Genomic DNA, 115,343 nt, shown 5'->3' with positions numbered 1-115,343 from the left:
ACCTGCGACACCCCCGCCACCGTGGCCAGGGCCTCCTGGACCTGTTCGGCGGAGGTGCCGAGCGCGGCGAAGGCGAGACCGGGTACGTGCAGAGCGTCGGGGTCGAAGGACTCCAGGAAGGAGTCCACCGAGGCGCCCGAGTACAGTCCGCCCGCGATCATCGCAGTCCACTCGCCGACGCTGTGCCCGGCGACAGCGTCGGGAACGACACCCATCCGGCGCAGCGCGGTGTCGAGGAGCCGACCGACCGCCACCACTCCGGCACCGTGCCGACCGATGTCGCCCACCTGGGGCGCGGCCGACGACGCGCCCGAGGGCGGCGCGAGTCGCGGAAGGCCGAAGTGGTCGGCGACGTCCTCCGCCCTGGGGGCGAACTCGCCCTCCAGGCCGGGGAAGAGAAACGCGATCCGTCCGGCGCCGGGCAGGCCGGGAGCCGCACCGAGCAGCGGCTCGGGTGCGAACCACACGTCGTTGCGCCCGCGCCAGGCCTGTCCTCTGGACACCGCGCGGCGGGCCAGGGCCAGCCGCTTCGCCGTCGGGTCGACGATCGCCAACCGGCAGCGCGGCGCGGGGGCGCCGCGTTCCGGCAGCGCTGCGGCCAGCACGGCAGAGTCGTCCGCCGCCAGCAGCGCGGCCAGCTGATCCGGCCGGTCGGCCGCGAGGCGCAGCACCCGTTCGGGTTCGGCCACGACAGTGGCCACGCCAGCGGGCAAGGGAAACGCTGCGGCGGTGGCTGCTGCGGGTCCCGCCGTCGGTAGGGACGAGGAGGAACTGCTACCGGGGGCCTGCTCCAGCACCACATGGGCGTTGATTCCGCCGAAGCCGAAGGCGTTCACGGCGGCGCGGCGTGGGGAACCGCCTGCGTCGGCCGCCCACGGCTGCGCCTCGCCAAGGGTACGGAAGCGCGTGCCTGCCAGCGCCGGGTGCGGGTCGTCGCAGTGCAGCGTCGGCAACAGCACCCCGTGGTGCACCGCCAGCGCCGCCTTGACCAGCCCGGCGATGCCCGCGGCAGGCATGGTGTGGCCGATCATCGACTTCACCGAGCCGAGCACCGCTCGCCCGTCCCGGTCACCGGTTCCGGCCTGCGCCGGGCCAAACACCGCTGCCAGTGTCGCCAGTTCGGCGGCGTCACCGGCCGGGGTCGCGGTGCCGTGGGCCTCCAGCAGGCCCAGCGCACCCTGCGCCGACGGATCGAGCTCGGCCGCCCGCCAGGCTGCTCGCACCGCCCGGATCTGGCCGCCCGGGTCGGGGTTGGCGAGCCCGGTCGTACGGCCGTCGCCGGCGACGCCTGTGCCGCGGATCACCGCGTAGACACGGTCGCCGTCGCGCTCCGCGTCGGCGAGGCGCTTCAGCACCACCACACCGGTTCCCTCGCCGATCAGGATGCCGTCCGCGTCCCGGTGGAACGGACGGATCCGCTGGCTCGGGGAGAGTGCCCGCAACTGCGCGAACACGCTCCACAGGGTGACGTCGTGGCAGTGGTGCACCCCGCCGGTCAGCACCGCGTCGCAGCGGCCGGTGGCGAGCTCGCCGACCGCCTGGTCCACGGCGACCAGCGAGGAGGCGCAGGCGGCGTCCACCGTGTAGGCGGGGCCGCGCAGGTCGAGCCGGTTGGCCAGACGGGAGGCGGCGAGGTTCGGCACCAGGCCGATCGCGGACTCCGGGTGGTCCGGGCCCAGCTGCTCGGTGAACGCTGACCTGACCCGCCCGAGCTGGTCCGCCGTCAGATCGGGCAGCAGCTCGCCGAGGGTGCGCACCAACTGGTGTGCACTGCGGACGCGCTGGTCGAGACGGACCAGACCCGGCGTCAGGTAGCCGCCCCGGCCGAGCACCACCCCGATCCGGTCGCGATCGGGCAGCCGGTCCTGGCCGCCCGCGTCCGCGATGGCGGCCGCAGCGACCTGGAGCGCGATCAGCTGGTCGGGTTCGGTGCCGGACACCGAGCTCGGCATGATGCCGAAGCGGGTCGGCTGCACGTCCGCGTAGTCGTCCACGAAGCCACCACGGCGGCAGTAGAGGCGGTCCGGGGCGGCGGGTCCTGACCCCGCGCCCGGGTCGTAGTAGCCCGCGTCCCAGCGCCCCTCGGGTACCTCCGTGATCGCGTCGACTCCGCCGACCAGGTTCCGCCAGTAGCTGGCGAGATCAGGCGCGCCGGGCAGGAGTACCGCCATGCCCACGACGGCCACCGGCGGTGGCCGAGTGCCCGACCTCTGCTGTGCCGTGGATGCCACCGGCGCCGTCACCAGCCCGACGCGGTGTAGACGACGGCGCGGTCCGAGTCGACGCCCCAGGCGAGCTCGCGCAGCAGCGCCAGCGTGCCCGCGTCCGGGTCGATCAGCCTGACGCCGCGTCGGGCGTAGTCGCGTGCCAGTTCCTCGGAGACCATGCCGCCGTGCCCGCCGGAGGGCGCCCATGGGCCCCAGTGCACGGTCAGCGCCCGGTGCCCGGTGCGGTCCGCCCAGCGCGCGCCCAGCGCCTCCAGGGCGTCGTTCGCCGCCGCGTAGTCCGCCTGTCCGCGATTCCCCAGGGCAGCGGCGATGCTGCCGAAGAGCACCGTGAACCGTGGCCCGCCCGGCAGTTCGGACAGCGCGTCGAGCAGCGCGGAGGCGCCGTCGGCCTTGGTGGCGAAAACCCGCCGGAAGGACTCCGGGTCCTTCTCCGCGAGCACCTTGTCCTCGATCACGCCCGCGGCGTACACGACGCCGTCCAGCCGCCCGTACTCCGCGTGCACCTCCTTGACCGCCTGCCGCAGAGCAGCCGGATCGGTGGCGTCCACGGCCTGGTAGCGGGCCTGCGAACCCAGCGCCGTCAGCTCGTCGAGGGTCGCGCGCACCTCGCGTGCGGCGAGCAGGCCGGATGCCGTGCGTTCGATCTCCGGCAGCGGCACTCCCTGGCCGGCCAGGGCGGCCCGCAGCGCGGACCGGTCGCGGGCAGCCGCCGTCACCGGGTCCTCCGGACCCTCCGGCGGCGCGGTGCGGCCCAGCAGTTCCAGGCGGCAGCCGGAGGCTGAGGCAAGCGTCGCCGCGAACCGTGCGGTGATCCCGCGGGCGCCGCCGACCAGCAGCACCACGGCGTCACGGTCCAGGCCGAGCGCTGCGGCTTCGGACGCACCGTCACCGGCCGGTCCCGCGCCGGTGCTGCCCAGCACCCCGAGTCCGGACCGCTCCAGGGACAGTCCCCGGCGCCCGGCCGCACCGCGCAGGACCACCGGCTCGCGGTCGTCGGCGAGCAACTCGCCGAGCAGCGCGTCCGCCGTTTCGGCCGGCTCCGTCAGCGAGCTCGGTGCGTCGAACTCGACGAGCCGGGTGGTGGCGTCGGGGTACTCGCGGGCCAGTGTGCGGAAGAGCCCGCGCAGCCCGTCCGCCCGGTCGGAGGCGGAGGGCGAGGGCGACGACAGTGCGGACAGGGACGACGACACACAGGCTGCGAGCAGCCACTTGGGTTCGCGGGCCAGGGCGGCCTGGAGCGCGGGCACGCAACCCGGCAGCACCGGCGACCCCTGCGTGGCGAGCGGGTCCAGCAGCAGCACGCCGTCCACATGGCCGTCGTCCGCGGAGAGTTCGTGCGCCGTGTCCAGGGCGAACGTCTGTGCGCCGAACGAGGTGAGCCGGGCCGAGAGAGCCTCGGCGACGCCGCCGCCGTCCGTGCCGAGCAGGGCGAACCGCCTGCCGGCCAACGACTCCGGCGACCCACCGGGTTCCGCGAGCGGGACGGGCCTGAACTGCAGCCGCACCGGCTCGTGCCCGGCGACGGACGCCGGCTCGACCGGCTGCGCCTCCGCCACCAGGCGCGGCGGGAGTTGCACTGCCGGACCAGCTGTTGCGATGTCAGCTGCCGTTGTGTCAGCGGGACTTCCGAGCCGGGAGGTGAGCCAGACCGTGATGGCGCCGGCGGTACGGGCACCCGCGAGCTGCTCCACCTCGTCGTCACCCAGGCCGGCGAGGTCGGCCCCCGGTCCGCCGGCCAGGCGGCGGGCGAGCTGGCCGATGATCTCGGTGCGCTTGATCGAGTCGATGCTGAGGTCGGCCTCGAGGTCGAGGTCGGGCTCGATCATGTCGGCGGGGTAGCCGGTGCGCTCGCTGATCACCTCCACCACCGCGCGCAGCACGTCAGCCTCCGCGAGCTCGGGCACCGCCCCGACCGGCTGGTCGGACGCGACCTGGTCCGGCGTCGCGGGCAGCGCCGCCGGCGGTGCGAGCGGGCCGACAGCGAGCGAGGGGACGACGAGCGAGGGGACCGGTAGCGGAGGCAGCGGTAGCGCCGGTGCCGTGGCACCTGCCCCGGCGAGATAGGTCATCAGCACGTCGCGCTGAGCGGCGATCATGTCCCTGCTGCTGCGCAGGAACTCCGAGACCAGCGCCTCGCCTCCAGCCTGGTGGTGGCCGTTCGAGTTCGGTGCCTGAGCTGTCATCAACGTCTCCGGAACGAGTCGGGCCGGCGTCAGCGCGCCGGGTAGCAGGTCTCCGGCGGCGGTGCGCACCAACTGCCCGTCCACCGTCCAGCCAGGTCGGCGCGGCGCCCGCGCCCGGCCGGCGTCCACCGCGTCACGGCCGCGGAACAGCCGCCCGGTACGCACCGGCACCCCGGCCACGGCCAGCTCGGCCAGCGCGTCGAGGAATCCGGGCAGTCCCGCGCGCCGCCCCTCGACCGGCACGGCGCGATGCGGCCGGTCGCCGAGCACCGCCGAGACCAGCCGGGTCAGCACGGACCCGGGCCCCGCCTCGACGAACACCCGGGCCCCGGCTTGGTACATCGCCTCGATCTGCTGCGCGAACCGCACCGGCGCTCCGATCTGCGCCGCGAGCTCGGCACGCACCGCATCCGGCGCGGCCGGGTAGGCGGCAGCCGTCCGGTTCGACCACACCGGGAACTCCGGCGTCCGGACCGTGCGCAGTGCCAGCGCTTCGGCGAAGCGCTCGCACGCCCCGGCGACCAGCGGGCTGTGGAAGGCGCACGCGACCGGCAGCCGCTTCACACCGTGACCCGCCTCGCGCAGCAGCGACATCGCCGCCGCCACATCCTCGGTGGCACCGGAGACGACGGTCTGCAGCGGGGCGTTGCGGTTCGCCGCCACCACTCGCCCGGCCAGGCCGGCCCCGGCGAGCAGCCGTTCGACCTCCTCGGCCCCGGCCGCCACTGCGGCCATGGACCCGGGGTCCGCGCCCTCGCCGACCGCGTCCAGGATCGCCCCCGCCCGCTGGGCGCTGAGCGCCGGCAGGTCCTCGGCCGCCAGCGCCCCTGCCGCGCACAGCGCGACCAACTCGCCGTAGCTGTGGCCGCCCGCCAGCGCGGGGCGCACCCCGGCCAACCCGAGCAGCTCGAACGCCGCGAGGCCGGTCATCCCCAGCACCGGCTGGGCCACCCTGGTGTCGGTCACCGCGGCACGCTGTCGCTCCCGTGCCTCGGGGGTGAAGGCGTCCGGCGGATACAGCAGGTCCGCATAGGCGCGGCCCAGCAGCAGATGCCGTTGCAGCTCAGGGAACGCCGCGAACAGCTCCGCGAACATCCCCGGCCGCTGGCTGCCCTGCCCGGGGAAGAGGAACGCCACTTCGCCGGCGGGCGCGCCGCCGTCCTGTTCGGCCAGGTGCAGTCCGTGCGCCGGATCGTGCTCCCCGGCCGAGGCGCGGCGCAGCAGCGCGCGCAGTTCCGCCAGGTCCGAGGCCACCAGCGCCACCTGCACCGGGCCGTGGCCGGACTCCGCCCGCCGGGACGCGGCCAGCGCCAGGTCGCGCAACCGCCATGGCGAGGCGTCGGAGTTCGCGGCGGAGTTCGGGGCGATGTTCGCATCACCGTTGGCGACGCCGTCGGCGATCCGCAGCAGTTCCGCCGCCCCACGCAGGGCCCGCTGCCGGTCCGGGCCCCGAAAGGTGAACAGCTCGGCAGGCCACTCCTGAAGTCCGTGCACAGGTCGCGGGCCGTCGTAACCACGCAGTACCGCATGGAAGTTGGTTCCGCCGAAGCCGAACGCACTGACGCCGGCCACTCGTTCCGCCGGTGCAACCGCCCACGGCCGCGCCTCCGAGTGGAACGCGAAGGGGCTGCTGCCGGCCTGCCATGCCTGGTTCGGTTGCTCCAGGTGCAGGGTCGGCGGTTTGACGCCGGTGTGCAGCGCCAACGACGCCTTGATCAGACCCGCCACGCCGGCCGCGCACTTGGTGTGGCCGATCTGCGACTTCACCGATCCCAGCGCGCAACTCCCCGGCGCCGCGCCAGCTTCCGTGAACACCGCGCTCAACGTTGCCAGTTCGGTGCGGTCGCCCACCACGGTCCCGGTGCCGTGCGCCTCCAGCAGGCCCACCTCGGCCGGATCGGCCCCGGCGCTCCGGTACGCACGTTCCAGCGCCGCCCGCTGGCCCTCGGGCCGGGGCGCGGTCAGGCCCAGCGAACGGCCGTCGCTCGCGCTTCCGATGCCCTGGACCACCGCGTACACCCGGTCGCCGTCCCGTTCCGCGTCCGCGAGCCGCTTCAGCACCAGGCAGCCGACACCCTCGCCCAGCGCGATCCCGTCCGCCGACGCGTCGAAGGGCCTGGACCGGCCGGTAGGCGAGAGCGCGTGAACCGAGGCGAAGAGCAGGAAGTCATTGATGCCGTTGTGCAGGTCCGCTCCGCCGCACAGAGCCAGGTCGCTGCTGCCCGAGGCCAGCTCCCGGCACGCCACGTCCAGCGCCGCCAGCGACGACGCGCAGGCCGCGTCGACCGTGAAGTTGGATCCGCCCAGGTCGAGCCGGTTGGCGATCCGACCCGAGATGACATTGGCGAGCATGCCGGGGAAGGAGTCCTCGGTGATCCTCGGCAACTGCTCCGCGATCGCGTCCGGCACCCGGCCCAGATAGGCGGGCAGCACCGCGCCCAGCACCCCCGCGTTCGACAGGTCGCTGCCCGCCTCCGCCCCGAACACCACGCTGGTGCGCGAGCGGTCGAAGGAGCGCCCGCCGTCGCCGCCGCCACCGTCGTAGCCCGCGTCCACCAGTGCCCGGCGCGCTGCCTCCAGCGCGAGCAGCTGAACCGGCTCGATGCTGCCCAGTGCGGACGGCGGGATGCCGTAGGCCAGGGGATCGAACGGGATGCGCGGCAGAAAGCCGCCCCACTTGGACGGAGTCGTGCCGGGCCCGCCGCCGTCCGCGGAGTAGTACAGCTCCGGGTCCCAGCGCTCCGGCGGCACCTCGGTCACGGCGTCCACACCGCCGACCACATTGGCCCAGAACGCCGACAGGTCCGGGGCCTGCGGGAACATGCAGGCCATCCCGATCACCGCGACATCGAGCGGTGCGGGTCGCGGAGTCGCGACGTCGCTGGGCGACAGTCCTGGACGTGCCGTCAGCTCGGCGGCTCTGGCGGCCAGAAAGGCGGCAGCGCCCGTTCCGACCGCTCGGTGCAGCTCGGCCACCGTGGTGGTCGCCGAGCGCAGCACGGCGACCTGCCCGGCCATGAACATCCCGCGCTCCAGCTGGCCCTGCTCGTCGACCGACGCCAGCGTGCCCTCCACCCGGTCGACGCCCTTGCCGGCGATCCGCAGCCGACCGATGTTCAACCGCTCCAGCTGCTCCCAGACATCCCGGTCCGGCACCCCTTCCGTGTGCAACCGCTCCCGCACCTCGGCGAACTCCGCAGTGAACCGGCTCGGAACGCACCGCGTGGCATGGCCGGGCGCGGTCTGCAGCAGCTCCGTCCGCTGCGCCGCCAGCACCTGGCGTTGGAACGCGGGCTGCACCGCCCCGCAGGCCACCGCCTCCTCGGTGAAGAGGTACGCCGTACCCATCAGCACGCCCGCCGCGACCCCGCGCGGGGCCAGCGGCGCGGCCATCGCCGCCACCATCGCCGCCGAGCGCTCGTCGTGGACTCCCCCGGCGAACAGCACCTCGATCTGCGGCCGGTCACCGGTCGCCGCGGTCACCGCGGTCACCGTCCCCGTCGCCGCGTCCAGGAAGTCCTCAAGCACCGCGAGTTGCGCCTCCCACAGCGGGAAGCTGTGCCGCGGCCCCACATGACCGCCGCACTCCGAACCCTCGAACACGAATCTGCGCGCCCCGTCCTCGAGGAACTGCTGCAGTAGTCCGGGAGAAGGCACATGCAGGAAGGTGCGGATCCCCGCCTGCTCCAGCACCCGCGCCTGCGAGGGGCGGCCACCGGCGATCACCGCGTGGCTGGGACCTGCCGCGAGCACCTCCGCCAGCTGGGCGCTGCGCACCTCCTCCGGGGCGAACCCCAGTACGCCGACACCCCAGGGACGACCGCCGACGGCGTCACCGGTCTCCCGGAGCAGCGCGCGGGTCTGCTCCGGCCCCGCCAGCGCCAAAGCGACGAACGGCAGCGCGCCTGCGGCAGCCACTGCCGCCGCGAATCCCGGCTGGTCGCTGACCCGGGTCATCGGCCCCTGCGCCACCGGCAGTTCCGTGCCCAGGGTCCTGCTCAGCGGTGCCTCCGGGCCGAGCAGCGATAACGCCGCACCGGGTGCTGCCGCAGCGCGCAGGCCGTCCAGCACGGCCTCGCGTACGGCGCGTACGGCGCGGCCTGCCGTGCCCCAGCGGGTGGCGAATCGCTGGGCCAGAAACCCGTCCTGACCGACCATCACATACTCAGGTGGTTCCGATCCGGCGCGCCGCGGCAGCACCCGCCGGCCGTCGATCACGGTCGTCTCGGATCCGTCCATACCGCGCACCGCCGCGGCGGCCTCCTCCGGCGCCGCCGACTCGGCCAGCAGCGCGAGCTGGCTGTCCAGTACCACCCCGGCCGCTCCGCCGGCCACGGCCGCCACGGCGGTGCGCAGGCCGATGCCGCCGCAGGCCCACACCGGCACCTCGATGCCCGGCGCTGCCAGCAACTGCTGGAGCAGCACGAAGGTGCTCAACTCCCCGACCACACCGCCGCTTTCGCCACCGCGTGCGATCAGCCCGTGGACGCCTGAGGCCACCGCCCGAAGGCCCTGCTCCAGGTCTGGCACCTCGGCCAGCACGCGGTACCGGGCGCCCAGCGCTCCCAGCACCTGCGGGTCCCAATCAGTAGCGTCCGCGCCCAGCACGACGGTGTGCGGCGCCGTCCGGTCAGCGGGACAGAGATCCTCGGGGGTGATCCGGCAGTCGGCGCCGAGCCGGACGCCGAACGGCCCTGGGGCGGACTCGCCGAGCTTGGCGAGCTCCTCGCGCGACCGGCGGTCGCCGGTGCCGAGGTCCAGCACGCCAAGGGCGCCGGCGCGGCACAGGGCCGCGGCGAGTCCGGCGTCCGGTTCATGGAAGGGGGTGATCCCGATGACGATGTCGGCCAGCGGCGACGTGGGCCTCATGGACACTCCGGGGTGCGTTACGGCACAGGCGGGGGAAGGTGGGGCTAAGGCTCGTGGCACGCCAGGTCGCCCCTCTGCTCGGACATGTAGGGGTTGCCATGCGATGCGCTACAGACGCTACTTATCGGTAGAGTCCGCCGAGTTAAGACAAGATTGCATGCACATGGCAAAATAGCCAGTGCCGACCACCTGGAGCCCCGGCGTCAGGTCCTGTATGCGAACGTCCGCCGTGCCAGGTCCTCCCATTCGTCGCTGAGCCGCCGCAGGTAGGTTATTGACGGTACGTCAGAAACCCCACCGTCGGCGCCGGCACCACTGTCGAGGCCCACGGCGCAGGCTGTGGCGGCGTCGGCGAGCCGTTCCAGTTCGGCCACCAGCCGGGCTGATCCGCTGGAGTGCCGTGCCAGCGGCGGGAGTTCGGCGGCGGCCAGTTCCACGGCAGAGCGCGCGTCCGCCAGCGAGCGGTAGGCGGCGCGGCGCAGTTGCGGCCGGACGGTGCCGTCCTCCGGGCGGGCGAGTACGTGTCCGACGTACTGGTGGGTGGCCTGGCTGGCCGCCGCAAGCCGCGCCGACACCGCGCGACCGCCCCGTCCAGGGAGCGGCAGGTGCCCGACAAGAAGGACGATCGCGCAGGCCAGCAGGGTGTCACCCATGCGGGTCCCAGCGGCGTGGACGTCGCCGCCGAGCATGGAGAACGACAGCACCAGCACGGTCACCACGCTGGTCTGGACGGCGAAGTGCCTGGTCGCGACGGGGAGCAGCGCTCCGCACAGCACCGCCAACGCGGGCAGCCAGCCGTGCCCGGGCAGCGTCGCGGCGACGGCCGCGAAGGCGAGCGCACCGGCGATGGTGCCAAGCGCACGGCAGATCACGCGGGAGGCCAGCGGTCCCAGGTCGGGCTTGACGAGGAAGACCGCCGTGGCGGGGAGCCAGTACCAGTGGTGCGGGTGCAGCGCCTGGGCCGCGGCCGCGCTGGCGCCGATGCAGAGGGCCACCCGTATCCCGTACTCGTGCCCGGCTGGGCCGAACGCGCCGCGGAGCGCCGGCGGCACGGCAGCGCGGACTCCGGCGGGAACGGCGTGGCCGTCCGGGCCGCCGAAGGTCTGCGCGGCGCGCAACAGCGCTTCGTCCAGTGCCCGCAGGCCCGCGTTGGAGCGCACGGGCGCGGGCAGCGGGCCTGCCGCGGTGGAGGTGCGTACGGCCTGAGCCAGCCGCCGCGGCCCCTCGGCCGCGCGTTCGGGCAGAACCTCGCCCTCCCAGGTCAGCGCGGTGGCGGCCTCGGCCAGCGGAAGCACCGCGGCGAACTGGGCGTGCAGCCGCCGCTCGGCCGATCCGGTGGCGTGACGGCGCAGGCGCGGCCCGGAGAGTGCGTCCTGGGCGCGGTCCAGCGCTGCGGTCAGCAGGGCCCGCCGACGCAGGGCCTGCCCACTCCCTGCCGCCTGGAGCAGGTCGGCCACCGCCTCGTAGGCGGCGGCGATCGCCTCGCGCTCGCCGTCGAGGAGGTAGTCGCGCAGGTACGGTCCGGTGGGACGGCCGGGCGAGGGCAGCGCGACGCGCAGCGCCAGCAGCCAGCAACCTCCTGCCAGATAGAGCACGGCGCGGAGCCAGGCCGGCTCCGGCAGCGGCATCCCCGCTCCGACCACCGCGGCGACCAGCAGTTGGGTACCGGACGACGAGGCGACCGGGCCGACGGAGCTGAGCGCCCCCGCGACGAACCCGAGAACCGCGAGGGCGGCGGTCAGTGCCACTGCCCCGCCGCCGACCACCGCCGCGAGCGCCGACCCCAGCAACATCCCGCAGGCTCCGGCCAGCGCGGGCAGCCCGAGCCGGGGTACGGCCGAACGGCGGCTGCCCGGGCGGTCGTTGACTCCGGCCAGCATCGCGCCGAGCGCGGCGAGCACCCCGGCCGAGGGGTGCCCGGCAAGAACGGCGAGCGCCAGCAGCGGACCGGCCCCCAGAGCTCCGCGCACCACCGCCCCCCAGGGAACCGGCCCCTTCTGCCAGCGCAGGGCATGGGCGAGCCAGGCGGGTAGCGGGGTGCGATCGTTCACGCGGGTCCTTGTCGTCCGGGAGGCTGCGACTCGCCTGTGGACGACCTTGGCCCGGCGGATCTCAGCCTATCCGTCCGCTTTGTCGGGACGGCGTCCGCGGAATTTCGGCGCGATGAACCGCGCCGTACGGCCCGCCGAAACCTGGCGTTGACGGACGGGAAGCAAACAGGTGCGAGAATTTGTTCCGCTAGTCAACTTAAGAACCCGCTCCGCTCCTCCTCCTGCTGAAAGGCACCCCATGCCCCTGGCCTTGCTCGCCCTGGCGATCAGTGCCTTCGGAATCGGCACCGCCGAGTTCGTCATGATGGGTCTGCTACCGAACGTCGCCGGCGATCTGGGCACCTCCGTGCCCACCGCCGGCTACCTCGTCTCCGCCTACGCCCTCGGCGTCGTCCTCGGGGCTCCGCTGCTCACCGCTCTGGGTTCGCGCATTCCGCGCAAGCGCATGCTGCTGCTCCTGATGGCGCTCTTCACCCTGGGCAATCTGGCGTCCGCGTTCGCCCCCGGCTTCGACACCCTGCTGGCCGGCCGCTTCCTCGCCGGGCTGCCGCACGGCGCTTTCTTCGGCGTGGGCGCGGTGGTGGCCTCCCGACTGGTCGCGGAGGACCGCAGGGCACGGGCCGTGGCAGCCATGTTCCTGGGCCTGACCATCGCCAACATCGTCGGCGTCCCCGCCGCGACCGCGCTGGGCCAGAACCTGGGCTGGCGTGCCACCTTCATCGTGGTCGGCGCGATCGGGCTGCTCGCGATGGCCTCGCTCGCCCTGCTCGTCCCGAACCTGCCGACCGAGGAGCACGCCGGGGTCCGCAGGGAGTTGCGCGCCCTGGGCGACCGCCAGGTGCTGCTCGGACTGCTCACCGCGGTCTTCGGCTTCGCCGGCGTCTTCGCTGTCTACAGCTATCTCGCTTCGATGATGACCCAGGTCAGTGGGTTCGCCCCATCCTCGGTCACGCTCGTGCTCGCGCTCTTCGGCATCGGCATGACGCTCGGCGCGCTCGCCGCCGGCCCCCTCACCGACCGGGCGCTGCGGCCGACGCTGTACGGATCGCTGGCCTCCCTCGCCGTGGTGCTGGTCGCGTTCCACTTCGCGGTGCAGTGGAAGTGGGCCGCGCTGGTGGCGGTCGTCGTGCTGGGCGCGGTGGGCTTCCTGACCACCACGCCGCTGCAGATGCTCGTCATGCACAAGGCCCGCCACGCCCCGACCCTCGCCTCCGCCTCGAACCACTCGGCGTTCAACCTGGCGAACGCCGGCGGGGCCTGGCTCGGCGGCGCTGCCATCGCCGCAGGCTGGGGCTGGTCCTCGCCGGCCCTGGTCGGCGCGGTCCTCGCCCTCGTCGGCCTGGGGATCGCGGTGACCGCGGGGCTCCTCGACCGGTCCGCCCCGACTCCGTCACCAGTCGTCGCGGGCTCCTCCCCGGCCGCCCTGACCGCCCAGGCCGCCCCGATCGCACGGCCGGAACGGGTCGGCTCCCCGGTGCGGCCGCACGACGTCGGATCAACCCGTCCCGGGACCTGACGGCCTGGGGAGCGCGGCCGGGTGCCGGTCCGCCGCTGCGGCGGACCGGCACCCGGGACGAGAGACGACGGCCACGGTCAGAAGCCGACGGCCACCTCCAGCCACTGGGGGCTGCCGTGCGAGACGAAGGAGGACTGGCCCGCCACGTCGTCGTACGGGAAGCCGTACGCGAGGTGGTTGATGCCATTGTCGTGCCAGAACTTGGCGTAGTAGTTGGCCGGCGCGGACAGGTAGAACTGGGTCGGGTCCGACTGCTGCGCCGTCGGCAGCGTGGCCACATGGCGGTTGAGAGCCGCGCACATGCTGGGGTTGCCGGCCATGGTCCCGGCGCAGCCGAAGATGTACTGGGTGGTCTCGTTGACCCCGGCCGACTGGGCGTAGGCGGTGAAGTAGTTGGCGTTGACCCCGCCCGGTTGGAAGCTCGGGTCGCTGCCGGGGGCGATGATCCGGTACGGCGCCTGGGTCTGCGCCAGCACCTGGAACGGCTGCGGGACGGCGTTGATGAAGCTCTGGAAGACCTGCGATCGCGACTCGTTGAAGATTCCCTGGGTGTCGCCGACCTGGACGTCGTAGCCGTCGGTGGCGTGCAGCCGCATCGCGATCGGCAGGCCCCAGGCGTCGACCCGGGTGGTGTTGCCGTTGAACACGCCGTTGCCGACCGTGAATTCGATGAAGTCGTAGTACTGGCTGGTCGGCGAGCCGACGTAGAAGTACATCCGGCCGGACGAGTTGGCGGGCATGTCCAGGTAGGGCTGGTCCGCGATGGAGTGGGTCTGGCCGTTGAAGCTCCAGTACACCGCGCTGTCCGGGTAGGCGCCGTTGGTTCGGTTGAGGATCTTCACCTCGATCGCGTTCTGGGCGGCCGGGATGGTGCTGGTGTCACCCCAGAAGGGGTCACCCGTCGGCGTGGATGTGGGCGTGGGAGTGGGGGTCGGCGAACCGGTGCTGCCAGTTCCGGTGAAGACCTGGAACTCCCAGAGCGAGTAACCGTACGCGGTGGCCCGCTGGGTGCCGTACATGCGCACATAGCGACCGGAACCGGTCACATTGAGGGCCTGCACGCCCCCGGTACCGGTGGTCGTGGAGTACACCGAGGTCCAGGTGGTGCCGTCGGCCGACGTCTGGATCTGGAACGCCGACGCGTAGGCGGCCTCCCAGTTCAGGCTGACGCCGCAGACGGACTGGACCGATCCGAGATCGACCTCCAGCCACTGCGGGTCGCTGAACGCACTGGACCAGCGGGTGCCGGTGTTGCCGTCGACCGCGTTCGAGGCCGGGAAGGTCGCGTTCTCGCTGGAGGAGGCGGTGGCCGGCCTGTTCAGCGCGGCGTTGGCCGTGCCGCAGCTGCTGCCGCCAAGGGTTCCGTAGACCTGGAACTCCCAGAGCGAGTAGCCGTACGGGGTGGCCCGCTGGGTGCCGTACATGCGCACATAGCGGCCGGAGCCGGTCACGTTGAGGGTCTGCACGCCCCCGGTACCGGTGGTCGTGGAGTACACCGAGGTCCAGGTGGTGCCGTCGGCCGACGTCTGGATCTGGAACGCCGTGGCGTAGGCGGCCTCCCAGTTGAGCACCACCTGGCTGATCTGGGCGGTGGAGCCGAGGTCCACCTCCAGCCACTGCGGGTCGCTGAACGCGCTGGACCAGCGCGTGGTGGTGTTGCCGTCGACGGCGGCCGAGGCGGGGGTGCCCGCGGCCTCGACGGACGAGGCGGTGGCGGTCTTGCCCTGCGAGAGCAGGGTTGCGGCCGCGTGGGCGGGTGCCTGGGTCATCACGACGCCCAGGGCCGCGAGCAGCGCGACCAACAGAGCGAGGACGAGGAGGGGGCTGGGCCGATGCGATAGCGGCTCTCGGCGCGCCGGTGCGCGCGTGGTGCTCGACATGGTGTCTCCTGGCCGGGGTGGGGTCCTGCGGAGCATGGCGACTACTCGGTCGACCGGAAATACTCTGTGAGAGCGCTCTCACGTGAAGGCACCTGTTGTCTACAACGCTTGTCACGTCGGCGTCAACACAACCGTCAAAGAATCACGGAGCGGTTTTGGAACGGCCGTTGCGGTCCACGGTGTTGGCCCATCCGAGTGGTCGGCGGAGTACCGATCGACTCCGCCGCAACGCGTCGGACACAGGAATCGCCGTCATCGCCCTAAGACCGACCGGCAAATGGAGGGTGGGTGAAGAAGGGGGTCCCCCCGGCCGAAGGTTGGGGGAGGGTCGAGGGCCGAGCCTGGGCGGGGCGGAGGAAGGAGCCACTGCGGAGCATTGGCGACTGACGACAACCCGGCCAGGCGAGAGCCATCGGCACGCGACGCCGCCCTCCATTTGCCGGTCGGTCTTAAGGCACCCGTACGCCCCGAGTCGTACGGTATGTCCATGTGTGCTTGCAGCGAGGACGCCAGCGGGAACCCCGCACTGCGCCTCGACGAGGTCCTCCGCAGTGTCGGTGTCGGCGTGTGGCGATGGAACCGTCCGGACGGCAAGGTGGAGCTGGATCCGCGCTGCGCGCAGCTGCTCGGCCTCGACCCGCAGCAGGATCGACTGCTCACGGCGGAGGCACGCGCCCTCATCCATGCGGAGGACTTCGTCCGGCTCCGCTCGACCGCACTGCTGGCCATCGCCGAACAGCGGCCGTTCGACATCCGGGTGCGGCTGCTCACCCACGACGGACGGCTGCGCCGGGTGCTGCGCCTGCTGCTCACCCCCGGTTCGCCGACCGGACCGTACCCGGTCGAGGGCATCGCGCTGGAGGGGGAAGAGGACGACACGGCTGACCGGTCCACCGACCCGCGCGCCGACGAGCTGCGCCAGATCGACGAACTGAACCGCATGCCCGGTCCCGGCCCGGCGCCGCCCATCGGCCTGCTCCGGTCGGCGGACCTGCGCCGCTCGCGCGAGGCGTTCCTGCTGGACGCCGGCCGGGCACTCGCCGAGGCCGGCACCACCAGCGAAGTACTGCGCGTGGTCGCGACGCTGTCCATGCCCGGCTTCTCCCCGGACGGGCTGGCGGTATTCGGCGTGGAGGGCGACCGGCTGACCGTGGTCGGCCACCATGGCCATCTCGACGGTGCCGAGCAGCCCTTCCGGATGCCGCTCGACACCGACTACCCCGCCGCCCAGGTGGTGCGCACCGGCCGGGCGATCTACCTCTCCTCGCCCGAGGAGTACCGGGACCGGTTTCCAGCGACCTGGCCGCTCGCCGCCGACTTCGACCGCCGATCCTGGGCCTTCCTGCCGCTGGTCACGGCCGGGCGTACGGTCGGCGCCTGGCTGGCGGCCTTCCGCACCCCGGTGCGGTTCAGCGCCGACGAGCGCGCCGTGCTGTCCACGGTCGCCCGGATGCTGGCGCACGCCCTGGAACGCGCACACACCAACGAGTCCGAGCAGGCCCTGTCCCGGGGGCTGCGGCGCAGCATGGGTAACGGCGCCCCCGCGCTTCCCGGCATGACCGTGGCCACCCGCTACGTGCCCACCGGCGGCGGGCTCCAGGTCGGCGGTGACTGGTACGACGTGGTGCACCTGCCCGGTGAGCGCCTCGCCGTGGTGATCGGCGACGTCGAAGGCCACGACGTGCACGCCGCGGGCCTGATGGCACAGCTGCGCACGGCCGTGCACGCGTACGCGGCCGAGGGGCATCATCCGGACGCGGTACTCGCCCGGGCGTCCCGCTTCCTGGCCGGTCTGGACGGGGACCGCTTCGCGACCTGCATCTACATCGAGGCCGATCCGGTGCGCGGCACCCTGCGCATCGCCCGAGCCGGGCATCCGCACCCGGTGATCCGGATGCCGGACGGCACCTGCGTGATCCGCCATGTGGACGGCGGACTGCCGCTGGGCCTGATGCCCGAGGCGGAGGACTACCCGGTCACCCGGATGGAGCTCCAGGTCGGCGAGGTGATGATGCTCTGCACCGACGGGCTGATCGAGACCGGCGGGCACGACATGTTCAGCGGCTGGATCCGGGTGCGCGACGTGATGGCGCCGGGCCCGGTCGACGATCTGGAGGCGCTGGCCGACGGGCTGATCCGGGCGGTGCACGGGCCGGCGTCGCACCGCGTGCCGGGCCATCTGTCGGACCGGCGCGAGGACGACATCGCCCTGCTACTGCTCCGACGCGACCCGGTCGGCAGCCGTCCCGAGCCCCCCGGCCGCCGGCTGGTCCTGACCGTCGCGCAGGACCAGCCGGAGCGGATCTCGGGGGCTCGCGCGGAGCTGCGCGACATCCTGCACGACTGGGCCGTCGCGGACCACGTGGACGCGGCGGTGCTGCTGGTCTCCGAGCTGCTGGCGAACGTCCTGGTGCACACGGAGCAGGAGGCGGCGCTGGTCGCGGACCTGTCCGGGCCGCCCGGGGAGCGCCGGCTCCGGGTCGAGGTCACCGACCGCAGCGACGAGCTTCCACACCGTCGCTCGCCCGGCGAGATGGCCTCCTCCGGACGCGGGCTGGTCCTGCTGTCGATCCTGTCCAATCACTGGGGCGTGCAGCCGCGCGGCGAGGGCAAGTGCATCTGGTTCGAGCTGGACGAGGCGAACGCATCGCCTCCAAGCCTGAACTGACGCTCCGTCATCCTCAGAGGGAGGTCGACTCGGTCGGGCTCAGGCCGCAGCCCGCTCGGGCATGTAGGCCTCGTGCCCGTCCAGTCGCAGCGCACAGGCGAGCGTGCGCTGACCGTGCCGGGGGTGGTAGACGCAGACCGAGAAGGGATGCGGCGGATCCTCGGGCAGTTCGCTGGACAGTTCGATGATGCGGCTGCCGCGCTCGTGGCGGTAGCCGACCTCCTTGCCGTCGACGAGGAGTTCGACCTCGGGCGTATGACCACCGGCGACGTTCACGGTGATCGAGTGTCCGGCGTGGTCGATATGGAAATGTTGATGGTGGGACATCGCAGCCTCCCGTGCCGATCCCCCACCCGTCAGGCTACGCCCACTCGCTACCGAGGGTGAGCTGTGACCGTGCCGTGGGCGGCCGTCGCCGGCACAGGCAGGGTGATCCACAGGGCGCCGGCAGCGGGCATCGCCGCCACGGCGACCCTCGTGGAGATCGACGTTGCCGTCGTCGGCGACGGCGTGGCGCAGGCGGGCGAGGTGCTCTTCGAGCCGCTGCGGCGCCACCTCACCGCCTACGCGGCCCTCCCTTTCGCCGGCGGAGTCACCGCCGTCCCCGCCTGCCTGGGCACGGACGCGGGCCTGATCGGAGCCGCGGCCGTCGCCCTGGCGGCCTACCACCTGCCGCCCTGACGCCCCGACTGCCTGGGATGGTTCCCCCCAGTGCCAGGCAGTCGGGGCTGTGTCAGTGCGCCGCGGTCGGAAGGACCAGTGTGGCCCGTGCGACGGTGTGGCTGTCGATGGAGAAGCCGAGCAACGCGCCGCTGGTGGTGGCGTTGAGGCCGGTCTTGGGGATGTCGAGGGCGGTCACGGTGATGTAGTAGTCGTGCACCCCTGAGTGGGCCGGCGGGGCACCGCCGATGTAGCGGGGCATACCGGCGTCTCCGTCGAGTTGGAAGGCCCCGGCAGGGAGGCTGGTGCTGTTGAGCGTGCCGGCGTTCTCCGGCAGGGACGTGGTGGAGGCAGGGATGTCAGCGACCACCCAGTGCCAGAAACCGCTCCCGGTGGGCGCCTCGGGGTCGTACATGGAGACCACGAAGCTCCGCGATCGCGCGGGGAAGCCGGACCACGACAGTTGCGGTGAGACGTCCTTGCCGCCGGGCACGCCGAAGATTCCCGACAGTTGAGGTGTCGGAAGCGGCCGTCCGTTCCGCACGGTCGCGCTCGAAAGCCGGAACGAGGGCACCTTCGGCAGGTACGCGTAGGGGTTCGGGTGGTCCCGCCGCTGCCACTCGGCCAGGGGGGCGTTGGCGTCTGCGGCAAACACGGACGCGGACGCGACCGCAGCGGAGGGTTCACTGCTCTGCGCCGGCCGGCCTGCGGTGAAACCGGCCAGCGTGCACACGGCCGCAGCGAGAGCGGTCGCGGTAACGGCATACCTGAACGTGTTGCGGATCATTTTCTGAAGTCCTTCTGGTTCGGCTTCGACGGGTATTCACTCGGCCATGCGGTTGAAAAAGTGCGCCACCTCGTCGCGGATGGACGGCGTGGCCGCGATGACGTGGCCGCCGGGATGTTCGAGGACGACGGGAGAGGTGAATTGACCGGCGAGAACGCGCGAGTCCGCGATCGGCACGATCGCATCGGAGCGTCCCATGAGGTGGAGCGACGGCAGGGTGTAGCTCTCTCGCGAGGCGTACAGATCGGCATGCCGGGGTGAGTCGCTGCGGAATCCGCCGACCATCACCGCGAACGCGAAGTCGAGCGGCTTCCGCTCGCCGACCTGCCCGTCCGGGCCGCGCATCCCCACGAGCAGCGACGCAAGGGCCGCGCCCTGACTGAATCCGAAGACCCCGTCGAAGTGCGGCTGCTGGTCGAACAGGTCGACCATCCAGTCCCTGGTCCGCTCCCAGCCCCGAAATTGGTGGTGCCACCATCCGAAATCGCCCGTGGACAGCGAAGGGGCATCCACGTAGACGAATTCGACGGCCGCCTCCAAGTCGTCGGTGAGGGGTTTCATCTGCTCGCGCAGTATGCGACCGCTCCCGTGATATCCGTGGAGGCAGAGCACCCGGATGCTGCTCATATCAACTCCTCATGCACCTGCTTTGACGGACCGGTGAACCGGACACAATCCTGCGCCTTTTCCACGCATGCGTCCAACAAATAGATGTTCTCGTACTGATAAGCTGCGTGCATGGCAGTCTCTCTGCGTCAGCTCGAGTACTTCGTCGCGGTGGTCGACGAGGGGTCCTTCACCGCCGCGGCCCAACTGCTCCATGTCACCCAGCCCGGCCTGTCCCACCAGATCCAGGCCCTGGAGCGCGAACTCGGCGGTCCGCTACTGGAGCGCCTGCCGCGAAAGGTCCGGCTGACCCCGGCAGGGCGTACGGTTCTCCCCCACGCGCGAGCGAGCCTCGCCCACGCCGAGCGGGCCAGCAGCGCCGGCCGGCGGGCCTCCGGGATCGCGACGGGCGAACTGCACGTCGGCACCCTCTTCTCGATCAGCACCGGCATCCTGCCCCGCGCCCTGGGCGACTGGCGCCGGAACTACCCCGAACTCCGGGTCCAGCTCGTCGAGTTCCGCCACAGCGACGACCTCGTCGCGGCCATGGAGGCGGGGAACGCCGACCTCGCGGTCGGTCCCACGCCCCCGAACTGGGACGGGCCCACCCGCGAGATCGGCACCGAGGAGTTCGTGATCGTGGCGTCGAGCGACGCCGATCTGCCTACCGAGTCGCACCAGATCCCCATGGCCGACCTCGCCGAACACGAGTGGGTCCACTTCACCCCGCAGAGCGGACTGTCCGAGATCCTGGACCGCGCCTGCAACTCGGCCGGATTTGAACCCCGGGTCTCGGTACGCACCGAGCAGGGTCCCTCCGCGATCAACCTCGCACTCGCCGGCCTCGGCCTCGCCCTGGTCCCCGGCAACATCGTCCCGCCACGATTCGAGGGCACCCTGCTGCGCCCCGACCCGCCAGTACGCCGCCAACTCTCCGTCTACACACGGGTCCGCCCCGACCCCATCACGGCCGCGTTCGTCGAGGCCATCGCCGACCAGACCCTGGTCACGCCGCCGCACATCCTGCGCAGGCTTCACCTCGCACGCTGACCGGGACGCACGCTCGAAGCGGACTCCGACAGCGAGGATATCGCCAAACGGTCGCCAAGTCATCGGATGACTCACCCGGTCCATCACCCCTGACTCCACCGAGGCCGCCTCCACGCACGTACGGTGACCCTCGGTCATATCTCCTGCACCTCATCAGCCTTGTTCCGCAACTCGGGATCCCTGCAGATGCCTTGACATGGAGCACATGGAGCCTGACTCTCGGGACTTGTCATCCGATGTTTCAGGGATGTTGTGGGTGCGTCACGTCGACGCACCGAAGGAGGACCACATGTTCCGAACGCGATCACCGCGCCGTCGACGCGCCCGCACGGTGCCGGCGCTTCTCCTCGCTCTGGCCCTGCCGGGCTTCGGGCCCTTGCTCTCCGCCTCGGATGCCACCGCGGCCACGACCACGACGGCGTGGCACAACGGCAGCTTCTCCGTCGACACCGCCAATGTCGTACGCCGCTCGGACATCGTGCTCGGCAAGGCGAACACCAGTCCTGCCCAGTTCGTGCCGCTGGGCAACGGCACGCTGGGAGCGGCGGTGTGGGCGGCCAACGGATTCACCGCGCAGCTGAACCGGTCCGACACCTTCCCCGACCGCAAGTCTCCCGGCCAACTCGTCATCCCCGGCCTGTCCAGGCTGACCAGCGCATCGGACTTCGCCGGATACCTCGACCCCTACGACGGAATGCTGCACGAGTCCGGTGGCGGCATGACGCTGACCGCCTACGTCCGGTCCGACACGGCGCAACTTGTCGTCGACGTCACCGGTGCCGACCCGAACAGCGCGCAGACCGCGCAGGTCAAGCTGTGGAGCGGCCGCTCCCCCTCGGCCCAGGCCTCCGGCGCCACCGCCGCACTCGCGGAGACCTGGGTCGACAACAGCGGCCAGGGCGCCTCCGGACAGACCTTCGGCTCGCTGGCCGGTGTGAGCGCGGGCGGGCGCAACGTCGCAGCGTCAAACCCCGACTCGTTGACCGCGCAGGTCTCCTTCAACCCCAACACCGACGGCAGCTTCCGGGTGATCGTCGCCGCCCCCACCTGGACCGGAGGCGACGCCCTCGGCACCGCCAACTCGGTGATCAACGGCGACACCACCAAGCCGAGTTCCTCCCTGACCTCGGCCCACCTGACGTGGTGGCACACCTACTGGAGCACCGCCGGACTGATCAAAATCTCGTCGCCGGACGGCTCCGGCGAGTACGTCGAGAACCTGCGCACCCTCTACCTCTACGACGCCGCGGCCGAGCGGGGCGGATCGGTTCCCGGATCCCAGGCCGGCGTGGCTGACCTCTTCAACTTCTCCCAGGACCACCAGGACTGGTTCCCGGCCGGCTACTGGTTCTGGAACCTGCGGATGCAGGTCCAGGCGAACCTCTCGGCCGGCGAGTCGAGCCTCAACGATCCGGTGCTGAACCTCTACCAGAGCAACGTCGGCAACATCACCTCCTGGACGTCGTCCAAGGTGCCCGGCAAGCAAGGGCTCTGCGTCCCCGAGACCATACGGTTCAACGGCAACGGCTACTACAACGGCGGCGAGGGCAACGCGTCCTGCGACTCGACGATCTCGCCGACCTACAACTCGCTCACCTTCACCAGCGGCGCCGAGATCGCCCTGTGGGTGTGGCAGGAATACCTGGCAACTGACAACCTGTCGCTGCTCAACACCGACTACCCGCTGATCAGCGGCGCCGCCCGATTCCTGCTCTCGGCCGCGACCACCGGCTCGGACGGTCTCCTGCACACCCAGGCCAACGCCCACGAGACCCAGTGGAACGTCACCGATCCCACCACTGACATCGTCGCCATGCAGGCGCTGTTCCCGGTGGCGGTGAAGGCGGCGCAGACCCTCGGCGTCGACTCCGCCCTGGTCACCCAGCTCAACGCGGCGATCGGCAAGATCCCGCCGCTGCCGCGCACGGACACCGCCACCCAGACCCAACTGCTCGGCGCATCCGCCGACTCGGCCGGCAACGACATGATCGGCCTGTCGACGCAGCCCACCGCGAGCCGGCACAACAGCGAGAACCTGGGTCTGGAAGCCGTGTGGCCCTACAACCTGATCGGCGACAGCGGAACGCTCACCGCCCTGGCCAAGCGGACCTACACCTCGCGCAGTTATGTCAACGGAAACGACTGGACCAACGACCCGTTGGACGCCGCACGTCTCGGTCTCGCGAGCGAGGTCAAGAACGACCTGCTCGCCGCGACGAAGTCCTACCAGGCCTACCCCTCCGGCCTGGCGAGCTTCACCGGCAGTGCCGCGTCAGAGCCCTACATCGAGCAGTCCGGGGTCCTGGCCGGTGCGGTCAGCGAGGCCTTCGTGCAGGACTACGACGGACTGCTGCGCATCGCCCCGGCCTGGCCCTCGGACTGGACCGGCGAAGGCACCGTCTACATCCAGCACAACACCAAGGTCGACCTCCAGGTGAGCAACGGAACGCCGAGCACGGTCGCCATCGTCTCCGGCGCGAACTCGCCGATCACGATGCGCAGCCCGTGGCCGGGCCAGGCCGTCACCGTGGTGGACGGCACCACCGGAGCGACCGTGCTGGCATCGCAGAGCAATGCGACGTTCACCGTCCAGGCCCAGACCGGCAAGTCCTACCTGGTCGAGCTGACCTCGTCGCCGACGACGTCGCTTCCGTTCGCCGCCGTCAGCGGCAGTCCGGCAACGGCCGCCAAGCACCTGGGCAACGTCAGCATCGGGCTCGACCCGGCCGGCACCAGCACCCCGGTGATCAGCCTCCGTGCGCACGCCAACGGCAAGATCGTCACCGCCGACAACGCCGGCGCCTCCCCGCTCATCGCCAAGAACACCGCCATCGGCACCTGGGAGCAGTTCGACGAGATCGACGTCGGCAACGGCAACATCGCGCTCCGGGCCCACATCAACAACGAGTACGTGTGCGCCGACAGTGCCGGTGCCTCCCCACTGATCGCCAACCGCACCGCCGTCGGGCCCTGGGAGACGTTCACCCTCATCCACAACCCCGACGGGAGCATCAGCCTCCGCTCCATGGCCAACAACCAGATCGTCACCGCCGACAACGCCGGCGCCTCCCCGCTGATCGCCAACCGCACCGCCATCGGCCCCTGGGAGGAGTTCGACCTGATCATCGACTGACTGATCATCGACTGACGTCGCCCGGGCTCTACGTCCCACCCAACGACGGTGCCGCCGAGCGCGCGTGCGCTCGGCGGCACCAGTGGGTCAGCTCAGGTCAGCTGCTCCAGATCAGGTGTTCCAGATCTGGAACTCCGAGATCTGGCCAGCCGGCCATCCGGTGTTCGCCGTGATGTTCACCCGGAAGTACCGCTGGGTGGTCGCGGCGAAGGTGATGGTGACCGTGTTGTTGCTGGTCGGGTCGAAGGTGTAGGTGGCGGAGGACTTGACGGTACTGAAGGTGGTGCCGTCGGTGCTGCCCAGCAGGGACAGCGTCTGGTTGCGTGCGCCCCAGCCGGCCGGCAGTTGGAGGACGACGCGGCTGGCGCTCTGCGCGGAGCCGAGGTCCACCTGCACCCACTGGGGGAAGGCGTTGTTGGCGCTCTCCCAGTAGGTGCCCTGGTTGCCGTCCGTCACGTTCGACGACGGGTACACGTCGGTGTGGCTGGACTCGCCGGTGGCCTTGCCGGCTGCCAGGTTGGTGCTCACCGTGCCGGCTCCGGTGCCGGTCAGCGCGACCGTGGTCGGGCTGTTCGACGCGTTGCTGGTGATGGTGAGGTTGCCGGTGCGGGTCCCGGACGCGGTCGGGACGAAGGTGACGCCGACCGTGCAGGATGCGCCCGCCGCGATCGTCCCGCAGGTGTTGGTCTGCGCGAAGTCGCCCGTGGTGGCGATGCTGGAGACAGTCGCGGCTGCCGTTCCGGTGTTGGTCACCGTGACCGTCTGCGCGCTACTGCTGGTGTTGAGCGCCTGGCTGGCGTACGTCAGCGAGGTCGGGTTGGCCGACAGCGTCGCCGACGAGGTGCCGCCGCCACCGCTGGGGAACACCTCGAAGTCCGACAGCTGCCCGGCGCTCCAGCCGGTGTTGGCCGTGATGTTGACCCGCACGTACCTCGCCGTGCTGGCGTTGAAGGGAATGGTCACCGTGTTGCTGTTGGAGTTCGGGTCGAAGGTGTATCCGGCCGAACCCACGATCGTCGAGAAGTTCGAGCCGTCCGTGGATCCCAGCACCGAAAGGGTCTGCGTGCGAGCTCCCCACGCCGTCGAAGGCGGGAGCTTGAGCACGACCTTGCCGACGCTGTAGTTCTGGCCGAGGTCCACCTGCGCCCACTGCGGGAACGCGCCGTTGGCGCTCTCCCAGTACGTCGACGGATCCGGGTCGGTCAGGTTCGCGGGCACGTAGGTGCCGTTGCTCGAACTCGCCGACGCCGGCCGGCCGGCCGCGATGTTGGTGGTGCTGTCGATGCCGCTGCCGGCCAGGGCAACGGTGGTGGGGGTGTTGTTGGCGTTGCTGCTGACCGTCAGGGTGCCGGTGCGGGACCCGCCCGTGGTGGGCTTGAATCCGACACTGACCGTGCAGGACGCACCGACCGCGACGGTGGAGCAGTTGTTGGTCTGGCTGAAGTCACCGGTCACCGCGACGCCCGAGACGGTCGCCGAGGTGGTGCCGGAGTTGCTGACCGTCACCGTCTGCGCGGCGGCGGACGAGCCGACCACGGTAGCGGCGAAGGACAGGTTCGCCGGCGTCGCGTTCAGCACCGGGCCCGGCGCGGTGCCGCTGCCGGAGAGGCTGACCGTGTTGGTGGTCCCGCCGGCGTTGACCGTCAGATTTCCGGTGCGGGTGCCGGTCGTCGTCGGACTGAACGTCACATTGACCGTGCACGAGCCGTTCGCCGCGATCGACGAGCCGCAGGTGTTGGTCTGGGCGAAGTCGCCGGTCGTTGCGATCGACGAGACGGACGCGGCCGTGCCGGTCGGGTTGGAGACCGTCACGGTCTGCGCCGTGCTCGTCGCGCCGGTCGCGACCGAACCGAAGTCCAGCGCGCTCGGGTTCGCGGTCACCCCGGTGGGGGGGTAGGGCGGGTAGACCGGGGCCGGCCACGGGCCGCAGGTCGGCGTGCCGCTGATACCGGAGTTGCCGCCGCCGTCGGTCACCACGAAGTTCCCGCCTTCGCAGCTGTACACCGGGGTCGGCCCGTTGACGCCGGTCGCCGTGACATTGGTGAACGTCGCCGCGCCGCCGGTCTGCTCCTGCAGGGCGAACGTGCCGGTGCCCGCGATGGTCACGTTGTTGAGCGAGACCCCGCTGACGGTGCCCTCGACCCATTGGACGGCCTCGTACGGACTCTGCTCGATCAGCGCGTTGGACACGTTGATCGGGCCGGTGATCGCGCCCTGGCTGCCGTCGAACCACAGCGCGCCGACGCCGAACTGCCAGTTCGGGTCGAGGCCGCCGTCCCGGATCATGGTGTTGTTGGAAATCGTGGTCGTGCCCACGGGAGTCGACGTGAAGCGCTGCCCCACGTGGATGCCGCCGCCCTGGGCGATGCCGGTGTCCTGCACCAGGTTGCCGCTGACGGTGTTGTCGTGGCCGCCGTAGATCGCGATGCCGTTGGCCAGGATCTGCAGTTCCACGGTGTTGTTGGAGATGGTGTCGAAGGCGTCGGCGCCGAGGCTGGAGTCCGCCCAGGTCGCGATGCCGTCGTCACCGGTGTTGCGGAGCTCGCTGTTGGTCACCTTGGAGTTGGTGACGCCACCGTGAAAGTTGATGCCGTCCGCGCTGGTGTCACGGATGCGCATGCCGCTGAAGGTCAGGCCGTCCATCGGCCCGTCCATCCATGCGCCGACCTTCATGTGCTCGATCCAGATGCTCGACACCGTCGAGTTGCTCAGCGCGCCGCCGATGCCGTTGACCTGCGCGCTGTCGTTGCGCTCCTGCACGTCACCGGAGATCGCGAAGTTCTGCAGGTGCACGCCGGTGCTCGGCGACGGCGCGGAGTTGCCGTAGAAGCCGGGCGCCGCACCGGCGACGGTCGAGTACCACATTCCGGCACCGGCGATCGTCACGTTGTTGACGCTGATGTGGCCCGGGATGTTGAACGTGCCCGGCGGGATCCAGACCGTGCCGCCGGCACCCGCCGCACTGATCGCGGCGTTGAACGCGCTGGTCGAGTCGCTGACACCGCTCGCGTCAGCACCCTTGCTGGTCACCGACACCGAGCCCGAGGGCTGCGTCAGGGCCGCGCCGACCTGCTCGAAATCGGCGAAGTCGATCGTGTAGGAGGACGCGGTGTCCTCCGCGTCGACCTGCAGCGTGAAGGTCGTGCCGGCCGGATAGGAGGTCGGGAAGAGGCGGTGGACCTCGTCGTAGAAGTGGTGCGGGTTGCTGCCCGGCGTGTTGGTGAAGGGGTATCCGCCGTAGTACCAGCTGTACGCGTTGGTCAGGGTGAAGTTGCTCTGCTTTGTGCCGTTGATGTACAGCGACAGCGGGGCGGTGTAGACCGACCCGCTCGAGGTGTCCGGGATGCTGTACCGGAAGTCGATCGAGTTGGTCGCCACCGGCGTGGTGAACGTGACGTACTTGCCGCTGCCCTGCAGCGTGACCGCCTTGCGGTTTGACGCCTCGTCAGCCAGCTGGCCCTGGGTGTAACTCGGGCCGATCAACGTCCCGTTGGTGGGGGAGTTCTCTGCCTGCACTTCGACGTACGGCAGGCTCGCGCCGCTGCCGCCAGTGGCGGCGGCCCAGGCAGGTTGGACCGCCAGAGCGGAGACGCCGACGGCAGCCAGCACCGCGGGGGCGACTGCCAGGACGAGCGTTCGCCTGAGATCTCGGATGGATCGGAACACTTATTGCTCCTTTCGACACGGAATGCCGGATGTACACCGTCGGCACCGCAGTCAGGTGGGGGTGGAGGAGCGATGACGCAAGGGGTGACAGAGCATCAGGGCACGACGAGGCGCCTCGCGACATGCGTGAGCGGCGGGTGGCGAGGTGGGTCGCGGGCGAGTGTGGACAGAGGGGACCGGGTGACGGGCGCAAGGGGACCGTAACCTCTTTGACACTGCCGCGCAATATCCAGACACATCTCTGATGAATCTGTGCTTTTGCTTGAAAGATCCAACCAATGACGTACCGCGAAGGCACCCCATCCAGGTGTTTGTCGGTCAGGCGGTGGTGCGGTGGTCAGCGGGTGCCGTAGAAACTCCCGGATACCTCGACCTGGTTGCCGGCCGCCGTCGCCGTAACGTCGTAGGTGTCATTGCCGACGTCCCGGTAGCCCTGGGCGTGGCTGTACTGGGCGGCGAACTCGTAGCCGCCCGCAGCCAGGGTGAGGCCTGGTTTCAGGATGAACTCATAGACGAGCGCGCCGTCCTGGCGGGTCGCGGTGGTGACCAGGTCGTCGCCGGGGACCGTGGACCAGGCACCGGTGCACACCAGCCCCGGGGTGAGTGCCACTCGGAGTCGGACGTCCAGGGCAGTGACGGCCAGGTCGTTCCTCAGGATGAGGTCGCTCTGCCCCCAACTGTCGTTGCTGTGGCTGTCGATCGAGGCGTCCGACCAGAGGAAGCCCTGCTGCACCCAGGTGACCCAGGTCGGGCTCGGCGTCGCCGACACGGTGGGCCCGGGCGAAGCGGACGGCGTGGGTGTCGCCACGGCCGTCGCGGTGGCGATTGCTGATGCCGACACCAGCGGCGGCGCGGTGCCGACGACCGACCCGGCGGACTGCTGCAGGCTGGGGCTCGCGGGTGGGCGCTGAGCAGGGCGCGACGCGTTCTGGGCGGACGTGGAGTGATCGCCGGACATCACGATCGCGCTCAGCCCCGCGATCACCACTGTCAGCAGAGCCGCATAGAGGACCGCGGCGCGGATCCATGTGCGGTCCGCGACGCCCGGGTGTCGCGGACCGTGCTGCTCACTGCGGTGCGTCGGCCGCAGGCCGGTGGCCCGCGCGCGCAGGCGCACCTGCCGGATGACGTCGGCCGAGCCGGTCAGCCGGTGCCGGCTGGCGGGCCGGGCGGCGGGCTGGCCGGTGGGCTGGCCGGTGGGCTGGCCGGTGGGCTGGCCGGTGGCCCGACTACTCCTGCGGCCGCGGCGGTTGAGAAGCTGCTGCCGGCTCCAGCGGACTCGAAGCATTTCCGTCAAACGGGCAGGCGCCTCCCGGTTGTCCTGGACCAGGGCCGCCAGCCGCTCGCGACCGCGTTCGTCCCACCCGGTGTCGAAGGCGCTGGTCGCCGTCGCAAAGGCGACAAGGAGTTCGGCGGCCGTGCAACGTCCGCGCGGTTGAGGTCCCTTCGCTCTGGCCAGTACCGCGTTCAGCCGGTCCGGCACGCTGTCCGGCACGGCATCCGGCGCGCTGCCCGGCGCGGCGTCCGGCACCGGCACGTCCCTTCGCGGCGGGAGCAACGCGGCGAGCAGTCGGCCGGGGGCGAGGCACGCCGCGAACAAGTCGGCTGCAGCGGCGAGGTCCTCGGCCATCGCGGCGCTGCGTTCGCCGGCAGGGGCTGCCGCGCCTTCCGCAGCGACCTGTGCGGATGAGGCGGCGTCAGGTGATCCCGGTCGGGTCACCAGCCCGACGTCGACCAGCACGCACACCCCGTCCGCACCGACCAGCACCTGGTCCGCGCGTACGCTTCGGTGCGGCACCCCCTGCTGGTGCAGTGCGCACAATGCGGTCAGCACATCGGTGACAACCGTTGCGGCGGTCTGCGTGTCCAGGCCCCGGGGGCGCCGGTCCAACAGCGCCGACAGCGGGGCGCTGTCGAAGAACCGGCGGATGACCGCGACGATCCGCCCCGTCGCGTCGACGACATAGCGCTCCGGCGGCGCGATCCGACGCTCCGTCAGACCCGCGAGCGCCACCGCTTCGCCCGGATACGCCGACTGAAAGCCCGGATCCGAGACGAGCCCGTCATCGAGGCAGTGCACGACCGCCAACGTCCCGTCCTGGTCGCGCAACAGATGCGAAGTCCCGGCCTCCCGCTGGGATATCCGTTCGCCATCCTGGCCGACGAGACCCGTCGGCTGCGACGAACTCCGGGGCGCCATCCCAGTGGTCACGTATGTCCTCCCGCGTAGAGTGCTGGTCAGCATCGCCACACGATTCCGAGTTGTCCAGTACCGGTCAGTAATTCACTCCATTGGGTGAAATGTCAACGGTCGACGCGGAGCCGACGGCTGACCGGAGTGGAATACCCGGCCTTTGCGAGAAGGATTCACGATCTGATTAACAGTCAGCTGCGTTTCGTCGACCCAGTGCGGCCGCTGCCACCGACGAGCTCCGAGCGGTCGGCGAGACCTGCGACGCGGCCGCCCCGACCCGTGCCCCGCCGACCCGCCGTCAGCCGATCCTCCCTGGTGGACGGTCAGCTGACGGCGCCGGCCGGAGGGCGAGGGCGGGCTTCGGCGACAAGAGGCGGACGATCGAGTTCCGCTGCAGCGTTGACATGTTCGCAGCAGGCGGCGGATACTGCGAGGCGGCGCTGCGCCGCTTCCTGGAAATGATGCGCGGCCGCAGGGAATTGTTCTGAGCTGTCCCACGGCGAGGTGACGTGAGTTTCCCGGAAGCTGCCACCGAATGCTGGCACGAATGTTGGCAAGCGGGCAGCTTTCGGCATTCAGTGACACCTTCCGGCCCGGCACTGGAGGTTGTATGGCGGCATCAGCGCACGGTTATGCCATACAACCGCATCATGCAGTTGCCGGCCGTCCTCGGGGAACACTCGTGAACAGCCGTGCCGCCGATTGCATTTCGCATACGGCTGGAAATTCCGCGCACCGGCTGCCCACCGATCCGGAGGATCAGCCGCGGAATTGCGGGAGCCGTTCGGGACTGGCCTCGGCGAGCGCCTTGGTGATCGCCTCCACGCCGGCGACGAGACCGTACACGGGGGTGCCCGGCTGCTGCCGCCAGGACTCGTCCAGGCTGCCGGCGTCGACGGTGTCGAAGCCGATCTCGTCGATGAGCGCGCGGACCACCTGCTTGGCGGCCTCGTCGTCCCCGGCCACCGGCAGGGCGACTCGGCCTGGCGTGCCCTTGGGCTGCGGCTTGTCAATGATGTCGAAGGCGTAGGTCCCGTTGAACGCCTTGACCACGGTGTGGTCGAGGTGCCGCGCGGTCCACCTGCTCTCGGTCACGCCCTCCTCGATGTCAGCGATCCGCCCGTCGCGCTGCTGCGGGTAGTAGTTGCCGGTGTCGATCACCGCGAAACCGTCGGCAGCGCCGGCGAACAGCCCGCTCGGCAGGTCCGGGATGTTCTTCAGCGGGATCGTCACCACGACGACCGCCGCTCCGTGCGCTGCCTCCTGGACAGTGACCGGCGTCGCGCCGGTCTCCGCGGCCAACTCGGCCAGCGTGTCCGGGCCGCGGCGATTGGCGACGGAGACCTCGTGCCCCAGCGCGGTGAGTCGACGGGTGAGGTTGCCGCCGATATGTCCGGCCCCGATGATGCCGATCTTCATGAGCGAGCCCTTCCGTTCATTGGGTGACGGACCGTGAGCACACTCCTACTCCGGCCGCAGGCATCGGAACCCGCCCCACCGCGCCCCTATTCCCCGGTACCCCCGAACGGGCACCGAACCCTGGCCGGCCGGCTCAGACCGACCGGCACATGGTGGCTGGCTCAGCTCGGCTCGTTGGGGCGGGTCAGGCCGAGGTCGTAGGCCAGGATCACGGCCTGGATCCGGTCCCGGGCCCCGATCTTCGCGAGGACCCGTCCGACATGGGTCTTCACCGTGGACTCGGACAGCACGAGGCGTTCGGCGATCTCGCCGTTGGTCCAACCTCGGCCGACGGCAAGGAGGATCTCGCGTTCGCGTTCGGTCAGTGCGCGCAGCCGTGGGTCGTCGGCGGTCTTCCCGTCCTCGGGGTGGCCGGGCAGGTGCTGGGCATAGGCGTCGAGGAGGCGACGGGTGAGCCCGGGGGCGATGACGGCATCCCCGGAGGCGACGGCGCGGACGCCGGCCAGGAGCTCCTCCGGAAGGGCGTCCTTGAGCAGGAAGCCGCTGGCTCCGGCGCGCAGCGCGGCGTGGGCGTACTCGTCGAGGTCAAAGGTGGTGAGCACCAGGACCCGTGAGCGTCCGCCGCCGGCGACGATGCGGCGGGTCGCCTCGATGCCGTCCATCCCGGGCATCCGCACGTCCATGAGGACCACGTCCGGGCGCAGTTCGGCGACCTTGCGCACGGCCTCGGCGCCGTGTGCCGCCTCGCCGACGACCTGGGTGTCGGGGGTGCTCTCCAGCAGCATCCGGAAGCCGAAGCGCTGGAGCGGCTGGTCGTCCACGATGAGCACGGTGGTCATGACCCTCCGTCCTGCGGGGTGAGGTCGAGCAGAGCCTCGACGGTCCAGCCGCCGCCGGGGCGTGGTCCGGCGGCGACGGTGCCGCCGTAGAGTGCGGCGCGCTCGCGCATTCCGGCGAGTCCGTGTCCCTCCCCGGCGGGCCCGGCCGGGCTCGGGGCCCCGGCCGGCGGGCCGGTGTCCTCGACCCGGATGCGGACCTCCTGGCCCACGGCGGCCAGCGTGAGTTGGGCTCGGGTGTCGGTGCCCGCGTGCTTGAGCGTGTTGGTGAGCGACTCCTGGACAATGCGATAGACCGTCAGTTGCACGCCGCGGTCCAGCGCTTCGACGTTCCCGACGGTGCGGTAGACGACCTGGGGACCGGCGGAGCGGACGCGCTCGCACAATGCGTCGAGGTCGGCGATGCCGGGCTGCGGGCTGAGCTGTGGGCCCGGTTCGCCGGTCGGGGTGCGTTCGCGAAGGACGCCGAGCATCCTGCGGAGCTCGCCGAGCGCCTGGCGCCCGGTGCCGGCGATCAGCTGGAGCGCTTCCTTGCTGCGCTCGGGAGCCAGGTCCGCCGCGTAGGCGCCGCCGTCGGCGAGGCCGATGATGACGGAGAGGTTGTGGCCGATGATGTCGTGCATCTCGCGGGCCACCCGGGTGCGCTCGGCAGCGGCGGCCAGTTCGGCGCGCTGGTCGCGTTCGACCTCCAGCCGAGCGGCGCGGTCGCGCAGCGCGGCCAGGTAGGCCTGCCCGGTCCGAAGCCCCAGCCCCAGCGCCACGGCCGCGATGGCCGCGTTGCACAGGAAGAACAGTGCCGCGGCCACGTCCACCAGGGTGGACACGCGTACGGCCACCAGCACCAGCGCGCCGACGGTGATGCCGCAGGCCCAGGGCAGCAACCGGAGGCTGCCGTGCCTGGCCAGCGTGTACAGGGCGAGGAACAGGGCGACGTCCGTGCGCAGCCACACGTTCACGGACCACTGCAGCAGGAACACCGCCGCGATCACCGCGAAGACTGTGAACGGCGCCCTGCGCCGCCACAGCAGCGGCAGGACCAGCGCGGCCTGCAGGGCGAGCATGCTCGCCACGGGCAGCCCGGCGTTCCGCAGGGACTCCTGCCGGGGACCGTCGTGCAGCAGGTCGGGGAGGCCGGTGACCAGGAACACCACGAGCACCAGCGCGGCGTCCAGCAGCCACGGCCGGTGCTGGTCGACCTGCCGCAGCCGCCGTCCGGCGCGGGTCAGCCGGGCGACCTGGGGGTGCCCCCAGATCGGATCCACCGTCGTCACGCGTTCCACCTGTCCATCGTGGTCCATCGCGGGCGAATGCCCGCCCGGCGACACCCCGGGGTGGGTTTCTCTCCCGGGGTGTCGCCGGTTCACGGCCTCAGGCGTCGGTACGCACCAGACGGTAGGCGGCGCCGGCCAGTGCGAGCACGGTCCAGCCGGCGAAGACGGCTAGGCCGGCTCCGGGGGTGAGCGTGTTCGCGGCGTGGTGCAGGGCGAACATGGACTCGCCCGCGTTGCTGGGCAGGTACTGGCTGATGTCGTTCTTCCAGGAGCTCGGCAGCAGCGATACCAGGCCGGGGACCAGCATCAGCGCGCCGACCAGGACCGAGATGCCGCCCGCGACCGAGCGCAGCAGCGCGCCCAGGGCGACGCCGATCACGCCGATGAGTCCGAGGTAGAGTCCCGCGCCGAGCAGGCTGCGCAGCACGCCCGCGTCGGAGAACGAGAGCGCGGCGTGCGTCCCGGAGACGATGCCGCTGCCGAACAGGAAGGCAGCGAACGCGCCGAGGGTCCCGACGATCAGGGCGACCACGCCGTAGACGCCGGCCTTGGACCACAGCACCGGCAGGCGGCGCGGGACGGCGGCGAGCGTCGAGCGGATCATCCCGGTGGAGTACTCACCCGCAGTGACCAGCACACCGAGGACGCCCAGCGCCAGCTGGCCGAAGCTGATCCCGAACAGCGAGAGGCTGACCGCGGTGGCGCTGGCGAAGTCCGGATCCATGTGGCCGCCGGAGGTGACCATGGACTTGTAGCGGGCCGTGGCGATCAGGCCGAAGCCGAGGACGAACAGCAGCGCCAGGCCCAGGGTGATCCAGGTGGAGCGCAGCGACCAGAGTTTGGCCCACTCGGCGCGCAGGACGCGGGGCCCGGTCACTTTGTAGGGGGGACGTGCCGCCTGTGCGGGCGTGGTCGTGGGGGCTTGGGTGGTCACGGTGCTCATGCTGCGCTCCCGGCGGTCTCAAGGGTCTCCGGTGCCGGCGCGGCCCCGGCGAGCGTGGTGGCGCCGTGGTACTCCACGGCGTCGCGGGTCAGCTCCATGAACGCCTCCTCCAGCGAGACGGTCCGCGGGGTCAGCTCGAACAACGCGATCCCCGCCGCGGCCGCCTTCATCCCGATCGACCGAGCCGCCATCCCGGCCACCTCAAGCTCCTCCGAGCCCGCCCGGCCGGTGATCTCCACACCCGGACCCGCCAGCACCTCACGCAACCGCGCCGGATCCTCGCTGGCCACCTTCACCGTGTCACCACCGGCCTGGTTGACCAGGTCGTGCACGGTCGTATCAGCCAGCAGCCGACCGCGCCCCACCACGATCAGATGATCCGCCACCAGCGCCATCTCACTCATCAGGTGCGAGGACACAAACACCGTACGGCCCTCGGCGGCCAGCCCGGTCAGCAGGTTGCGGATCCACAGCACACCCTCCGGATCCAGACCGTTGACCGGCTCGTCCAGCATCACCGTCGCCGGATCCCCCAGCAACGCCGCCGCGATCCCCAAACGCTGACCCATCCCCAGCGAGAAGGCCCCCGCCCGCTTCCTCGCCACCGTCTGAAGGCCCGTCAACTCGATGACCTCCTCCACCCGACGACGCGGAATCCCATGCGTGAGCGCCAGGGTGTTGAGATGGTTGAACGCAGAGCGACCCGGATGGATCGACTTCGCCTCCAGCAGCGCACCCACCTCCTGCAACGGCGCACCATGCTCGGCATACCGACGCCCGTTGACCCGCACCGACCCACCCGACGGCGCATCCAACCCCACGATCATCCGCATCGTGGTCGACTTACCCGCACCGTTCGGCCCCAGGAAACCGGTCACCGTACCCGGCTTGACCGTGAAGTCCAGCCGATCCACCGCCGTCTTCTCCCCGTACCGCTTCGTCAGCTGATGCGCCTCGATCATCGAAATCATCCCTCGCTCGGGTACCAGGACACGCGGGCCTGCCGTGGAGCCTGCCTCACCCTGAACGGTAGGGGCCGCGCCGCCGGAATCCGTGGTACCCAGGGGCTGACCTGCGGTACGGCTGTGGTACCGGGGTACTACGCGTCCGCCTCGCGGAAGAGCCGGGAGCACCGGGACCGCCGGAGGCAGCCAGGACCGAGCCCCCCGCAGCCGCCCCTCATGCAAGCCCCGGCCGGCCGGTCAGCCCTCGCGACTGAGAGGCGGGAACGGGAATTCGTCAGATTCGAGCCATATCTGACTGAACGACGGATATCGTAGGCGCCTGCCGCCCGGCCGAAACCCGGTGTCCCGGGCGGCGGACGACCTCGGCCTGCAGTGGTCCCCCCACCGGGACAAGCGGTCGATGCCACGCCAACTCCGCAGGCCGTGCCGAAGGGTCCAGTCGATGACAGCTGACGAGCCGGAATCCGACTCCACGGTGCCGCGCTTCTCCCGGTCCATTCGGATACCCCCCTACATCGCAAGGGGCACGTTCGGCGCCGCATCGAGTCCCCTCCCCGGCGCTGCCGAACCCGCTCCGGACGTTCCGGCGCCGGCGCGGACGCCCGGAGCGGAGGAGGAGAACGTCCTCGCCGGCACGCTGCCGCACGCGTACCTCTCCGGTACCGACACGGAACCCAGCTCGGGACCGGACCGCCGGTCCAGTGGACCTCGGACGTCTCGGCTGAACCGCAACCGCTGGAGTCGCTCCCGCGCTCTGGCGACCCTCGTCGTCACCACGGCCGCCGCGGTCTCGCTGGCCGCGGCTGCCCTTGTCGTGGTCGAGGCGGCCCGGGCCACCCGCGGCCCGGTGGCATCGGGCAGCGCGCTCCCGGTGCCCGCCTCAGCCAGTTCGGCGACGACGGCCGCGTCACCGCTCGCCTCGGCCGAGGCGCCCTCCGCCAGTGCCGGGCCGAGTGCCGGCCCGAGCAGCTCCACCAGCCGGCAGGCGGCCGGCCCGACGACGAGCACAGTGCCGCAACCCACAGGCGGCGCCTCCGGCGAGCCCGTCGCCTGGAGCAGCGGCCCGTCCGCCACCCCGGCTGCCGCACCGACCATCGCAGCCGGCGGAACAGGTCTGGCGATCGGTGCGACGTCCTCGTTCGAATCGGCGGACTCCCCCGGCGCGTACTGGTACGTCGAGCACTTCTTGGGGTATCTGGAGCAGACCGGCACCATCGACGGGGCGAACGGCGCGCAGCAGGCCGCGTTCACCCTGGTCCCCGGACTGGCCGATTCGAGCTGCTACTCCTTCCGCGCGGCCGATGGCGACTACGTGCGGCACCAGAACTTCCGGATCAAACAGGCCGCCGACGACGGTACGGAACTGTTCCGCGAGGATGCGACCTTCTGCCCGTACCCGGGAGTTGTCAGCGGCTCCGTCTCGTTCGAGTCGTACAACTATCCCGGCCGCTACCTGCGCCACCGCGGTGACGAACTGTGGCTGGACCCGGACGACGGCACCACGTGGTTCCGCTCCGACGCCTCGTTCCAGGTCACCGCCCCGATCTCCTGACCCGGCGGCCGGCGTGGTCCCAGTCCGGCAGCTCACCGGAGGTGGTGGGGCGGTAGCTCACGCCGAACCGGAACCGGCGCCGCCGGCCGGGGTGGATGCGGAGCGCGGAGGCGAACTCCGCTCGGTTGAACGCGTTGGTGATCGTCTCGACCGGTTCGAGGGCGATGGAGTGGCGCCGGTCCCTGGCGAGCGTGTCCCCGGTGAACACGTGCATGTAGCCGGCCAGTTGCCACACCCGCAGTTCGCTGCCCGCCGCGCTGTCGCGCAGTACGGTCTCGGCCCGCCCGGTGGGACCGGGCCGCAGGTCGCCGAAGCACGCGTCGATGACCGCCGCACCCAGCTGACGCGGTTGGCGGAAGTCCATCGAGGGGTGGTCGTCCAGAGCGACGAACGCGTCCCGCGCCGGGAGTGGGATCAGCGCCCGGTCCGTGCGGATGAGCGTGTCGGCCGGGATCTGCAGGGTCAGGTCGTCGATGACGCCTGCCAGCCGGAAGTAGGGATGCCAGCCCGCCGCGTAGGGAGCGGGGTGCTCGCCGGTGTTGGTCGCCCGGACCTCGATGTCGATTTCGTTGCCGCTGAAGAGGTAGACGACCTCCAGATCGATCGAGAACGGGTACCCGGGGTACCTGCCGGGCCGGATCTCGGCGCTGCGGAACACCAGTCGGGCGCCGCGCGGCGACGCCTCCGCGGAGGCGAGCTCGAACAGCGCGCTGCGGGCGAACCCGTGGTAGACCTCCGCGCGGGGCGGCCGTCGGCCGGGCAGCAGGTCGTGCTCCCGGCCGTCGAACCGGTAGCGGCCGTCGGCGATCCGGTTGGGGAAGGGCGCCAGGAGGCCGTTGCGTACTCCGTCCTGGGCCAGTAGTTCCGCCTCGTCGTGGTAGCCGTCGGTCAGTTCCACCGGTCTGCCCAGCCCGCTTGCCTGCCAGCTGAGCAGCGTGGCGCCGCGTTGCGCCACGACGAGGCGCGTCGATTCGTCCGGTGCGGAGACGACCACCACGGCCTCGCGTCCGACCTGGTCGTGGGCGATGCGGAACTCAGCCACGGTCAGGCTCCCCCGACTTCACGCTGCCCGATGGGCGGTGGACGCCCTCACGACTCGGGTGCGGGGGTGAGGGTCTTGGCTCCGGTCATGATGGCCACGGCGTCCTCCATCGAGTGGGACTCGGGGGTGACGACTCCGACGCAGCTGCCGAGGCGTTGGATGTGGATCCGGTCCGCGACCTCGAAGACGTTGGGCATGTTGTGGCTGATCAGGATGACGCCCAGCCCCTGGTCGCGCAGGTCCCGGACGAGTTTGAGCACCTGCGCGGTCTCGCGGACCCCGAGGGCGGCGGTCGGCTCGTCGAGGATGACGACGCGGCCGCCGAAGGCGCCCGCCCGGGCCACCGCGACGGCTTGGCGCTGGCCTCCGGAGAGGGTCTCGACCGCTTGGTTGATGTTCTGGAGCGTGCTGATGCCGAGCCGTTTGATGTGCTCGGCGGCCTGCCTCTTCATCTCACCGGTGTCGAGCATGCGCAGCACCGAACCCAGAGGGCCTTTGCGGCGGATCTCCCTGGCGAGGAACAGGTTGCTTGCCACGTCCAGGGCCGGGGCGACGGCGAGGGTCTGGTAGACCGTTTCGATCCCTGCGTCCCGGGCGTCCTGCGGGCGCTTGAAGTGGACCTCGACGCCGTCGACGAAGATGCCCCCCTCGTCCGGGACCATGGCCCCGGACAGGCATTTGATGAGAGTGGACTTGCCGGCGCCGTTGTCGCCGATGACGGCGAGCACCTCGCCCGGGTACAGCGTGAGGTCGACGTTGCTGAGGCCGACGACCCTGCCGAACAGTTTGACGAGGCCCTTGGCCTCGAGCACGGGTGCGGTCATGACTTCACGCTCCGGATCCACTGGTCGACGGACACAGCGGCGATCACCAGCACGCCTACTGCGAGGACTTGGTAGTTCGGGTCGAACCCGGCCAGGGCCAGGCCGTTGTCGAAGACCTGGACGATGAACGCTCCGATCAGGGAGCCGAGGACGACGCCGCGTCCACCGAACAGGCTGGTGCCGCCGATGACGACCGCGGTGATGGACTCGAGGTTGGCGTTCAGACCGCTGTTGGGGTCGCCGCCCCCGACGCGTCCCACCAGGATCCAGGCGGCCACCGCGATCGCCAGGCCGGCGACCATGTAGGCGCTCAGAAGTACCCGGTTGACCGAGATCCCGGCCAGTCGGGAGGCCTCGATGTCGTCGCCCACGGCGTACAGGTGTCGGCCCCATGCGGTGTAGCGCAGCGCGAAGCCGATCACCGCGTACAGGGCGATCATCAGCAGAACGCCGTTGGTCAGGTGAAGCGAACCCAGGGAGACCGGGTCCGCGGTCCAGAGCAGGAACGAGCCCGGTGGCAGCGCGATGGTCTGGCCCTTGGCGTAGATCAGGGCGGCGGCGGTGAAGATGCTCAGGGTGCCCAGGGTCACGATGAACGGAGGCAGCTTGATCCGGGTGACCAGCAGTCCGTTGACGGTCTGTGCCGCGACGGCGAGAACGGCCCCGGCCAGGAGGGCGAGCAAGCCCGGCACGCCCTGGTCGAAAGCCAGCTTCGACATCACCAGAGAGGAGAGCACCATCACCGCGCCGATGGACAGATCGATGCCCGCGGTCAGGATGACCAGGGTCTGGCCGACGGCCAGCGATCCCACGACGGCGACCTGCTGGGCCACCAGGGAGAGGTTCTCCAGCCGGTAGAAGCGGCTGTTGAGCAGAGCGAACACCACGCCCGCGAGGACCAGGACGATCGCCGGGCTCAGGGCCGGCTGGCGGTGCAGCACGGAGTGGATGCGTTGGCTCGCGGTGGCGGGGCGGTTGAGGAACTCCTCCGCCGAGGTCGGGGTGGCGTCGCTGTCCACGTGGGTGGTCATGGTGGTCCCTTCGCCGCCGACCTGTCGGCCTGTGGCGTTCTGGTGTGGTGGGCGTCTGCGGTGGCAGGTGCGCCGGCGGGGGTCGGGTCGATTGGCGCCCGCCGGCGCACCTGGTCTGGGGGCCTGCCGTGCCTAGTTGCCCCAGCAGGCCGGCGCGGCCTGGTCCGGCGACTGGATGGTCAGGCCGGAGTAGGCCTTCGTTGCGACCAGCGCGCTGCCGGTGTCGTAGAAGGACTTGCCGTTGGTCACGCTGGGCTTGGAGCCGCCGCGGGCGAGCTTGGCGATCGAGTCCACGCCCAGGCCGGCCATCTTGCCGGGGTACTGCGCGGCGTCGGCCTGGAATTCGCCGCTGGTGACGAGCTTGAGGCCGGCGCAGCTGCCGTCGATCGCGTAGATCTGCACACCGGTCTTGCCAGCGGTCTTGAGCGCGGCGTAAGCGCCTTCGGCAGCAGGCTCGTTGATGCCGTACACCACGTTGATGCCCGGGTTGGCCGACAGGCAGTTCTCCATCGCGGTGCGCCCGCCGTCGATGGCGCCCTGGGTGGGCTGGTGGCAGGCGATGGTGTAGCTGCCGCCGGAGTAGCGCCCGGTCTTGGCCTCCTGGCCGTTCTGGGTGGTGCTGCCGGGGTTGATGCCCAGCCCCTCGAGGAAGCCGTGGTCGCGCTGGATGTCGACGGACACGACCTGGTTGTTGAACAGGTCGAGCATGGCGATGACCGCGGGCTTGCCGCCGAGCGCAGCGGCGGCGTACTGACCGTCGAGCTTGCCCGCCGCCTCGTTGTCGGTGGCATAGGTGATGTCGGCGACGCTGGGCGGGTTCGGTGCGGTGTCCAGGGCGATCACGAACAGGCCGGCCTGCTTGGCCTGGTTGAGCGCGGTGTTGACCGCGTCGCCGTTGGTGGTGATCAGGATGCCCTTGTCGCCGCGGGAGATCGCGTTGTCGATCGCGGAGATCTGGGTCTGGGTGTCGCCGTCCTTGGTGCCGGCCGCCACCGTGAGGGTGACGTTGTCCTTGGCCGCCGCGGTCTTGGCGTCCTTCTCCATGGACACGAAGTACGGGTTGGACAGCGTCTTGAGGATCAGGGATACCCCGACTGCCGATCCGGCGCCGCTGGACCCCGATCCGCTCGCGGAGGCGGTGCTGCCGCCCGACGAGCTGCAGGCCGCGAGCGCCGCCGTGAGGCAGATAGCGATGCTCCCCGCGGCGATCTGGGTGCGTCGCGTCCGGCCGCGGGACGCCGCCGAGGCGCTGCGTGCTGAGATGTCCATTTCGAAACCCTTCTGGAACCTTCGCGACCCGACACTGAGACAACGTGGTCTCGACGTAAGAGTCCACCTCGTGCGAAAGTGAGTCAAGACACAGCTAGAAGTACCTACGCAACGAGTCGGTAACGCAGCATCCGTGGGAGACAACGATGCCTCAGGGCGAATCAGGGCAGTCGAAACGACGAGGACGGCCCACCATGCGCGAGGTGGCCGTGCTCGCCGGCGTCGCCCCCAAGACCGTCTCGCGGGTGGTCAACGGGGTCAGTACCGTCGACCCCGCGATGGCCGCCCGGGTGCGTGAAGCCGCCGACAGACTCGGCTACCGGCCCAATCTGACCGCGAGCAACCTGCGCCGGGGTGACGGCCGTACAGCCACCATCGGCATGCTCGTCGAGGACGCGGCCAACCCCTATTCCGCGGCGCTCACCCGCACGGTCGAGAACATCGCGCGGGAGCGGGGCGTGCTGGTGCTGATCGGCAGCCTCGACGAGGACCCGGCCCGGGAGCGGGAGTTGACCGGGGCGCTGATCGACCGCCGGGTCGACGGCCTGGTGGTCGTGCCGGCCGGCCGGGACCAGAGCTACCTGATCAGTGAGCAGCGCGCGGGTACCTGCCTGGTCTTCGTCGACCGCGAGCCGAAGCTGCTGGACGCCGACGCGGTCGTCTCGGACAACCGGCACGGCGCGGTCACCGCGGTCAGACACCTGATCAAGGCCGGCCACCGGCGTATCGGCTACCTGGGGGACCGGGCGTCGATCCCCACCGCCGCCCAGCGCTTCGACGGCTACCTGCACGCCCTGGAGCTCGCGCATCTGGACGTCGACGAAGCGATCATCCGGCACGAGGTGGGCACCGAGGAGGCGGCCATCGAAGCCACCGGACGTCTGCTGGCACTGGCCGATCCGCCGACCGCACTGTTCACCAGCCAGAACCTGGTCACCATCGGCGCCAGCCGGGCCCTTCGCGACCTCGGCCTGCAGGAGCAGGTCGCCATGGTCGGCTTCGACGACTTCCCCCTGGCCGACATGCTCCGGCCGGGAATCTCGGTCATCGCCCAGGACATCGAGGCGATCGGCAAACTCGCCGCAGAGACGCTCTTCCGCAGGATCGACGGCGACGAGTCGCCGACCGCCACATCCGTCGTGCCGACCCGTCTGATCACCCGTGGCTCGGGCGAGATCCGAGTCGGAGCCCGCCGTGGCTGAACCCGCCCGCGCCCCCCGCCCACCCGTCGTCACGGTGATCGGCGAAGCCCTCATCGACCTGGTCCCGCACGGCGGCCCCGACGGCTTCCGCGCCCGGCCCGGAGGCAGTCCCTTCAACGTCGCCATCGGTCTGGCACGCCTGGGCCACCGCACCGCGCTGATGGCACGTCTCGCCGACAACGCGTTCGGCCGGATCCTGCGCCGGCACGCCACCGCCGAGGGCATCGACCTCACCTGCGCCCCGCACGCGACCGAACAGACCACCCTGGCCGTCGTCTCGATGGATGCCGACGCGCAGGCGAGCTACGACTTCTACCACCAGGGCACCGCCGACTGGCAGTGGACCGAGGCCGAAACCGCTCATGTCCCCGCGGATACCGCCGTGCTCCACATCGGCTCGGCCGCCTCCTGGACCGCGCCGGGAGACCAAGCCGTCCTCGCCGCCGCGGCCCGGCTGCGCCGAAGCGGCCGGGTGCTCATCAGCTACGACCCCAACGTGCGGCCCGCGCTCCTCGGCGACCCCGAGAGTGCCCGGCCCTTGATCGAACGCGCGGTCGCCGACGCGCACATCGTCAAGGCGAGCCGAGAGGACGTGGAGTGGCTCTACCCCGCCGGCATCGAACACGCCAGTGCCCGCTGGATCGCTCTGGGCGCCCTGCTGGTCGTCATCACGGACGGCGCCGACGGCGCACACCTGTTTGGCTCCGGCACCACCCCGGTGTCCCGGCCCGGCCGCAAGGCGGCACTGGTCGACACCGTGGGCGCCGGCGACGCCTTCACCGCGGGACTGCTCGGCGCCCTGGTCCGCCGCGACCTGTACACCCCCGACCTCCTCGCCCGTTCGTCCCTCGAGGACCTGGCTGCCGCCCTCGACGACGCGATCCTGGTCTCCGCGCTCACCTGCGAGCGCGTGGGCGCCGACCCTCCCACCGCCCTCCCCCGCCCCCACCTGCCCCCGAGCGCACCACTGGCGGTGACCGACCTGCGGTTCAAGGACTCAGGACACTAGGTTTCGGCAGGTCTCACGGGGTGTGCGCCGGAGCTGTCGGCGTGGGCGGAGTCGCTGCTCGCGCCGTCGCGGGGGGCGCGGTCGGAGCGGACGGTGTGGCAGTGACCCAGGGCTGGTCGGCGACATCACTGATCGTCAGCGTGCAGGCCCGTCCGGCTGGTTGCTTGCCGCAGACCTGCAGCGTGGTCCTGGCACTGCTGGCGTCGATCATCGGGGAGTAGCATCGGCTACGGCTCCGACGCGACACCGTGCTACCCGTACATCCCCACGACGAGCTGACGTCGAACCGTCCAGCCCGAGCTTCACTGGCGCGGCAGAGTGCAACCGGGAAGGGTGAGATCGAGCCGGTTCCCCGGCGCGAAGCAGGCGGGGATGCCGTAGGTCTCCTCGGCGTAGTTGGTTCCCTGGTGGATGGTCACGTTTCCGCTCGGGTCGACCTCGCAGGGGTTGTTCTCGGTGCAGTACTCGCCGTTCTCGTTGCCGGTGTTGTTGACCGCGACCAGCAACCCGGTCGAGGTGTCGATGACCGGTGAACCCGAGGTGCCGCCGATGGTCTGGCACTCAGGGGTGTAGCGGACCGCGTCCTTCCAGGTCCAGGCTCCTTCCTCCAGTCGGTAGACGAAGCCGTCCACCTGGCAGCTGTACGTGGTCTGCCAGTAGCCCGAGACCACCTCGATGCCGGCGCCCTGGGCCGGGTGGTCCGGGGAGACGGTCAGCGGACTGATCCCGTAGCGCTGCCGGATCGAGGCGTAGCTGGTGCCGAGTTGGTACAGCGTGATGTCGGTGTCGGTCATGGTCGCGTACACGACCTTGCTGGCCCGCAGCGTGGCCAGCGAGTTGCCTGAGCTGTCGAGGAGGTCGAAGCTGCGGCGGGAGGGCTGGTTGAGAATGACCTGGCCGGCGGCGGGCATGCCGGTCTCCAGGCAGTGGCCGTTGGTGAGGATGAGGGCGGGGTCCTGGTCCTTGGATGTCGGCAGCCGGACCAGGGAACCGGAGCAGTCGTCGAGAGCGACGGTGCCGGCGAAGGTGACGTTCACGGTGTGCGGCGCGGGGGCTGCCGCGGTGGCGGGGGATGTTCCGGTCAGGGTCATGACCGCGCCGAGGACGACGGCGCCCAGACCGCGTCGGAGGGACTTCTTCACGGGTCTTCCTCTCGTGGGGGATGCCCTCCAGAATTGGTGTGTGCATGACCAGTAGTCAAGAGCCATAACACCGGGCTCCCCCACACCCCCCTGATGGGGGTGAGAATTCCCACCGGATGGGGGGCTACGCGCGATGACCGTTCTTCACCTGCGGCCTTTACGGGGACGAAACACCCGGGCGCCGAGAACCTGTGATCCAGCTGTTGACCGCTGTTCACCAAGACTGGTTTGCTTCAGCGCAGCCGAAGATGCACCCCGCAAAGTGGTGACACTCTTTCAGTTACCTCTGCCTGCTTCATGACCTGCTCCTCAGCTCCACGTCAGCGCGGAGAGCGACCCACTGCGCGGACAGCTTCGCCCTGCTCGCAACTCGTTGCTCCGCGAGCTCCAGGTGCTGCTCTTCGCAGCGTCGCGCTCCGGTGTGCGGATATCGCGGCGTGCGGCAATGGGCCCAGGTCTCGGGCGGCAGAGGTGCGTTGTCGCTCCCCTGTCCAGGCACGTGGTCCCTCGCCGCCGACCGGCGCGCAGGGACCGGTACGAGAGAGGAACCCTCAACCATGGGTACCCCCCACGCCCACGGCCCCAAGAGACGAGTGGCCCTGACCGGCATCGTCTCGCTGTCGATAGCCACCGGCGCGCTGATCGCCTCCGCCGCACCTCAGGCGGCGGCCGCGCCGACCGCACTGCGTACACAGAGCAGCTCTGTCGCGAACCCCTACAGCCCCGCGAAGCAGCACGCCTACCGGCACGGCGTGGTGCCCACCCTCCAGGGCGACGCGAAGATGAAGTCGTGGGCGGCCGCCCAGCGGACACCGAACGTCGCGACCGGACCGGAGACGCTGTCCTACGGCGGCGGCGTCGACGGCATCGGCGTCCAGAGCGGCCACTCCAAGGTCTACCTGGTCTTCTATGGGAACCAGTGGGGTTCGCAGAGCACCGATGGCAACGGGAACGCGAAGTTCTCGGGCGACGCGAACGGCGCCGCCGGTGCCGCGCAGCAGATGTTCAAGGGCATCGGCACCGGCAACGAGTTGTGGTCCGCGGACCTGACCCAGTGGTGTGATGGCCCGAACGTCGCGTCCGGCGCGACCAGCTGCCCCTCGAACGCCAACTTCGTTCCGTACCAGAGCGGCGGCGTGCTCTCCGGCGTGTGGTACGACAACTCCGCCGCCTCGCCGAGTGCCGCGACCGGCAACCAGCTGGCCCAGGAGGCCATCACCGCGGCCGGCCATTTCGGCAACACCACGGCCGCGTCGAACCGCGACGCCTACTACGTCGTCCTGTCGCCGCACGGCACCGACCCGGACAACTACCAGGACCCCAACACCGGGTACTGCGCCTGGCACGACTGGAACGGCGACACCACACTGACCGGTGGTGCGGCTTCCTCGCCCTACGGCGACGTCGCCTTCAGCAACCAGCCGTACAACATCGACCAGGGCTCGGGCTGCGGCGTCGGCTTCGTCAACTCCCCCGGAACCCTCGACGGCTGGACCATGACGCTCGGCCACGAGTGGCACGAGATGATGTCCGACCAGAACCCGGCCGGCGGCTGGACCAACCACGTCTCCGGCAGCTCCTACAACGGCCAGGAGAACTCCGACGAGTGCGCCTGGCTGTCGCCCGGCACCACGGGCGGAGCCGCCAACGTCACCATGGGCACCGGCACCTTCGCCGAGCAGGCCAGCTGGTCCAACGACACCAACGCCTGCGCCATCACGCACCCCATCGTCGGCGGCAGCACCGGTAACACGGTCACCGTGACCAACCCGGGCAGCCAGAGCAGCACCGTCGGCACCGCGGTCTCGCTGCAGGTCAGCGCCTCCGACTCGGCCAGCTCCACGCTGACCTACTCGGCCACCGGCCTGCCAGCGGGCCTGTCGATCAACGCCTCCACCGGCCTGATCACCGGCACCCCGACCACCGCCGGCACCGCCTCCGTCAACGTCACCGCCAAGGACACCACCGGAGCCTCCGGCAGCACCACCTTCAGCTGGACCGTCTCCACCACCGTCACCGGCGGCATCACCAACGGCGGCTTCGAGACCGGCACCCTCTCCGGCTGGACCACCACCGGCATCACCGCCGCCAGCACCTCCGCCGCCAACAACGGCAGCTACGGCGCCATGCTCGGCTCCACCAACCCCAGCACCACCTCCTCCATCGCCCAGACCTTCACCGCTCCGAGCGGCAGCAGCAAGTTGTCCTTTGCCTACAACGTGACCTGCCCGGACACCGTCACCTACGACTGGGCCACCGCCACCCTCAAGGACAACACCACCGGCACCACCACCACCGTCCTGGCCAAGACCTGCGTCTCCTCCTCCGGCTGGACCACCAAGACCGCCACCGTCACCGCAGGCCACTCCTACACCCTCACCCTGACCAACAAGGACGACAACTACGCCGGCGACCCCACCTACACCTACTACGACGACGTCACCGTCTCCTGACCCAACCCACCCTCCATAACCGACCCCTGGGCCCGGCCACCCTCTGTGGCCGGGCCTAGCGGCCGCTGGCCCAGTGGCCGCTCAGCCCTCCAGATAGGCCAGAACCGCCAGCACCCGGCGGTTGTCCTCCTCGGACTGTTCGAGTCCGAGCTTGGCGAAGATGTTGTTGCTGTGCTTGCTGACCGCCTTCTCGCTGACGAACATCCGGCCGGCGATGGCAGCGTTGGACCGGCCCTCCGCCATCAGCGAGAGCACCTCGCGCTCACGCGGGGTCAGCGCCCGCAGGGGAGGGTCGGCCGAACGGTGGGTGAGCAGGGCGGCCACCACCTCCGGATCCATCACGGTCCCCCCGGCCGCGACCTGGCGGACGGTGGCCACGAACTGGCCCACGTCCAGCACGCGGTCCTTCAGCAGATAGCCGACCGCCCCGCCCCGATCGGACATCAACTCCCGCGCGTAGAGCTGCTCCACGTACTGGGACAGCATCAGCACCGGCAGCCCGGGGATCTGCCTGCGAACCTCGATCGCGGCACGCAGGCCCTCATCGGTGAACGTCGGCGGCAGCCGCACATCGACCACCGCGACATCCGGCCGATGCGTCGTCAGCGCCCGTACCAGGGAGGGACCGTTGTCGACGGCGTCCACGACCTCGAAGCCGTAGGCCCGGAAGATCCGGATCAGGCCGTCGCGCAGCAGCGCCAGGTCCTCGGCTATGACAATCCGCACGGCAACGACATCCTCACTTCGGTGGGTCCGCCGACCGGACTGTCGACGACCAGCGTGCCGTCGAAGGCCGCCAGACGGCGCTCGATGCCCCGCAGCCCGGTCCCCCCGTCGATCCTGGCACCTCCCTGGCCGTCGTCCGACACCCGCATCGACAGCAGTCCGCCGGCAACGTCCGGGTGGTGCGCGAACTCGACGGTGATCAGAATCCGCCGGGCCTCGGCATGCTTGATCGCGTTGGACAATACCTCGGCGACAGCGAAGTAGGCCGCGGACTCGACGGGCGCGGGAAGCCGCCCCGGTAGCTGGACCACCACCGTGGTCGGCACCGGGTTGGCCAGCGCCAGCGCCTGGAGGGCGCCGTCCAGACCGCGGTCAGCCAGCACCGGCGGGTGGATGCCGCGCACCAGGTCACGCAGTTCACCCAGGGCGCTGGACGTCGACTCGCGCGCCTCGACCAGCAGTCGCCGGACCGCCTGCGGATCGTCGGCCAGCAGTTGTTCGGCCAGGCCCAGGCTCATGCCCAGCGACACCAGCCGGGCCTGTGCACCGTCGTGCAGATCCCGCTCGATCCGGCGCAGCTCGTTGGCCTGGCTGTCCACGGACTCGGCCCGCGAGGCCGCCAGTTGCCGCACCCGGTCCCGCAGTCGCACCTGCTCGGTCGGCCCCAGCAGCGAGCGGATCACCCGGGCGTTCAGGTTCGCCAGCCGTACGGCGGTGGTGTACCAGATCGCGAAGAACACCGGGCCGAGCGGGACCAGCGCGAACGACTCCTGGACGCTGTGCAGCCGGAAGAAGCCGAACGGCGTGCGGAACACCTCCGGCGGGGTCACCTCGTAGAGGAACGGGTAGATCAGGTAGAAGACTCCGCAGAGGAAGAACCCGAACGACAGCCCGTAGCTGAACCACCCGGTCACCGCGTTGGCCACCAGCCAGGCCCAGTCCCGCCAGCTCGCCGGGTCGCGCATGATCGCCCACAGCCGCACCGCCCACCCGCCTTGCGGCGTCGGCAGGTACGGCCGGGCAACCGGTTCGCCGAGCCGGTCCGCGGCCCACTGGCGGTGCAGGTCCGCGAACCAGCGCACCAACACCGTCGCGAGCAGGGTCAGCGGGATCCCGACCCCGACCGCGACGACGGAGACCGCGGTGATCCAGAGCGTGAGCAGGGCGGCGCCGAGGACCGAGGCCAGCAGCAGCAGGAACGACCAGCCCAGCAGGCCGAAGCGCAGGGCGACGCCGGACGTTGGTCGCTCGCCGGAACCAGTCATGACGTCCACTTCCTCGTGCATCGCTGCCGTTTCGTATCGACGCGCGGATCGAAGAGGGGACTTGATCGCGGGTCACGCAACGATCGTGGCCGACCGGCCAGGCCGGCGCAGTAGGGTTTTCTCCACCCTCTCAGGGGTCTCAGCACCCGTGTTCTTCGCCCCCGGTCCCAGCACGCTGGATTCGTCGGACGAAGCGTCGTCCGACGGAATTCGTGCTCACACTCTGGAGACCATCCCATGACTGGATCCACACTGTCGTCGCGTCGCGGCCCGCGGGCGGCGTTGACCCTGGCCCTGGCCACGATCCTGACCGGTACGGTCGCGGCCTGCGCGGCCTCCCCCACACCGGCCTCCCCCACACCGGCCTCGATCGCGGAGACCGGGATGGCGCAGGCCAGGGCGGCGCACACCGGAGCGCCGGCGGCGCGGACGGATCAGCTCACCGCACTGGCCCAGCAGGATGTCGACGCCGGTGCCCCCGGGGTGATCGTACGGGTCGACGACGGCAACGGACCCGCGGTCGAGATCTCCCGGCAGGCCCCGTGGACCAGGGCCGACCACACGCTCGCGGTGGGCGACCAGTTCCGGATGGGCTCCAGCACCAAGACGATGGTCGCCACCCTGGTCCTGCAACTGGTCGCCGAACACCGGCTCAAGCTGACCGACCCGGTGGAGAAATGGCTGCCCGGCCTCGTCCCGAACGGTCACGCGATCACCCTGCGGATGCTGCTCAACCACACCAGCGGGCTGTTCAACCATGTCAACGACCCTGCCGTCCTGGCCGCGTTCACCGGCCAGGACACGCGGCAGTGGACCCCGAAGGAGCTGCTGGCCGCGGCTGTCCGGCACCCGGCGCTGTTCGCCCCCGGCAAGGAGTACTCCTACAGCAACACCAACTACATCGCGCTGGGCCTGGTACTCGAGAAGGCCACAGGACACCGCCTGGCCGACCTGATCGAGGAGCGAATCGCCCGGCCGCTGAACCTGAAGCAGACCTACCTGGCCACCAGCACTCCCCGGTCGGACGGCAGCAAGCTCGCACACGGCTACGAACCCGACGCCGCCCATCTCGCCTCCCTGCTTCCTCCGGGCACGCCCGCGGGGACCGCGTTCGCCGGGCCCAGTCGCGGTGACCATGTCGACACCACCTGGATCAACAACAGCTCGGAGTGGGCAGCCGGGGGCGTGGTCTCCACCGCCGAGGACTGGGGTCGATTCCAAACCGCGCTGATGTCCGGCGGGTTGCTGCCACCGGCTCAGCTGAAGGAGATGCGCACCACCGTCGCGGAGGATGCCTCCACGCCGAACCGGTACGGGCTGGGTCTGGAGAAGGTGGTCACGCCCTGCGGCACGGTGTGGGGTCACGTCGGTCAGGTCCCCGGATATTCCAGCGAGAACTACACCGACAGCACCGGCCACCGCACGGTCTCGGTCTTCACCACGACCATCTTCGGCCTGGCCGAGCCCAAGGTCGGGGCCGCCGACCAGGCCCTGGTGAACGCGGCAGTCTGCACCATGCTCGGCAAGCCCGTCCCCAGCAAGCCCGTCCCCAGCACGCCATCCCCCAGCTGAGCCGCGGCGAAGGCGACAGACTCGTCGTCAGGTCGCGCTGCGCTCGCTCGCCTCGCGCACCTCATGCTCGGTACTCGGTTGCCCCACCTCCGGATGGTGTCCGCGGCGCAACAGGTCACGCCACTGTTCGATGCTCCAGTTGCCCGGGTGGGTGGTCGCGATGAAGTCCTCGACCAGTTCCAGGAACCGTCGCGGATCGCTGTGGAACGGGAAGTGGCCCGCGCCTTCGAAGATCTCGAGCCGGCTGCCCGGCATCGCGGCGTGGGCGTTGTGGGCGTGCTGCACCGGCACGACGCTGTCCCGCGATCCCCAGAGCAGCATGGTCGGCATGCCACGGACCAGGTAGCAGCGGTCCAGCATGGTCACCACCTGCCCACGTCCGTCCACCACCGCGCGAAGGGTGCGGATGAACGCACTGCGGGCCGTCGCGTCCGGCAGCGCGTCCACGAGATTGAGCAGGTCGGGCGCATCCTGGCCCAGGTCGGTGTCCAGCATTCTCATCAACTCGACGAAGAGGCGTGTCTGCAGCCGCATCGTGGGCAGTTTCAACGCCGAGAGCATCAGGTCCGCCCCCGGCAGAGACACCGCCCGCAGCACCGGATTGACCTCGCGGCCCACCCCTCCGGTACTGGCCAGCACCAACCGCTCGGTGCGCTCGGGGAACTGGTACGCGAACTGCATGGCGACACCGCCGCCGAACGAGTGACCGATCAGCGTGGCCCGCTCGATGTTCAGCACGCCGAGCAGATCCCTCATGCCGTTGGCGTAGGCGGCCACCGAGTAGTCCGCGCGCGGCTTGTCGGACGCCCCGTGGCCGAGCAGGTCGGGAGCGATCACGGTGTGGTTCCTGGCCAGGCCGGGGATCAACTCGGCCCAGGTCGCGGACGAGTCGCCGATCCCGTGGATCAACAGCACCGCAGGCCCCGATCCGGCGATCCGGTAGGCCCGGCGGTAACCGTGCACCACGTGAAAGCGCAGCACCGTATCGCCGTCGTCGACAGTACGGAGCCGTCCCGCGCGAGGGGAACGACCCCTGGGGGTGATCAACATCGGCCCACCTCCTCTGTCCTGCTAATCCGAGGGTAGGACTCCCATGACACAGAGAATTACCGACTGGTTGCGTCGCTGAAACGTTTGCAGCCGTTCGGCGTCGGTTGGCCGGCGGCCTATGTGTGCGTTCACAAGTAAACACGTGCGAAACCTTGACGTAACTTCGTGCCAAAGTCATAGTGATGGCCGTCGCGCTGTTCAAGCGCCACCACCACCCCGAAGCCTGCACGTCCTGCTTGAGCATCGAAATTGTTAGCGCTAACATCTCTGCGCCGTCATCGGACAACGGCCTGGCTCGCTGACGTGCGGGCGGCGTGTTCCCGACTGCCTGCGCCAGGTGTTCGCGCTGGTGATTCTCGATCCGAGTTCTGGCCTCTCAGGCATTCGCGCCATGCCCACAGGAACGGAAGAGGTGCACGATGATCGATCGGCTGGGACTCCGGCGTCTGAGAACGGCACTACTGTCCGCAGCAGCGGTAGTCGCGCTCATCGCCGGCATGGTGGCCGGCATGGGCACGTCGCAGGCCGCAGGGTCGCTCCCGTGCGACATCTATGCCGCTGCCGGCACGCCCTGCGTCGCCGCGCACAGCACCACGCGGGCGCTCTTCGCGGCTTACAACGGCCCCCTCTACCAGGTCAAGCGGGCGTCGGACTCCACCACCACCGACATCGGAGTGCTGACCGCGGGTGGCTATGCCAACGCCGCGGCGCAGATCGCGTTCTGCGCCGGCACCTCGTGCACCATCACCGAGATCTACGACCAGTCCTCGGAGCACAACAACCTCACCATCGAGGGCCCCGGCGGGAACGGCGGTCAGGATGCCGGCGCGAACGCGACCGCGCTGCCGGTGATGGCCGGCGGACACCAGGTCTACGGGCTCGACGTGACAGGTGTCGTCGGCTATCGGAACAACTCCACCAAGGGCGTCGCAACCGGCGCCGCACCGGAGGGTGAGTACATGGTGGCCAGCGGCAGCCATGTGAACGGCGCATGCTGCTTTGACTACGGGAACGCCGAGACGTCCGGCAACGACACCGGCAACGGTCACATGGACGCGATCAACTTTGGCACGGAGTGCTGGTTCTCCCCCTGCTCGGGATCCGGCCCCTGGGTTCAGGCGGATCTCGAGAACGGGCTCTTCGCCGGAGCAAACGGCTCCGACACGAACAACAAGGGCAACTCCAGCGCGTTCGTCACGGCCCTGCTCAAGAACAACGGGCAGACGACATACGCGATCAAGGGCGGCAACGCACAGTCGGGTGGCCTGACCACCTGGTACAACGGAGCGCTTCCCAACCTGGGCGGATATGCCCCGATGCACAAGGAAGGGGCCATCGTCCTGGGGACCGGCGGTGACAACAGCAACGGATCCATCGGATCGTTCTTCGAGGGGGTCATGACCTCCGGATATCCGACGGATGCCGCCGACAACGCCGTTCAGGCCAACGTCGTGTCCGTCAACTACGGGAACGCAGGCGCCAGTTTCCCGGTCGCCGGAACCGCATACCGGCTGACCAACCAGAACAGCGGCAAGGTCCTCGACGCGGTGAACTGCGGGACGGCCAACGGAACCAGGACCGACCTCTGGTCGTCGCTCGGAAACACCTGCCAGCAATGGAAGTTCGCCGGCGTCGGCAGCGGCTACTACACCATCACCGACGTCAACAGCGGGACGGTCCTCGACTCCGTGAACTGCGGAACGGCGAACGGCACGGCCGTGGACCTGTGGGCCTCGCTCGGAAACACCTGCCAGCAGTGGAGCGTCGTTCCGATCAGCAGCGGGCACTACGTGCTCGTCAACCGTGGCAACTCGCTGTCGCTCGACGCGACGAACTGCGGTACGGCGAACGGCACGGTCGTACGCCAGTGGATCGGACTCGGCAACACCTGCCAGCAGTGGAACATCGCTCCGTAGCGGGACCCTGGTCCTGTCCGGGTGTGCGGAGCCGTCCGCAAGGGACGCGAGGACGGCTCCGCGCTCACTGCGATCACCCGCCGGGTCGATCAGGGTCGGTCCGCGCCACGGGCGCGGGCGCGGCGCCTGCCGCCGGGACGTCGGCGGCGGGCCGCGACGAATGCCAGCGCCGCCGTCGCCAGGGCGACGGCGGTCGCGAGCCAGAGCAGCACGGGCAAGGTCGAGCCTGACGTGGATCCGGCGGCGGTGCGGATCGGCCCGCCGTCAGCTGCGTTGCTGCCGTCGGCCGCTGCCGCCGCCGCTCTGGTGACCTTGAGGACGACGTCATTGCCGTCGCCGCCGGTGTAGCTGATCCGGTACTGGCTGCCTGCTGCGGTGACACTCGCGCCCTCGGGCAGACCGGTGAACGTCCCGGTGACCGGCCGCTTGCCGGTGTCGTCGATCAGGGTGATCTGGTGGCCGGTCGTGAGGGCGGCTCCAGGTGGAGCGGTGAGTACCAGTGCGCCGCCGAGGGCGACCTGGCCGGTGACCTTCAACGGCCGGTAGGCCGTGGTACCGACGGCGACAGCGAAGCTTGCGCCCGCATGCTGTCGGTAGTCTCCGCCGATGGTCAGCGCGCCGCCGGCGGGGCTGGTCGCGACGGTGCCGCCGTTGTCCACCGAGCCGTTGACACTTCCCGTGCCCTGAAGGGTCGCGCCACTCGCCACGCTGACGGGCGCCGACACCTCGGCGCTCGCGGCTGACGCCACGTCACCGACCTGTAGGGTTCCCGCTCCCACCTGCCAGGCCGCACCCGTACCGGCGTTCGCCCCGGTGAGGGTCAGCGTGCCGGCGCCGGTCTTGGCGAGGTTCCCGCCCTGCACGCTGCCCGCGAAGACGGCCGGCGAACGAGCGTCCACAGTCAGGGTGTTGCCTGCGAGCTGCACGGTGGAGCGGGCGACGCCCGCCAGCCGCTGAAGCGTTTGGTTTCCCGCCCTGCGCAGGTCCAGCGTGGCTCCGGATCCGGTCAGGTCGACGCCGGCGCTGTGCTGCAGGGTCCCGGCTGCCAGCGCGAGCGTTCCGGCCGAGACGACGGTGGGTCCGGCGTAGGCGGTGGTGCCGGTCAGGGTGGTCGTGGCCGTGCCGGACTGGGTGAGCGAGCCGGATCCGCTGATGTTCCCGAGAGCGATCGCGGCGCTGGTGTTGCGAACGGTGAGATCGCCGTCGTCGGTGATCCGGTCCACGGCGGCCCCGCTCAGCAGGCTGCTGTCACCGCCTGCGACACCGGATCCGAGCTGCAGGGCCGCCCCCTGACCGATCGACGTCAGGCCGTGGTAGTTCTGCGGGGTGGCAAAAGTGACGGCATTGCCCGGGGTGGGGCTCAGCGCCACGGTGGCGTACGCCGGTGTGCTGAGGGAGTCGTGGTAGATGCCGCCGGAGATCCCTGTGCCCAGGGTCACCGGGCCGTTGTAGTCAAAGGTCAGCGTGCCGTTGTGGTGGATGTTGATGTAGGAGTTCGCCGGAATCGCGGGCAGGAAGAACCGGTGGGTCGTGCCGTCGCCCCACTGGACGTTCGCTCCCTCGATGTTGACGGCACGGAAGTTCAGATCGTGCGCGATCCGGCGCAGGTTGAGGGAGGGGTCGCTGAGTGAGGGATCCGTGTCGGTGTTCTGGTCGGAGTAGCTGTAGACGCCGGCGAGCACGACCTTGCTGCCGCGCCGGGAGTGCAGGTCGACGTCGTTGCCGTAGTTGCTCTCGTAGAAGTCCTGCCTTACCAGGAGCGTGTAGTTGAGCGGGGTGTCGAAGATCGAGGATCCGCCGTTGATGAGGGCCTTCACGTCCGGCATCGACAGGGGGTAGGTCTGCTTGCCGAAGGCCATGCCGGTGCCGTTGGAGATCACTCCGGAGAACGGAAGGGCGTCCGAGACGTCGAGGGTGCCCCACATGTTGCGTGGCTGGACCACGAGGCCGGACCCGGTGATCGTGCCGATGCTGAACTCGCGGGTCAGGGAGAGCCGCAAGGTGCCGTTGACCTCGATGTTGTCCTGGTTGAGCTGGTAGCCCTGGGTGGGGTAGGGGAAGTGGCCGATCAGGCCTGTGCCGCCGCCGGTCCCGTACTGCAGGGTCGCTCCGGTGTTCACGATCACGGCTGGCCGGTCAGGGTTGCTCACGGCCCAGTACGGCCACGGGTCGCCGTGTCGGGTGACGCTCTGGCGCCGACTGGACGGGGGCAGGGTGAAGTCGCTGTCCCTGGTCAGGATGAGGGTCCCCGAGCCTGCCGGTGCGTTCACGGTCAGTGTGCCGGTCCCGCTGATCACACCGGTGTAGGTGAGAGTGGCACCGGCCGGAAGGTTCACCACCGCGTCCCCGGTCAGCGTCACGTTCGCGTCGGCGCGGACCGCAGCGGTGATATCACCCACCCCGCCCACTCCGGCCGCCGCGAACGACGGCAGCGGCGTCGGCAGCATCGTCAGCGCGATCACAGCCAGGACCACCGCCCGCACCCGCCAAGTCGCATGACCCACCCGCATCCCGGACCTCTTCCACACCCTCGAACCGACACCGCCCGCATGCGGCTTTTCATGGAAGACGGGAACGCGTGGGTCGGCATAACAGAAACCGGCCCCACGAATGTCCGCGACCCCTCGAAGTCGGCCGCCGCGTGCCGCGCCTATCGCTCCCCAGGTCGTAAGACCGGTCGGCACTCGGGGGGCGGCGCCCTGGCGCACTCCGGCGTCAGGCACCGCCGGCGGCCGGGGCGCGCCGGGTGGGCCGTGGGGGCGACGGCTCCCCCGTCAACCGTCCCTGGGCCTGTACAAACTCGCCCACGGTGAGCAGCCCGATCTCGAACATCCGATTGAGGGCGAACAGCTGTTCCTTGACCGTGCCACCGCGCACAGGGCAGCCGGTCAGCCACGCCCACACCACTTCGTCGGCCGAGACCAGGTCATCAGCGACGTCTTCGCTATCCATGCACCTCCAACCGCAGAACGGCATCGTTGGTTATGGCCACCTGTTGAAACGGCAACTGTCAATGCGTCAGTCCACCGGCACGTGCCGCGAGCGAACCATCCGGTCCGCCGGAACCAGCCGCGCACTACGTGGCCGGGATGCAGGCAACGGCGACGGACAGGGCACCGAGCGCACACATCGCTGGCACATGCCAATTTCTGCTCTTACCAGTGATGTTCACATCAATTGGTGACAACGTCGCGCAACACGGGTAACCATAGGAGCATCAGCCACCCCCCGAGCCACCCCTGCCCGCGAGGCCGCCATGCCCATCAGCCCCGACGTCGCCCCCTCCGATGACATGACCGACGATCAGCGCACGCAAGCCGCTCTGCACCACACCTGCCCCACCTGCGGTCGTACCTCCTGGTGCATCACCGCGGGCGGCAACCGCGCTGACACACTCCACGCCGGGCGCCTGCGCCGCGCTCACTGGCCCCGACCGGAACGCCGGACCCCGTAGCACACACGTCTCCCGCCTTAAAGATCAAGCTCAGAGGGTGATGGTCTTGTGCTCCACGTACTGCGACAGGCCCACCGCGCCGTATTCGCGGCCGATGCCGCTGGCTTTGAATCCGCCGAAGGGGCCGTCGAAGCCGATCGGAGCGCCGTTGACGGTGACCGTGCCGGTCCGCACCCGGCGGGCGACGGCCAGGGCGTGCTCCTGGTCGGCCGACCAGACTCCCCCGGAAAGCCCGTACTCGGAGTCGTTGGCGATCCGCACCGCATCGTCCTCGTCGTCGTAGGCGATGACCACGAGCACCGGCCCGAAGATCTCCTCCTGGGCGATCCTCATCGAGTTGTCGACGTCCGCGAACAGGGTCGGCGTGACGTAGTTGCCTCCCTCCAGTCCCGGGGGGATCTGTGGACCTCCGGTGACCAGGCGGGCGCCCTCCTTGATGCCGAGCTCGATGTAGTCGCGGACCCGCTGCTGCTGGTCGGGGCGGATCATCGGTCCGATGAAGGTGTCCTCCTCGCTGGGATCGCCGACCTTCAGCGACTCGATCATCTCCTTGAGCGCGGTGACGACCTCCTCATAGCGGGCGCGCGGCGCGAGAACGCGGGTCTGCGCGATGCACGACTCGCCGTTGTTGAGCAGCGAGGCGTACGTCAGGCCTTGGATGACCGTGGCGAGGTCGGCGTCCTCCAGGATGACGGCGGCCGACTTGCCGCCGAGCTCCAGACTGACCCGCTTGAGCTGTTCGCCGGCGATGGAACCGATCCGGCGGCCGGCCCGGGTCGAGCCGGTGAAGGCGATCTTGTCCACGTCCGGGTGCGACACCAGGTACTCGCTGGTCTCCCGGTCTGCGGGCAGCACGCTGACCACGCCCTGGGGCAGACCGGGCGCGTCCAGGAGTTCGGCGAGCAGACCCATGCTGAGCGAGTTCTCCGGGGAGGTCTTGAGCACGACGGCGTTGCCCGCGAGCAGCGCCGGGATCAGCTTTGCCAGAGCGGCGGAGAACGGGGAGTTCCAGGGAATGACCGCGGCGATCACGCCGACCGGCTCGCGCCGCACGACGCTGCGGAAGGGAGCCTGCGGATCGGATGCCTCCAGGGTCTCCTCCCACCCGAAGCCTTCGGCCGCCTTGAGGAAGGCGGCGGCCTGCCGACTCAGGCCCGGCTGTCCCGCCCTGGTGAACCAGCCGGCCGAGCCGTTCTCCGCCGAGATCAGCGCCGCGATCTCGGCGGCCCGCTCCTCCCGAAGCGCGTCGAGGCGCCGGATGACCGCGATCCGCTCGGCCGGGGAGGTGTGCGGCCAGGGCCCTTCGTCGAAGGCGGTACGGGCGGCGGCCACAGCCCGGTCCACATCCCTGGGGGCAGCCTGCGCAGCCCGTCCGATCACCGACCGGTCGTGCGGTGAGTCGATGTCGCGGAGCTCGGGGTTACTCGGAGCGGTCCAGGAGCCGCCGATGTAGAGCTTGTCGTAGGTGATCATTCTTCGCCCTCCGTTCGGGATTAACTGTCTCATCAACGTAGCACTTAATAGCAGTAATACCACTGTGGCGCTGACATTACGAGGACATGTGCCGCATGGACGGATAGACTGCGGCGGTGAGAGCAGATGCCGCGCGCAACCTCGAAACCGTCCTGACCACGGGCGCCCGCCTGCTCGCCGAGGACCCCAGCACGAGCATTGCCGCCATCGCCGCCGCTGCCGGCGTGGACCGCCGCACCGTGTACCGGCGCTTCGCCGCACGCGAGGATCTGCTGGCCGCCATCTATCAGGCCCGCCTCGACGCGGTCGAGGAGGCCGTCGACGCGGCCCGGCTGGCTGAGGCCCCGGTCGCGGTGGCCCTGCACCGCTACGCCGAGGGCATCATCGCCGTCAACCGGAAATGGCCCGTCGAACTGGGGCGCATGCGCGCCGACGAGACCATCCGCGAGCGCCGCGGCCGCCTGATCGAGCGCGTCGACGTCTTCCTGCAACGCGCTGTCGACGAGGGCCTTCTCCGCGCCGAACTGCCGGCCGGATGGGCAAGTGCACTGCTCCGACAGCTCATGCACCTGGCCTCGCACGACCTACCCGGACTCGACGCAGCCCAGGCCGCCGATGTTCTCGTCGACAGCCTGCTGCACGGCATCGGCGCGGCCTCACACAGCTGACGGCCGGCCGGCGACATCCGATGCCGAGCTGGCGGAGGGCAGCCGTACGGTGAATGTCGCTCCGCGTTGCGCGCTGCCGTCGTCGGTGGCGGTGGCGCTGCCGTCGTCGGTAGCGGTGTCGGTGTCGGTGTCGGTGATGGTGATGGTGCCGCCGTGGGCGGTGGCGATGTCGTGGGCGATGGAGAGGCCCAGGCCGGTTCCGGTGGCTTCGCCGGCGTGACGGGTGCGGGCGCTCTGGAGGCGGACGAAGCGATCGAAGACCCTCTCGCGGTCGGCGACCGGTATGCCGGGGCCGTCGTCGGCGACCTGGAGCAGCGCGGCGTCGGGGCCGTCCATGGTCACGGTGAGGCGGACCTGAGTGCCGGCGTGGCGGTCGGCGTTGTCGAGCAGGTTGCGGATCAGCCGGGTGAGCTGGTCGGGGTCGCCGAGGACGCGCACGTCCTCGGCGGCGTGGATCTCGATCGGGATGCGGGTCTGTGCCGTACCGGCCACCCGTTCGGCCAGGGCGCCGAGGTCGAGCTGTTCGCGATGCTGCAGGAGGGTGTCGTCGTCGGCGCGGGCCAGCAGCAGCAGAGCGTCGACCAGGCGCTGCAGTCGCGCCGCCTCGTTGACGGCGCGGGTCGCGAGTTCCGGCCAGGGGGCACGGTCGGGGTGGGCGAGACCGACTTCCAGGGAGGTGCGGATGGCGGTCACCGGCGTGCGCAGTTCGTGGGAGGCGTCGGCGACGAAACGCCGCTGGCGCACTGCGGAGTCCTGCAGGCGGTCGAGCATGGTGTTCAGCGTGCGCGCCAGGCGGCCGATCTCGTCATTGCTGTCGGGCTCGGGGATGCGCCGGTGCAGGCCGCTTCCGGTGATCTCGGCGGCCTCGGCGCGGATCCGTTCGACCGGCCGCAGCGTACGCCCGATCAGCAGCCAGGAGATGGCGACGGCACCGAGGAGTACCAGGGGCAGGACAAACAGCAGATGCCCTTGGATGTCGCTGGTCAAGATCCCCAGCAGATGGGTGGAACCGCCCGCGTAGACGACGACCGGGGTGGTTCCGGAGACGTAGCGCTGAGCGATGACCCGCTCGTCCCCGCGGCCTCCCGCCGAGGTCGGCGCGGGTTGGGGTGTGGTGCTGCCCGCGGGCAGCGTGTACAGGGCCGGCTGGCCTGCGATGTTCGCGGTGGCGGCGAGCACGGTGCCGGAGGAGTCGACGACCTGGGCCCACATGGCCGGATCGCCGGGAGCCGCAGGCAGTGGCTGGGGCCACCTGCCGTCGGTGCCCGAGTGGGCGACGGACTCCGCGTAGGCGTTCAAGGTGGTGGTCACGTTCGCCCGTACAGCGCTGACCAGCGTGGCGACCAGGACGGCCGTGGCCAGCGCGACGGTCACGGTTACGGCTAGCGCGGCCAGCGCGGTGAGCCGCAGGCGCAACGAGCGGCTAGGCGTGATGCGGGTCAATGCGGTACCCCGATCCTCGGACCGTCTCGACCAGGCCGGTGGCGAACGGCGTGTCGATCTTGCGGCGCAGGTGGTGGACTCGGACCTCGACCGCAGCCGGGTCGACCTGGGAGGCGACGTCCCAGCAGTGCTCCAGCAGTTCGGCTTTGGACACGGCGCGGCCGTTGGCGCGCAGCAGGTATTCCAGGACGGCGGACTCACCGGGCGTCAGCGCGATGTCCTGGCCGGCGCGCTGGACAGCCCGGGTAGCGGGATCCAGGGTCAGGTCGCCGGCCTGCAGCAGCGCGGGGCGCGGTCGGCCGCCGCGCCGCAGCAGGGCGCGCATCCGGGCGAGCAGGACGGGGTAGGCGAACGGTTTGGTGAGGTAGTCGTCGGCGCCCAGGTCCAGGCCTTCGGCCTGGTCCAGGTCGGCGTCCATGGCGGTGAGCATGAGGATCGGCGTCCAGTTCCCGGCCTCGCGCAGGTGCGTGCAGACCTGGTAGCCGTCCAGGCCGGGGAGCATGACGTCGAGGATGATCAGGTCGAATGCGTGCTCGGTGGCCTGCCACAGGCCCTCGTTCCCGTCGGCGGCCAGCTGGACGGCGTGGCCCTCGGCCTGCAGTCCCCAGGTCAGGGACGCGCCGAGGGACTCGTCGTCTTCGATCACGAGGATGCGCACGGGGTCACGTCTTGGCGCTGGAGCACCCGGCGCCTGCCGATCCGGCACCGGTGGCCTTGGACAGGCTGTTCGTGTGCGGGATGGAGAGTTGGATGCTGAGGCCGGTGCTGTCGGGTCGGGCGCTGGTCAGCCGGGCCCCGGCGGGCAGCCCGGGGAGGGTGACCGTGTGGGGCTTGAGGCTCCCGGCCATGCTGGAGCCCCCGGGTATGGACGACAGGGCGCTGACCGGAATGGCCTGGCCGAGGAGGACCACGCTGGTCGGGGTGATGGTGAGACTGTTCGCGGTGGTGCTGATGCTGGTATCGACCGTGACCGGCAGGCCCAGGTTTCCGACCGTGCCGGTCAGGGTGAGGCCGGTTCCGTCGGTGCCGACGGTCATGAAGGCGGCTGCGGAGCCGAGGCGCTGCTGGAGTGCGTTGTAGGGGATGGTGGCGGTGACCGTCCCGCCGTCGGTGGCGCCGTGGGTGGTGACGTTGTAAAGGACGGCGTTCACGTTCATGTCGGTGCCGCCGCGGTGGACGCCGTCGGCGGTGATGTGGACCGTACCGAGCTTCCCGGTGAGCACCTGCAGGCCCGCGAGGGTATCGGTGAGTTGTGCGGTGACCGGTCCGGTGGGATGGAGGCGGCAGGTGGCGGCCTGGACGATGCGCTGCTGGGCGGTGTGCCCGACCGCGACGTCGGTGACGCCTGCGGCGACGACGCCGGTCGCGGCCAGACTGAGGGTGATGACCAGGGGTATGCGGCGGATTCTCACGAGGCAGCGGTTCCGATCCGGGTCAGGTTGCCGAAGGCTGTCAGGTTGCCGAAGGCTTGGGTCAGGCGGAGGTCGATGAGGCCGGTGCCGGCGAAAGACAGCCGGTCGGTCGATGGCTCTGGGGCTTGGAGACGACGTCCTGGCCGGCGCGCGACGTGGTCCGCGTGGCCCTCGGCCTGCGACCCCGGATCGGGGTCGCGCCGAGGGCCTCGTCGTCCTCGATCAGGAGGATGCGCATGGCTCAAGCATGCACAGAGCCATGGAGGGCCGGCGCGCCCAGTGGGCCGCCCTCCGCGTCCTCGCCGTCGGTGTGCTCGCCGTCCGGTTCCGGCCCCCGGTCCAGGACGACCGGCTTGATCCGCAGCAGCCGGGCTGCCCAGGTGGGCAGGTACCAGTTGGCGCGGCCGAACAGCACCACCAGCGCCGGGGTCAGCAGGGTGCGCACGACCAGGGCGTCGATGAGCACTCCTGCGGCCATGCCGGTGGCCATCATCTTGATCGTCACGTCCGGGGAGGAGGACAGCGACACCAGCGCCAGGAAGAGGATCAGGGCTGCGCTGGTGACCAGCCGTCCGGTGCGGGAGATGCCTTCGACCACGGCGTCGTTGGTGCGCCCGGTCCGGTCGAAGGCCTCACGGACCCGGGCCAGGATGAACACCTCGTAGTCCATGGAGACCCCGAAGAGGAACCCGAACAGCAGCATCGGCACGAACGGACTGATCGACCCGGTGGCGGGAATGCCCCAGATTGCCTGCGAGCCCCAGCCGAGCTGCCAGATGAGCACCAGCACACCGTAGGCGGCGCCGACCGACAGCAGGTTGAGCGCGACGGCCTTGGCCGGCAGCAGCAGCGAGCGCATGCCCCGGGCCAGCAGCACGAAGGTCAGCAGGGCGACCACGCCCAGCAGGAGCGGGAACCAGCTGGACATGATGTGGGCGACGTCGCTGGACTGGACCTGGTTGCCGCCGATCATGGCGTTGTGCGGGGCCGCGGCACGCAGGTCGGCCAGGGCGGTTCCGGCGTGGGCGGTGCCGATCTCAGCCTTGGGCAGCCCCATGATCACCGAGCTGCCGGCGTGGTGCCAGGCCGGGGTGTCCGCGACCAGGACCCCGTGCATGTCCGGCAGAGCGCGCAGGGTCGCCGCCGTGGCCGACGGGTCGGTTCCCGCCGGGAGCTCGATCGGCACCGAGGTCAGCATGCCGGTGGGGAAACCGTCGTGCTGCATGGCCACCAGACCCTGTTGGGCGGGGCCGCTGGCTGCCAGCGATGTGGAGGCGGGGGCCGCGATGTTGATGGTGAGTCCGAAGGCGCACAGGGTGCCCAGGATCGTTGCGCCGAGCAGGGCGGCTGTCTTGGGCCGCGCCACGATGGTGCGCGCGATGCGGGTCCACATCGTTCCGGGCCCGGTGGACCTGCGGCGGCGCAGCCGGATCTTGTCCAGCCGCGGCCCGACCGTGGAGAGCAGCAGCGGGATGGTGGTGAGCGCCACCAGTGCCGCGATGGAGGGGATGAACAGGCCGGACAGCCCGACACCCTGGAGGAAGGAGACGGGTACCACCATCAGCGCGAACAGGCCCAGGGAGGCGATGAGGGCGCTGAACGCCACCGAGTGCCCGGCGCGGTGCACGGCGCGCAGCACCGCCTGCCTGTTGTCTGCGCCTTGGTCGCGTTCCTCGCGCCAGCGGTTGACCAGCAGCAGTGAGTAGTCGACCGACAGACCCAGGCCGAGCAGGGCGACGATGAACTGCACCGAGGGGTTGATGGCGATGTTGCTGGCGTAGGTCAGGCCCCAGATGGCCAGCTGCATGGTCAGCACGGAGACGATGGCGGACAGCAGCGGCAGCAGGGCGAGCGCGGAGCCGAACACCCATGCCAGTACGAGCAGCGCGAGGCCGACGCCGACCAGCATCTCGGTCAGCACGCTGGAGCCGCCGCTGGTGCCTCCAGCGCTGAGCTGCTCGATACCGGTCTGGTGCACGGTGGTTCCGGGAACCGCGTGGGTGATCGCGGTGCTCATCGCGTCCATCACCGGCGGGGCCACCGCGGTGCCTTGCTGGGGCGGGTAGACCATCACCAGGGTGGAGGTCCCGCCGGTGCCGACCAGGGCGCGGTCGCCGGTGTTGGCGTAGGACAGGTCGCGCACCCCGTGGGTGGCTGCGGCGACCTGGTCGGCGGCGGCGAGGCCAGCCTTCACCGAGGGGCTGTCGGCCGTACTGCCGTGGGGCAGGTCGACCACCAGCACGCTGGGGTTGGCGCCCGCGCCGCCGTACTCCTTCTGCAGTGCGACGTTGGCGTGATAGCTGGCCGTGTTGACGGTGGTACCGCTCTTGAGGCGGCCGGCCACATGTGGCGCCATCAGCACTCCGACAACGGTGAGGGCGACCCAGGCAAGGGCCACCCACACGCGATGCCGCATGACGAACGCGGCGAAGCGTTCCACGAAATCCACCTCCTCGAACGGGCCGGTCCACAGGACAGGACCAGCAACGCTGCCGACGCTAGGCGGACCCACCTTTCGATTCGCTTAACCGTCCGCCCTCGCGCGGCACCTGCGTTTCGGGCAGGTTGGTGAGAGGTGACGGGAGGGTTTCGGGACCCTTGACACCCCGGAAGAGCCGGTGCTCTCATGTGCCATAGCAAATACCTACTGGCAAGTCACAGCAAGAACTTCATTGTCATCACGTCTGCTATAGCAAATAGTCTTCCCAGGAAGAGGTCCGCCATGTTCACCCGCCGTTCCCGCTCCACCGTCGCCCTGGCGGTCACCGCCCTCGCCGTGGGCACCGCAGTGGCCGGCTGCTCGACGAGCTCCACCCCGGCGCCGACCGCCACGTCCGCCGCCCCCGCCACCCCCGCCACCCCTGCGGCCGTCGCCGACCTGGTCACCAAGTCGCACAGCGAGTCCGGGCTGATCATGTACGGCAACGCGCCGACCGCCGTGATCAAGCCGCTGCTGGACACCTTCAGCAAGGCGTACCCGTGGATCAAACCCCAGTACTCCCAGCTGTCGGACAATCAGGTGTTCACCAAGTTCGAGTCCGAGCACGCCCAAAGCGCCCACACCGCCGACCTGCTGATCTCCGACGCCATCCCGCAGGCTGTGCAGGCCGAGAACAGCGGCCTGATCGCCAACGTCACCCCGCAGGGCCTCTCGGACTTCCCGTCCTACATCAACCAGGGCCACGGCATGTACGTGATGTCGCCCGACCCGGTGCTGACGACCTGGAACCCCAAGCTGCTGTCCGGCTCCCAGATCCCCACCAGCTACGCCCAGCTCGCCGCCGACGCCAAGGCCGATCCGGCCAAGTACCCGCTGGTCAGCTACTCCCCCGCCAACCCGCTGGGCTACAACGCCGTCTACGGTCTGGTCCACGTCCTCGGCCCCGACAAGACCTACTCGTACCTGGACGCGGTCGGGCCGCGCACCAAGACCTTCGACGAGGGCCTCGACGGCCTGAACCACCTGGTCGGGGGCGGCGCTTCGGTCGGCTGGCTGTCCAGCGGCCTGGCCCAGGCCGTCATCCCCCAGTACAAGGGCCTGGCCGCCTACGGCTACATGAGCGACGCAACCCCGCTGACGCCGCGCCTGATCGCCCAGACCGCAGGCGCCGCCTCCCCGAACTCGGCCCAGCTGTTCCTCGACTACGTCTACAGCGCCGCAGGCCAGCAGGTCATGTGCGCGGTCGGGATGGAGGCGTCCATGAACAACTTCCAGTCCGCGTCCGGCTGTACCGCCGACCTCACCGACCTGGCCAAGCACGTCCCCGCCGGCACCATGTACCTCGTCCCGGTCACCCAGGACGTGGTCGACCAGCAGAAGGCCATCACCGACCGCTGGAACAAGGCCCTGGGCCGCTGAGCGCCATGACTCCGCACACTCTCGCCCCCTCCCCGGTCACCCCGGTCGCCCCGGCCGCCCCGCGCGGCCGACGCCGCCGCCACACGCCCACGAGTCCCGGCCAGTACCTGATCTGGGCCGCGGTCGCCGTGCTGACCCTGGCCCCGCTCGTCCCACTGGTCGTCACCTCGCTGCTGTCCAAGCCCTACTACCTGCCGGGAGGCGTGTTCAGCGTCGACGCCTACCGGCAACTGTTCACCGATCCGGCGTTCCGTCAGGCCGCCCTGAACACCGGCGTCTTCGCGCTCACCGCCACCGCGCTGGCGCTGCTGCTCGGTGCCACCTTCGCCGTCCTGGTCACCCGCACCGACCTGCCCGGCAAACGCTGGCTCGGCCCGGCCCTGCTCGCCCCGCTGCTGATCCCGCCGCTCGGGCTGATCGTCGGCTGGGAGTCGCTGTACGGACCGGCCGGCTACCTGACCCAGCTCTGGCACAAGAACCTGCACCTGCCCGCCTGGAACCTCACCTCGCTGCCCGGCATGTCCGTACTCGGTGCCGTCGTCACCCTCCCCATCGCCTACCTGACCTGCAAAGCCGTCCTGGAAGGCGGGGACGGAACCCTGGAGGACGCCGTCCGCGCCTCCGGCGGCGGCACGCTGCGGGTCCTGCGCACCGTCACCGTGCCGATGCCGCGCACCGCCCTGCTCGACAGCGGCATGCTCATCTTCACCCTGTGCCTGGAGGTCCTGGGCATCCCGCTGTTCCTGGGACGACCGGCGAACATCAGCTTCATCGCCAGCTACCTGTACGACACCTGGTCCAACAGCACTGTCCCCGACCCGCCGATCGTCTCCGCCGGGGCGATCCTGCTGCTGGTCGTCGCCTCGACCCTGCTGATCGTGCGCAGCTGGCTGCTGCGCCACTCCACCCGCTACACCGCCGGTACCCGGGCCACTCCGCCCGCACGGCTGCTGGAGCTGGGCCGCTTGCGCCGCCCCGCAGCGGCGGCCGTGGCCGGGTTCGTGGCCGTCACCTGCGTCGTCCCGCTGCTCGGCCTCGCCCTGATGTCCTCGGTCACCGACCTGACCACGCTGGTCGCGCCCTGGCACCTGTGGACCGCGAGCAACTGGCGACAGGTCTGGGACGATCCGACCCTGCACCGCGCGATCACCGACAGCCTCATCGTCGCCACCGTCGGCAGCCTGGCCACCGTCGCCCTGGTCGCTGTGGCCACCGTCATCGCCGGCCGCTCGGGGTTCCGGCTGCGCCGCACCCTGCCCGCCCTGCTCGTCTACCCCCGCGCCACCCCCGGCATCGTGTTCGGCGTCGGCTTCTTCTGGCTGTTCCTGATCGTCGACTGGCCCGGCGCCATGCTGCGCAACAGCCTGTGGGGCGAGCTGCTGGCCCTGAGCGTGCGCAACATGACCCTGTCCTACATCATCATCGCCCCCGCCCTCGCCCGGATCAGCCCCGAGCTGGCCAAGGCCGCGGCCACCTCGGGCGCCGGCTGGTGGGCCACCACCCGCCGCATCACCCTGCCCCTGCTCCGCCCGGCGATCCTCAGCGCCGTCGTGCTGATGTTCGTCACCCTGGTCAGCGACTACGACCCTGTGGTGTTCCTGACCAAGCCCGGCACCGAACTGCTCGGCACCACCATGCTGCAGACCTGGTCCAAGGGGCTGCCGGGCCCGGTCGCCGCCCTGGCCCTGATCCAAGTCCTCCTGGTCGCCGCCGCCCTCGCAGTCGGCCTCGGCTGGACGCTGCGCAAGACGGGCACCATCAGCAAGAGAGGCCGCCATGCCTGAGATCTCCGTACACCGGCTGACCCAGACCTTCGGAACCACCCGCGTCCTCGACCAGGTCAGCTTCACCGTCCCCGACATGCAGTTCGTCACCCTGCTCGGCCCGTCCGGCTGCGGCAAGACGACCACCTTGATGTCGATCGCCGGGTTCCACACCCCACGGGCCGGCACCATCAGCCACGGCGACCGCCTGCTGTTCGACGCCGACGCCCGCCGCAACGTCCCGGCCGAGCGCCGGGAACTGGGCGTGGTCTTCCAGTCCTACGCGCTGTGGCCGCATCTGACTGTCGCCGAGAACGTCGCCTTCCCGCTCAAAATCCGCCGGAACCCCCGGGCCGAGATCACCAGGCGGGTCGGCGAGGTCCTGGAACTGGTCGAGCTCGGCCACCGCGCCCAAGCCCACCCCCACGAGCTCTCAGGCGGACAGCAGCAGCGCGTCGCCCTGGCCCGGGCACTGGCCCACGGCCCCAGCGCGCTCCTGCTGGACGAACCGTTCTCCAATCTGGACGCCAAACTCCGGGAGCGCGCCCGCGAATGGCTCGGGGACCTGCAGCGCGACCTGGGCATCACCACCGTGTTCGTCACCCACGACCAGACCGAGGCCCTGGCCATGAGCGACCAGATCCTGGTCATGAACCATGGCCGCATCGTGCGCGCAGGCAGCCCCCAGGACGTCTACCGCCGCCCCGGCAGCCGGTTCGTCGCCGAGTTCCTGGGTCGCTGCAACTTCCTGACCGGCACCGCCCGCCGCATCGGCGACGGCACCTATCTCCTGGAAGCACCCGGGCTTCCCGGCGGCGTCCCGTTCCACGCCGACACCGCGCCGCCGCCCGGAGCCGTGACCGTGGCCGTCCGCCCCGAGGCGCTCACCATCAGCGAGCCGCCGCCCGGCGGCGGTGGCTCCGGGCGCCACGCCCAGGTCACCCACACGACGTTCCTCGGTGACCACTTCCTCTACACGCTCCAGATGGGACCCCATGTCCTGCAGGCCCTCAGTACCCGCCACGTCGGCGTCGGCACGGTCCAGGTCGACCTCGACGCCGACGCCGCCACCGTCGTCACCGACGACCCCGCGCCTTCCCGCCCCGCGCCCGCCGAGCCCGAGCAATCAGAGTCGCCCGCCGCCGCCCGGGCCATTTGACAGCTTGCTGTAGCAGACATCAAATAAGGCCATGAATCTCCCGGAACTCAGCTCCCAGTCGCTGGCCGACCAGGCATACCGGGCACTGAGAGCTGCGATCGTGCGCGGCGACCTGCCCTGGGGTGACAAGATCACCGAACGCGGCCTGGCAGCGAGCCTGGGCGTCAGCCCTACCCCTGTCCGCGAGGCCCTGCGCCGACTGGAGCAGGAGCAACTGGTCGAGCGCACCGGACCGCGCTCCCTGCGCGTGGTCACCGTCTCGCCGCAGGCCCGCATCGAGAGCAGTGCGATCGAGGCCGCCCTGGAAGGCGTCGCCGCGCGCTTCGCCGCCGACAAGGCCACACCGGAGCAGCTCGACCGCATGCAGCGCCTGCTGGACTCCGCCGACGCGGCGGGCGAGGCGCTGCGGGCCGACCGCGACGCCGGCCGGGAGCTCAGCCCCGACCAGGTGGAGCGCATTTTCAACGCGGTCCGCGACTTCCACGACCAGGTGGAGCTGGCAGCCGACAACGCGCAGCTGACCCGCACACTGGACCAGGTCCGGGCCTTCAGCCGCTCCGAACGGCTGAAGGTCGCCTCCGCTCAGCTCAACGCCGGCTCCCCAGGCCAGATCCAGCGCTATGGGCAGCATCACGAGATCCTCGCCGCCCTGCGCGCTCGCGATGGCGACCTCGCCGAACAGCTCGCCCGGACCCACGCGGCCTCGGCTGCAGGGGACCTCGCCGGCTGGGACGCCTGAGCCAGGGCGCCCGCCTCGCCCGAGAGTCAAGCCGTCCGTCCTCTGATGCACCTGCTATAGCAAATAGCTAAAAGATCGACATTCCTGCAACGGAGAGTGATTCACACCATGGAGATCAGGATCCTGGCGCCCACCGGCGCCCTCGGCGCAGGCTTCCGCGCCGAGTCGCTGGAGCGCGGAGTCGCCCTGCTCCCGCACGTCATCGCCTGCGACGCGGGCTCCACCGACAGCGGACCGTACTACCTGGGCAGCGGGCAGCCCAAGCTGTCCCGCGAGGCCGTCGGCCGTGACCTGCGGCTGCTGCTGAGGGCCAGGGACAGGCTGGGAGTGCCGCTGATCATCGGATCCTGCGGCACCAGCGGACGCGACGCGGGAGTCGACCTCGTCGCCGGCATAGCCCGAGAGATCGCCGCCGAGGAGGGCCTGTCCTTCAAGCTCGCCCTCATCTACGCCGACCAGGACCCCGCCTACCTCACCAAGCGCTACGAGCAGGGCCGCATCCGTCCCCTGGACCCCGCGCCGTCGATCGACCGCGACACCCTGACGGACAGTCATGTGGTGGGCATGATGGGCGTCGAACCGATCCAGCAGGCGCTGCGCGAGGGCGCGGACGTGGTCCTGGCGGGCCGGGCCAGTGACACCGCGCTGTTCGCGGCCCTGCCCAACGCGCTGGGCGCCGACCCCGGACTGACCTGGCACATGGCCAAGACCGTCGAGTGCGGCGCGGCGTGCGCGATCCCGCCCAGCGCCGACGGGCTGTTCGTCCACCTGCGGGACGACCACTTCGACGTCGAACCCCTGGACCCGAACTCCCGGCTCACCCCGCACTCGGTGGCCGCCCACACCCTGTACGAGAACGCCAACCCCTACCTGATCACCGAACCCTCGGGCGTCCTGGACACCACCGACGCCGACTACACCGCCCTGGACGAGCGGCGGGTACGGGTCACCGGGGCGAAGTACCGTCCCAGCGACACCTACACCATCAAGCTGGAGGGCTCGCGCCTGGTCGGTTACCAGACCATCGCCGTGGGCGGCATCCGCGACCGCGTCGTCATCGAACAACTGCCCGCGCTCCTGCCGATGGCCCAGTCCTACTTCCGCGCGAAGATCAGCGACGTCTTCGACGGCCGCGTCAACCCCGACGACATCGACATCGACTACCGCCTCTACGGCCAGGACGCCGTCCTCGGCCCACTCGATCGCGACCGCGAACAGCCCGCGCACGAACTCGGCGTCCTGATCACGATCACCGCCCCCACCCAGGCCGTCGCCCACGCCGTCGCGACATTCGTCGCACACTCCAGCTCCCACCTGCCCATCCCCCAGTACGAGGGCCTGGCCAGCACCGTCGCCTTCCCCTTCTCACCGCCCGAGACCGACCGCGGGCCGGTGTACCAGTTCACACTGAACCACGTCGTGGTACCCAGCACGCCCTACGAGATGTTCCGCACCGTCCACGAAGAGGTGAAGCCGTGACCACCCTGCTCGACCTGTGCTCCCTGATCCGGTCCAAGAACGCCGGCCCTTTCGTCCTCACCTTTGACCTCATGTGCCGCGACCAGGCCAGCTACGACCACCTGCGCAGCTCCGGACTGCTCACCCGGCAACTCTTCGCCGACCTGTACGGCGCCGACCCGGAGCAGGTGCTCGTGGTCCACCACGACCGCGCCCAGGCCGTCAAGGTCTCCCTGCCCCGCCCGGTCCGCCAGGGCGACATCCACGACTCCGACAGCTACGGCGGGCAGCAGTACGCCCCTCTGGTCGACCTCGAGATCCCCGATCCCCGCAACTGATCGCCGGATTCCCGGTCAGGGCGACAGGCCGAAGGTGATCCGGTATCCGGCCTCGCCCGTGGAGGTGAAGGTACTGGTGGCGTCGTCGTCACAGTAGGAGTAGGCGAACGGCTCGGCGGTCTTGAACACCGCGGCGTACCTGATCGGCCACTTCGTCGGGTCGCAGGCCGTGCGCGCCGACCACTGACCCCGGCAGCAGTACTGGTCCGTACCGAACACCCCGCACGGCGACTCGCAGCCGACGACCGCCCCGCCCGCGTGGATCTGCAGCGCGGCCGGGCACACCACCGGGCGGGTGCAGCCGGCGGCCGAGCAACCACTGGCGCTGATCTTGTCCTTGGAGGCGCCGCCGACCAGGTTGATCCACATGGGGAGGTTGGAACCGTCCACCATCGAGACGTCGTAGAAGTCCAGACCACTCCAGGCGTTGAGGTTGAACTCGGCGAGCGTGGCCGGAATCGTGCCGTAGCCGGGACACTGGAACCTCCCGCCGCAGTCGCCGGTCTGGCAGTGCCCGCTACCGGAGGCGTCGAAGCTGCACCCGGTGCGCCCCCAGAACCGGCCGTTCCAGTGGTCCGGAACACTGATTGAGAGCACCTGCCCCGGCTTCAGCACCCAGCCGGTGGTGGTCAGCGCGGGCTTCGCCGTCTGCTGCCCTGACCCGACCCAGACCGTCTGCTGCAGGGCGTTCACGAAGGTCACCGTCCGGTGTCCCGGGGCGGCCACCGGCGGAACGCCCGCAGGGGGGACAGGACGTACGGACGAGGCGGCCGCGGTACCGTTGGCGCGCGCCGAAGCCGTCGCACTCGCACGCGCACTCGTGCTCGCGCTGCTCCGCGTGCTCGGGACGCCGGACGCGGTCGTCGCACCGGTCCCCGAACCGACCGGAGCCGACACGCCGGTGGTCGCTCCCTCGGCCGCCACCGTGGAGCCCTGACGCCCGGAGGGGGAGTACAGCACGATGGACAGCACCGCCACCACGACGGCCGCCAGGGTCACCGCCAGCCACTGCCGCACCCATCCGGGACTGCGCCTTCTACCGCCACGCGCCATGAGCACCTCTGTATGCCTTCGACGCATGTGCGCCGATCCGATCCCCGCCGTTCAGGAGACGAGGCGGCGCCGGGCCGACAACGGAAATCCGAGCGGCGATTTCCGTTGTCCGGTGCCTGCCGTTCCGTCTCCTGAACGGCGAGTAGCACGGCAAGCGAAAGGAACCAGGGCGAGATGCGCGCAACCGGTCGGGGTACTGCGGCCAGAGGCTCGGTCGGCGGAGCGAGCGCCAGGACGGTGCTCGCGGCCAGGGCCGGCGACGCCCAGGCACTGGAGGCCCTGGTGGCAGCCTCTCTGCCGCTGGTCTACAACATCGTCGGACGCGCCCTCAACGGGCACCCCGACGTGGACGACGTGGTCCAGGAGACGCTGCTCAGAGTCGTCCGTGGGCTGGGCGACCTGCGGCAGCCCGAGTCGTTCCGGTCATGGATGGTCGCCATCGCGATCCGCCAGGTCCACGACCGCGAGCGCGAGCAGCACAGTTCCCGCACGCACCGCGCCGACCTGGACACGGCCGAGCAGATACCCGACCCCGCCTCCGACTTCGCCGCGCTCACCATCCTCCGGCTCGGCCTGACCGACCAGCGCCGGGAACTCGCCGAGGCCACCCGCTGGCTGGACGAGGGCGACCGCTCATTGCTGGCGCTGTGGTGGCTGGAGGAGAGCGGGGAACTGCAGCGGGCGGAACTGGCTCAGGCGCTCGGCCTGTCCGGCCGCCATGCCGCCGTCCGGGTGCAACGGATGAAGGAGCAGTTGGAGACGGCGCGCGCCATCGTCCATGCGCTGCGGATCGAGCGGACGTGCGCGGAGCTCGGCGAGCTCACGCGCGGCTGGGACGGCGCGCCGAGCCCGCTGTGGCGCAAGCGGCTGGCCCGGCACCTGCGCGACTGCGACGTGTGCGGGGAACGCGGTGGCGCGCTCTACCCCATGGATCAACTGCTCGGCGGGCTGCCGCTGCTGGTGCCTCCGCCCTCGTGCATGGTGGCGGCGCATCAGCTCGCCGGTTCCGGGATCACCCGGATCGGCGTGAACCTGCGGGCACAGCATCGGGGCCCCGGCATACGCCCAGCTCGCGGCGTACGCGCCGCACTGCACGGCAGGCTGCTCCCGGTGTCCGCCGTGGCTGGAACCGTCGCCTCGGTCGCGACCGGGGCGGTGCTGTTGTCCGGCCTCGGGGGGAGTCCGGCGAAGCCCCAGCCGAACGTGGCCGGTCGACCGGCGGTGGTGGCGCTGCCGTCCGCTTCGCCGACGGTATCCACCGCCACGTCCGCGAGCGCCCAGCCCCGTGGCAAGGCCACGACCGCGCACCCCAGCGCGACACCGTCCGCGGCGAAGGCGCCGGTCATGCCGGCCTCATCGTCCAGGAAGGGCGTCAGCGCCTGGAGCTTCCCCGGCGTCAACGCCGCACTCGAACAGTCGGGGGCGAGCTGGTACTACACCTGGACCACCACGCACTCGGGCATCAGCGGCCCGGCGAACGTCGGCTTCGTCCCGATGATCTGGGGATCCAACTCGGTGACCCCCACGGCCCTGGCGCAGGCCAGGAGCGCCGGGCCATACCTGCTCGGGTTCAACGAGCCGGACATGGCCGCGCAGTCGAATATGACGGTCGATCAGGCGCTGCAACTCTGGCCGAAGTTGCAGGCAACCGGGGCTACCCTCGGGAGTCCCGCAGTCGCCTACGGCGGAGACACGCCCGGCGGATGGCTGGACCGCTTCATCAGCGGCGCCAGGGCGAAGGGCTACCGGGTCGACTTCATCGCGCTGCACTGGTACGGCGGCGACTTCGTCACGACGGACGCGGTGAACCAGTTGCGCAGCTATGTCCAGGCCGTCCACGACCGCTACCACCTGCCGATCTGGCTCACCGAGTACGCCTTGATCGACTTCTCCCACGGAACCCGCTTCCCCACCGGACCGCAGCAGGCCGCGTTCGTCACCGCCTCCACCCGGATGCTGTCCCAACTGCCCTACCTCCAGCGATACGCCTGGTTCGCCCTCCCCGCTTCCGACACCGCACCCAGCACCGGCTTGTTCCGGAGCGGCCCGGTGGCCACGGAAGCGGGACGCGCGTACGAGGCGGCTGGAGGCTGAACCCGGGCAGGCGACGCGCTGGCCGGCCCGAGGTGATCGGGCCGGCCAGCACTGTCGGAACCGCTCAGGCCCCGGGCTCTAGGTCACGGATAACTGACCACGTTGCTCGGGACGGTGTTGGGCGGTGTGAGCGCACCCGTGTCGTTGATGACATGGGTGATGGTGCCGACGTTGCCGAGCGAGACGGTGAGTACGTCGTGGAACTTCACGCCCGGGGTGTTGGGCACCTCGAACGCGTGGTACGCGTTCACGGACGGGTTGATGTTGAAGTAGCAGTAACTGCCCAACCCCCAGGCCTCGTGCGTGGTGACGTTGGCGCCCACCTTGTAGGCGGCGTATCCGTTCACCCCGGTCGGGCTCATCCAGGCTGCCTGGTTCGGAACGTCGTACGGCATCTCGTTCTGGAAAAAGATCGTCTTGCCGTTCTGGCCGTTCCAGGTGACCTGGTACTTCTGGTAGTGCTCGACGAACAGGCCGGTCGCCTCGACGTTGTTCCCGTTGACGATCAGGCCGTTGTCCGCGGTGTTGGTCGTCCAGCCGACCGTGCCTGCGTTGCCGTGGTCAGCACGCCAGGCCCAGATGTGGTCGATGACGGCGTCGTTGCTGTTGACGACGAGGCTCGTGGTCGCCTTTCCCGCGATCTCGCCACCGATCCGGAAGAACACGTCCTGCACCGTGGTGGGGTTTGCCGCGTGGCCGGCGCTCGACCCGGACGGGCCAACTGTCAGCAGCGCCTGCGAGTTGGCCGTACCCGCGTCGAACAGCAGGCCCTTGAGTCGGACGCCGTCGACGTCGGCGACCTGCATCGCGTTGACCCCGTTGTCCGGGACGAAGGTCGGATAGCCGATACCGAGCACGACCGTGTTGGGCCTGGTGACGTTGAGGGTCTGGTTGAGGTGGTAGACGCCCGGGGTGACGAAGAGATTGCACCCCTGGGACAGCGCGGTGTTGATGGTCGCGGCGGTATCGCCCGCCTTCACGACGTAGAACTGGCTCATCGGGAGTGACGTGCCCGGGGTGCTGCCGTTGGCCCAGCTCGGTCCGGAGGCGTTGGTGCGGAGCGAGGGCAGGAACACCCGGTACTTGCCGGTGCCGTCGACGTACAGGTACGGCACGTCGCGCGAGACCGGGGTGGTCGCCAGGGTGGTCTCCGGCGGGCTGGGGAAGGTGTTCGCCGGTGCTCCTGTGGTGCCCGAGAAGACCATGTTCCACACGCCGCCGGCCCAGCTGCCCAGGCTGCTGTCCCGGGTGTACCACTGCTGCTGCGAAACGGACGACGCCTGTCCGGAGACCTTGGTGTCGGCGACGTAACCGCCGCTCGCGTAGCCGAAGCTGGCCGGGTAGAGCTGCAGGCCACCGTGCACATCGATCCGGCGGAACGGGGCAGCCTGCGCCACAGCCCAACGGTCGGACCCGCTGGACGGATTGATGGCCATGTTCTCCGCGGAACGCCAGAAGTTCTGCAACGCCTGGCCCTGGTCCTCGGGGTTGAAGGCATCGACGGTCACGTCACCGTTGATGGTCACATCGTCCGGGTTCTGACCCAGTCCGGCGACCGAGGTGTAGTAGCCGACGTTGTCCTGCACGTTGTACACGCCCGGCTTGTAGAGGTCCGCCACACGGTTCTCGGAGAACTGCGCGGTGACGGTGTCCTTCATCTGGGCGAACTGGGCGTCCAGTTGCGCCTGGATGGTGGCGCTGGACATGCTCGGGTCGAAGATGTGCACGTTCGGGCCAAAGTTCGGAGTGTCGGACTGGACCGGACACACCGAGGAGGTACCGATGGTGTAAGTCGCGCTGGCCGTTGCGGAGTTCGTCAGGCCGGACGCGAGAGCAACGGCGTTGACCGTGGTCGTCGCGGCGATCGTGATCGGGCCGGTGTACAGGGTCGACGTTGCGGTGGGTGTCGAACCGTCGAGGGTGTAACGGATGCTCGCCCCGGGGGTCGCATCGGCGATCGTCACCGACTGGGCGGCCGGATACGTCCCGCCCGCCGGAGTGAACGTCGGAGTGAGGACCGTGCCACCACCCCCGCCCCCGCCCTGCGTATAGGTGAAGTGCGGCGTATCGAACTGCGGGCCGTTCTTCTCATAGGTGAACCAGTACTCCAGCACCGTGCCGCTCGTGAGTGAACTCACGGTCTGCGTCCACGTACCGCCGGTGTTGGTCATCCGGACGTTCTGCTGGCCGGAACCGTTGACCAGGTAGTGGACATCCACGAACGCCGCCGGCGTGGTCGGGGTGAACGAGAACTGAGCCTGCGTCGCACTGAGCTGCGTGGCGCTCTGGGTGTAGTCAGGCGAGGAGGCGCCGATGGTGTAGGTCGCGCTGGCCGTTGCGGAGTTCGTCAGGCCGGACGCGAGAGCAACGGCGTTGACCGTGGTCGTCGCGGCGATCGTGATCGGGCCGGCGTACAGGGTCGACGTTGCGGTGGGTGTCGAACCGTCGAGGGTGTAACGGATGCTCGCCCCGGGGGTCGCATCGGCGATGGTCACCGACTGGGCGGCCGGATACGTCCCGCCCGCCGGAGTGAACGTCGGAGTGAGAACGGTGCCACCACCCCCGCCCCCGCCCTGCGTATAGGTGAAGTGCGGCGTATCGAACTGCGGGCCGTTCTTCTCATAGGTGAACCAGTACTCCAGCACCGTGCCGCTCGTGAGTGAACTCACGGTCTGCGTCCACGTACCGCCCGTGTTGGTCATCCGGACGTTCTGCTGGCCGGAACCGTTGACCAGGTAATGGACATCCACGAACGCCGCCGGCGTCGTCGGAGTGAACGAGAACTGCGCCTGCGTCGCACTCAGCTGCGTGGCGCTCTGGGTGTAGTCGGAGGCAGCGGCGGCGGTCCCGGCCGAGGTGACGAGGCCGAGTAGGGCAACCAGCGTGAGGGCGACGGCGGTGAACAGTGCGGTGATGCGTCTGCGCGGCTGGGGCTGCGAAGGGCGCGGAAGGGCGGTTCTGCGCATGAGGGTCCTTTCACCCGGGTTCGTGAACTGAACACCGAGTCGACACGGGGAGAGCGCTGCCGACAACCTGACCTTTGAATCGACGTTTTGAAAGCGCTCTCAGTCCACGGACACAGGACTTCTGCATCCGTAGGGCAGTGTCATTCCTATGTGACCGAGCGTCAAGAAGTTACACAGGCTTCAACTTCTGAAGGAACCTGCAGACTTGCTCGGCGGACCGGCGCGCACCCTGGGCCGCCGCCCACTCATGCCCCCGCCGGATGACGGCCTCCGCGCCAACGCCGGGAACCGGAGGCTTCCGCACGCCGAGGCCGTCACATCCACGGTGCTACCGCGCCTCGATGCGTCCGTCCGCGCGCAGCGAAGCAGCACACGACAGAACCTCGGTGCCGTCGCCGGTGCGGTAGGCGCCGTACGTCGTGCTGACAATCCTGGGCCAGTAGACGTTGCTGGTGTCGACACAGTCGACGACGAGCCGCCAGGTGTACGGCGCACCGCTGTAGCAGGTCACGCTGGCCGTGTTCCCGCTACCACCCAGGTTGCACGGCAACTGCGCCGCCTGCGCGGGACCGACCGCCAGCGCTGCGGTAGCTGACGCGACGCAGGCTGCCAGGCCCAACAGGGTCTTGAGTCGCACGAATGAACCTCTTTCTCATCGCAAGTGCCCGATCCATTGGCCGTTTTGTCGGCCGTGGACCACTATGGGGCCCACGCCATGGCTAGGTCTAGACCAATTGGAGAATTCTGCGGAGTACATGTCACTCGGCTGCCTCGACCAGGCAGTTGACGGCACGTGGCTACCTGCCCGGGCTCAACTCCCGCCCCAGAGGACTAGACCAGTATCGGCGAAAGTCTTGACAGCGGACTTCTCGGAGGGCTGTTCTGGACCCGGACGAATTGCTGCGAAGTCAGACATGGCATCGTCCGTCCGCCGTCATCGGCACCGGGGCAGAGCAGACGCGAACCGTCGCTCCCCCTCCCCCTGCACCGGGGCGCGTCCACGAGCCGCCGCCTCGCTCAACAAGCTGCCCGAATCCCGCTGTTGTGAAGTGAAAGAGGAGTGGTTCGATTGAGATGCGCACGTCTGCTGTCAGGGGTCACCGCGCTAGCCCTTGGCGCCCTCGGTGTGGTGCTGGCCGGCTCCGCCACGACTGCCAGTGCGGCCACCGCTTTCCCTGCCCATTTCTCCGCGCCCTATGTCGACGCGGGACTGAGCAACACCACGCTGACCAGCGTCGCGAGTGCCACCGGAAACAAGTTCTTCACCCTCGCGTTTGTCGACGGCGCAGGCTGCCAGTGGAGCATGTACAACACCGCGAGCTGGCAGAGCCAGATCAGCGCCCTGCGCTCGGCCGGCGGCGATGTCATCGTGTCCTTCGGCGGCTGGACCACGGACAACGGGGGCACGGACCTGGGTAACACCTGTTCCTCGGCGAGCGCTGCCGCAGCCCAGATAGAGAACGTGGTGACCACCTTCGGCGTCACGCACCTGGACTTCGACATCGAGTCCAATGCGCTGACGAACACGACCGACGTGACCCGCACGAACCAGGCCCTGGCACAGGTCCGCTCATGGGGCTCCAGCACCGGGCGCTCACTGTCGATCTCCTACACCATCCCCTCCTTCCCGAGCGGCCTCAGCTCGGACGGGACGAACCTGCTCAGTAACGGACGGGCCAACGGCTTCACGCCCGACGTCGTGAACATCATGTCGATGGACTACGGAACATCAGGCACGGAGATGGGCAACGCCTCGAACTCGGCGCTGGACGGAGCCGCAAGCCAGGTCGCCTCGGCGTACGGGATCTCGCTGTCGGCCGCGTACGCGAGGATGGGCAACACCCCGATGATCGGTCAGAACGACAGCGCGGGCGAGGTCTTCACGCTGGCCGACGCCTCCACGGTGGAATCCCATGCCGCGTCCATGGGCATCGCGATGGTCTCCTTCTGGTCCGAGGGCCGTGACAACGGGGGCTGCCCGGGCCTGAGCACCGCGTCCTCGACCTGCAGCGGGATCAGCCAGAACGCCAATGCCTTCACCAGCGCCTTCCAGAGATTCACCGGCGGCAGCAGCGGGGGCGGCACCGCGAGCGAGTACGTCAGCTCCGCATCGAGCCGTTGCCTCGACGACCCGGGCGCGAACACGGCGCCGGGTACATTGCAGGAGATCTGGGACTGCCACCACGGTGCCAACCAGGAATGGACCTACACGAGTAGCAAGCAGCTGCAGACGCTCGGCCTGTGCCTGGACGCCGTTGGTCAGGGCACGGGCGCCGGAACCAAGATCGACCTCTGGCCCTGCAACGGTCAGAGCAACCAGCAGTGGAACGTCAACTCAAACGGCACGATCACCGGTGTGCAGTCGGGCCTGTGCCTCGATGTGATCGGTGGCGGCTCCAGCCCCAACGGCACCGGTATCGACCTCTGGCCCTGCAACAGCCAGAGCAACCAACAGTGGGCCACTGCATAGGAGAAGAAGGCCGGCCTGGGCGCGCCGACTGCGCGCCCAGGCCGGTCGAAGCGGCACCGTTGCGACCATGCGGCTGCTGCCGTCGAGCACGTAGTTGAGCGCTGTGCTCTACTGAAAACGTGGATCGTAAGCACCTACTCACGTTCACCACGCGCACCGGGCGACCCACCGAGGTGGCTTCCGATGCTCTGGACGACCAGCGGACCGAACAGGTGCGAACCAGAGTCCGACTCATGATCGAGATCACCGCTCGGGCCGGGGCGTACCGCAAGGGACTACTGGCAGCAGCCGGGCACCTCAGCCCGGAGGAAGCGGCCATCCTCTCCGATCTCGAGCGGCACGGCCTGCAGGTGCCACAACTGCACGACGTGCTGTGCGGCGGCCATGTCCTGGTCGACAACCCGCAACTCTACGAGGACTGGCGGTTCTCCAAGGTCAGCCATCCGCGCATATCCAGCCACCACCGCAATATCGACAAGACGCTCTATCCCGATATCGGGATGCGCGGGCAGGTGGTCAGAGAGAAGCTGCACGGGCGGACGGCGCAGGGCACGTGGGTGCAACTGGAGAAGACCCCCGCCGCCTTCGGCAAGCGCAAGGTGCCCAGCCTCACCGACATCCGGCACCTCATGGACTACCTGGTCTACCGGGTCACCCGCAGCAATGTCGGCCCGTGGGGCCTGTCGCGGTCGACCGAGCGGCGCCCGATGTACCTGTCGCCCAACCTGGCCGTCCCCACGTCCCTGACGCCGCCGGTTGCGAACTCGCTCACCCTGGCGCTTCGCCGGATCGAGGCCGATGACGATGCCACCGCGGTGTCGCAGGATCTGGCGGCACGATTCCCACCGCCAGACCGGACGGACCCGGCGAGCGAGCTGGGCCAGGCACTGTCCGGCCTGGCCGGACGGGGTCTGTTCGGCAACTCCGAAGTGTGGGTCTCCGAGACGCCGTCACAGAGCACTGCCGCGATTCTGGCCGAGCGCGGCGAACAACCGCCGCCGTGGACGTTGTGGGCGGAAGGATCGCCATGAGTGACGCTGACACGAATGGTCCCGCATCGGTGCCCCCAGGGCCCGGTGAGGCGTCCGTGCCCGAGGGGCTGGTCTCGGCCGTGGTGAGTCTGGTCAACACCGGGCCGGTGCTGCTCGGTGCCTACACCATCGCCGAGCTCACCGCGGTCGACGCGATCGTGGACTTCCTTGAGGCCCGGCCGTCGGACGAGGTACTCGCCGAGGCGGTCCGCTCGCTGGCGGCCCGGCAACTTATTCTGGCAGGATCCGCTGCCGAGCAGATCCGAGTACGAGGAGATCTGGGCATCGCGGTGGCGTTCCAGCAGCGGGCCCGGATGGTGCTGGACGCTCGCGCGACCGGAACGCGTCCCGGCGAGCCGTGGCGGATCCTGCTCCTCCCGCAGCCCGAGCGGATCTGCCTGATGGTGCGCATCGACGCTCTCGGCGTCCACGAGATCGGCCTGTACAAGATGGAGGAGGCCCTCAGCTTTCTCGTCGACTGGTTGCCCCGGGGCTCGTTGGCGGACCATGATCCGGCGGTTGACGCCGACGGCGTGCTCGCCTCGTCAGAGCGTTCCGCGCTGGTCACCGTCACCCACTACACCGCGCAGGGATCGGCCGAGATCGCCGGCGCCAGTACCGACATGATCCTCGCCCGCCACGACGGACGCTTGCACCTCTTCCGCCGGGAGCCGCACGACCGGGCCAAGCTGGTGCCCAACCCACCGGGCGGCAAGGGCGTGCACGACACGCTCGTCTCCCTGTTGTCGTAGCACTCGGCTCCGCGCGGTTGACGCGTCTCAAGATGACCGGTCATAACCATGCGCCCCCTCGCACCCGCTGAACAGGCCACCCGTGCGGCCCAATGATGTTGTGCAGCGCGCACCATCCGTCACAGGATGTAGCAGGGCCACGCAGCCGAGGATCCGCCCTCGCCGAGCCCAGGACGCGCACCACCCCCACTCCCGCCCCAGGTTGGACCCATGGCCGACACCACCGCTCCCGAACCCATCGTTGTCGTGTTGCCGCCGGAGACCGGATCAGCTGGTACCGGCCGCCGCGTGCAGCTCGGCCACCACGTCGTCGCCCTCGCTGAGAGTCGCGACGACGTCTACCGGCTTCTGGACATGGCCGGCCTGACCGAGTGGGTGGAGCTCGATCCCACGATCATCGAGTGGAGGCTGGGCGGCCCCGACGTGTGGCCCTGACGGTCCGCGCTCGATCAGGACGGGGTGCCTCCGGGTGCGACCCCGCCGCGGCGCGCCCGGCCGAACTCGCCGCAGCGAGTACCCTGGCCCGGGCGCGCTGCGCAGGTCGGCGTACTGGACGAAGGGGTTGCGCATGAGTCGGCGGGTCGTCGTCACCGGGGGCAGCGGGAAGCTCGGGCGAGCAGTGGTCAGGGACCTGGTCGAGCACGACTGGCAGGTCGTCAACCTTGACGCCGCCGCGCCCGCCGAACAGCTCTGCCCCTTCGTCAAGGCCGACCTCACCGACTACGGCCAGGTCGTGGAGGTGCTCACTGCCGTCGACGACCGCTACCGCGGCGTCGACGCCGTCGTGCACCTGGCCGCGATCCCCGCGCCCGGCCTGCGCCCCAATGCGACGACCTTCGCCAACAACGTCCCCGCCTCGTACAACGTGTTCGCCGCCGCACGCCTCGCGGGCATCCGCAACGTCGTCTGGGCCTCCAGCGAGACGGTCCTCGGTCTGCCCTTCGACACTCCCCCGCCGTACGTCCCGGCCGACGAGGAGTACCCGCCGAGCCCGGAGAGCACCTACTCCCTCGGCAAGCACCTGGAGGAGCAGATGGCCGCCCAGTTCTGCCGCTGGGACCCCGAGTTGAAGATGATCGGGCTGCGCTTCTCCAATGTGATGGAGGTCGCGGACTACGCGGACTTCCCCTCCTACGACACGGACCCGACGCTGCGCAGCTGGAACCTGTGGGGCTACATCGACGCCCGGGACGGGGCACAGGCCGTCCGCCGCGCGCTCGACCACCAGGGCACCGGGGCGGACGTCTTCGTCATCGCCAGTCCCGACACGGTGATGTCCCGGCCCAACGACGAACTGCTCAAGGCCGTCTACCCGGATGTCCCGGTGCGCCGCGAAGTCGGCCCGCACGAGACCCTGCTCTCCATCGACAAGGCCCGGCGGGTGCTGGGCTATGCCCCGGTCCACAGCTGGCGCGACAACGCACGGTGATCGCACCGCCGGATGAGCGGCCCCGCTGACGGTCGGGGCCAGGCCTGCGACGAGGGGGGTGTCTTCGGGCCACCAGGTCGCGCCCAGCGGTTACCGGGGGTCGTCGCCGGGCCGATGACCCTGCCCTGAAGCACTCCTGACGTTCCATCGGGCTGTCTGCGGGGCGGCTCGGGTCCCAGGCTATGCTGCGTCTGCGACGGCAGGCGATGTGCTGAGCGGCAGGCGAGAGAGCAGGTGGGCTCGGTGGGGAACTCTTCGGAGTGGATGAAGGCGCGGCTCCAGGAGCCGCCGGTACCGCAGATGGATCTGCGGAGCGACATTCCCCACTCGGCCCGGATCTACGACTATGTGCTCGGAGGAAAGGACAACTTCCCGGCGGACCGCGAGGCGGCCGAGCAGATGCTGCGCGGCTGGCCCAGTCTGCGCGCCTCCATGCGGCAGAGCCGGGCGTTCATGCACCGGGTGACCCGCTACCTGGCCGCCGAACAGGGGATCCGCCAGTTCCTGGATGTGGGCACCGGCATCCCGACCGAGCCCAACCTGCACCAGGTGGCCCAGGGCATCGCCCCGGACTCCCAGGTGGTGTACGTCGACAACGACCCGATGGTGCTCGTCCACGCCCGTGCGCTGCTCACCAGCTCGGCCGAGGGGCGCACCGCCTACGTCCAGGCGGACATGCGTGATCCCCACTCCATCGTCGCCGCCCCGCAGGTGCACAACACGTTCGACCTGAGCCGGCCGGTGGCCCTGTCCGTCATCGCGGTGCTGCAGTTCGTCCCGGACGACCTGGATCCTGTCGGCATCGTGCGGCGCCTGCTGGAACCACTGCCTTCCGGGAGCTTCCTGGCACTGTCCATGGTGACCACCGACTCCAACCCGGCGATCGCCGACGTGGTGCGCGAGTACAACGCCCGCGGGATCAACGTGCAGGCGCGCACCCGCGGTCAGGTCGAGAAGTTCTTCGAGGGCTTGGATCCGGTCGATCCGGGAGTGGTCCTGGTCCACCGTTGGCGCCCGGACGGCTCCGCGACCGGCCTGGACGACGCCGACGTGGCGATGTACGGCGGCGTCGCCCGCAAACCCTGACCTGACCTGACCGAACCGGACCGGACCGGACCGCACCGCGGCGGGCCGACCGGCGCGCTGCCTGCGGCTGCGCATTTCGGTATATCCCATCGGCCGTACAGAGAACGCGTATACGGTTTGGGTGCCTGGCGGCGTCAGGTACCGGTCGGTGTGGGCGGGAGACGCGGCCCGACGAACAGCGCGGGAGAGCGGAAAACAGGTGGAACACTTCGATGCGGAGTGGGCTCTGCCCTTCCACGCGCGGGTGCTTTCCGTCGCTCAGGTGATCGCCCGAGCGGTCGCCGCGCTGAGCCTGGTCCTGGCCGGAGCGGCGCTGCTGGACGGGTTGCTGCACGCGCACCTGCTGCAGACCGTGGTGCCAGGACAGTCCGCGGCGATGCAGCCGCGTACCGCACTGGCACTGGTGGCGCTGGCGGGCCTGTTACTGCTGACCGTGCTGAAGCGCCCCGACCGGGTGAGCAGGCGGATCGCCTGGCCCGCCGTGACGGTGGCGTCGCTCCTTGCGTTACTGGGCTCCGGGGCCTACGTCACCGGGATCGACACGCACCTCGCCGGGCGGATGGCCCCGAACACCGCGCTGGGCTTACTACTGGCGGGGGCGGCGCTGCTGGCGGTCCGCTCCGGTGGGTCACGAGCGCTGCTCCTCGGGCAGATCCTGGCCCTGGCCACACTGATGCTGGGTCAGGCCAGGCTGGACGGCCTCGCCTACCACGTAAGGCAGTTGGGGCAAATCGGCGACGCCCCGGCGATGGACGTGAGCACCGGGCTGGCGCTGGTCATGCTCGGTCTCGGGACGTTCCTGCTTCGACCGGACGAGGGTCTGGCGGCCCTGCTGACCAACTCCGCCACAACCGGGCATCTGGGCCGCTGGATGGTCGGCGTGACACTGGTTCTGATCCCCGTCCTCGGTTGGGTCCAGCTGACCGGCCAGGACAGGGGCTGGTACGGCGCCCGGCTGGGGGTCGCACTGCTCGCCTACGCCAGGACCTGCGCCCTGCTGGTGGCCGGATTCGCCGCACTGGCGCTCGCCCGCAGGGTCGAGAACGCGGGTGCCCGGGCCGAGCGGAAGGTCGGGGAGTATGCGCAGTTGCAGGCATTCATGGACCATACGCCCGCGGTCATCTTCACCAGAGACCTGAACGGCCGCTACCTGGCCGCCAACTCCCGCTTCGAGCACGTCGTCGGCGCCGTCCGGGACCGCGTGGCCGGTGCCCGGGTCGAGGACCTGCTACCGCCCGAAGCCGCGGCGGCGGCGCGGACCGCCGATCTCGTCGTACTGGCGAACCGGGCTGCCGTGCAGCACGAAGAGGTCATCCACCAGCAGGACGGCCCGCACCACTACCTGACCACGCTCTTCCCGCTCATCGACGGTGCGGGCGAACCGTATGCGGTGTGCGGGGTCGCGCTGGACGTCACTGACCGCGTCCTCGCCCGGAGCGAGGCCGAGCGACTGCAGCGCCGCTTCCGCGACCTTCTGGAGGCGGCCCCCGACGCGACGGTCATCGCGGACGGCGCCGGCGCCGTGGTCATGGTCAACGCACAGGCGGAGAACCTCCTCGGTCACCGGCGCGAGGACCTCATCGGCCGCCCCCTCGCCCTGCTTCTGCCCGAGCCTCCGTTCCCGCAGGACCCCGCCCACTTCGACTGCTACCGCGTCCGCCTCGAAACCCCGCCCGAGGGCGCTGAATCGGATCCGCGCGCGCGGCACCGCGATGGGCACGAGTTCCCCGTCGAGCTCAGCATCAGCCCGCTGGAGACCGAGGACGGGCTGCTTGTGTCCGTGGCGATCCGCGACATCACCGAGCGCAGGCGGATCGAGGCGGAGCACCAGGCCCTGTACGAGCAGCAGCGGCACATCGCGCTGACCCTGCAGCACAGCCTGATGGGGACCCCGCCGCAGCTTTCCCACCTCCCCACCTCCAGCCGATATCTGGCGTCGGCTCAGGAGGCCGGGGTGGGCGGCGACTGGTTCGACCTGATCCCCCTCGATGCCGGGCGCATCGGCATCCTGATCGGGGACGTGATGGGCCGCGGCGTGGACGCCGCCGCGGTGATGGGCCAACTCCGGGCCGCTGCCCACGCACTGGCCCAGACCGGCATGTCCCCTGCCAGGCTCATGACCGCGCTGGACGACTTCGTCTCGGAACTACCCGACCAGCTCGTCACCTGCTGCTACCTGATCGTCGATCCCGCCGCAGCCCAGGTCACCGTCTGCTCGGCCGGGCATCCGCCGACCCTGCTCGCGGTCCCCCGCCAGCCGACGCGACCGCTGCCCTCCCCCATCAGCGTGCCGCTGGGCGTCGGTGGCTTCCCGCATCAGCAGGCCGTCCAGTCGCTGCCGCCGGGCGCCACCCTGGCTCTCTACACCGACGGTCTGGTCGAGACACCCGACTCCGACATCGACAGCCGCATCCAGATCCTGGCCGACACCCTGGAGGCCGCCCTCGCGGACCGCGTGGTCGACGCCCAGGTGCTGGACCAGACCGCCGATCTTCTGTTGAAGACGCTGATCCCGGACGCCGAGGCGCACGACGACGACGTCACCCTGTTGCTCGTCCGGGTCCCTGCGGCACCGGAGTCCAGCGCCGCGGTCGAACTGTCAGCGGGGCCAAGGTCCGCGTCCGCGGGACGGCGCTTCGTCGCCGCCACACTGTCCCCCTGGAACTGCCCCGCGGACACCGTCCAGACGGCCTGCCTGCTCGCATCCGAACTGCTCACCAATGCCATCCGCCATGCGCAGGGCCCGCTCGGCCTGCAGGTTCGCCGCGCCGCGGCCGAACTGTCCGTCGAGGTGACCGATCGCAGCCCGACCGTTCCCAGCGAAAGGTCCGCGGGCCAGGAAGACGAGAACGGACGTGGCCTCGCCCTGGTCACAGCTCTTGCCGACAGATGGGGCACGCGGCCCCACGCTGACGGCAAGACCGTGTGGTTCACGCTGGCCCTCAAGCCCGCCTGACGCCATGACCAGCACGCCACGGGCGTCCTCCGGCCCCAACAGCATGACTGTTTCTCAGAAGCCGGACCAGAGGCCGGTGCTGCCACACCCAGCACCCCTGGGTCACCCAACCTTACGAAGGGCTCGATCAAAATCAGGAAGGTAGGGCCGGATGTCACGTTTGCTGCGCCTGTCCTGTCATCCCTATGGGCCGCGATCGGCGTGGCCCTGCAGTGACAGACGGGAACTGGGCAGATGCGCGTCGCAGTGGCTGGTGGGACCGGGTTGACCGGGCAACAGGTGGTCCGGGTGTTGACCGCCGCAGGGCATGAACCGGTGGTGCTGTCCCGGGCGAGAGGCGTGGACCTGGTCTCGGGTGCGGGACTGGACGCCGCACTCGTCGGGGCCGGTGCGGTGATCGACGTCAGCAACGTGACCACGACGAGGGCCGCGGTCGCACGGACGTTCTTCGAAGCGGCCACGCGCAACCTGCTGACGGCCGAGGAGCGTGCGGGCGTGAGCCACCATGTGGTGCTCTCGATCGTGGGCAGCGACCGCGTCGACTTCGGCTACTACGAGGGCAAGCGCCGCCAGGAGGAACTGGTGCGTACCGGGCCCGTGCCGTGGACCGTACTGCGTGCCACCCAGTTCCACGAGTTCGTCGGCCAGGTCCTGGCCCGCACCCGCGGGCCCATCGCGGTGGTTCCCCGGATGCTCAGCCAGCCGATCGCGGTGCACGAGGTCGCCGAGGCGCTGGTCGCACTGGTCTCGGGCCCACCGCTGGGTCTGGCTCCCGAGCTGGCCGGCCCCGGCGAGGAGTCGCTCGTCGAGCAGGCCCGTCAGCTCCTGCGCGTGCGCGGCCAACACCGCTGGGTGCTGCCGGTCCGACTGCCGGGAGCCGGCGCACGGCAGATGGCCGAAGGCGGTCTGCTGCCCACCACACCGGGCCCGAGGGGAAAGCAGACCTTCGCCCAGTGGCTGGACGAGCAGTCAAGCCGCGCACCACGCCGGTCATGAGCAGCCAGGCCGAACTCGCCGCCGGCGCCCGCGCGCGTCCGTGCCCGGGTGCGATCGTCCCTCGCGGCACCGGCGATGGAACAGGTGCAGTGAAATCCGTACGCCCACGACACGGATCGGCAGCACGCGCTTAACACTCCCTCGGCAGAGTGGTGGTCAACGGCGAGAAGCCGAGCTTGGTGGCAGTAGGTGTTCGGAGCGGCTCCCGGACCCGGTCCGCCCCCAAGGGGACGCGTCGGACGGCCCTGACCCGGCCACGTGTCCATCGCCCGCAGGCACGCCGTAGTCCCGCCCCGTCGGCCCCCACAGGTCGGCAGGGAACGGCAGCTCTTGCGGCACCGCGCTCCGCGTTCCCGGGTGGGGGACACAGCGGAGACGCGTGGGAGGGGCTGGTCCATCGAGGACCGGCCCCTCCCACGCGTGTGCCTGTCCGAGCTGGGGCACGGCTCACCGCTGTAGCCAGATGCGGACGGCGACCTCGTAGGAGGCGCAGCCTGCCGCCGCAGGCCTGCTCGCTGATCCGGCGTCGGAGCGAGGTCCACGGACAGCACCCTCCTAGACCCAGCCCCGTTCGCGGGCGATCCGCACCGCCGTGTGGCGGTTGTCCGCGGAGAGCTTCGCCGTGGCGGAGGACAGGTAGTTGCGCACGGTGCCCGGGGAGAGCGACGCGCGCCGGGCGACCTCGGCGATCGGCGCGCCGTCCGCCGCCAGCTCCAGTACCTCCGCCTCGCGCGCGGTCAGCGGCGAGTCCCCGGCACTGATGGCGTCGGCGGCCAGCTCCGGGTCCACATAGCGCCCTCCGGCGTGAACACTGCGGATGATCTCGGCCAGCCGCTGCGCCGACACCGTCTTCGGGACAAACCCGCGCACCCCCGCCACCAGGGCCCGCTTGAGATGGCCGGGCCGCCCGTGACTGGTGACGATCATCGTCCGGCAAACGGGCAGCTCGGACCGCAGCGCGGCGGCCACCGCCACCCCGTCCATCCCGCCGGGCATCTGCAGGTCCAGCACGGCGACGTCCGGCCGGTGCGCCCTGGCCATCGCCAGCGCCTCGGGCCCGGAGGCGGCCTCGGCCACGACCAGCAGGTCGTCCTCGTACGACAGCAGCGCGGCGACCGCGCCGCGGATCAGGTGCTCGTCGTCCGCCAGCAGCACCCGGATGCGTCCGCTCATACGACCGGCCCCGACTGCTGCGCGACGGTGGCGGGAACCTCCGGCCGGGGCAGCGGCACCCCGGCCGTCAGGTGGAAGGCTCCCGCCCGCGACTCGGCGTCCAGGGTGCCTCCGAGCGTCGCCAGCCGTTCGCGCAGCCCGTTCAGACCCGAACCGGAGATACCGCTCCCCGCGGGCTCCGGCACCCCGTCGTTGTCGATCGACAGCACCGCCGATGGACCTGTGCTCAGCCGGATGACGCAGCTCCGCGCCTCGCTGTGCCGCAGCACATTGGTGGTCGCCTCGCGCACGACCCAGCCGAGGGCGGCCTGGATCTCGGGCGGCAGCGCGCTCCCGTCGTCCCCCTCGGCCGTGCCGTCGATGCCCGCCGCGTGCAGCACGGACAGCGCCCCGGCCAGCTCGACCGCGAGATCGGCTCTGCGGTACCCGCGGACGACCTCGCGCACCTCGTGCTGCGACTCCCGGGCGATCCGCTGCACCTCGATCATCTGCTCCACCGCCTCCGGCCTCCCCCGACGGGCCAGTTGCACCGCCAGTTCGCTCTTCAGCGCGATCACCGCCAGGTTCCGCCCCATCACATCGTGCAGATCCCGCCCGAACCGCAGCCGCTCCTCCGCGACCGCGAGCTGTGACTGCAGCTCGCGGGCGGCGTCCAGCTCCCACACCACGCTCAGCAGCCACACCGAGCAGCCGCTGGTGAGCACCATCACGCCACTGGCGACGAGCACGGCGGCGGCGAACCCGGCGACCGTGGGGCCGGGCAGCCCCAGCAGCGCGCAGACAGCGCCCATGCCGACGGCCGCGCCCAGCACGCCGTACAGCATCGGACGGGTCCCGCGGATGCCCAGGACCATCGCCCCCAGGCCGTACGCGAACAGGCCGACGACGAGCACCGAGACGTCCACGCCGTGGAGGAGGGAGCTGCCCGAGCGCAGCGCCAGCGCGGCCGCGGCTCCGCCCACGGAGAGCGTGGCGACGGCGGCGAGCAGCCTGACCGGACGCTCCCTGCGGCCCAGAAGCCAGTCAAGACCTCTGGCCTGGAGCACCGCGCACAGCGCGGCGTGCACAGCCGCCAGGCCGAGCAACCCGAGCCGCGGTCCGGCCGAGGTGACCCCACTGGCCAGCGAACCGCCGAGTACGGCCATCTCGGACAGGGCGAAGAAGTAGAACGAGGACCGCGTGTACAGCTCGATCCGTGCGGGATCGCTCCGCCGGTGCCACCAGCCCGTCAGGCTCACCATCAGTCACTCCGGGTTGTCAGCGGCGCGGTTCCCAGCGGAACCAACGGTGTACAGCAAACACCGCGAACAGCGTCCAGGCCAGTGCGGTGCCCAGCGCCCGCAGCACCTCCAGGGGCGCGGCCAGGGAGCCGCCCAGCCAGCCGGCCCGTATGAGCTCCACCACTGGGGTCAGCGGGAGCCACCGGCACACCTCGCCCACCAGGTGCGGCATCGACTGCAGCGGGATCAGGATTCCCGAGCCCATCGCCGAGACGAGCAGCACCGGCGCAGTCGTGAGCTGGGCCAGTTCCACGTTGCGGGTGAAGACCGTGGACGCGGCGGCGAGCGCGGCGAACAGCACGATGCCCAGCGCCAGCCCCCCGATCAGCAGCTCCGGTCGGTGCGGGAGGTCCAGGCCCAGCCGCGCGGAGCCGGCCACGATCAGCGCCACGCACTGTGCCAGCGCCACGGCGACCGCCGGGAGGGCCGTACCAGCCAGGATCTCAGGATCCGTCGGCTCTCCGGTGCGCAGCCGCTTCAGCACCAGCTCCTCACGGCGCGCCACATAGGCGGTGACCAGGTTGTAGTAGACGACGTAGAGCAGGATGAGGCCGATGCCGCCGCTGATCGACTGCAGGTCGGCGCCCACCGCCGCTGCTCCGGTGCCGAACTGAGCCATCGTCGGACGCAGTGCCGCCACCGTGCCGACCGGCAGCAGCAGCGCGATGGCCAGCGCTGTACGGTTGCGCAGCAGCAGCGTCAGCTCGGCCCGCCCGAGCGCCCTCACCCGGCCTGCCGCGGTGGTCCTCGCCGCCGTCATCGTGCCACCCCGTCCGTCGTGGCGGCATCGAACGCCGTGCCTGCGTCAAAAGCCGTGCCTGTGCCGAATGCCGTGCCTGTGTCGAACCCCGCGCGCCCCGCGTCGCCTGCGATCGCCAGAAACGCCTCCTCGAGCGACGCCGTCCGCGCGTCCAGCCGGTCCAGCGGGACGCTCCGCTCCTCCGCCCAGCGCAGCAGCGCCGTGAGGGAGTGCTGGAGCCGGTCGGTGTGCAGCACCACACGCCGGTCGTGCACCTCGTACCCCAGCACGCCGAGCTGCGGAAGCGGCGGCAGATCGCCGGGGTGCCAGCCCTCCGGCAGGCCGAAGGTGATCCGGGCCGGGCGCGCGCCGGTCACCTCCGACGGCGTGCCGGAAGCGACGATGCGACCCTCGTGCAGGATGGCCAGCCGGTCGGCGAGTTCCTCCGCCTCCTGCAGGTAGTGGGTGGTCAGCAGTACGGTCGTGCCCTCGCCCCGGAGTTCCCGCACCAGTTCCCAGGTGTCGCGCCGCCCTTCCGCGTCCTGCCCGGTCGTCGGCTCGTCCAGGAACAGCACCTCCGGTCGGCCCAGCAGTGCGAGCGCCAGGTCCAGTCGGCGCCGCTCGCCGCCGGACAGCTGCTTGACCCGCACGCCGCTCCGGTCCGCCAGCCCCGCCAGGCCGAGCGACTCCCGCTCCGGCCGGGCTCCGCTGACGCACCCGGCCCACATCCGCGCCGTCTCCGCCACCGTCAGGTCCGCCGGGAATCCGCCCTCCTGGAGCATCACCCCGATCCTCGGCCGAACCCGGGACCGCTCGGTGAACGGGTCGCACCCGAGCACCCGGACGGTGCCGTCGCTCGGCCAAGCCAGCCCCTCCAACAACTCAACCGTGGAGGTCTTCCCGGCCCCGTTGGTCCCCAGCAGCGCGAACAGCTCGCCGCGCGCCACTTCGAACGACACTCCCCGTACGGCCTCGAAGCCGCCCCTGTACCGGCGCCGCACCCCGGCCGCCTCGATCACGTTCTCCGCGTTGTCCATGCACCCAGCCTCCGGCCCCGGGGCCGCCCCGGGGCGTGCCGACCGTCACCAGCAGTGATGACAAATGTCATGGCTGCGCGCCGCCCACGCGCTGGGGCCGACCCTCGGCTGCGTTGGGGGACCGCCGAGGTGCGATGGTGGAGCGGTGAACGGGTTGACGGATGTGATCGGGTTGCGGGTCGGCCATGCGCAGCGGGTCGGCGAGGGCTGGCTGTCCGGAGTGACGGTGGTGCTCGCACCTGACGGTGGGATGGTCGCCGCGGTGGATGTGCGCGGCGGCGGGCCCGGGACGAGGGAGACCGACGCGTTGGACCCGCGGAACCTGGTGCAGCGGATCGACGCCGTCGTACTGACCGGCGGCAGTGCCTTCGGCCTGGACTCCGCGGGCGGGGTGGCGGCCTGGCTGGAGGAGCAGGGGCGGGGCTTCCGGGTGGGTCCTGATCCGGACCAGGTGGTCCCGGTCGTTCCGGCGGCAGCGCTGTTCGACCTCGGGCGGGGCGGTGACTGGCGGGCGCGTCCCGACGCGGCCATGGGCCGGGAGGCGGTCGCGGCCGCCGCCGACACCGCTCAGGGAGCGCCGGTGCCGCAGGGCTGCGTGGGTGCCGGGACGGGCGCGGTCGCCGGCGGGTTGAAGGGCGGCATCGGGACGGCGAGCACGGTGCTGGAGTCGGGTGTGACCGTCGCCGCGCTGGTCGCGGTGAACGCGGCGGGTTCCGTCCTCGACCCGGCCACGGGCGAACTCTACGGCGCGCGATTCGGTGCGGCGGGAGAGTTCGCACTGCCCGTCCCCACGCCCGAGCGGCACCGGGCGGCGAGTGCCCGCCTGGAGCAGTCACGGACGCTGAACACCACCCTCGCCGTGGTGGCCACCGATGCCGCCCTGACGAAGGCTCAGGCACAGAAGCTGGCCGGTACGGCGCACGACGGCCTGGCCCGCGCCGTACGACCGGTCCATCTCCTCTCCGACGGCGACACGGTGTTCGCTCTCTCGACCGGCACCCGCCCGCTCGTCCCGGCAGACCAAAGCGCGGCACTCGGCGACCCCGCCTTCGGCGTGCACATCGCCGCGGGCGCGCTCAACGCCGTCCTCGCGGCCGGCGCGGACGCGCTGACCCGCGCGATCGTCCACGCGATGCTGGCCGCGGAGAGCGCCGCCGGCTTCCCCAGCTACCGCGAGCTCTACGGCTGAGCGCACCTGACGCGGGTTCAGGTACGGCCGTGGCGGATGGTGTGGTCGGCGCATTCGAGGGCACTGTCCCCCCGAGGGACGGAATCCGGAGGTGCCCCAGCTTCCGCCAGGCCGGGTGCAGGGCGATGCGCAGCACCCAGGCCCGGTCGCCGTCCACCCCCCACCTGGAACGCCCCTCATCAGCTCAGGACCCGCACGGCCGCCCGCCCGAGCCACGCGCCGTCTCACGCTCGGATCACCCGAACGGGATGCCCGCGCGTGCCGTGTGAGCTCCCGGAGTCGAAGGTGGGGACATGGCTGAATTCGTCTACTTCCTTGGACCACCCGACCTCGGCGACGGTCGACGCACGCTCCATGCCGCGTTGACGGGCGAAGCAGGGACACTCTGCGCGATGCCGACCGTGACGATCGAGCCGATCCCAGATCCTGACAAGGTCGAGCCGCTGCCGTGGCCCTGCCCGGTGTGCACCGGTAGAAGGCTCGCGATCGTCGCCGCGGAGCCGGCGTCAGCGGCCTCCGCTCCCGAGGAGCAGTGACGGCGACGGCGGGCGCGTAGGCTGGCGATCATGACTGGAGAGAGCGACCTGACGAAACTGCTGGCGACCATGCGCCCGCAGCTGAACCAAGGCGTCTACGTGTTCACCACCGTGCCGGGCGGCGCCGTCCCGAGTGATGTGGCGCCGGTGGTCACCGTCGTCGAGCCGGAAGGCGTCACCCTCGTCCTCACCAGGACGGACGCCGACGCCGCCGGGCTCGGCTACGACTACCTGGCCGGCTGGATCACCCTTCGGGTCCACTCCGCGCTGGAGGCCGTCGGTCTGACCGCAGCCGTCTCGGTCGCCCTCGCAGAGGCCGGGATCAGTTGCAACGTCGTCGCCGGATTCCACCACGACCACCTCTTCGTCCCACACGACCGAGCCGCCGAGGCCGTCGCCATCCTCGAACACCTGGCCGCGCCGAGGAACTGACCTCACGCCCCACGCGGCAGCATGGACGCCGCGTGGGCATCAGACGCGGGCGTCCATGCGCGCGAGGACGTCGCGCATGTCCTCGTAGGTCGCCGAAACGCTCTCGGACCTTCCGAGCCGGTGTCCCTCCAACCGAACGGCTCCGATGTGCCGGGCCCGGTAGAACGCCAACCGCTGTTCCGCGCTGGGTGTGGATGCCGGCGACCCGTAGGTCTCCCAGAACGCGTCTCGCTCCGTGCCCGGTCTCCGCCCGGCCACAAAGATCGTCCAGTCGGACTCCGGGTCGCCCCAGGACGTCCGGTCGCAGTCCAGCACACCCGTGATCGTGGGAACCGGCGTCCCGCTTGCGAGCATCAGATTGCCCGTCCACAGGTCGCCGTGCAGCAACCGGGGTTGGGTGATCTCGTCGAAGAGTGCCCGTTGCTGGAGAGCTGCGGCAGCGACGTCGCGCACGTCGGTCGCGTCAAGGCCGACGTCTTCAAGGTCGGCAGCGGTGTCGTCCAGGGAGGCGATCACCGCTTCGCTCCACGTGGCGAAGGTCGGCCCGGCCACGGGGCCGAAGCGGGTGCCGCGCACCGCGTGGATGTCGCGCGCGATCGATCCCATGTCCCGGAAGAACGGCGCCCACTCCGGACGGGGATAGGCGGCGAGGCCCTCCGGAGCGGGGACACCGTCGAGCAAGCTCTGGAACAGGTAGTCCCGTCCGATGACCTCGTGAGTGAAGTCGATGGCGAGCGTGCGCGGAATCAGCGGCGCGATCGGGGCGAAGTAGGGCACGCCGGCGTGCTCGTTGCGCATCCACTCCCGCTCGATGCGGAACTGGCGTGCCGGCTCAGGCGCGACCCGCAGGATCACCGCACGCTCTGCGCCGATATCAACGCGATAGGTGCTGTTGTACGAGCCGCCCCCGAGCTCGACGGCCGACACGACGCGCACCTGCGCGCCGAACACCCGTCGGCACATCACACGAACCTGGTCGGCGGTCACCGACTGCTGGAACGCACCAGGCCCACGCTCGATCGCCCGGAACTCCACCTGACTCCCCCGATGCTCGTCTCGAATGGTCGCGACCGAGTCTAGGAGGGTGCTGAAGATCTAGGCCGGGCTCGCGACGCCCTGCGACTCCGCTTGCCGCGTTGTCTCCCCCACCCTTCGGGCGGGAGGTGCCCCCTGGTCGCCCTCTACCAACCACGGTTGGCTCCCTCCTCCGCCTTGCAATCGAAGCCGCATGACGCCGCTCCCTGATCCGGCCTAGATCTTCAGCACCCTCCTAGAGACCTCGTCCTCGCGCCCTGCGCTCGAACCTGACGCTCTGGCCGGGTCGTAGTTGTGCCGCCCGGTCGATGTCCTGATCGGTGATCACGGCGATGACCGGGTAGCCGCCGGTGACCGGGTGGTCGACGAGGAAGAGCACGGGCTGTCCGTTCGGAGGGACTTGCAGGGCACCGGCGACCATGCCCTCGGAGGGCAGTTCGCGGTGGATCGCCCTTTCCAGCGGTGGGCCGCTCAGGCGGATGCCGATCCGGTTGCTGTCGGCGGTGACCTGGTAGGGACCGCCGCACAGGGCAGCCAGCGCTGAGGGAGCGAACCAGTCGTCGCGGGGCCCGGGGACGATGCGCAGGATCACCTCGTCCCCGTAGCCGCGCACGGGCGCGAGGTCGACGAGGGGATAGCCGTCCACGTCCGCACCGATCGGCAGGCGAGTCCCGGGAGCCGGCAGAGGTGGGCCGATGCCGGAGAGGGTGTCGGTGGCGCGGGATCCCAGGACGGGCGGTACGTCGATGCCGCCGCGCACGGCCAGGTAGGTCCGCAGTCCCTCGGTGGGCACGCCGATCTCGAGACGCTGGCCGGCGCGAAGGTGGATCGGCCCGTTCATCCCGACCAGGCGCCCGTCCAGGGCGACCGGGCAGGGGGCTCCGGTCAGTGCGATCGTGGCCGGCATGTGGAAGCGGGCGGCGAAGGAACCGTAGGTGAGTTCGAGGGCGGCCGCGGATTCGCTGTTGGCGACAAGGCGGTTGGCCAGGCGCAGACTGCCGCGGTCCGCCGCGCCACTGGCACCGACGCCGAGAGCGGTGCGGCCGGGGCGGCCGAGGTCCTGAATGGTGGTGAGCAGTCCGGGGCGCAGGATCTCGATCACACCAGCACCTGGACGAAGCGGACATGGCGGCCTGGGACCAACAGAGCGGGCGGGTCCCGCTCCACATCCCACATGGCGGTCTCGGTGTGGCCCAGGAGATGCCAGCCGCCGGGCGACCGGCTGGGGTAGACGCTGGTGAACTGGTCGGCGACGGCCACCGATCCGGGTGCGACCCGGGTTCGCGGAACCGGTCGGCGTGGAAGCCGCAGGAGGGGGTCCAGGCCGCTGAGGTAGGCGAAGCCGGGGGCGAAGCCGCCGAACGCGACCGTGTAGCGGGCGTCGGTGTGCCGTCGGACGACCTCGCGGATACTGAGCCCGGTGCTGTGGGCGACCTGGGCGAGGTCGGGTCCGTCGTAGACGACGGGGATCTCCACCAGCCCCTGATCCGAGGGCGGCACCGTACTTGGCCTGCGGTCGGCGATGTCGGCGATGTCGGCGGTCAGTCGCTCGCGCGTGGTGACGGCGGGGTCGAAGGTGACCAGCACGGTGGTCGCGGCGGGGACGACTTCCACGGTCCCGGGTGCCGGGCTGCGGTGCAGACTCTGGTGCAGCTCCATGACCTGGTCGAGTCCGTCGACCTCGATCAGCACGGCGCGCGAGCCGGCGGTCAGGAAGCGCACAGCGCTTCCTGACCGGTGAACGGGGCCAGCAGCACGTCGGCGTCCAGCAGGGCGGACCGCACCGCCCGGGCGATCTCCACCGCACCGGGGGTGTCGCCGTGCACGCACAACGAGCGGGGCCGCAGCGGCACGACGCTGCCGTCGAGCGCGGTGACCTCGCCGCCGAGTGCCATGGCCAGGCAGCGTTCCACCACAGCTTCGATGTCGTGGATGACCGCGCCCGGCAGGGTGCGCGGCACCAGTCGCCCGTCGCGGTCGTACGCGCGGTCGGCGAAGGCCTCCTCCACCGTCTGCAGTCCTCTGGTCCGTGCCTGGGACAGCCCGGCGGAGCCGGCCAGGCCGAGCAGGACGAGATCGGGGTCGTAGCGGTGGACGGCCTCGGCGAGGGCGGCTGCCTGCACCGGGTCGGTGGCCACGGTGTTGTACAGCGCGCCGTGCGGTTTGACGTAACCGACGCGGGTGCCGGCCAGGCGGGCGAAACCGTCCAGCGCGGCGATCTGGTAGACCACCTCGTTGATCAGGTCCTCCGGATCGATGTCGATCCTTCGCCGGCCGAAGCCGGCGAGATCGCGGTAGCCGACGTGGGCGCCGATCGCGACGCCGTTCTCGGCAGCGGTCCAGCAGGTGCGCCGCATGGTGTTCGGTTCCCCGGCGTGAAAGCCGCAGGCGATGTTCGCGCTCGTGACGACGGACAGCAGGGCGTCGTCGTCGCCCAGCGCCCAGTTGCCGAAACCCTCCCCGAGGTCGCTGTTGAGGTCGATGACCGGTTGCGGAGGCTTCATGGTGTGGTTGCGTCCTTGCTCGTCGTTGGTACGCGGGCACCGTCCCGTCGGGCGGGCGGGCGGGAGTCAGGCGATTCGGTAGTCGATGTCCAGGTCGTCGGTGATGAACATGTGCCCCGGGGTGTGGGTGATGGCGAACGGAGGCTCGGAGTGCATGACCGCGGCCTGGGTGGTGACCCCACAGGCCCAGAAGACCGGCACGTCGCCGTCCTGAACGGTCACGGGGTCGCCGAAGTCCGGGGCGGACAGGTCATGGATGCCCAAAGCCTCGGGCCGGCCGACCTGGACCGGGGCCCCGTGGACCGCGGGCATCATCGCGGTGATCTGCACCGCTTGCGCGACCAGGTGCGCGGGGATCGGCCGCATCGAGACCACCAGCGGGCCGCGCAGGCGCCCCGCAGGCGCGCAGGACCGGTTGGTGACGTACATCGGCACGTTGGTGCCCTGCTCTACGTGGCGCAGCGGCACCCCTGCCGTGCGCAACAGCGTCTCGAAGCTGAAGCTGCATCCGATCAGGAAGGTCACCAGGTCCTCGCGCCACCACGGGTTGACGTCCTGGTGAGTGCCCGTCAGTTCACCGTCCCGCCAGACGGAGTAGCTCGGCAGGTCGGTACGCAGGTCCGCGCCCGGCGCCAGCCGGGAGTGCCACGAACCGGGTTCGGTGACCTCCAGCACCGGGCACGGCTTGGGGTTGCGCTGGGCGAAGAGCAGCACGTCGTAGGCGTAGTCCCGGGGCACCGAGATGAGGTTGGCCTGGGTGTGCCCGGGCGCGACACCCGAGGTCGGTACGTCGGTGCCGGCGCGGAACGCGGCTCTGGCCTCGGCGGGCGTACAGTCGCTCAGATCCGGAGCGCCGACGGGCACCGTCATGTGGTTCCTCCTGGTGACTGGTGTTGGCGGACCCGGAACTGACGAGGGGTCAAGAAAGGTCGTTGCCGCGGGTCTCGGCCAGCCCGAAGAGCGCCGCCACCGCGATGCCGTAGCCGACCGCCCCGTACAGCAGGGCGTTGCCCAGTCCGTGCGTACCGGCCTGGAATCCGACCGCGGTGGGGAAGAACGCTCCGACAGCCCGGCCGACGTTGTAGGTGAAGCCCTGTCCGGTGCCGCGGACGCTGCCGGGGAACAGTTCGGCCAGGTACGAGCCGAAGCCGCTGAAGATGGCCGAGGAGCAGAACCCGAGGGGGAAGCCCAGGACGAGCAGCACATTGTTCTGGCCCGCCGGGATGTGGGTGTAGGCGATGATGATCGCGGCGCTGAGCACGGCGAACAGCGCGATCGCCTTGCGCCGCCCCAGCCAGTCGGTGACATAGCCGCCGGTGAGGTAGCCGACGAAGGCCCCGGTGATCAGCAGGAACAGGTAGGACCCGGTGCCCACCACGGTCAGGTGCCGCACGGTCTTGAGGTACGTCGGCAGCCAGGTGGCAATCGTGTAGTAGCCGCCCTGGACCCCGGTTGCCAGCAGCGTGGCGAAGGCCGTCGTGCGCCGCAGGCCCGGTCCGAATATCGCGGTCACCGGTGTGCGGGGTTCGGTGGCGCGCCGCTCGGCGGCGGCGGGGGCGTCCTTGACGCCGCGCCGCAGATAGAGCAGGAACAGGCCGGGCAGGGCGCCGGTCCAGAACAGGATGCGCCAGGCCAGGCCGCCGCTGACATGGTCGAGCACCACGGTGGCGACGATCACTGCCAGACCCCACCCGACCGCCCAGGCCGACTGGACGAAGGCGACGGTGCGCCCGCGGTAGCGCGTCGAGGCGTACTCGGCGACCAGGATCGCGCCGGCCGCCCACTCGCCGCCGAAGCCCAGCCCCTGCAGCGCCCGGAACGTCAGCAGCATCGGGTAGTTCACCGCGAAGCCGCACAGCACCGTGAAGACCGCGTAGGTCGCCACAGTGATCATCAGGGTGCGGACCCGCCCCACCCGGTCGATCAGCATCCCAGCGAACACGCCGCCGATCGCCGACACGACCAGGGTGACCGTGGTCAGCAGCCCGGCCTGACCCTTGGAGATGTGGAAGTAGGCGGCGATGGCGACCATGCCCAACGGCAGGACCTGGAAGTCGTAGGAGTCCAGTGCGTACCCGCCGAACGCACCGAAGAACGCGCGACGGCCCTGTGCGGGCAGCGAACGGAACCAGGCGAACCGGCCGGTCATGTCGTCGGAGCTGGTTGCGGTCGCGGGAGGTCTTGCGGAGACTGCGGTCATATCGCACCTCAGGGGAAGGGGGCGGGGTCCAGTGATATGGACAGCCAGTCGACGGCAGAGCGCGGGTGCAGTCACCATGCACCAAAACCGGCGGAACGGGCATTTCCTTCACCCACTCCCTGCGTCTTCCCCACAAGGTAGGGATTGTTCAACGATCCTTCAAGAGGGCGCTCTGCAACGTTTGAGTTAACTCGCCCATCGCCCGCACATCGCCCCGCATGACGCCCCGCGTGACGCCCGACGGGGGCTAGCCAAGGCGGCCAGGCTGTTGCAGTATTGTTCAACAAACTTAAACCCTGCGGCGGCGCGGGGACCCGTGGCGCGGGTCCCGAATCGGGCGTCAGCGCGTGGCTGCCTCGGCGGCCGGAGGCTGGGCGTGCGTGAAGGCGCGCAGCAGTTGGCGTTCCGCGTCCGCGAGGTAGACGGAGAGGAGCAGTTCTGCCTGCTTGGTGTCCCTGGATTCCAGCGCTGCCATGAGCTCGCGGTTGCGGGCGAGGTACGGCTCGTAGAAGCGGCGCGGGTTGTCCATGACGTGGAAGACCAGCCGGAGTTCAGCGTGGATGCGGAGCATGAACTCTTCCAGGCGCGGGGATCCGGCCAGCTGCACTATCCCCTGATGGAAGTGCAGGTTGGCGGTGCCGACGTCGGGCCAGCGGTGTTCGGAGGCCGCACGCTCGCCGTCCTCGACGGCAGTGCGGATCGCCGCGATCACCTGGTCGGGTGCGCTCGCCAACTCGCGGACGGCGGCGCCTTCCACGATCTGGCGGAGCCGGTACAACCCGACGACGTCGTCCCTGCTGAGCGTGCGTACGAAGACGCCGCGGTTCAGCTCGTGCACGAGCAGTCGTTCGTGCGTCAGCAGCCGGAAAGCCTCGCGAAGGGTGTTGCGGGAGACGCCCAGGGCTTCGCCGATGGCCTCCTCCGACAGCCGGGTGCCGGGCGGGATGAACCCCTCGGTCACCCGGTCCCGCAGGATGCCGGCCACGCGCTCGGCGGTGCTGCTCCGCCCGAGCAGGTCCTTGTCCTTCCCGAGATCGGAGACCCAGGTCCCGAGAGCGTCGGTGCTCACTGTCTTCCCCACTCGTCCGGTCTGCAGGAATCCGCTGACTCTCTCGCCAGACAGTCTCTCACGGGATCGTTGAACAAAAGGCACTTCCGCGCCTGGGAGGCAATCCTACCGGGCGGTCGCACGGTGACGACTGTCAGTCCGTCAGGCCGAGCTGACCGGCGGCCCGGAGCGCCAGCCAGACCTCGGCGAACGCCTCGGTCGAGCCCAGGTCGCGTCCCGTGAGGGCGGCGAAACGGCGCAGCCGGTAGGCCAGCGTGTTGGGGTGCACATGCAGCGCCTCCGCCGCGACCTCGGTCCGCCGGTCGCGCTCCATCCAGGTCCGCACCGAGACCAGGAGCTGGGAGTCGTGGGCCGCGTCATAGCGGAGCACCTCGCCCAGCACGTGCTCGACCAGTGCCCCGAGCACCGCCGGGTCGTCCGGCAGCCACCGGCCGGTGGTGTCGCTCCCGTAGCGGATCAGCGACCGGCCCGACTCCGCCGCCTTGGACACCGCCCACAGCGCCTCGCGCTGGGCGACCCGCAGCGACTCGCCAGGTGGGAACGGGCGGCTCATTCCGGCCGCGACGCCGTGGATCCCGGCGACCGCCGCACCCAGCTCAGGGGCTCCGAGCAGGTACCGGTCATCGCCTCGGTTGAGCAGCAGGTGCGGGTACTCGTCCAGATGGTGCAGCAGTTGCTCGTCGCCGACGCCGCGCAGCACCAGGAGCACGGTCTCCCCCTGGATCGACAGGCGCAACAGCCTGCGTCGGGCCGCCGCCGGGTCGAGGACGTCCTGGAGCAGCTCGGCGAGGGTCTCGGCGCCCTCTCGCCGCAGGGTCTCGCGCTCGTGGCGGACCCGGGCGAGTTGCAGGGCGGCCACGGTGGCGATGTGCTGGACCACCGCGAAACCGGCCGGTCGCGCGCCCGCCCGCTCGAAGGCGACGAGGAACCCGGCGGGGCCGCCCGGCGCCGGCACCGGCAGGGCGAAGCCACCGGGAATGGTCGGAGGGGCGTCCACGGAGTCCGGGAGCACGGAGAGGTCGGGCACCGGCACCCCCGGCAGCAGCGGGCGGCCCTGCGGGGTGCAGAGGAAGACCTCGTAGCCGGACAGCTGCTCCAGGCGGCGGAACAGCGCGGGGGTGTCCAGACTCTCCGCGGCCAGCCAGCGCAGCGCGCCGAACACCTGCAACTGCGCGCCGAGCCGCTCTCCCTCGTCCTCGCGGACGGCCGCCGCGACCTCCTGAGCGACGGCGATGAACGGGACCGCGAGCGGCACCTCGAGCACCGGCATCCCGCGTTCCTCGGCCGCCAGCAGGAACGAGCGGTGCAGCGGGGGCGTGTGCAGCTGGGCGGAGAGAGCCAGCGCGGACACCCCCGCGTCGTCCAGCCGTTCGAGGTAGGCGCGCTGGCGCGCGGCCGCACGGGGGACGGCCAGACCCGTGGTCATGATCACCTCGGCTCCCAGCAGCCACGGCGTCGGATCCTCCAGCTCGCTCACATGCGCCCAGGAGACGGAACGCCGCAGTCCGGACTCGCCCGCCAGCACGCGCAACTGGAGCGCGGGGAAGGAGAGCAGGTCCTCGACGCTGAGCCTGGTGAGCTCGGCAGGGTTGTGGTCAGCCACAGGAAACACCCTAATGCTTCATGCCTGAGACAATTGCTGGTTCCTTTTCGGCCACCCAGACTGATGCGCACGCCGACCCGGAACCAGCCGCCGGCTACTTGTGAACGAGGACCACCACCATGACCGAGCCCAGGGGCCCCGTCGACTCCTCGCGTGTCCCGCGCTTCGCCGGGCCCGCCACCTTCGCCCGCCTGCCGCGACTGGACCAGGTGGAGCGGTGCGACGTCGCCGTGGTCGGCGTGCCCTTCGACAGCGGGGTCTCCTACCGTCCGGGCGCGCGGTTCGGCCCCACGGCCGTCCGCGAGGCAAGCCGGCTGCTGCGGCCGTACCACCCGGGCCTCGATGTCGCACCGTTCGCCACCCAGCAGGTCGCGGACGCGGGCGACATCGCCTGCAACCCCTTCCTCATCGGTGAGGCCGTCGAGACGATCGAGCACGCGGCCGGGGAACTCATGGACGCCGGAAGCAGACTGGTCACCATCGGCGGTGACCACACCATCGCGCTGCCGCTGCTGCGCAGCGTCGCCCGCAGGTACGGACCGGTGGCGCTGCTGCACTTCGACGCGCACCTGGACACCTGGGACACCTACTTCGGCGCCGAGTACACCCACGGGACGCCGTTCCGACGGGCGGTGGAAGAGGGCATCCTCGACACCGAGGCGCTCAGCCACGTCGGCACCCGGGGACCGCTCTACGGAAAGCGGGATCTGGAGGAGGACCGACGCCTCGGCTTCGGCATCGTGACCTCCGCCGACGTGATGCGGCGCGGCGTCGACGAGACGGTGGACGCGCTGCGGCAGCGGATCGGGGACCGCCCGCTCTACGTGTCCGTCGACATCGACGTGCTCGACCCGGCGCACGCGCCCGGCACGGGCACCCCGGAGGCAGGCGGCCTGACCAGCCGCGAGCTCATGGAGATCCTGCGCGGACTGGCGGGGACACACCTCGTCGGCGCGGACGTGGTCGAGGTCGCCCCTGCGTACGACCACGCCGAGATCACCTCGGTGGCGGCGTCGCACGTCGCCTACGACCTGGTCAGCCTGCTGGCGCTGGCGCCCGAGGACCCCGAGGAGAAGCCGTGACGACCGAATCCAGCGCGGAGTCGACCACCGACGTCCACGCCGCCGCCCACATCCACGTCGCCGCCCACGTCCACGCCGCCGCCGCCGACGACGTCCAACTCGCCGCGGACGCCCTGGTCGCGGCCTTCGCCGAGGGCCGGCTCGACGACTACTTCGCGGCGTTCGCCCCGGACGCGACCTTCCTCTTCCACAGCACCCAGCAGCGCCTCACTTCGGTGGCCGACTACCGCGCGCTGTGGCAGAGCTGGGTCGACCAGGACGGCTTCCGCGTGCTGAGCTGCAGGTCCAGCCGTCCGCTGATCCAGATCTTCGGCGCCACGGCTGTCTTTAGCCACGAGGTCGAGACCCGGATCAGCACGCACGGGGGCCAGGAGACCGCCAAGGAACGGGAGACGATCGTCTTCCAGCTGACGCCCGGTCAGCGATCTCCGGATCGCTGGCTGGCCGTGCACGAGCACCTCTCCCCCGCTGCTCCGCCCTCCGCAGACCGTCCGGCCTGACCACCGACCACCGACCACTCGCACGTCCGCTCCGATCCCGCGCGACCAGGTGTCGATCCACAGGAAACGACCGCATACCCCGATGCACTCTGCATCGTGAACGCCCGAGGAGGCGCCAGCCATGGCGGAAGCACCGAGCACACTCACCCCGTCCCCGACCAGACCCGGCGATGTGGGAGCGGGATCTCTGGGAGTCGAGACCCGTTCGATCGACTGGATCCCCGACCAGGAACGCCACGGACGGGTCTGGCACCAGGCGCCGCTGTGGTTCCTGGGCAACTTCCAGTACTTCACCATCGCGCTGGGCTTCGTCGGCCCGTCCCTGGGCCTGCCGCTCTGGCCGACCATCCTCGCCGGCGTTCTGGGCGTCGCGGTGGGCACGCTGTTCATGGCGTTCCACGCCTCGCAGGGCCCGGTCCTCGGGCTACCGCAGATGATCCAGTCACGGGCCCAGTTCGGGTACCGGGGCGTCGTCCTCGTCCTGGTCGGCACGCTGTTCACCTACCTGGGCTTCAACGTCGCCGACCAGGTGCTGCTCTCCCAGGGGCTCGGCGGGGTCTTCGGCTGGAGCCCCGGCTGGGTGGCGGTCGGAACCGCGGTACTCGCGGTCCTGCTCGCGATCTACGGCCATGACTGGGTGCACCGTGCGTTCCGCTGGCTGCTCTACATCTCGCTGCCACTGATGATCCTCGTCACCGTCGGCGTGCTGACCGGCCACGCCGGTGGCCAGCCCTCGACCACCCACCTCGTCTTCAGCTGGGCGGCGTTCTTCGCCCAGTTCTCTGCCGCAGCCGCGTACAACATCACCTACGCCCCGTACGTCTCGGACTACTCGCGCTACCTGCCCCGGACCACGTCGGCCCGCGCGCTGATCGCCTCGGTGTTCTTCGGCGCGTCCGGTTCGGCGGTCTGGCTGATCGCGCTCGGCGCGTGGCTGGCCATCCGGCTCGGCGCCAGCGACGGGCTGGTCGGCCTGCGCGACGCCGGCGACCACTTCATCCCCGGCCTGGGCGCAGCCGCGGCGGTGCTCTCCGCGCTGAGCCTCGTCGCCACCATGGGCATGAACGCGTACGGCGGCATGCTGACCGTGCTGACCGGCATCGACTCCTTCCGCCCGATCACGCCGACGCGCAGGGCACGCGTCGTCACCATCCTCGGCCTGGCCGTGCTCTGGTACGCGGTGGCCTCACTCATCTCCGCCAACGCCGTGTCGACCGTCTTCACCGCGCTCACCCTGATGCTGTACCTGCTGGTGCCGTGGACCGCGACCAACCTCGTGGACTTCTTCGTGGTCCGCCGCGGCCACTACGCGATCGCCGACCTCTTCACCCCGTCCGGTGTCTACGGAGCCTGGTCCTGGCGTGGTCTCACCGCCTACGCGGTGGGCTTCGCAGCCGAGATCCCCTTCATGGTGCTGCCCGACCTCGGCGGCTGGCACTACACCGGGCCGGGTGCGCAGCAGCTCGCCGGGACGGACATCGCCTGGGTGGTCGGCCTGTTCGTGTCCGCTGTGGCCTACGTACTGGTCTCGCGCTCTCTGAACCGGGGCCGGGAGACTGCGGCGATGGCCGCGAGCGAGGAGCAACTCCACTCCAGCTGACCGCCTACCGGACGCCGGTTCGGACGTCCCCGGGAGCCTGACCAGCGGCTACGCCGCGCCCTGCGTTATCAACCGATTGGTTGACAACGCACAGGGCGCGGCGTAGCGTCGTATTCGTATTCAACCAGTCGGTTGTAGACAATCAGCGGGAGTGTTCCGTGACTGAAGTTCAGCTCTCCCGGGCGTTCACCGCCCTCGCCGATCCGACCCGGCGCGACATAGTGGCCAGGCTCTCGGTGGGCGATGCCACGGTCGGCGAGCTGGCCAAGCCCTACGGCGTCTCGCTGCAGGCCGTCTCCAAGCACCTCAAGGTGCTGGAGGAGGCCGGTCTCGTGAGCCGCAGCCGGGACGCCCAGCGCCGGCCGTGCCATCTGGAAGCGGAGGTGTTCGACTTGATGACCGCCTGGATCGAGCGGTACCGCCGACAGGCCGAGGAGCGGTTCCAGCGCCTAGACGCCGTACTCGCGGCAATGGACCAGGACACGACCCACCAGCAGACAGGAGCAGCATCATGACCGCCACCACCTCCAACGAGACCCGGATCGAGGCCGATCCGAAGCTGCCGACGATCCGCATCGTCCGCGAGTTCGACGCGCCGCCCGCGCGGGTCTACCGGGCCTGGACCGACCCCGACCTGGTCGTCCAGTGGCTCGGCCCCAAGGACACCAGCATGAAGATCGACTACTGGGACGCGCGCACCGGCGGCAGCTACCGCTACTCCGCATGGCGCGACGGCGTGGAGATCGCCGCCTTCTACGGCTCCTTCCACGAAGTGCGACCCGACCGGCGCCTGGTCCAGACCTTCACCTTCGAGGGCTACCCCGACGGAGTTTCCCTGGAGACCATGGTCTTCGAGGACCTCGGCAACGGGCGCACCCGGACCACCGCGCTCGGGGTGGTCGACAGCATGGAGAGCCGCGACGCGATCCTCGCCAGCGGCATGGACCGGGGAGTGATCGAGGGCTACCAGAAGCTCGACGCCCTGCTCATCAGCCAGGTTTGAGCACCAGCGGTTCCCGGAGCGGTCGTCAGCGTCGGCTCGCGGTCAGGGTGTTCTGCTCGGCGGGAGCAGCCGCGGACAGGCGGGATGCCCCGACGGCGAGTCCGACTGTGCGCATCAGGAGCATGGCGACGGCCATGAAGATCAGCCCATTCCCGCTGCTGCTGATCGTGGGGCTGCTGCCCGGGCGCAATCGGCGCGCCTACCGGGTCCAAGCCGAACAGTCCGCAGCGCTGCTGGCCCAGTACGAGCACTTGCAGGCCGAGCAACGCCGAGCTGACGTCCTCGACGAGCGTACGCGTATCGCCCGTGAGATCCACGACGTGCTCGCTCACTCCCTGGGCGCGCTGGGGATCCAGATCCAGGCGGCACGGGCCGTGCTGGCCGATCGCCGGGACATCGATCGAGCGGTCGAGATCCTGACCACCGCCCAGCGGATGGCCGGCGACGGCCTGGTCGAGACCCGCCGAGCCGTCCATGCCCTGCGGGTCGATACCCTGCCGCTCAACGAAGAACTCGCCCGAGTGATCGACACCTACGGCGAGCGCTATCGCGTCGCCGTCACCTTCGACACCGGCGGCACCCTCAGGCCGCTGCCGCCCGACGCCACGATCGCACTGCTACGCGCCGCGCAGGAGGCACTGATCAACGCTGCCAAGCACGCGGAGGGGCAGCGTGTCGGAGTCCGCCTCGACTACGGCGAACACGACATCCGCCTCACCGTCGTCAACAACGTGAACCCGAGCCGAGTTGTCGGGACGGAGGGCAGCAGCGGCGTCAACGGCGGTTACGGACTGACCGGCATGCGTGAACGGCTGCTCCTGCTCAACGGCACGCTCTCGGCGGGCCCGCGCGACAACCAGTGGACCGTCACCGCTCAACTCCCGCTCGCTCCCGGGCCCCGACCAGCGGATGCGGCCCGATGACCCTCGCCCGCACCGGCACAGCACTGCGCGTCGTCGTCGCCGACGACCAGGCCAGCGTCCGTGAAGGCCTCGTGCTGCTGCTCGACGGTCTCCCCGACATCGAGGTGGTCGGCGCCGCCGCGGACGGGCGAGAAGCACTTGAGTTGGTCGCCGAGCACCAACCCGACGCGATCCTGCTCGACCTGCACATGCCCGTCGGCTGAAAGCCGAACACCCGGGCGTCGCGATCGTCGTACTCACCACCTACGTCGACGACGCGTCCGTTCTCGACGCTCTACGGGCGGGCGCACGCAGTTACCTCACCAAGGACGCCGATCGGACCGGCATCGCTCGTGCCCTGCACGCCGCCGCCGGCGGGCTGTCCGTTCTCGATCCCGGTGTGCACGCGACGCTGCTCGCTGCCACGGCCGCGCCTTCGCTGCCCGAGCCGTCCCAACCCGCTGAGCCGGCGCCTGCGCCGCCCGACGGACTGACGCAGCGCGAGGCCGAGATTCTCGGTCTGATCGCCTGCGGACTGACCAACCCGGAGATCGCCGACCGCCTGTTCCTGAGCAACCACACGGTGAAAACCCACATCAACCGCATCTTCGCCAAGACCGGATCACGGGACCGAGCTGCCGCCATCGGCTATGCGCACCGGCACCACATCGGCTGACTCCAGCTCACGATTCCCATCACAACACCAGCCCGAGCGGATGAAATTCGGTACGTGGGAACGCAACTTCCGCCAGATGTGCCTACCATCACGGGAACACAATGGTTTCGATGATGGGTAAGGCGCTCATGGCACAGGCATCAATCACCAAGCTCGAGTCGGTGATCGCGGGCATTCGCAGCTACCTCAGCGAGCAATTGGGCGAGCTGGACAACGAGCTCGAGGCGGCCCGCAAGGAGGTCGCCGAACTCAGCGAGCAACTCGCATCCAAGCAGGCCTCGGTCGAGGTCCTGGTGGCCGGTCGCGACCTACTGGTCGCCAAGCTCGGCGAGCTTGACGGTGCGGTAGCGGAGACGGCGACCGTGCCCAAGGCGCGTCAGTCGCGCGAGGACACCGACGAGACGACCACCCAGGAGACCGTGGCGGCCGCGGAGGTCGACGCCGTGGTGGACGAACTCCCGGCAACGGAACCGGCCGCAACGGAGGCAGAGACACCGGCCACGGCGGCAAAGGCGCTGAACGCGAGCCAGCGCAACGTCCTGGACTTCCTGGAAGCAACTCCCGGCGTGCACAAGGTCGCGGAGATCGCCACCGGAGTGAACGGTCCGGATGCCGGCAACGCGGCAGTCCAGACCGTTCGTCGTGCGCTGGCCGTGCTCACCGGGACGGGCCAGGCGATGAAGTCGACGCAGTCGGGCACCGCGTTCTACTCCGCGACTTCTGCCTCCGCGACTTCTGCCTCCTCGACGGTGGCCGAAGAGTTGGAGGCGTCGCCGCAGGACGTGGACGCCGAGGAGCCGGTACGCGCGGTAAGGACGCGCACATCTGCTTCCCCGAGGGCACGTTCAGCAAAGGCCGGCTCGAAGAAGGCCACTCCCACGAAGGCCGCTGCCAAGAAGGCCACGGCCAAGAAGACCGCGAGCCGATCCGCGCGCGCAGCCGCGACCGCAACTCCCGCAGCCACAGCGGAGCCGGTCGCCGAGAGCACCACAACTGCCGAAACAGAGGTTGCGGCTGTCGAGGTGGCGGCTCCCGCGCGAGTGCGAAAGGCCGCCGGCGCTGCCTCGCGCACGACCAAGAAGACCGCATCCGCACCGGTGGAGAAGTCGGTGCGCGCGGACCGCACGAAGATCGTGGCAACGCTCCTGGTCTCCCCGGAACCCCAGTCTGCCGCCGAGGTGTCTCGCACGGTGATGGGCTCCGAGTGGAAGTCCTCGGACGCGACCAACTTCCGCAACGTCCTCAAGAGCATGGTCGCTGAGGGCGTCGTGGCAGAACACGTCGGAGAGAACAACCGCTCCCGCTACACCGTGGCCGCGAGCTCCTGACCCGGACCGCACCGCGACCGGCCTGACACGGCGTGGGCGGTCCACCCCGGACCCCCGGGAGACATGTGGACCGCCCACGCCAGGACGCAGGCCGGCTGGGATGCCCCGTAGCGGTCAGTGGTGTGGGGACATGGAGTCGGATGGCACCGAGCCGTCCGGCGCGGCCGGTTGCCCGCCCGAGCCCGGCACCAAAGCCCCGAACGAGCCCAGCCCGGCGTCGATGAGCCGGGCTGCGCGGCGAACCTCGGTGCTCACCGCCTCGTGCAGTTCTGCGGGGGTGCGGGTGCCGTCGAGATATCTCCCCAGTGCTCGGAACTGGATGGGCCAGAGTCCGAGCAGAACGGTCGCCGCGATCTGCGGCTCCGGCTCCTCCTGGCCCATCCCGGCTCGCCGGGCCAGGATCTCGGCGGCTGCGGCGACGAGCCGGTCCGTCATGTCGCGTTGGTAGGCCCGCAGTGACGGCGTGGACCTGGTCAGTACACCGAAGCGCAGGATCAAAGGGCCGGCCTGAACCGGGTCGTCCTGTGCGGCCAGCCAGGACGTGATGGCGTGCAGTTCGTCGGACAGGATCCGCAACACCGCCTCGACCGGGGAGAGGCCGGGCTCGACCAGGCCGGTCCGGAGTGATGCCAGAGTGGACTCCCCGAGGTCCAGGATGAGCGACTCCTTGGTGGGGAAGTAGTTGAAGACCGTCTTCTCCGACACTCCGCACGCCTCGGCGATCTCGGACACCCGGACGGCGTCGAAACCCCGCTCCATGAACATCTCGGTCGCGGTGTCGGACAACTGCTGGCGCATCAGCCGCTTCTTCCGCTCCCGCAGCCCCTCGGCCGTGGGCTCCTCGGTCCGCGGCCGCAACGCCGTCCAGTCCACTGTGCGCATGCTCATGGCTCCAGCATAGTCCAGTCGCCAGATATTTTCTGCTACAGTAAATTTATAGTCGCTGTAATCAGTGGCTCGCCCTGACACTCACCAGCGCGAGGAGCCCGCCATGAGCACCATCCACATCGTCCGCGATTACCCGCATGCCCCCGCGAAGGTCTGGCGCGCCGTCACCGACCCGACGCTCGTCCCGCTGTGGACGGCGACCGGCGCCGGCGGACGGCCGGAGGGATTCACCACGACAGTGGGCACGCGGTTCCAGTTCGTCGCGAAGCCCAAGCCGGGCTGGAGCGGCGTCGTCGACTGCGAGGTGCTGGAGGCGAACGAGCCCTCGCTGCTGCGCTACTCGTGGACCGGCGGCGACGGCGGCGACGTGACGGAGGTGCTCTACCGGCTCGAACCACACGCCGGAGGGACGCGCTTCACGTACCACCACACCGGCTTCACCGGGCCGGGCGGGTTCTTCATGGCCAAGCTCCTGGGCAACGTCCGGCAGAAGATGCTGAGCGTGGGCCTGCCCGCCGTGCTGGACGACCTCGACGACGAGGGCCGGCTCCGCCCGGGAAGCACGCTCAAGCCGAAAGTCCACGGTTGACGAGCCGGCACCGACCGCGCTTCGTGAGGAGGCGGCGTAGCGTGGTCGCAGCCGGCTCCCCGGGCCCAATCGACCCGCCACCACCGGTACGCGGCACCGGCTGGATCCGGTGGGGCGCCGAGGTGCGCGCCGCAGCGGACACGGCGACCATCGGGGTGAGGGCGGTCGGGAGCCCAATCCGCTGCACGATCCTGCTGGCCGCCTGCCGCCGCTCCCTTCCCCGTTTCCCGTTCGGAGAATGACTGATCATGAAGCTGACGAAGAAGGCGCACGCCTGCATCCGCCTGGAGAAGGACGGCCGGACCCTGGTCCTCGACCCCGGCGCTTTCAGCGAGGAGGACGCGGCCGCCGGAGCGGACGCGATTCTCATCACGCACGAGCACATGGACCACTTCAGCGAGGAGCGGCTGCGAGGCGCCATGGAGGCGAACCCGGGCGCCGAGATCTGGACTCTGCGTTCCGTCGCGGACCAGATCTCGGCAGCCTTCCCCGGCCGGGTGCACACCGTCGGGCACGGCGACACCTTCAGTGCCGCCGGATTCGATGTGCAGGTGCACGGCGAGTTGCACGCAGTCATCCACCCGGACCTGCCGAGGGTCACCAACGTCGGTTTCCTGGTGGACGGTTCGCTGTTCCACCCCGGCGACGCGCTCACTGTGCCGGACCAAGCGGTTCGCACGCTGATGATCCCGGTCATGGCCCCCTGGAACAAGGCCTCGGAGGTCGTCGACTACATCCGCGAGGTCAAGCCCCAGCGCGCCATCGACATCCACGACGCGCTCCTGACCGACCTGGCCCGGCCCATCTACGACACCGTCATCGGCAACCTCGGCGGTGCCGAGCACGTCCGCCTCACCTCTGGAGACTCGACAGACGTCTGACGCCCGGGGGCGTCCGGACCGTCAGCCGCTCCGACGCGACGTGCGGGGCCGACGCCGAGCGGAGGCCGGTCGAGCGGAGGCCGAAGGACGTGGCGCCCCAAAGGTGGGGTTGCCACGTCCGCCCGCTGCCCGCGCCGGCCCCCGCTGGAATCCGGTTACTTTCCGGCGGCGACGTCGTTCGCGTCCCGGTCGGCCTTGTCGATCGCGGTGGTCACCGCCGTGGGCGGGGGCATGTGGGCGCGGTCGGAGGTGGCCGGAGCGTACTGGCCGGCCCAGTCGTTGATGGCCTGGCTGGCAGTGGATATGTCCTCGCGCCAGGTGCCGATGGACGGGGGCTCATCGCTGGCGTGGAAGTTCTGGTCGGCGGTCGTGTATGCCTGTTGGTATGTCAGGTCGAGCGCGGCCTTCTGCTGCCAGGCCCGAAAGGAGGGGTTGCCCCAGGCGGCCTCTCCTTCGGCGAGGAGTGCCCGGTAGTGCTCGTCGTTGCTTCGGAGGGTGGTGGCAGCGTTGGTTCGGTTGGCGGCCGGCGCGAGCTGGGCGGTGCCGGGAGCTGGGCTTTCGGCGGCGCTACTCGCGCCTGCGTTGCTGGCGCATCCGGTGAGCGTCAGACAGGCGACGGAGGCGAGGGTGAGGGTGAGGGTGAGGGTGAGGATTCGGCGCATACGGGACACCTTGGCAGCGCGCTCCGCTTGATCGCCAGAGCGTTGTGATCTCGTTACGGAGCGTTCGGAGGAAGGCCCGCAGCGCCCCGAGCCGCCGCGGTAGCCACAGCCGCTGACCCGACGTCAACTCGGGACTGCCCGGCCCTCGCTCCCGATGACCCGCTCAGAGCGCGGCAGTTGCCTCCGAGACCGGGTACGCCTCCGCTGCCGCGCCGCAGATACCCGCCCACTCGAGCGAACGACGTCGCACTGCTCGTGGCTTGCACCCGTGCCTTGACGGTGCGTCAGTTCGCCGACTGCGACGCTCCGTCCGACCCGCGGCGGCGGCCGCAGCACTGGGGAACGAGCACGAAGGCGGCGTTCCCGCGCGCGGCTCGGTACTCCGGCAACCCCACCACAGGCGCCGACGGACCCGATCCTCCGGCCCCGGTCACTGGTCGACCTCCGCGCTGCCGCCCACCCGGAGCTTGCGTCGGGCGCGCTGGTAGAAGGTGGTCCTCCCGAGTCGGACAACGCTGGCGGCGGCGCGCAGCGCGGTGACGGAGATCCTCTCCCCGGCTGTCAGGTAGCCCGAGACGATCCCGTCCACCTCGACGGCCAGCCGCCCGCTCGACGGAAGGAGATCGAGGGTGACCTCCTCGTCCGCGGAAAGCATCAGCGCTCTGTTGAAGGTCGAGTGGGCTGCTGCCGGAATGACGAGGATCCCCTCGACGGTCGGTGACACGATCGGCCCACCCGCCGAGAAGCTGTAGGCGGTGGACCCCGTCGGGGTCGCCACGATCACCGCGTCCGCGGCGTACCTGACGAAGTCAGTGCCCTGCACGGAGACCGCCACAGCTGCCTGACCCTCTCCGGGCACGCGGACCAGCGCGATGTCGTTGAACGCCGTCTCCTCACGGCCGCCGGGCAGGACGGTACTCACCGCCATGCGCGGCTCGGTGGTGAAACGGTGCCCGTCGATGGCCGAAAGTGCCCACGGCAGTTCCTCCAGGTCGATCTCGGCCAGGAAGCCGAGCCGTCCGAGATTGACGCCGAGCACCGGAGTGGAACGGCCGGACAGCAACCGCATGGAACGGAGCATGGTGCCGTCTCCGCCCAGGCTGACGAGCAGGTCGGCCCGTGTCACCAACTCCTCCGCCCCCACCGGAATCGCGTCGCAGGCGATGCGCCCGACCTCCTCGGGGAGTCCGAACACCGCGGCGCCCCGCCCCTGCGCCCAGGCAACCATCGTGTCGATCGCCGGTTTGGAGTCGCGCCGGGGGTGCAGGACCAGCCCCACAGCGTTGATCATGCCCATCCGCACCACCCACGTCGGCCGCCGCCGAGACGGCATCGGCCCTGACCATCACGGCTCGCGATCACGGATCCCTCCCGGAGCAGCGGAGACAAAGGTGCCGACACGCTCGCCGGACCACGCTTCGCCATCATCCTCGCTCCCCCACGACTGATCCCGCTCGGCGCGCACGAGAGTTCCGGCCATCAGTACCTGACCCGACACCGTCGGGCAGGCTCAAAGCCGTCCGAGGTCGCTCCGGCTCGCGGCCACGCGGCCTGGAACGGACGCTCGAGCGGTCAGCGCGGCGGCCCGACGATGACCTGGCCGTACATGTCGGCGGCTTCGGCCATGCGCTGCGGGGAGAGCTGGAAGCCCTCAGGACGGGGGGTGGCCAGGTCGCGTCCGGCATGGCGGAACATGCCCTCGATGCCGGCGGGGGTGCAGATCATCAGCAGGTCCGCGGTGTCGGAGGTGATCCGGTAGCCGTGAGGGACGTTCTTGGGCAGGTAGACGATGCCGCCCTCCGACAGTTCCATCTCCTGGTCGTCGGACCACACCAGCGCGCTGCCCTTGAGTAGCAGGAAGACCTCGTCCTCGCGGGTGTGCAGGTGGTACGGCGGCGCTTCGCCCTTGGCGACGGTGAACCGCCCGACGGTGAGCTGCCCATCGGTGGCCGCGCTGTCCAGGAGGACGGCGAAGACGCCGCCGTCGAGCCATTCGAGCTTTTGCTGCTGCTCGGGCTGCGCGAGATACGCCATGCTCATGGCGACGTCCCTTCGATCGTAGTCACTCTACTTCGAATTCGAAGCATTCTTCGACTGTACGTTAACTTCGAATTCGTAGCAAGTAAACTGGTGACCATGTCCAGAACCCCGCCCCTCGATCCCGAGCAACTGGCCGCCTACTTCTCCTTGATGGAGGTCAGCAGCCTGCTGCAGCACGCAGTCGAGCAGCAGTTGCGCGAGGACGGCGGACTCAGCTATGTCCAGTTCCAGATCCTCGCCGTGCTCGGGGAGACCCCCGACGGACAGCGACGCATGACCGACATCGCCGACCGGCTGGTCCACAGCCGCAGCGGACTGACCTACCAAGTCGCCCAGTTGGGCAAGGCCGGGCTGGTCACCAGATCACCCTCCACCGACGACGAACGCAGCATCATCGTCACCGCCACCGCGCAGGGGCAGGACCTGCTCGGCCGGGTGCTTCCCGGCCACATCGAACTCGTGCAGCGCCTCCTCCTGGAACCTCTCGCCCGCACCGACATCGCCGCGCTCAGCGACATCCTCGGCCGCGTCCGCGGACACATGCGCACCATCCCGCCCCGCTCCGCCGCCCCGCGCCGCAAGCCCACGAACCCGGCGTGAGCTCTCAGCGTTGACGCCCGCGGTTGACGCAGGCGACCACCGCAGCCATCTGACGATCCGTCATCACATCGACGAAGAGCGCGTGTTCGGTGATCGGGTCGTGCAGCTGCTCCGGAAAGGAGTCAAGTGCGAACGGCACTCCGGGCGGTAGGTCGTAACTGAGGACGACGCGCAGCTGCGGCACGGGAAAGGTGTCGTGCGGGCAGACGCCATTGGCG

Annotated in this window: 86 protein-coding genes and 6 pseudogenes (2 of these 92 cut by a window edge); 41 read left to right on the top strand and 51 right to left on the bottom strand. The window is 70.3% G+C overall.

Annotated elements, in window-relative coordinates:
* From ABIA33_RS03740 to ABIA33_RS03730, 3 genes and pseudogenes are all read right to left on the bottom strand, one after another.
* Positions 1 to 2,243 (bottom strand): annotated as a pseudogene (locus ABIA33_RS03740) (beta-ketoacyl synthase N-terminal-like domain-containing protein); its annotated part reaches 2,407 nt to the left of the window's first position; the annotation flags it as partial.
* Positions 2,240 to 9,280: an SDR family NAD(P)-dependent oxidoreductase gene (locus ABIA33_RS03735; RefSeq protein ID WP_370076870.1), complete on the bottom strand. Its 7,041-nt coding sequence runs from the start codon at positions 9,278 to 9,280 to the stop codon at positions 2,240 to 2,242. The gene ABIA33_RS03735 and the pseudogene ABIA33_RS03740, both read right to left, overlap by 4 nt.
* A 203-nt stretch (positions 9,281 to 9,483) precedes the next feature.
* Positions 9,484 to 11,331 carry an FUSC family protein gene (locus ABIA33_RS03730; RefSeq protein ID WP_370076868.1) on the bottom strand — a complete coding sequence of 616 codons (1,848 nt, stop codon included), beginning with the start codon at positions 11,329 to 11,331 and terminating at the stop codon, positions 9,484 to 9,486.
* A 238-nt stretch (positions 11,332 to 11,569) separates the two neighbouring features.
* Between ABIA33_RS03730 and ABIA33_RS03725 the strand changes: the two genes are divergently transcribed.
* Positions 11,570 to 12,847, top strand: a complete 1,278-nt coding sequence (locus tag ABIA33_RS03725) for an MFS transporter (protein ID WP_370076866.1) — start codon at positions 11,570 to 11,572, stop codon at positions 12,845 to 12,847.
* 77 nt (positions 12,848 to 12,924) lie between these two features.
* Here the strand turns inward: ABIA33_RS03725 and ABIA33_RS03720 are convergent.
* Together ABIA33_RS03720 and ABIA33_RS03715 are read right to left on the bottom strand one after the other, a co-directional pair.
* A pseudogene (locus ABIA33_RS03720) lies at positions 12,925 to 13,518 on the bottom strand (glycoside hydrolase family 64 protein); the annotation flags it as partial.
* A gap of 261 nt (positions 13,519 to 13,779) precedes the next feature.
* Positions 13,780 to 14,616: pseudogene (locus ABIA33_RS03715) on the bottom strand (discoidin domain-containing protein); the annotation flags it as partial.
* Positions 14,617 to 15,214: 598 nt separating this feature from the next.
* On the opposite strand from ABIA33_RS03715, the gene ABIA33_RS03710 reads away from it, so the two are divergent.
* The gene (locus ABIA33_RS03710) at positions 15,215 to 17,395 is read left to right on the top strand and encodes a SpoIIE family protein phosphatase (protein WP_370076864.1); all 2,181 of its coding nucleotides are present in this window, start codon (positions 15,215 to 15,217) and stop codon (positions 17,393 to 17,395) included.
* A 39-nt stretch (positions 17,396 to 17,434) separates the two neighbouring features.
* Here ABIA33_RS03710 and ABIA33_RS03705 read toward each other — a convergent pair whose 3' ends face one another.
* Entirely contained in the window at positions 17,435 to 17,722 is a 288-nt protein-coding gene (locus ABIA33_RS03705; protein ID WP_370076862.1) for a hypothetical protein, read from the bottom strand.
* A 111-nt stretch (positions 17,723 to 17,833) separates the two neighbouring features.
* On the opposite strand from ABIA33_RS03705, the pseudogene ABIA33_RS03700 reads away from it, so the two are divergent.
* Positions 17,834 to 18,076: pseudogene (locus ABIA33_RS03700) on the top strand (ROK family protein); the annotation flags it as partial.
* Positions 18,077 to 18,128: 52 nt separating this feature from the next.
* Here ABIA33_RS03700 and ABIA33_RS03695 read toward each other — a convergent pair.
* Positions 18,129 to 18,842 (bottom strand): YbhB/YbcL family Raf kinase inhibitor-like protein, encoded by a 714-nt coding sequence (locus ABIA33_RS03695; RefSeq protein WP_370076860.1) that lies wholly within the window; start codon positions 18,840 to 18,842, stop codon positions 18,129 to 18,131.
* 36 nt (positions 18,843 to 18,878) lie between these two features.
* Complete coding sequence (locus tag ABIA33_RS03690) at positions 18,879 to 19,469, bottom strand: hypothetical protein (RefSeq protein WP_370076858.1); 591 nt, start codon at positions 19,467 to 19,469, stop codon at positions 18,879 to 18,881.
* Between the two features lie 111 nt (positions 19,470 to 19,580).
* Between ABIA33_RS03690 and ABIA33_RS03685 the strand changes: the two genes are divergently transcribed.
* The gene (locus tag ABIA33_RS03685) at positions 19,581 to 20,498 is read left to right on the top strand and encodes a LysR family transcriptional regulator (RefSeq protein WP_370076856.1); all 918 of its coding nucleotides are present in this window, start codon (positions 19,581 to 19,583) and stop codon (positions 20,496 to 20,498) included.
* Positions 20,499 to 20,787: 289 nt separating this feature from the next.
* Positions 20,788 to 23,631: a hypothetical protein gene (locus ABIA33_RS03680; RefSeq protein ID WP_370076854.1), complete on the top strand. Its 2,844-nt coding sequence runs from the start codon at positions 20,788 to 20,790 to the stop codon at positions 23,629 to 23,631.
* Positions 23,632 to 23,742: 111 nt separating this feature from the next.
* Here ABIA33_RS03680 and ABIA33_RS03675 read toward each other — a convergent pair whose 3' ends face one another.
* The 7 genes and pseudogenes from ABIA33_RS03675 to ABIA33_RS03645 form a co-directional block, all read right to left on the bottom strand.
* Positions 23,743 to 27,297, bottom strand: coding sequence for a choice-of-anchor D domain-containing protein (locus tag ABIA33_RS03675; RefSeq protein WP_370076852.1), 3,555 nt, complete (start codon positions 27,295 to 27,297; stop codon positions 23,743 to 23,745).
* Positions 27,298 to 27,634: 337 nt separating this feature from the next.
* The gene (locus tag ABIA33_RS03670) at positions 27,635 to 29,509 is read right to left on the bottom strand and encodes a PT domain-containing protein (RefSeq protein ID WP_370076850.1); all 1,875 of its coding nucleotides are present in this window, start codon (positions 29,507 to 29,509) and stop codon (positions 27,635 to 27,637) included.
* A 741-nt stretch (positions 29,510 to 30,250) separates the two neighbouring features.
* A pseudogene (locus ABIA33_RS03665) lies at positions 30,251 to 30,922 on the bottom strand (NADPH-dependent F420 reductase); the annotation flags it as partial.
* A 149-nt stretch (positions 30,923 to 31,071) separates the two neighbouring features.
* Positions 31,072 to 31,749 (bottom strand): response regulator, encoded by a 678-nt coding sequence (locus ABIA33_RS03660; RefSeq protein ID WP_370076848.1) that lies wholly within the window; start codon positions 31,747 to 31,749, stop codon positions 31,072 to 31,074.
* Complete coding sequence (locus tag ABIA33_RS03655) at positions 31,746 to 33,026, bottom strand: sensor histidine kinase (RefSeq protein WP_370076846.1); 1,281 nt, start codon at positions 33,024 to 33,026, stop codon at positions 31,746 to 31,748. The genes ABIA33_RS03660 and ABIA33_RS03655 overlap by 4 nt, the downstream gene beginning before the upstream one ends.
* An 88-nt stretch (positions 33,027 to 33,114) precedes the next feature.
* Positions 33,115 to 33,960 carry an ABC transporter permease gene (locus ABIA33_RS03650; protein WP_370076844.1) on the bottom strand — a complete coding sequence of 282 codons (846 nt, stop codon included), beginning with the start codon at positions 33,958 to 33,960 and terminating at the stop codon, positions 33,115 to 33,117.
* Positions 33,957 to 34,922, bottom strand: a complete 966-nt coding sequence (locus ABIA33_RS03645) for an ATP-binding cassette domain-containing protein (RefSeq protein ID WP_370076842.1) — start codon at positions 34,920 to 34,922, stop codon at positions 33,957 to 33,959. The genes ABIA33_RS03650 and ABIA33_RS03645 overlap by 4 nt, the downstream gene beginning before the upstream one ends.
* 445 nt (positions 34,923 to 35,367) lie before the next feature.
* Here ABIA33_RS03645 and ABIA33_RS03640 point away from each other — a divergent pair, with 445 nt between their 5' ends.
* Positions 35,368 to 36,477, top strand: a complete 1,110-nt coding sequence (locus ABIA33_RS03640; RefSeq protein ID WP_370076840.1) for an AbfB domain-containing protein — start codon at positions 35,368 to 35,370, stop codon at positions 36,475 to 36,477.
* On the opposite strand, the gene ABIA33_RS03635 is transcribed toward ABIA33_RS03640, so the two are convergent.
* The 4 genes from ABIA33_RS03635 to ABIA33_RS03620 form a co-directional block, all read right to left on the bottom strand.
* On the bottom strand, positions 36,458 to 37,519 hold the full coding sequence (locus tag ABIA33_RS03635; protein WP_370076837.1) for an aldose 1-epimerase: 1,062 nt from the start codon (positions 37,517 to 37,519) through the stop codon (positions 36,458 to 36,460). The genes ABIA33_RS03640 and ABIA33_RS03635 overlap by 20 nt on opposite strands.
* Positions 37,520 to 37,566: 47 nt before the next feature.
* Positions 37,567 to 38,343 carry an ATP-binding cassette domain-containing protein gene (locus ABIA33_RS03630; RefSeq protein ID WP_370076835.1) on the bottom strand — a complete coding sequence of 259 codons (777 nt, stop codon included), beginning with the start codon at positions 38,341 to 38,343 and terminating at the stop codon, positions 37,567 to 37,569.
* The gene (locus tag ABIA33_RS03625) at positions 38,340 to 39,374 is read right to left on the bottom strand and encodes an ABC transporter permease (RefSeq protein WP_370076833.1); all 1,035 of its coding nucleotides are present in this window, start codon (positions 39,372 to 39,374) and stop codon (positions 38,340 to 38,342) included. Before ABIA33_RS03625 ends, ABIA33_RS03630 begins: the two co-directional genes overlap by 4 nt.
* A 132-nt stretch (positions 39,375 to 39,506) precedes the next feature.
* Positions 39,507 to 40,643, bottom strand: coding sequence for a substrate-binding domain-containing protein (locus ABIA33_RS03620; RefSeq protein WP_370076831.1), 1,137 nt, complete (start codon positions 40,641 to 40,643; stop codon positions 39,507 to 39,509).
* Between the two features lie 194 nt (positions 40,644 to 40,837).
* Here ABIA33_RS03620 and ABIA33_RS03615 point away from each other — a divergent pair, with 194 nt between their 5' ends.
* Both ABIA33_RS03615 and ABIA33_RS03610 read left to right on the top strand, forming a co-directional pair.
* Positions 40,838 to 41,845, top strand: a complete 1,008-nt coding sequence (locus ABIA33_RS03615; RefSeq protein WP_370076829.1) for a LacI family DNA-binding transcriptional regulator — start codon at positions 40,838 to 40,840, stop codon at positions 41,843 to 41,845.
* Positions 41,838 to 42,854, top strand: coding sequence for a carbohydrate kinase (locus tag ABIA33_RS03610; protein ID WP_370076827.1), 1,017 nt, complete (start codon positions 41,838 to 41,840; stop codon positions 42,852 to 42,854). Before ABIA33_RS03615 ends, ABIA33_RS03610 begins: the two co-directional genes overlap by 8 nt.
* A gap of 13 nt (positions 42,855 to 42,867) precedes the next feature.
* On the opposite strand, the gene ABIA33_RS03605 is transcribed toward ABIA33_RS03610, so the two are convergent.
* On the bottom strand, positions 42,868 to 43,065 hold the full coding sequence (locus ABIA33_RS03605; protein WP_370076825.1) for a hypothetical protein: 198 nt from the start codon (positions 43,063 to 43,065) through the stop codon (positions 42,868 to 42,870).
* A gap of 91 nt (positions 43,066 to 43,156) precedes the next feature.
* The gene (locus tag ABIA33_RS03600) at positions 43,157 to 43,945 is read right to left on the bottom strand and encodes a serine protease (protein WP_370076921.1); all 789 of its coding nucleotides are present in this window, start codon (positions 43,943 to 43,945) and stop codon (positions 43,157 to 43,159) included.
* Positions 43,946 to 44,553: 608 nt separating this feature from the next.
* Between ABIA33_RS03600 and ABIA33_RS03595 the strand changes: the two genes are divergently transcribed.
* Positions 44,554 to 46,449: a putative Ig domain-containing protein gene (locus ABIA33_RS03595; RefSeq protein ID WP_370076823.1), complete on the top strand. Its 1,896-nt coding sequence runs from the start codon at positions 44,554 to 44,556 to the stop codon at positions 46,447 to 46,449.
* Between the two features lie 81 nt (positions 46,450 to 46,530).
* On the opposite strand, the gene ABIA33_RS03590 is transcribed toward ABIA33_RS03595, so the two are convergent.
* Together ABIA33_RS03590 and ABIA33_RS03585 are read right to left on the bottom strand one after the other, a co-directional pair.
* Positions 46,531 to 47,175 (bottom strand): response regulator, encoded by a 645-nt coding sequence (locus ABIA33_RS03590; RefSeq protein WP_370076821.1) that lies wholly within the window; start codon positions 47,173 to 47,175, stop codon positions 46,531 to 46,533.
* Complete coding sequence (locus tag ABIA33_RS03585; RefSeq protein ID WP_370076819.1) at positions 47,160 to 48,440, bottom strand: sensor histidine kinase; 1,281 nt, start codon at positions 48,438 to 48,440, stop codon at positions 47,160 to 47,162. Before ABIA33_RS03585 ends, ABIA33_RS03590 begins: the two co-directional genes overlap by 16 nt.
* Before the next feature lie 237 nt (positions 48,441 to 48,677).
* Between ABIA33_RS03585 and ABIA33_RS03580 the strand changes: the two genes are divergently transcribed.
* Positions 48,678 to 50,012 carry a serine hydrolase domain-containing protein gene (locus ABIA33_RS03580; RefSeq protein WP_370076817.1) on the top strand — a complete coding sequence of 445 codons (1,335 nt, stop codon included), beginning with the start codon at positions 48,678 to 48,680 and terminating at the stop codon, positions 50,010 to 50,012.
* A gap of 27 nt (positions 50,013 to 50,039) precedes the next feature.
* Here ABIA33_RS03580 and ABIA33_RS03575 read toward each other — a convergent pair whose 3' ends face one another.
* Positions 50,040 to 51,062, bottom strand: a complete 1,023-nt coding sequence (locus tag ABIA33_RS03575) for an alpha/beta fold hydrolase (protein WP_370076815.1) — start codon at positions 51,060 to 51,062, stop codon at positions 50,040 to 50,042.
* 419 nt (positions 51,063 to 51,481) lie between these two features.
* Between ABIA33_RS03575 and ABIA33_RS03570 the strand changes: the two genes are divergently transcribed.
* Positions 51,482 to 52,978 carry an arabinofuranosidase catalytic domain-containing protein gene (locus ABIA33_RS03570; RefSeq protein ID WP_370076813.1) on the top strand — a complete coding sequence of 499 codons (1,497 nt, stop codon included), beginning with the start codon at positions 51,482 to 51,484 and terminating at the stop codon, positions 52,976 to 52,978.
* 89 nt (positions 52,979 to 53,067) lie between these two features.
* Here the strand turns inward: ABIA33_RS03570 and ABIA33_RS03565 are convergent, their stop codons facing one another.
* The 3 genes from ABIA33_RS03565 to ABIA33_RS03555 all read right to left on the bottom strand — a co-directional run bounded on the left by ABIA33_RS03565 (position 53,068) and on the right by ABIA33_RS03555 (position 57,905).
* Positions 53,068 to 55,488, bottom strand: coding sequence for an autotransporter-associated beta strand repeat-containing protein (locus tag ABIA33_RS03565; RefSeq protein WP_370076811.1), 2,421 nt, complete (start codon positions 55,486 to 55,488; stop codon positions 53,068 to 53,070).
* Between the two features lie 205 nt (positions 55,489 to 55,693).
* Positions 55,694 to 55,930, bottom strand: a complete 237-nt coding sequence (locus ABIA33_RS03560) for a hypothetical protein (RefSeq protein ID WP_370076809.1) — start codon at positions 55,928 to 55,930, stop codon at positions 55,694 to 55,696.
* A gap of 532 nt (positions 55,931 to 56,462) precedes the next feature.
* The gene (locus ABIA33_RS03555) at positions 56,463 to 57,905 is read right to left on the bottom strand and encodes an aldehyde dehydrogenase (RefSeq protein ID WP_370076807.1); all 1,443 of its coding nucleotides are present in this window, start codon (positions 57,903 to 57,905) and stop codon (positions 56,463 to 56,465) included.
* A gap of 116 nt (positions 57,906 to 58,021) precedes the next feature.
* Between ABIA33_RS03555 and ABIA33_RS03550 the strand changes: the two genes are divergently transcribed.
* Positions 58,022 to 58,573 (top strand): TetR/AcrR family transcriptional regulator, encoded by a 552-nt coding sequence (locus tag ABIA33_RS03550; RefSeq protein ID WP_370076805.1) that lies wholly within the window; start codon positions 58,022 to 58,024, stop codon positions 58,571 to 58,573.
* On the opposite strand, the gene ABIA33_RS03545 is transcribed toward ABIA33_RS03550, so the two are convergent.
* The 4 genes from ABIA33_RS03545 to ABIA33_RS03530 form a co-directional block, all read right to left on the bottom strand.
* Positions 58,562 to 60,016: a sensor histidine kinase gene (locus ABIA33_RS03545; protein WP_370076803.1), complete on the bottom strand. Its 1,455-nt coding sequence runs from the start codon at positions 60,014 to 60,016 to the stop codon at positions 58,562 to 58,564. The two genes, ABIA33_RS03550 and ABIA33_RS03545, sit on opposite strands and share 12 nt — an antisense overlap.
* A complete protein-coding gene (locus ABIA33_RS03540; protein WP_370076801.1) occupies positions 59,997 to 60,674 on the bottom strand; it encodes a response regulator transcription factor in 678 nt (225 codons plus the stop codon). Before ABIA33_RS03540 ends, ABIA33_RS03545 begins: the two co-directional genes overlap by 20 nt.
* Before the next feature lie 4 nt (positions 60,675 to 60,678).
* Positions 60,679 to 61,428, bottom strand: a complete 750-nt coding sequence (locus ABIA33_RS03535; protein WP_370076799.1) for a DUF2993 domain-containing protein — start codon at positions 61,426 to 61,428, stop codon at positions 60,679 to 60,681.
* A gap of 241 nt (positions 61,429 to 61,669) precedes the next feature.
* Positions 61,670 to 63,868, bottom strand: coding sequence for an MMPL family transporter (locus ABIA33_RS03530; RefSeq protein WP_370076797.1), 2,199 nt, complete (start codon positions 63,866 to 63,868; stop codon positions 61,670 to 61,672).
* 282 nt (positions 63,869 to 64,150) lie between these two features.
* Between ABIA33_RS03530 and ABIA33_RS03525 the strand changes: the two genes are divergently transcribed.
* The 6 genes from ABIA33_RS03525 to ABIA33_RS03500 all read left to right on the top strand — a co-directional run bounded on the left by ABIA33_RS03525 (position 64,151) and on the right by ABIA33_RS03500 (position 70,744).
* The gene (locus ABIA33_RS03525) at positions 64,151 to 65,287 is read left to right on the top strand and encodes an ABC transporter substrate-binding protein (RefSeq protein WP_370076795.1); all 1,137 of its coding nucleotides are present in this window, start codon (positions 64,151 to 64,153) and stop codon (positions 65,285 to 65,287) included.
* Positions 65,288 to 65,292: 5 nt separating this feature from the next.
* Positions 65,293 to 67,071, top strand: coding sequence for an ABC transporter permease (locus ABIA33_RS03520; protein ID WP_370076793.1), 1,779 nt, complete (start codon positions 65,293 to 65,295; stop codon positions 67,069 to 67,071).
* Entirely contained in the window at positions 67,064 to 68,209 is a 1,146-nt protein-coding gene (locus ABIA33_RS03515; RefSeq protein ID WP_370076791.1) for an ABC transporter ATP-binding protein, read from the top strand. The genes ABIA33_RS03520 and ABIA33_RS03515 overlap by 8 nt, the downstream gene beginning before the upstream one ends.
* A 31-nt stretch (positions 68,210 to 68,240) precedes the next feature.
* Positions 68,241 to 68,948 (top strand): GntR family transcriptional regulator, encoded by a 708-nt coding sequence (locus ABIA33_RS03510; protein WP_370076789.1) that lies wholly within the window; start codon positions 68,241 to 68,243, stop codon positions 68,946 to 68,948.
* A 108-nt stretch (positions 68,949 to 69,056) separates the two neighbouring features.
* The gene (locus ABIA33_RS03505; RefSeq protein ID WP_370076787.1) at positions 69,057 to 70,427 is read left to right on the top strand and encodes an acyclic terpene utilization AtuA family protein; all 1,371 of its coding nucleotides are present in this window, start codon (positions 69,057 to 69,059) and stop codon (positions 70,425 to 70,427) included.
* Positions 70,424 to 70,744, top strand: a complete 321-nt coding sequence (locus ABIA33_RS03500) for a DUF4387 domain-containing protein (protein ID WP_370076785.1) — start codon at positions 70,424 to 70,426, stop codon at positions 70,742 to 70,744. The genes ABIA33_RS03505 and ABIA33_RS03500 overlap by 4 nt, the downstream gene beginning before the upstream one ends.
* A gap of 15 nt (positions 70,745 to 70,759) precedes the next feature.
* Here ABIA33_RS03500 and ABIA33_RS03495 read toward each other — a convergent pair whose 3' ends face one another.
* Positions 70,760 to 71,761, bottom strand: a complete 1,002-nt coding sequence (locus ABIA33_RS03495; protein ID WP_370076783.1) for a thaumatin family protein — start codon at positions 71,759 to 71,761, stop codon at positions 70,760 to 70,762.
* A 210-nt stretch (positions 71,762 to 71,971) separates the two neighbouring features.
* On the opposite strand from ABIA33_RS03495, the gene ABIA33_RS03490 reads away from it, so the two are divergent.
* Entirely contained in the window at positions 71,972 to 73,891 is a 1,920-nt protein-coding gene (locus tag ABIA33_RS03490) for a sigma-70 family RNA polymerase sigma factor (RefSeq protein WP_370076781.1), read from the top strand.
* Between the two features lie 83 nt (positions 73,892 to 73,974).
* On the opposite strand, the gene ABIA33_RS03485 is transcribed toward ABIA33_RS03490, so the two are convergent.
* Together ABIA33_RS03485 and ABIA33_RS03480 are read right to left on the bottom strand one after the other, a co-directional pair.
* Positions 73,975 to 76,857, bottom strand: coding sequence for a chitobiase/beta-hexosaminidase C-terminal domain-containing protein (locus ABIA33_RS03485; RefSeq protein ID WP_370076779.1), 2,883 nt, complete (start codon positions 76,855 to 76,857; stop codon positions 73,975 to 73,977).
* 328 nt (positions 76,858 to 77,185) lie between these two features.
* Positions 77,186 to 77,494, bottom strand: a complete 309-nt coding sequence (locus ABIA33_RS03480) for a hypothetical protein (protein ID WP_370076777.1) — start codon at positions 77,492 to 77,494, stop codon at positions 77,186 to 77,188.
* Positions 77,495 to 77,926: 432 nt separating this feature from the next.
* On the opposite strand from ABIA33_RS03480, the gene ABIA33_RS03475 reads away from it, so the two are divergent.
* From ABIA33_RS03475 to ABIA33_RS03440, 8 genes are all read left to right on the top strand, one after another.
* Positions 77,927 to 79,327 (top strand): ricin-type beta-trefoil lectin domain protein, encoded by a 1,401-nt coding sequence (locus tag ABIA33_RS03475; RefSeq protein WP_370076775.1) that lies wholly within the window; start codon positions 77,927 to 77,929, stop codon positions 79,325 to 79,327.
* A 233-nt stretch (positions 79,328 to 79,560) separates the two neighbouring features.
* Positions 79,561 to 80,358 (top strand): hypothetical protein, encoded by a 798-nt coding sequence (locus ABIA33_RS03470; RefSeq protein ID WP_370076773.1) that lies wholly within the window; start codon positions 79,561 to 79,563, stop codon positions 80,356 to 80,358.
* Positions 80,355 to 81,110, top strand: a complete 756-nt coding sequence (locus tag ABIA33_RS03465) for a hypothetical protein (protein ID WP_370076771.1) — start codon at positions 80,355 to 80,357, stop codon at positions 81,108 to 81,110. Before ABIA33_RS03470 ends, ABIA33_RS03465 begins: the two co-directional genes overlap by 4 nt.
* A 210-nt stretch (positions 81,111 to 81,320) precedes the next feature.
* Entirely contained in the window at positions 81,321 to 81,545 is a 225-nt protein-coding gene (locus tag ABIA33_RS03460; protein ID WP_370076769.1) for a hypothetical protein, read from the top strand.
* A gap of 133 nt (positions 81,546 to 81,678) precedes the next feature.
* Positions 81,679 to 82,539: an NAD-dependent epimerase/dehydratase family protein gene (locus tag ABIA33_RS03455; RefSeq protein ID WP_370076767.1), complete on the top strand. Its 861-nt coding sequence runs from the start codon at positions 81,679 to 81,681 to the stop codon at positions 82,537 to 82,539.
* Positions 82,540 to 82,803: 264 nt separating this feature from the next.
* A complete protein-coding gene (locus ABIA33_RS03450; protein WP_370076919.1) occupies positions 82,804 to 83,625 on the top strand; it encodes an SAM-dependent methyltransferase in 822 nt (273 codons plus the stop codon).
* Between the two features lie 199 nt (positions 83,626 to 83,824).
* Entirely contained in the window at positions 83,825 to 86,581 is a 2,757-nt protein-coding gene (locus ABIA33_RS03445) for a SpoIIE family protein phosphatase (protein WP_370076765.1), read from the top strand.
* 234 nt (positions 86,582 to 86,815) lie between these two features.
* A complete protein-coding gene (locus ABIA33_RS03440) occupies positions 86,816 to 87,577 on the top strand; it encodes an SDR family oxidoreductase (RefSeq protein ID WP_370076763.1) in 762 nt (253 codons plus the stop codon).
* Between the two features lie 555 nt (positions 87,578 to 88,132).
* Here ABIA33_RS03440 and ABIA33_RS03435 read toward each other — a convergent pair.
* The 4 genes from ABIA33_RS03435 to ABIA33_RS03420 are packed head-to-tail and all read right to left on the bottom strand — an operon-like array spanning position 88,133 to position 91,806.
* Positions 88,133 to 88,750, bottom strand: coding sequence for a response regulator (locus tag ABIA33_RS03435; RefSeq protein WP_370076761.1), 618 nt, complete (start codon positions 88,748 to 88,750; stop codon positions 88,133 to 88,135).
* Positions 88,747 to 89,991, bottom strand: coding sequence for a sensor histidine kinase (locus ABIA33_RS03430; protein ID WP_370076759.1), 1,245 nt, complete (start codon positions 89,989 to 89,991; stop codon positions 88,747 to 88,749). Before ABIA33_RS03430 ends, ABIA33_RS03435 begins: the two co-directional genes overlap by 4 nt.
* Positions 89,992 to 90,007: 16 nt before the next feature.
* Positions 90,008 to 90,790 carry an ABC transporter permease gene (locus ABIA33_RS03425; RefSeq protein WP_370076757.1) on the bottom strand — a complete coding sequence of 261 codons (783 nt, stop codon included), beginning with the start codon at positions 90,788 to 90,790 and terminating at the stop codon, positions 90,008 to 90,010.
* Entirely contained in the window at positions 90,787 to 91,806 is a 1,020-nt protein-coding gene (locus ABIA33_RS03420) for an ABC transporter ATP-binding protein (RefSeq protein ID WP_370076755.1), read from the bottom strand. Before ABIA33_RS03420 ends, ABIA33_RS03425 begins: the two co-directional genes overlap by 4 nt.
* 64 nt (positions 91,807 to 91,870) lie before the next feature.
* Between ABIA33_RS03420 and ABIA33_RS03415 the strand changes: the two genes are divergently transcribed.
* From ABIA33_RS03415 to ABIA33_RS03405, 3 genes are all read left to right on the top strand, one after another.
* Positions 91,871 to 92,995 (top strand): P1 family peptidase, encoded by a 1,125-nt coding sequence (locus tag ABIA33_RS03415; protein ID WP_370076754.1) that lies wholly within the window; start codon positions 91,871 to 91,873, stop codon positions 92,993 to 92,995.
* Positions 92,996 to 93,288: 293 nt separating this feature from the next.
* Positions 93,289 to 93,531 (top strand): hypothetical protein, encoded by a 243-nt coding sequence (locus ABIA33_RS03410; RefSeq protein ID WP_370076752.1) that lies wholly within the window; start codon positions 93,289 to 93,291, stop codon positions 93,529 to 93,531.
* 30 nt (positions 93,532 to 93,561) lie between these two features.
* Complete coding sequence (locus tag ABIA33_RS03405; protein WP_370076750.1) at positions 93,562 to 93,963, top strand: ACT domain-containing protein; 402 nt, start codon at positions 93,562 to 93,564, stop codon at positions 93,961 to 93,963.
* Between the two features lie 39 nt (positions 93,964 to 94,002).
* Here the strand turns inward: ABIA33_RS03405 and ABIA33_RS03400 are convergent, their stop codons facing one another.
* The 8 genes from ABIA33_RS03400 to ABIA33_RS03365 all read right to left on the bottom strand — a co-directional run bounded on the left by ABIA33_RS03400 (position 94,003) and on the right by ABIA33_RS03365 (position 102,374).
* Positions 94,003 to 94,998, bottom strand: a complete 996-nt coding sequence (locus ABIA33_RS03400) for a phosphotransferase family protein (RefSeq protein WP_370076748.1) — start codon at positions 94,996 to 94,998, stop codon at positions 94,003 to 94,005.
* A gap of 235 nt (positions 94,999 to 95,233) precedes the next feature.
* On the bottom strand, positions 95,234 to 96,100 hold the full coding sequence (locus ABIA33_RS03395; protein WP_370076746.1) for a biotin-dependent carboxyltransferase family protein: 867 nt from the start codon (positions 96,098 to 96,100) through the stop codon (positions 95,234 to 95,236).
* Positions 96,097 to 96,720: an allophanate hydrolase subunit 1 gene (locus tag ABIA33_RS03390; protein ID WP_370076744.1), complete on the bottom strand. Its 624-nt coding sequence runs from the start codon at positions 96,718 to 96,720 to the stop codon at positions 96,097 to 96,099. The genes ABIA33_RS03395 and ABIA33_RS03390 overlap by 4 nt, the downstream gene beginning before the upstream one ends.
* Entirely contained in the window at positions 96,708 to 97,502 is a 795-nt protein-coding gene (locus tag ABIA33_RS03385; protein WP_370076742.1) for a LamB/YcsF family protein, read from the bottom strand. Before ABIA33_RS03385 ends, ABIA33_RS03390 begins: the two co-directional genes overlap by 13 nt.
* A 66-nt stretch (positions 97,503 to 97,568) precedes the next feature.
* Entirely contained in the window at positions 97,569 to 98,372 is an 804-nt protein-coding gene (locus tag ABIA33_RS03380; RefSeq protein WP_370076740.1) for a putative hydro-lyase, read from the bottom strand.
* 49 nt (positions 98,373 to 98,421) lie between these two features.
* Positions 98,422 to 99,702 carry an MFS transporter gene (locus tag ABIA33_RS03375; RefSeq protein ID WP_370076738.1) on the bottom strand — a complete coding sequence of 427 codons (1,281 nt, stop codon included), beginning with the start codon at positions 99,700 to 99,702 and terminating at the stop codon, positions 98,422 to 98,424.
* Positions 99,703 to 100,042: 340 nt separating this feature from the next.
* Positions 100,043 to 100,771: a GntR family transcriptional regulator gene (locus ABIA33_RS03370; RefSeq protein WP_370076736.1), complete on the bottom strand. Its 729-nt coding sequence runs from the start codon at positions 100,769 to 100,771 to the stop codon at positions 100,043 to 100,045.
* 133 nt (positions 100,772 to 100,904) lie between these two features.
* On the bottom strand, positions 100,905 to 102,374 hold the full coding sequence (locus ABIA33_RS03365; RefSeq protein WP_370076734.1) for a PucR family transcriptional regulator: 1,470 nt from the start codon (positions 102,372 to 102,374) through the stop codon (positions 100,905 to 100,907).
* 119 nt (positions 102,375 to 102,493) lie between these two features.
* On the opposite strand from ABIA33_RS03365, the gene speB reads away from it, so the two are divergent.
* From speB to ABIA33_RS03325, 8 genes and pseudogenes are all read left to right on the top strand, one after another.
* Positions 102,494 to 103,456: an agmatinase gene (speB, locus tag ABIA33_RS03360; RefSeq protein ID WP_370076732.1), complete on the top strand. Its 963-nt coding sequence runs from the start codon at positions 102,494 to 102,496 to the stop codon at positions 103,454 to 103,456.
* Positions 103,453 to 103,956 carry a nuclear transport factor 2 family protein gene (locus ABIA33_RS03355; protein ID WP_370076730.1) on the top strand — a complete coding sequence of 168 codons (504 nt, stop codon included), beginning with the start codon at positions 103,453 to 103,455 and terminating at the stop codon, positions 103,954 to 103,956. Before speB ends, ABIA33_RS03355 begins: the two co-directional genes overlap by 4 nt.
* Positions 103,957 to 104,077: 121 nt before the next feature.
* The gene (locus tag ABIA33_RS03350) at positions 104,078 to 105,556 is read left to right on the top strand and encodes a cytosine permease (RefSeq protein WP_370076728.1); all 1,479 of its coding nucleotides are present in this window, start codon (positions 104,078 to 104,080) and stop codon (positions 105,554 to 105,556) included.
* A 158-nt stretch (positions 105,557 to 105,714) separates the two neighbouring features.
* Positions 105,715 to 106,071: an ArsR/SmtB family transcription factor gene (locus ABIA33_RS03345; RefSeq protein ID WP_370076726.1), complete on the top strand. Its 357-nt coding sequence runs from the start codon at positions 105,715 to 105,717 to the stop codon at positions 106,069 to 106,071.
* Positions 106,068 to 106,559 (top strand): SRPBCC family protein, encoded by a 492-nt coding sequence (locus tag ABIA33_RS03340; protein ID WP_370076724.1) that lies wholly within the window; start codon positions 106,068 to 106,070, stop codon positions 106,557 to 106,559. Before ABIA33_RS03345 ends, ABIA33_RS03340 begins: the two co-directional genes overlap by 4 nt.
* Before the next feature lie 134 nt (positions 106,560 to 106,693).
* The gene (locus ABIA33_RS03335) at positions 106,694 to 107,482 is read left to right on the top strand and encodes a sensor histidine kinase (protein WP_370076722.1); all 789 of its coding nucleotides are present in this window, start codon (positions 106,694 to 106,696) and stop codon (positions 107,480 to 107,482) included.
* Positions 107,479 to 108,137 (top strand): annotated as a pseudogene (locus ABIA33_RS03330) (response regulator). Before ABIA33_RS03335 ends, ABIA33_RS03330 begins: the two are co-directional and overlap by 4 nt.
* A gap of 128 nt (positions 108,138 to 108,265) precedes the next feature.
* Positions 108,266 to 109,465: a hypothetical protein gene (locus tag ABIA33_RS03325; protein WP_370076719.1), complete on the top strand. Its 1,200-nt coding sequence runs from the start codon at positions 108,266 to 108,268 to the stop codon at positions 109,463 to 109,465.
* A 114-nt stretch (positions 109,466 to 109,579) separates the two neighbouring features.
* On the opposite strand, the gene ABIA33_RS03320 is transcribed toward ABIA33_RS03325, so the two are convergent.
* Positions 109,580 to 110,353 carry a TetR/AcrR family transcriptional regulator gene (locus tag ABIA33_RS03320; protein WP_370076717.1) on the bottom strand — a complete coding sequence of 258 codons (774 nt, stop codon included), beginning with the start codon at positions 110,351 to 110,353 and terminating at the stop codon, positions 109,580 to 109,582.
* 103 nt (positions 110,354 to 110,456) lie between these two features.
* Between ABIA33_RS03320 and ABIA33_RS03315 the strand changes: the two genes are divergently transcribed.
* Positions 110,457 to 110,942, top strand: a complete 486-nt coding sequence (locus tag ABIA33_RS03315; RefSeq protein ID WP_370076715.1) for an SRPBCC domain-containing protein — start codon at positions 110,457 to 110,459, stop codon at positions 110,940 to 110,942.
* 248 nt (positions 110,943 to 111,190) lie between these two features.
* Entirely contained in the window at positions 111,191 to 111,823 is a 633-nt protein-coding gene (locus ABIA33_RS03310) for an MBL fold metallo-hydrolase (RefSeq protein ID WP_370076713.1), read from the top strand.
* 155 nt (positions 111,824 to 111,978) lie between these two features.
* Here ABIA33_RS03310 and ABIA33_RS03305 read toward each other — a convergent pair whose 3' ends face one another.
* From ABIA33_RS03305 to ABIA33_RS03295, 3 genes are all read right to left on the bottom strand, one after another.
* Positions 111,979 to 112,485: a hypothetical protein gene (locus tag ABIA33_RS03305; RefSeq protein ID WP_370076711.1), complete on the bottom strand. Its 507-nt coding sequence runs from the start codon at positions 112,483 to 112,485 to the stop codon at positions 111,979 to 111,981.
* A gap of 430 nt (positions 112,486 to 112,915) precedes the next feature.
* The gene (locus ABIA33_RS03300) at positions 112,916 to 113,776 is read right to left on the bottom strand and encodes an NAD(+)/NADH kinase (RefSeq protein ID WP_370076709.1); all 861 of its coding nucleotides are present in this window, start codon (positions 113,774 to 113,776) and stop codon (positions 112,916 to 112,918) included.
* A gap of 281 nt (positions 113,777 to 114,057) precedes the next feature.
* A complete protein-coding gene (locus ABIA33_RS03295; RefSeq protein WP_370076707.1) occupies positions 114,058 to 114,525 on the bottom strand; it encodes a cupin domain-containing protein in 468 nt (155 codons plus the stop codon).
* 96 nt (positions 114,526 to 114,621) lie between these two features.
* Here ABIA33_RS03295 and ABIA33_RS03290 point away from each other — a divergent pair, with 96 nt between their 5' ends.
* Entirely contained in the window at positions 114,622 to 115,125 is a 504-nt protein-coding gene (locus ABIA33_RS03290; protein WP_370076705.1) for a MarR family winged helix-turn-helix transcriptional regulator, read from the top strand.
* A 4-nt stretch (positions 115,126 to 115,129) separates the two neighbouring features.
* Here the strand turns inward: ABIA33_RS03290 and ABIA33_RS03285 are convergent, their stop codons facing one another.
* On the bottom strand, positions 115,130 to 115,343 hold the end of the coding sequence (locus ABIA33_RS03285; protein ID WP_370076703.1) for a DUF1996 domain-containing protein. 761 nt of this gene lie beyond the right edge of the window; 214 of the gene's 975 nt are visible here — the last part of the coding sequence; its start codon lies beyond the right edge, outside the window; the stop codon is at positions 115,130 to 115,132.

It is taken from the genome of Streptacidiphilus sp. MAP12-16, from assembly GCF_041262165.1.
In the GTDB taxonomy this organism is placed as follows: Bacteria; Actinomycetota; Actinomycetes; order Streptomycetales; family Streptomycetaceae; genus Streptacidiphilus.
This window is presented reverse-complemented; position numbering and strand designations above follow the sequence as displayed.

Excerpts from the sequence above, each read along its gene's own strand:
- ABIA33_RS03735 (WP_370076870.1), bottom strand. The coding sequence starts at position 9,280 with ATGAGGCCCACGTCGCCGCTGGCCGACATCGTCATCGGGATCACCCCC.
- ABIA33_RS03725 (WP_370076866.1), top strand. The coding sequence starts at position 11,570 with ATGCCCCTGGCCTTGCTCGCCCTGGCGATCAGTGCCTTCGGAATCGGC.
- ABIA33_RS03710 (WP_370076864.1), top strand. The coding sequence starts at position 15,215 with ATGTGTGCTTGCAGCGAGGACGCCAGCGGGAACCCCGCACTGCGCCTC.
- ABIA33_RS03705 (WP_370076862.1), bottom strand. The coding sequence starts at position 17,722 with ATGTCCCACCATCAACATTTCCATATCGACCACGCCGGACACTCGATC.
- ABIA33_RS03695 (WP_370076860.1), bottom strand. The coding sequence starts at position 18,842 with ATGATCCGCAACACGTTCAGGTATGCCGTTACCGCGACCGCTCTCGCT.
- ABIA33_RS03690 (WP_370076858.1), bottom strand. The coding sequence starts at position 19,469 with ATGAGCAGCATCCGGGTGCTCTGCCTCCACGGATATCACGGGAGCGGT.
- ABIA33_RS03685 (WP_370076856.1), top strand. The coding sequence starts at position 19,581 with ATGGCAGTCTCTCTGCGTCAGCTCGAGTACTTCGTCGCGGTGGTCGAC.
- ABIA33_RS03680 (WP_370076854.1), top strand. The coding sequence starts at position 20,788 with ATGTTCCGAACGCGATCACCGCGCCGTCGACGCGCCCGCACGGTGCCG.
- ABIA33_RS03660 (WP_370076848.1), bottom strand. The coding sequence starts at position 31,749 with ATGACCACCGTGCTCATCGTGGACGACCAGCCGCTCCAGCGCTTCGGC.
- ABIA33_RS03650 (WP_370076844.1), bottom strand. The coding sequence starts at position 33,960 with ATGAGCACCGTGACCACCCAAGCCCCCACGACCACGCCCGCACAGGCG.
- ABIA33_RS03645 (WP_370076842.1), bottom strand. The coding sequence starts at position 34,922 with ATGATCGAGGCGCATCAGCTGACGAAGCGGTACGGGGAGAAGACGGCG.
- ABIA33_RS03640 (WP_370076840.1), top strand. The coding sequence starts at position 35,368 with ATGACAGCTGACGAGCCGGAATCCGACTCCACGGTGCCGCGCTTCTCC.
- ABIA33_RS03630 (WP_370076835.1), bottom strand. The coding sequence starts at position 38,343 with ATGACCGCACCCGTGCTCGAGGCCAAGGGCCTCGTCAAACTGTTCGGC.
- ABIA33_RS03625 (WP_370076833.1), bottom strand. The coding sequence starts at position 39,374 with ATGACCACCCACGTGGACAGCGACGCCACCCCGACCTCGGCGGAGGAG.
- ABIA33_RS03620 (WP_370076831.1), bottom strand. The coding sequence starts at position 40,643 with ATGGACATCTCAGCACGCAGCGCCTCGGCGGCGTCCCGCGGCCGGACG.
- ABIA33_RS03615 (WP_370076829.1), top strand. The coding sequence starts at position 40,838 with ATGCGCGAGGTGGCCGTGCTCGCCGGCGTCGCCCCCAAGACCGTCTCG.
- ABIA33_RS03605 (WP_370076825.1), bottom strand. The coding sequence starts at position 43,065 with ATGATCGACGCCAGCAGTGCCAGGACCACGCTGCAGGTCTGCGGCAAG.
- ABIA33_RS03600 (WP_370076921.1), bottom strand. The coding sequence starts at position 43,945 with ATGACCCTGACCGGAACATCCCCCGCCACCGCGGCAGCCCCCGCGCCG.
- ABIA33_RS03595 (WP_370076823.1), top strand. The coding sequence starts at position 44,554 with ATGGGTACCCCCCACGCCCACGGCCCCAAGAGACGAGTGGCCCTGACC.
- ABIA33_RS03585 (WP_370076819.1), bottom strand. The coding sequence starts at position 48,440 with ATGACTGGTTCCGGCGAGCGACCAACGTCCGGCGTCGCCCTGCGCTTC.
- ABIA33_RS03580 (WP_370076817.1), top strand. The coding sequence starts at position 48,678 with ATGACTGGATCCACACTGTCGTCGCGTCGCGGCCCGCGGGCGGCGTTG.
- ABIA33_RS03575 (WP_370076815.1), bottom strand. The coding sequence starts at position 51,062 with ATGTTGATCACCCCCAGGGGTCGTTCCCCTCGCGCGGGACGGCTCCGT.
- ABIA33_RS03570 (WP_370076813.1), top strand. The coding sequence starts at position 51,482 with ATGATCGATCGGCTGGGACTCCGGCGTCTGAGAACGGCACTACTGTCC.
- ABIA33_RS03565 (WP_370076811.1), bottom strand. The coding sequence starts at position 55,488 with ATGCGGGTGGGTCATGCGACTTGGCGGGTGCGGGCGGTGGTCCTGGCT.
- ABIA33_RS03560 (WP_370076809.1), bottom strand. The coding sequence starts at position 55,930 with ATGGATAGCGAAGACGTCGCTGATGACCTGGTCTCGGCCGACGAAGTG.
- ABIA33_RS03555 (WP_370076807.1), bottom strand. The coding sequence starts at position 57,905 with ATGATCACCTACGACAAGCTCTACATCGGCGGCTCCTGGACCGCTCCG.
- ABIA33_RS03525 (WP_370076795.1), top strand. The coding sequence starts at position 64,151 with ATGTTCACCCGCCGTTCCCGCTCCACCGTCGCCCTGGCGGTCACCGCC.
- ABIA33_RS03520 (WP_370076793.1), top strand. The coding sequence starts at position 65,293 with ATGACTCCGCACACTCTCGCCCCCTCCCCGGTCACCCCGGTCGCCCCG.
- ABIA33_RS03515 (WP_370076791.1), top strand. The coding sequence starts at position 67,064 with ATGCCTGAGATCTCCGTACACCGGCTGACCCAGACCTTCGGAACCACC.
- ABIA33_RS03510 (WP_370076789.1), top strand. The coding sequence starts at position 68,241 with ATGAATCTCCCGGAACTCAGCTCCCAGTCGCTGGCCGACCAGGCATAC.
- ABIA33_RS03505 (WP_370076787.1), top strand. The coding sequence starts at position 69,057 with ATGGAGATCAGGATCCTGGCGCCCACCGGCGCCCTCGGCGCAGGCTTC.
- ABIA33_RS03490 (WP_370076781.1), top strand. The coding sequence starts at position 71,972 with ATGCGCGCAACCGGTCGGGGTACTGCGGCCAGAGGCTCGGTCGGCGGA.
- ABIA33_RS03485 (WP_370076779.1), bottom strand. The coding sequence starts at position 76,857 with ATGCGCAGAACCGCCCTTCCGCGCCCTTCGCAGCCCCAGCCGCGCAGA.
- ABIA33_RS03470 (WP_370076773.1), top strand. The coding sequence starts at position 79,561 with ATGATCGAGATCACCGCTCGGGCCGGGGCGTACCGCAAGGGACTACTG.
- ABIA33_RS03465 (WP_370076771.1), top strand. The coding sequence starts at position 80,355 with ATGAGTGACGCTGACACGAATGGTCCCGCATCGGTGCCCCCAGGGCCC.
- ABIA33_RS03460 (WP_370076769.1), top strand. The coding sequence starts at position 81,321 with ATGGCCGACACCACCGCTCCCGAACCCATCGTTGTCGTGTTGCCGCCG.
- ABIA33_RS03455 (WP_370076767.1), top strand. The coding sequence starts at position 81,679 with ATGAGTCGGCGGGTCGTCGTCACCGGGGGCAGCGGGAAGCTCGGGCGA.
- ABIA33_RS03450 (WP_370076919.1), top strand. The coding sequence starts at position 82,804 with ATGAAGGCGCGGCTCCAGGAGCCGCCGGTACCGCAGATGGATCTGCGG.
- ABIA33_RS03440 (WP_370076763.1), top strand. The coding sequence starts at position 86,816 with ATGCGCGTCGCAGTGGCTGGTGGGACCGGGTTGACCGGGCAACAGGTG.
- ABIA33_RS03435 (WP_370076761.1), bottom strand. The coding sequence starts at position 88,750 with ATGAGCGGACGCATCCGGGTGCTGCTGGCGGACGACGAGCACCTGATC.
- ABIA33_RS03430 (WP_370076759.1), bottom strand. The coding sequence starts at position 89,991 with ATGGTGAGCCTGACGGGCTGGTGGCACCGGCGGAGCGATCCCGCACGG.
- ABIA33_RS03425 (WP_370076757.1), bottom strand. The coding sequence starts at position 90,790 with ATGACGGCGGCGAGGACCACCGCGGCAGGCCGGGTGAGGGCGCTCGGG.
- ABIA33_RS03420 (WP_370076755.1), bottom strand. The coding sequence starts at position 91,806 with ATGGACAACGCGGAGAACGTGATCGAGGCGGCCGGGGTGCGGCGCCGG.
- ABIA33_RS03415 (WP_370076754.1), top strand. The coding sequence starts at position 91,871 with ATGTCATGGCTGCGCGCCGCCCACGCGCTGGGGCCGACCCTCGGCTGC.
- ABIA33_RS03410 (WP_370076752.1), top strand. The coding sequence starts at position 93,289 with ATGGCTGAATTCGTCTACTTCCTTGGACCACCCGACCTCGGCGACGGT.
- ABIA33_RS03405 (WP_370076750.1), top strand. The coding sequence starts at position 93,562 with ATGACTGGAGAGAGCGACCTGACGAAACTGCTGGCGACCATGCGCCCG.
- ABIA33_RS03385 (WP_370076742.1), bottom strand. The coding sequence starts at position 97,502 with ATGAAGCCTCCGCAACCGGTCATCGACCTCAACAGCGACCTCGGGGAG.
- ABIA33_RS03380 (WP_370076740.1), bottom strand. The coding sequence starts at position 98,372 with ATGACGGTGCCCGTCGGCGCTCCGGATCTGAGCGACTGTACGCCCGCC.
- ABIA33_RS03375 (WP_370076738.1), bottom strand. The coding sequence starts at position 99,702 with ATGACCGCAGTCTCCGCAAGACCTCCCGCGACCGCAACCAGCTCCGAC.
- speB (WP_370076732.1), top strand. The coding sequence starts at position 102,494 with ATGACCGAGCCCAGGGGCCCCGTCGACTCCTCGCGTGTCCCGCGCTTC.
- ABIA33_RS03350 (WP_370076728.1), top strand. The coding sequence starts at position 104,078 with ATGGCGGAAGCACCGAGCACACTCACCCCGTCCCCGACCAGACCCGGC.
- ABIA33_RS03340 (WP_370076724.1), top strand. The coding sequence starts at position 106,068 with ATGACCGCCACCACCTCCAACGAGACCCGGATCGAGGCCGATCCGAAG.
- ABIA33_RS03335 (WP_370076722.1), top strand. The coding sequence starts at position 106,694 with ATGAAGATCAGCCCATTCCCGCTGCTGCTGATCGTGGGGCTGCTGCCC.
- ABIA33_RS03325 (WP_370076719.1), top strand. The coding sequence starts at position 108,266 with ATGGCACAGGCATCAATCACCAAGCTCGAGTCGGTGATCGCGGGCATT.
- ABIA33_RS03320 (WP_370076717.1), bottom strand. The coding sequence starts at position 110,353 with ATGAGCATGCGCACAGTGGACTGGACGGCGTTGCGGCCGCGGACCGAG.
- ABIA33_RS03315 (WP_370076715.1), top strand. The coding sequence starts at position 110,457 with ATGAGCACCATCCACATCGTCCGCGATTACCCGCATGCCCCCGCGAAG.
- ABIA33_RS03310 (WP_370076713.1), top strand. The coding sequence starts at position 111,191 with ATGAAGCTGACGAAGAAGGCGCACGCCTGCATCCGCCTGGAGAAGGAC.
- ABIA33_RS03305 (WP_370076711.1), bottom strand. The coding sequence starts at position 112,485 with ATGCGCCGAATCCTCACCCTCACCCTCACCCTCACCCTCGCCTCCGTC.
- ABIA33_RS03300 (WP_370076709.1), bottom strand. The coding sequence starts at position 113,776 with ATGATCAACGCTGTGGGGCTGGTCCTGCACCCCCGGCGCGACTCCAAA.
- ABIA33_RS03295 (WP_370076707.1), bottom strand. The coding sequence starts at position 114,525 with ATGAGCATGGCGTATCTCGCGCAGCCCGAGCAGCAGCAAAAGCTCGAA.
- ABIA33_RS03290 (WP_370076705.1), top strand. The coding sequence starts at position 114,622 with ATGTCCAGAACCCCGCCCCTCGATCCCGAGCAACTGGCCGCCTACTTC.